Genomic DNA, 115,343 nt, shown 5'->3' with positions numbered 1-115,343 from the left:
ACAGAAGGCCTTGCTGATGCACTCGGTCACGTTTGGGCTGCCATCATACGCAACCAACAGCCCACGACGCGGCACAAGATTCACGAGTCGCTTGAATGCGATCTTCACCGCTTCGAGATCGGCGTAAATGTCCGCATGGTCAAACTCCACGTGCGTGAGGATGAGCGCATCCGGGAAATAGTGCAGAAACTTAGGCCCCTTGTCGAAGAACGCTGTGTCGTATTCGTCGCCCTCAATGATGAACGTGTGGGTCGGGCGAAGCTGAAAACTGGTGCCGAAGTTCTCTGCGACGCCGCCGATAAGAAATGACGGCTCAAGCCCGGCGTCTTGATGCGATGCCACCTGGTAAATCCACGATAACATGCTGGTCGTCGTTGTCTTGCCATGCGTTCCTGCCACGACGAGCGATTCACGTCCCTTCAGAAATTCTTCGCGCACTAGTGCGGCCATCGACGTAAAGGGCATTCGCTCATCGAGCACGCGTTCCACCTCGGGATTGCCGCGGGAAAGCGCATTCCCGATGACCACCAGGTCCGGCGCCGGATCGAGGTTCGATTCCGAATAAGGTTCGAGCACCGGGATTCCAAGCGCATGCAGCAGGTCGCTCATTGGCGGATAGGCGGCTTTGTCAGACCCCGAAATGCGATGCCCCTCAAGTTGAAGCAGGCCGGCCAAAGAAGCCATCGCGGTGCCGCAAATGCCGCTCAGATGAATGTGCTTGCGCGTCGAAGTCAAGATCGCACCGCCGGTTCAAGCAACGTCAGTTGAGCTTCATTGCCGGCGCGTAGTTCGGCTTCAATGCCGAAGATCAACGTGACGTTCTGCCTTGAGACGTGCCCGCTGCGCAGTCCGAAGGCGATGGGAACGTCGATTCCATTGAGCGCGAAAAGGATCGCGTCTTCGAGCAGATTCTCTGGCGCGCCTGCCGAGGTGCAATCGAGCATCTCCCCGAAAATGATGCCGCGCACGTCATTCAGCTTCCCTGCCTCCCGCAACTGCCAGAGCATCCGGTCAACCTGGTAAGGCTTGGCGCCTACATCCTCGATAAATAGCAGCTTGTTCTCCGTTGCAGGCTCCCAGGGCGTTCCAATCAAAGAGACCAGAATGCTGAGGCATCCGCCGTAAAGCGTGCCTCGTGCTGATCCTTCCTTCAGAGGGCGCATTCCTTCCGCGCTTCCCACGGAGTATGGCCTGCCCGCGAGCGCCGCCTGAAAGCTTTCGAGGTGAACGCCATCCTCAAGGTAGAAATCCGCTCCAACCATCGGGCCGTGAAATGCTGGGAGCCCAAGCTGATCCAGGAGCCAAAGCTGCAATCCGGTCATATCGCTGTAGGCAAAGAATGGCTTCGGATGGTTCGCGATAAGCGCAAGATCCACGGCTTCCAGCAGGTAATTCGATCCGTAGCCGCCCCTTACTGCTGCTACGAAACTCGTAGCGGGATCCGCAAATGCCGCGTGGATATCTGCGACCCGCTCATCAGATCTTCCCGCAAAGAACAACGGACCGCGCGCCTGCGTGTTTGTTCCGAGACGCGGTACGTATCCAAGGCTTTGAAGACGTTCAACGCCGCGGTCAACCCGTTCCGGAATCGCAAAGGATGCAGGCGAGATAACGCTGACGCCGGCGCCCGGCGCAGTCGGGCCAACGGATATCAGTGGCTTTGATCCGGTCGTCATCCGCACCATGCCTCGCCGCGCGCAATCAAGGTTGCAGGACCTGTCAGTTCCAGTTCGCTGCCCGGCCCGCGCCAACTCACAGTCTGGGCTCCTCCCGGCGACAATACACGCAAGTTAGATGCACATGCATGAAATGCAATGGCCGCGGTCGCAGATGCGGAGGTCCCGGTTCCAGAAGATGTCGTCGGGCCAACGCCGCGCTCGAAGATGCGGATCTCAATCTCTTCGGGACTTAGAATGCGCACAAACTCAACATTGGTCTGGTGCAGAAAATCGGAGTGGGCGCAGATTTCAGCGCCGATTGTCTGCCACGCATTTCGGGCGACTGAGAAGTCTGGGTCTTCGACGACGATCACAAAATGCGGGTTTCCGGTAGAGACCGCGATTCCTTCCACGGAGCGGCCATCTGCCAGCGTCACTATTTTCCGTGCGGAACTGGGGATGCCCATGCCTGTCGTGACTTCGACTGAGTATCCTCCATCTGCGAGCACGTTGTTGATCCGGCAGATGCGCAATCCGGCATCTGTCTCGATGCGTAACTCGTCGCCAGCCTTCGCGCCGATCATCGAGCTCATCCACGCGGCAACGCAACGGGTTCCGTTACCACTGATTTCCGCAATCGAGCCGTCCGCGTTGTGAAGCCTGACTCTTCCGCACTTCGAGCCAATCCAGGCAAAGAACTCGATACCGTCCGCACCAACGCCCGTGTTGCGCGCGCAAAGCCGGCGCGTCAGTTCCGCAAAGTCGCGATTGGCTGCTGAATCTTCGGTCACGATTAGAAAATCATTGCCGCACGCGTGCGCCTTGGCAAAGGGAATCAATCTTCCTCCGGATCGCGGAAATTGAGCAGCGCGTTGATTGCCGGCTCGGAGAGCAGCCGCCCCCGCAGCCGTTCATGCTGTTTCTTGGTAGCGGTTATGGTGAAGCTCACGCGCTGCAGATCGCCAATCGCGTTGGTCGCAAAGTCGGCCAACCGCTCGCCCGCCTTATCCATAGCGTCGAGAATCGAGTGAAGCATTGCTGTCTGATCGTCTCCACGCGCTTCATAAACGAGAGAGTAGATTTTGATGCTGGCTCGGCGCTCAAGAAACCCCACCAATTCTAGAGCGATAATCACGATCACGGTGGCTACCGCGGCGGCGGCAAGCAATCCCGCGCCGCACGCCATGCCGATGGAGGCGACTACCCAGACGCTGGCAGCACTGGTCAGTCCGCTGATCCGGCTGCGATTGTGAATGATCAATCCCGCGCCAAGGAATCCGATGCCCTGAACGATATTCGACGCTACCTGTCCCTTGTTCGGGCTTCCATCTCCGGCCAGCACAGCCGAGAGCAGCGTGAAGAACGCTGCGCCCAGACAGATGAGCAGGTTTGTGCGCACACCGGCCGATCTGCGTTTGTACTCGCGCTCCAGACCGATGAGAGCGCCCAACAGGGATGCAACGATCAGCCGGGGGATGGCGCCGTTGAAAACGACGACCTGCTGCAGCCAACTGAAGTCGAAAGGCGCTGAGATGTTTGCCAATGTCGTACACATGGCTGCCACCTTGGCTGATGCTATCACCGCTCTGCAGCTTTCGTGCCGGTTGGGGTATCGGAGACGTAAACCGTGCCCGATTTCTGCCCGGGAGCGTCAAAACGCCTCACTAATCTAAGCCCATTGGGATGTGCCTTCACTGCCTGATCGATCTCGTCGCCATCGAATGCAACCACGATTGCGGCATGTGCGTCAGGTGCGGCTAATGCAGCAGAATAATACTCTTTGTCGCTCTCGTTGATCGTCTGGCGGAGCGGGATTCCCGTAAATGCGACCAGATTCGGATACACGGAAGTCTCCATCAGAACGAGGCTGCCAGGGCGCGTCGCCAGCAGCGAGCGCAATACGGGCGGTATTTCGACTTCGAAGGAGCGGCGCGACTCAATGTTTTTGGTGCCTTCGACGTATGTCAGAGGATGATCGCGAAGAACCGCCCACGCATTGACGGCGACGATCGCGTAGATTGCTGTGGCGGCAAGAGGCACCAGGATTCGTTTGAATTCACGGAAAACCGCAAGCGTGAATTGCGCAACGAATCCCAGTCCGAGCGCGAAGGCCGGCAGCATCTCCATCCCATAGCGCGTGTTGTACCAGGAGTGGGGCCACCAGACGGGAAGAAAGATCGGCACAGAACCGAACGCGATGGAGTATGCGTAGAAAGGAATCGGCAGCCATAACAAAAGCGTCCATTGAAATGCACGCCGGTGCGTTGTGAGCCATCCCCACGCGGCGCCCAGCAGCGCAAGCCCCAGCGTGAGGTTCCCCCACGATTCCGGCGCGACATCCATCTCGGCGCACTTGACAAAAAAGATTAGCGATACCCAGGGATTATGCCACCCGGGATGCGGGGGTCCTGACCCTGGTATCGCGGTGCGAATCTCGATCGCTGCCGCAGAATACGGACCGCGCGCGAAGTCGAGCCAGTCTCCAAAGACGATCCCGTTGTAGGCAAACCAGATCAGCGGCGCTGCAACCACAGCAGCACTGGCGATCCAGAATGTCCGCGAGCGAAGAGTGCTGGTGCGAAGCTGCACAATCCCGACAGAGGTCCACGCCAGAAACGCCAGGATCCAACCGTCATACCGCGTAAACACTGCCGCTACGAGAACGAGTGCGATGCCGCTCAATAGCCGCGCCGCACGCGGCGGATCGTTGTTGAGAGCACCGCGCCACTCCACCAGCCACACTGCGAGCCAAACCATTTCGCACAGAAACAACGGCTCCGTCATCGCCGTGGTCTGCAGGTAAAGAAGGTTCGCGTTCAGCGCAAAAAATGCGAGAGCCACGACTGCCGCAGATGGGCGCAGCCAGTGGCGCGCAAGCCGATAGACCCCTGCGCACCCGGCAACGTACGCCAGTGCTGAAGGAATCATCCCTGCGATGCCGTCGGCCCACCAGGCGTAGACCCGAACGAAGGAAATCAGCAGCAGGTGCGGGAGCGGAAGCCAAACCGAACCGAGCTGCGACAGGCCCGGCCGATGAGAATCGAAAACTCGCCGCGCAATATGAAGATGCGCAACGGCGTCACCGTAATTGAGCATCGCGTCGTGGCGCCAACTCCAAAGGCTTGCCAGTGCAGACGCAATCACCGTAGACGCCGCCACTAGCAGCCACTCGTTGCGGCCGATGGGGCGGCGAATCGGCTCTTCAGTCAAGGTGCGTCAACTCGCGGAACAGCTTGAAGCGGTGGTCGATTTCCTCGCGCGTTAGCTGCTGCAACCGCTCGGTTCCAAAGCGCTCGACCGTGAATGAGCCCATGACGGAGCCATAGAACATGGCGCGCCGGAAGGCGCCGGGCGTGAGTTCGCGCTGCGAGGCGATATAGCCGAAGAATCCGCCGGCGAAGCTGTCGCCCGCGCCGGTGGGGTCGGTGACTTGCTCAAGCGGGAAGGCGGGAGTTTTGAAGGTGCGTGATCCGGGGGCGCCGGGAATTGCCTTGTGGAAGAGCGTTGCACCGTACTCGCCATGCTTGACTACGAGCATGCGCGGGCCCATCTCCATCACAGCTCGCGCGGCGAGGACGAGATTGCTGTTGCCGGCGAGCATGCGCGTTTCGGTGTCGTTGATGAGGAGGATGTCGAGGCCTTTGAGCACCTCGAGCAGTGCCGGCTTGTGGTCCTTGATCCAGTAATTCATGGTGTCGCCGGCGACCAGCCTGGCCTGAGGCGTGGCCTCTCGAACACGGCGCTGAAGAACAGGATCGATGTTTGCGAGAAAGAGGAACTGCGAATCGCGATATGCGTCGGGGATTTTGGGTTCGAAGCCGGCAAAGACATTGAGATCGGTTTTGAGCGTCCGGGCCTCGTTGAGATTCTCCAGATACGAGCCTTGCCAGAAGAACGTCTTGCCGGGCGCGTGCTGAATGCCGGTGGTGTCGATCTTGCGCACATCGAAGACGGCTTGCTCGCCCGCGCCGAAGTCTTCGCCGACCACGGCGATGACGCGGACATCGGTGAAAAAGCTTGCGGCGAGCGAAAAGTAAGTGGCCGCGCCGGCGAGGCAGCGCTCTTTGCGTCCTGAGGGAGTTTCGACAGTGTCAAAGGCAACGCTGCCAACTACGGTAATGGACATGCGTGAATTCTTCTCCAGGGTGGGTTTGAGCCAGCGGTGTTAGCGGCGGTGGTTTTTCGACGATTCGTGTATCCGAATTGGCAACCCAAGGTTCAAAAAGTTCCATAACTACCAGTTGTGGTATTTGCCGAAAAGCAGTTTCAGTCGTTCCTTGGCAGCGGCTGGAATCGCATCCGGCTGCGTGAGTACGGCAAACTTTGCTGCCGAAGCGCACGCGCACGCTCGTTCCGCCGGCATCGCGGCAACCGTGGCCTTTACCACCTTGCAGGCATTCTCCGCATTCTGGTGCAAAACGGCGACGATCTCTTCAATCGTCACCGAATCGTGACCCTCTCGCCAACAGTCGTAGTCGGTGACCATGGCGACAGTGGCATAGCAGATCTCCGCTTCGCGTGCTAGTTTTGCTTCCTGCAGGTTGGTCATTCCGATCACGTCCGCGCCCCAGCTGCGGTAGAGATTCGATTCAGCTTTGGTTGAGAACTGCGGGCCCTCCATGCAAACGTACGTGCCGCCCAGTTTGCCCACGACACCGACGCGCGTGCAGCCCAGTTCCGCGGCTTTGGCAACCACAGCGCACACCGGATCGCCAAATGCCACATGGCCGACGATGCCATCGCCAAAAAAAGTGGAAATGCGGTGAAATGTACGATCGATAAACTGGTCGGGAATTACGAAATCTGTCGGCTTGTGCTCTTCCTTGAGCGATCCGACAGCCGAAACCGAGAGAATCCGTTCTACGCCGAGCTTTTTGAATGCGTAAATGTTGGCGCGGAAGTTCAATTCCGAGGGCAAAATCCGGTGCCCGCGACCATGGCGCGCAAGGAAAGCGACCTTGCGTCCCTCCAGTTCGCCGAGCACGAACGGGTCGGAAGGCTCGCCGAAAGGCGTATCAATGCGTTCTTCGTGGACGTTGGTAAATCCGGGGATCGAATAGAGCCCGCTACCGCCAATAATCCCGATCTCTGCCTGCGGCAATGTCGCTCCCGTCAACAGGCAATAGGACGGCCTGTCAGATTGATTCAACAAACACTTCAGTATAAAGGTCGGGACCGCCTCGGACTGAATCGTTGTTTTGCGATTGTGCGACCGAGATTACGCGATCACAGCTTGGCCGGCAGCCATGCGAAGGCGATTGTCCGCCATGTCGCGCACTCCCCACCCTGCAATCAGCAGGCTGGGCGACTCGGTCGGGTGCGCCGTCCCCAACTCGCCGAGCGTGGTTCGCTGCACCTGCTGACCCGGTTGCGCGGCGTGGGACACAATCGCACAGGGAAAATCGGCAGGCAAACCATTCTCAAGCCATTCCAGTGCCAACAGGGTAAGGTCGCGTCCCGGCATGTAAACCACGCGCGTAGCATCTTCGATTTCTGGAATCGGCGCGTCATTGTGCGATTGTGCGTGATGGCCCGTCGAGAAGATTACGCTTGAAGCCGCGTTGCGATCTGTGAGAGAGCAGGGAATTGCCGCCGCAGCCGCGAAGGCAGCCGTAATTCCGGGCACTACTTCGAAGGCCACTCCGGCTTCGGTCAATGCTTTCATTTCTTCACCCGCGCGGCCAAAAATCAGTGGGTCGCCGCTCTTCAGTCTCACCACGCTTCGCCCGGCCGAGGCATGCGCAATCATCAGCGCATGAATTTCCTCCTGGGTAATATTCTTCGTGCTGCAACGCTTGCCCACGTTTACCACTTCTGCGCCCGCCGCAGCTAACTCCAGAATCGCCGGCGGGACCAGATCGTCGTGCAGAATGACCTCGGTCGACTGAATGAGTCGCAGAGCTTTTAACGTGAGCAGGTCAGGATCCCCCGGCCCAGCGCCGACAAGAAACACTTTGCCTTCCACACTCTCTTCAGGTTGGCCCGGTGTCAAATATTCTGAAGGGAACAAAAGCGTCGAATCTGATTCAAAAAACGGCCGCTCCGCCATTTCATGCAGCAAAGCCTTGCGCGCTTCGCCAGGGGGAATCGTTGCCAGAACTTCACGCCGAAACGCGCCTAGATTCTTGAGCCAAGGCCCAATGTCCGCGGACAACCGCGCATCAATTTCTCGCCGAAGCCGCTGAGCAACAGCCGGACTTTCCCCCGCCGTCGAGATTGCAATCTGCAGATCGCCTCGCCGCACTACGGATCCAAAATAGAAATCACAATGTGGTGGGTCATCCACGCTGTTCACCAGGATTCCCCGGCGAACCGCCTCGCGATAAACCGTGGCGTTGACATCAGGATCATCCGTAGCGGCAATCACCACGAAGTTGCCGTCGAGGTCATTCGCATCAAAACGTTGCCGAATCCACTCCAGCCGGTTCTCGCGGGCAAGCTGCTGAATCTCCGGCTTTGCCTCCGGCGCAGTCACGCGCAGGCGCAGTCCCGTAATCAGCAGGCTGTTGATCTTTTCCAGCGCCACGTTGCCCGCGCCCACCAGCAATCCAGGCCGTCCATCGAGTTTTAGAAAAATAGGCAGTAAGCTCATGGCACCTCAGTCTGCTACGGAGTGGGGCACGCGGCCCGTGGGTAGATCGCGCTCAACCGGCGCAAAGATTTCTCCAGCCAGATATCCGCGCAACTCGTCATTGGTGTGGCGGGCGAACCATGCGCGCAGATTCTCTCTCTCGCCTTCGCGCGTGACCAGGTATTTGCGCAGCAGCCGCGCGATAGCTTCGGGAACATGCGAGGCGGGTGTGCGATATCCGACTGGGCGCGCAATGCCAGCATGCTGCCCGACCGACCCGCCGAGGCAGAAGTAGTAGGCATCCACCAGCTTGCCTTCGTGCTTGATCTTCTTGCCCTCGATGCCGATGTCCGCGATCCAGTGCTGCCCGCAGCCATTGGGGCATCCGGTTACGTGAAGCCGCAGCTGCTGATCAAATTGCGGGACGCGCTCCTCAAGTTCGTCTACCAGCCAGCGCGTGAAGCCTTTAGTTTCTGTGATGGCAAGCTTGCAGAATTCAGTTCCGGTGCAAGCGACGGCACCGCGCCAGAAGGGCGAGCCTTCCACGTGAAGCCCGATGGCGCCCAGTTCGCGCACAAGGGCGGCGGCCTTTTCCGTTGGCACGTCGATAAAGAGCAGGTTCTGCGAGACGGTTGCGCGCAGGGCGCCGCTGCCATACTTGTCGGCCAGGTCGGCGGCGGCTTCCAGTTGCTCTCCCGTCAGCCGGCCGCGGAGGACAGAAGCACCGACATAGCACAATCCAGCCTGTCGCTGGCGATGAATGCCGACATGGTCGCGGAGCGTCTCATCGGGAATCTTCTCGTCGACACCGGGGGCCAGCTTGAAATCCAACCGCGATTGCAACTCAGCAAGGAAGCTCTCGGCCGTCCAGCCTTCTTTCATAAAAAGATATTTCAATCGCGCACGGTCGCGGCTTTCGCGCAAAACTTGCTGATCGCGGAAGATTTCCGTGATCGCCTTGACTACGGCAACCGCCTGTTCAGGAAGAACGAAGGCATCGAGCCGGACCGCAAGATGCGGCTCGTTGGAAAGCCCTCCGCCGACACGCACCGTGAATCCGACCTGGCCGTTACGCTTCACGGGCGTCAGCGCGATGTCATTGATTTCGGGATAGGAGCACCAGGTGGGGCAGCCCGTTACGCAGATCTTGAACTTGCGCGGCAGATTATAGAAATCAGAATTCGCGGTGAGGAGGTGTGCAATCTCCAGCGCGATCGGCGAGGCGTCGATCAACTCTTCGTGATCGACTCCGGCCAGAGGACAGCCTGTGACATTGCGCACCACGTCGCCGCAAGCGCCCTTCGGCGAGAGGCCGATCGCGTCCAGCGCATCCACCACCTCGGGCAGGGTCTCAATCGTCAGCCAGTGCAACTGGATGTTCTGACGCACCGTAATATCGGCCAGGTTGCGCGCATACTTCCGCGTGATGCCGCCGATGGTTCGCAGCTGGCTCGAAGAAATGATCCCGTTCGGGATCCCGATGCGCATCATGAAATGGTCAGAGACAAGTCCCTCGCCACCCTTGCCGCCGGTCGCACCCACACCGTCTCCCTGCGTGTAGATACCCCACCATTTGAAGTACATGCCGGCCCACTCCGGGACCACGCTGGAGCGCCCCTCGCGTGCAAACGTTCGTACTTCATCGAATGCTTCCCAGGGATTCTTGGCGAGCTTCAGGCGTTCGGCGCGTTGAGCCTTGGTCTCTTTCGGGGGAGCGGCAACTTCAGTCATATGACCTCTTTGAGGGGGATTTGGAATGCGCTGAAAACAGAAAGCCCGCGACAGCTAAGGCTGCATCGCGGGCAATCAGGAAACCTTGGGAAGGATGGAAGCTTTAATAGACCATGGTCACCTGTGCGCGCGAGGCGTCATACAGCGGCGACAACAGGTCCGAAGTTCCATGCATCGATATTCGCAGGATGCGCACCAAATTGCAACTCTTGCGTAGCAGAGCGCATTCGCAGCCCACTCAATGCAAATCTTTCATAACGCGAGAAACCACACCGATCTCTTTTGATTTGTGCATGGTCTACCCCGCACGTATGTCTTGGCCTCTGCAGGCCACGCCGTCTTGCCTTGAGGATCACGTCCGGATTGCTCGATCTCTCATCCGAGGTGATATTCCACCGTCTTCCCGAATTGATCTGCGGCTTCGGCCGCCGCCCCGGAAAAGGGCCGACCCTGTATCCGGTCGCTTGCTCGCCGCAGGCATGGGCCGCAGGATCGGTCTTCATGCTTCTGCAGGCTTGTCTCGGGCTGGAAATCCGCGCCAGCGAGTCACGAATCTATCTACATCACCCTGCATTACCTGAAAAGCTGCAGCATATTCGTATTCGCAACCTCAGGGTTGGGAGCGCCAGCTGTCGACCTCGCGTGCGAGCGGTATGCCGACTCCGTAAGCGTCAACATCCTGCGCCGCAGCGGCGAGGTCGAAATTGTTTCAATGCGCTAGCTCTCCCCACAGTAGCATCGAGCTGAATCCCGATTGAGTCTAGACTCTGTCTTGCCAACTGCGGAGCCCGCCTTCGTCCGGATGGCCGCCTACGGTTTCTGCGCGTGGGCAGCCTGCACCAGCATCTCAACTGGCGCCACCACCATGTCGCGCAGTACGGCCTGCGGTTTCTCCGCAGACTTCAACGTTTGCATGCCACTTTGCGTTGTCGCACTATCCGCGACGCGATGACTTTCGAGATCGTCAAGCGCACTCAGCCCGATCGTAGAAACCTGGGACAATGTCTCCGACACCGGAGTCAGCTCTGCCGTGATGTCTGACCTCTTCAGCGAAGGCTCGAGTTTCGCATCGTTATCCCGCCACAACGTCAGCCACTTCTTCGCTTTTTGAATCTGCTCCGTCGAAGCGTTTCCGGCAACGATCACCCCGACTAGGTTTTTGAACTTGCGCGCCATTTCGCTCTCCGGCGGAACCGCGTCCACCAGGTGGTTTAGAGGTGAATACCAGTCATATTTCTTGAGTTCTTCCCTCTGATATCCCACCGGCGGCTGAACCACACCCGCCAGAACCGCAAGATACTTCGGATCAGCCTGCCCGCTCATTCGTTGCAGCATGGGCCGTGTGAATGACTGGTGCTTCAGACCATAGGATTCGAGTTTGTCCGACACGACCGACAGTCGCGCATACATCGAATTCACATCGCGCACATCCTGCGCGGACCACAAGCGTTCGGCAATCGCAGCCGTGCGGGGCCAGATGCGGCTGTCGATGATTTCCGGAGTCGTGAATTCGCTCCACATTGCCGGTTCACCGCCCAGCACGCGCTTTTTCTCTTCCGGTGTCAGGCTCGCCCCATCTCCCGCCAATGGGTCCGCAAGATAGTGTTCGGCTGCCGACTGGTTCAGGTCAACGTAGTAGCCCGTCGACAGTATGCCGCGATTTCCCTGCCGTGCCGCGGCCGCCAGGGACTTCGGCCCACGCCAGGACTGGATCAAAACATCCGTCGGAGTGTTCGGTTGTAGCACCTCGTCCCAGCCCTCCATGATCCTGTGGTGTGCGGCCACAAGCTTCTGGACTCTCGCCGTGAAGTACGATTGAAGCGCCGCATTGTCCTTCATGCCGTGTGTGCGCATGAATGCCTTGATCCGCGGATTTGCGTCCCACTCTTTCCCATCACACTCATCGCCGCCGACGTGGAAGTAGGCATCCGGAAAAATTCTCGTCATCTCCCCGATGAACTTGTCGATAAATTCAAACGTGCTCTCCCGCGTCGGATCCATTGCCGGGTCGAAGACTCCCCATTGCGTCTCAATTTTGTATGGCCCTTTGCCGCTCGCCAGAGCCGGATAGCCCACGAACCACGCCGTGGTGTGGCAAGGCATGTCGAATTCGGGCACGACCCGAATCCCGCGATCCCGCGCATATTCCACTACCTCGCGCATCTGTGCCTGCGTGTAATACAGGCCATTCGAACCCTTGCCAGTTAAAAGCGGATATATCTTGCTTTCGGCGCGAAAACCCTGGTCCTCCGACAGGTGCCAGTGGAAGACATTCAGTTTCACCGCTTCCATCCCGTTGAGGTTGCGCTCAATCACATCCATTGGCTGAAAGTGCCGCCCCGCGTCGATCATCAATCCGCGCCACGGAAAGCGTGGTTCATCGTCGATCGTTACTGCCGGCGCGCTGAATCCTTCAGGAGTGATCGTCACCAGCTGCAGAAATGTTTGCAGCCCATGCATCGCGCCTAGCGGATTTGGCGCTGTAAGGAGCGCATGCGACGACGTGACCTCCAGGTGGTACGACTCGTTCTCGCCCAGTTTCAACACTGCATCATCAACTCCCGCGGTCCTTACCGTGAGAATGGCTTGTCCGCTGGTCACTTCGTGGTGATAGGGAATTCCGGTCTCGCGCGAAAGTGTGTTGAGGAACCGTTTGCGTGCTGACGCAAGCCGCGCATCCTTGTACCCTTCAAGAGCGATGGTGAAGTTGCCGTCAATGTTCAGGTGCCCGTCTCCACGGACAACATGTTGCGGCATGGGCATGAGGGCGAGCGCTCCAGGAGTCTCCGAATGGATTGCCGGAGCGTAAACAAAGGCCGCCAGAGAAATGCCGAAAATAAGAGCAGCGCAACTACGACCGCAGGATATCGACACAATCACCCCCAAGAAGGACCTACATGCGCGTTGATCGTTTAGCCTTCGATTGCTCATTATAAGGCAGCCGTCAAAAAGATCTCGGCATTCAAACTCTGCAAATTCCATCAGATGCGCAGGTTAGGTGTCAGGGGCAGTACGGGAAACTGGTACGATTGGATTTTCGTTGAACTCAGGACTCCGACAATTGGACCGAAGTGCCCTATTTCCGTCGATTTTGGCTTAGCTCAAGGGTTTCATCTATCAAATTCTGTGATCGAAAGCCTTCAATTCATTCACCACATTGAAATATTGCGGCCATTTTCTAGGGAAATTGACAAAAAATCTGCAAAGTTGATGCAGGCGTAGCCATTGAGCGTGTAGAATCGTTCGCGTCATGCCAGAGACATTGAACGGCCGCTGTGAACTCATCATCAAGTTTCTGCTCCGTGCAGGTTCAGCCAGTATCGAAGAAATCCTCGCCGTCGCCGGTTCCTCGGCTCCCAGTATCCGTCGGGATCTGGCTCGCCTCGAAAATCGGGGACTGATTCGCCGCACGCACGGCGGCGCAACGCTGGTCGAACCCCTGCTCTATGAGCCATTCCGTTACGACAGTTCCTTTCTAGCTCGCGAACAGAAGTTCGCCGTTGAAAAGCGTCGCATTGGCCTTGCCGCCGCTGAACTCGTTCAGCCCAACGAGACGATCGGGCTCTCTGCAGGAACAACAACAACTCATATCGGTCGGAGTCTGCGACATCGCGAAAAGATCCAGGTCATCACCAACGCAATCAACATCGGCATGGAACTGTGCAATCAGCCCGGTGTTCGCACCTACCTGACTGGAGGCGTCATTCCGTGGGCGTGGTCTTTTTCGCTTACCGGAAATGCGGCTCTTGAGTTTCTCGACGATGTGTACATGGACAAAGTCTTCCTGAGCGTCACGGGTCTCGATGCCGAACGGGGCGCCACCACATTGGAAGCTGACGAGGCGCTGGTATACCGCAAGATGCTGAAACAATCCAAACAGGTCATCGTTGTGACAGATGCGAGCAAATTCGGCAACGTGAGCCCGGCGTTTATCTGCCCGGCTAGTGAAATCCACACCATCATCACCAATGTTGGAGCCTCGCCCGAGGCTCTCGCTCCATTCGAGCGGCAGGGGACGCGCATCATCCGAGCCTAGCAATGGCGTGCTTCCCCCTTCGATCTACCACTTGGCCCCTTTTTAAGCTCAATGAGCAAATTATCCGCAAACGCGAGAGACAAGATCTGATTCTCTGCGTCACCGGGAATTCGTTTGACAAGTGATCTCAGGGTTGCATTTTATAAATTATTGAATAATAACAATTTATAAGTTATTTTGACTCTGCCGGCGCTTCGGGCGAGATCGTTGTATCCATGCTGTTCAATCTTTGCAGTCTCTTGGGACAACTAATCCAAATTCGATCAAGAGTCAATGGAAAATCGATTAGTCATCGCCAATAAATCCGTAGCAGTGATTGTTTAAGTCCTATTCGATCATTTTATTGTTGAAATTGCTCCAGGAATGTCGTATTTTCATCCCCAACGAGTAAAGGTCCGTAAGCTCCGTGCCGGCATCCTGCAGCAGATCTCTGGGACTCGGCAACGGCGGCAACAAGGCCGGCGAATATCTCGAGTTCCGATCGCCGTCCATTCTGCAACACCTTGGGAGGCGTAGTGCCAGTATCGAAAAGCCCATCAGCAAGCCAATATCTGCACCGTTCGCAGCGCGACCCGCTGTACTGGAACAACGGTTTTGGCGGCCGGTCTCTTTCAGGAAATCCCAGGGCGAATTCGTTCAAGCGCAATCCGTGTGAAAGCTCTTGAATTCACCCGTCCATACGCGGATGCGTATCGACACCACGAGATCTCATAAGAAAGGTGTGATGGCAATGATTGACCTGAATCGGGTTCTCAATCAAAGTCTTTCATTGGTGCGTTCAAACCCTGGCCCAGGACGCTCCACAATCGGCGGGGGCCTGAATATGCGGCGAGTCATGGTGGGGCTCGTTGCGGTCTTGCTCCTCATCTGCCCTTTCGTTACGCGCGCGCAGGAACTCTCTGCAACGCTGAGCGGCATTGTCACGGATAGCACTGGAGCGGTCATTCCCAATGCCACCGTTACCATTGCTCTCAATGGCGTTGGTGGTGCATCGCGCGTAGTTCAATCCGACGGTACCGGGTTCTATAAAGCCACCAATCTCACCAACGGAACGTACACGGTCACCGTGGTCGCGACCGGCTTTGACACATTCAATGCAAAAGGCGTCGTACTCGACGTCGCTGAGAAGCACTCGCTGAACGTTCAGATGAAGACTGGCTCCGTCAGCACCACCGTTACGGTGGAAGACAATCCAGTTTCAATCGACACAGAGAGCAGCGCGCAGTCCGGCACAATCTCGGGAGAGCAGGTGCGTGAGCTCGAGCTGAGCAGCCGTAGCTTCGAGCAGTTAGTCACTCTGCAACCCGGCGTTGTGAACGAGCTGGGAGATGATGTATCAGCGGGCGCAACCGCTCTTGCGGTGAACGGAGCTCGCACGACCGCGAACAACTGGACGGTAGATGGCGCTGACATCAACGACAGTGGTTCAAACGGAACCATCACCAATGAGCCCAGCATCGATGCGATCCAGGAATTCACGTTGCAGAGAGGAAGCTACGACGCAGGGTACGGACGCTCAGGCGGCGGCCAGATTCTGGTGGCTACTAAAAACGGCACCTCGAGTTTCCATGGCGACGCATACGAGTTCGTGCGCAATACGGCTCTCGATGCCAATTCCTACTTCAACAAGGTCAACGCGCCATTTACTCCGCGGAATGTTTATCACTACAACGATTACGGCTTCACGATCGGTGGCCCCATCTTCATTCCGAAGGTTTACAACACCGACAGGAAGAAGACCTTCTTCTTCTGGTCAGAGGAGTGGAAAAAAGACACTGCTCCTGGCAGTCAAAGCATGGCGGTGGCTACCGCGGCTGAACTCAGTGGCGTCGTACCGGGTAACTTTACGCCCGCGGGCCCGAATGGTGCCGGTTGCACAACCTACGATGCGGCGAGCAATACTACCCAGATCAATTCCAGTTGCTACAGTTCAAATTCCAACGTTTACTTGACCAATGTCTTCGACAAGTTTCCGGCAAACAGCGGCGGAAACTATGCCTTCTCTTACTCGGCCAAGAACGACCTGCACGAGGACATCGTCCGTGTCGATCACTACTTCAACGACAAAGTGCACTTCTACGCACGCGGCATGAACGACGACATGCCGGTGAATGCACCCATGGGGCTATGGGCCGGTCCGAACTACCCCGGCCTCGTTAACACCATTGTGGATTCGCCCGGCAAGAACGTCGTTGCCAACCTGACGTGGAGCATCTCTCCCAAAATCGTCAATGAGGTCGAGTTTGTCTACGCCCAGGGCACTTACAATTCCACGATCGCTTCCGGACAATTTGCCACTTCATCGACCGTCAACAGCGCACTCACAAACAATTGGGCCTATAAGGATCCGTACGGCCGTGTTCCCGCCGTCTCCATCACGGGAGTCCAGGGATTCTCCCCTGGTTCGGCGCCATGGAAAGAGCGCAATCTCGATCGAACCTACTTCGACAACCTCGCCATGAGCTTCGGAAAACACACCCTTCGCACGGGTTTCCAGTTCCAGCAGATGATCAAGACTGAGAACGCGGTTTCCGGTGGTCCGAGCTTCTCGTTCAACTCCTGGGGTGACTTCCTTCTCGGCAATGTGCTCACCTACTCACAGGGCAGCCGCGACATCATTCCCGACCTCCACTACATCAACAGCGAGGCGTATGTTCAGGATGATTGGAAAGTCACGAAGAAGCTGACAATCAACCTCGGCGTTCGCTGGAGCGCGTTCCCGTCGCCTGCCGACGTGAGAAACACGCTCAACAACTTCGATCCGCAAATCTACAGCTCCACGAAGGCGCCCGTTATCAATCCGGCGTCTGGTAACTTCGACCCAACCGAAACGTCGTTGATTCCGGCCACGTACGCCAACGGGATCATCTTCCCGCAGGGGGGTGCATGCGCAGCGGCGCAGGCAATCTCTCCGCAGGTGACCTGCTCGCCCTTTGGCAACCATATCAACCCAAATAAGAACACCAACTTCGGGCCGCGCCTCGGCTTTGCGTATAATCCCGATGGCCGCGGACTGACTTCCATACGCGGCGGCTTTGGAATTTTCTATGACCGCCTGCTCAACGGAATCTGGGAGCAGAACGCATTCCAGGATCCACCTCTGTTGCAAACAACGACCATCAACAACACCTCCTTCGATAGCCCATCCGGTCAGAACGCAGTCTCGTATGGTCCCAACGCGCTGACCGTGACGGGAACACCGACGTTCCGCGCCCCCAACTACGCCAATTACAATGTGTCAGTGCAGCGGCAATTGCTGCCCACGACGACCGTCGAAGTTGCGTATGTCGGGAATTTGGCGCGCCACCTGCTCGGCGAATTTGATTTGGGTCAACCGACAGTCTCCGCCAGAGCGAACAACCAAAACTTCGATGTCAATGCGATCCGCCCTTACCTGGGCTACGGATACATGCACGACAGGGCTCCACTCTTCACCAACAACTACAACTCTCTGCAGGTCTCGCTCAGCCATCGCTCTTCGCGCGGGCTGACCGTGGGCGTCGCTTACACATGGTCGAAAGATCTCACCACCAATTCGAATGATCGCGGCACCTCTGCAACCAACAGCTACGACTTCAAGATGGATTACGGTCCGTCTTCGACGAATACGCCCCAAATCCTTGAAGTCAATTACATCTACGAGTTGCCGTTCTTCAAATCCCAGCACGGCTTCGAAGGTCACATTCTGGGCGGCTGGGAGATCTCCGGTGTTTCTTCCTTCGTCTCCGGCTCGTCCTTCACCGTTACGCAGCAGGTCGACCCGTTTGCGTGCATTGTGGCAGGCGGCGTGTGCCAGGCAGGCAGCGCACCGGGAACGGGAATCAATGGCCTGGGCTTTATTCAGGATGGAGACATCGCGATTCGCCCGAACCAATCTGCCAAGATTGAAAAGACCAAGACCAGGGCAGAATGGTTCTCAACCTCGTCCTTCGCAGAGGCAAAGGCCACCGGTGCCTTCGGCAATGAGCGCGTTGGATCGTTGCTTGGTCCCGGCGTCCAAAAGTGGGACATTGCAACCATGAAGAACGTCAACATTGGCGACCATCTCAGGTTCCAACTGCGGGGAGAATACTTCAACGCGTTCAACCATACCAATTTTGACAGCGTTGATTCTTCGCTGGAAGATGGCAACTTCGGACAGGTGACCACGGCACATGAACCGCGGATCATCCAGATCGGCGCAAAGCTCTATTTCTAACGGTTGTCATTCTCCTGAACAGGCCGGAGCCCGCGCTCCGGCCTATTTTTTTTGCCGCGAAGTTCTGCAAAGATTGAAGACAAACTGCGAGATCTCCTCCACCCATCAATGCAACCATTCAGGCAGAATTGTGCATCTAGCGTGAAATTGGATAGAAGGTGTATCCATAGTGAGAGGAACGAAATGCACTCTACTAGAAAGCACTCTCTAGTTCCGCTTGCGCTGGTCACCTTCGCGGCCGGGCTAGCTGCCGGCTGTACGGTCCACGCCGGATATTATGATCCGTATTACCATGACCGCCATCCGTGGGGCGGTGAGACGGTGTATTACCAGCAGTGGGAAACGGATACCCACCGTCATCATGAAGACTTCAAAAAGCGCAACAAGGACGAACAGAAAGAATACTGGGACTGGCGCCATCACCAGCATCCGCAGTGAAATCATCGAGCCGCGGATCCCAATCAAGTGATCCGCTAATCTAGTGATCCGCTAATCTAGTGATCCACTAAGGGTTTCGTTGTTCCGGATGCGCCCTTCGTCGATGGTACCGTCGACATGACCTTTAGCAGCCGATCGTCTTCCGCCTTATTCAAGCCGCTCGCCTTGTCAAACTCCATCTTTGCCTGTGCCGTCATTCCCATGGATCGATAGAGTCGTGCGAGCCGGTAGTGCGCGTTCACATTCTTTGGCGCTAGCTTCACTGCCATTTCTAACTCGTTCTTCGCATCCTGCTTCAGATCTTCATCGGCAAAAACGATGCCCAGATCGAGGTGTTGCATTGCGATGTTCGGATCTGCCTTCTCGATCTCTTCCAGGAGCGGCCGCGCTTCCTCCATCTTGTTCATCTGCATTTGTGCGTCCGCCATATAAAGCTTCGCCTGCAGATGATGCGGATCGTTCGCAAGCTCTGCCTGAAATTCTTGCGCCGCCTCCGGATACTGCCCCTTCGTCCACAGCAGGTAGCCCAATCCAAAATGCACATTCGGCTCTTTGGGATTCGCTGCAACCGCCGCGCGAAATTCCCTCATCGCTCCTTCGGGATCTTTCATCTCGTCAAGGGCTTCGCCGACCAGCATGTCTGCTTCGGCCGACTCCGCATTCAATGCGATCAGTCGATGATAAGCATCGAGCACGCAGGGGTATTGATTCGATAACAGGCAGCTATGTGCCAGTGTCAGCAAGAGCGTAAGGTTGTGTGGATCCTGCTCTGAAGCTCGCTTCAAAAGCGGTGAGGCTTCGGCAAAATGCTCGAGTACATACTGCGACATCCCAACCAGAATTGTCAGCCGCTGATCATCGGGCTGTGCCTTTAACAACGGATCAAGATCCGCGATGGTCTCGCGGTAATCTCCAGCCTTGAACAGAGCAATCCCCAGGTTCAGCCGCAGTCCCTGCATCGTCGGATTCAGCGCCATTGCCCGTCTGTAAAATCTGATCGCCTCTGGGTAGTGCTCCTTCTTCGATTCGATCAAACCCATATGAGCCAGCGGCTCCGGGTTCGATGGATACTGCTTCGCCAGCGCGCTCCATGCCGCTTCCGCCTCCGCCAGCTTGCCCTCGCGTTCGAGGGAAAACGCAACCTGGCCGGGATCGGTTTGGGCCACAGCCGCCGCTACTCCAATTGAAAGGACTACGGCTGCTATCCCCAGAAGCGTCGTCTGTTTCCGATGGTGTTTCACATTGACTGAATCTTAATTGCTCCCGCCTTGTTTGAAACGGGTTGCGTCATCTCTTCGTGCGCCCATTGACAATACGCATTTCGAACGCTCGGACTATCCGTCACTCGTCATCATTGTCATCGTCAGGCGAAGCCTCCGCACCTTTGGGCAATGGGCGTGGATCCGGTTTGACATTCACCGGCTGCGTTAACGTCTGACCGTCAACCGTCAGCCGAACGGTATAATTCCCGGGTTGCAGGCCCGAAGCACCCCGACCGCGGCGCATCGGAGTCGTTTCGGGTTTAGGCGCCGCGGTTCCCGCAGGATGACAAGCGTCTACAGGCGGCTTTGGCACTGCTCTGCGTCCCCCGAATCCAAAGCCGCGCTGAGCAACGACATTCAGTGCCGTACGATGCATACCGGGCTCCGCGGATGGCGGGGGCGCAGGCTGCAGCCAGTACGCCTGCACATTGATCGCCTCGGTGTCGACTGGCTTCACGGGTGTATCGCTCGCGACGCAGACAACCACCTTGCCTTTCGCATCGACGAGTTCCAGTTTGAGCGGATTGCTGGGCGCACTCTTCAACCAGTAATAAGCGACGACACCAGCCGGAGGATTCAACTCCTGCGGTTCTTCGTGCGGCAACGGAGTCCCGTTCTGGCCACCTTGGTGAATCGCAGTCGTCTCTCCGGGAGCATACAGAAACGCCGCCGATCCCTCGATCGTACTGCCGTGTTCTGCAATCTGGCGCAGTGCCGCCATCTGATCCAGCACCCAGAATCCGCGGCCAAAGGTCGCTACTGCCAGATCGTCGCCATGCACAACAATGTCGCGAACCGACGTGACCGGCATATTCAATTGCAACGGCTGCCAGTGGTCGCCATCATCGAATGAGATGTAAACGCGCAATTCTGTGGCTGCGTAAAGCTGGCCCTTTTGCTTTGTGTCCTCCTTCACCGAGTTCACAAAAGCGCCGTCGGGGATGCCCTCCGTCACGTTCTTCCACGTCCTTCCCCCGTCGTGTGTTCGATAGATATACGGGCGATCGTCTGCCAACCGATGGCGGTCGATTGAAGCGTATGCCGTCGCCAGGTCAAAGTGTCCAGCCTCAATTTGTGACACCTTGCTCCATGCAGTCATTCCCGGTGGCGTCGCATTCTTCCACGTCGCGCCATCGTCGCGCGTCACCTGAATCAGGCCGTCGTCAGTGCCCACCCAAACCGTCTTCGCATCGAGCGGAGATGGTCCGATGCTGTATACCACGCCAAAGCGGTCCGTCATTGGCTCATCAACGTCTCTCGCAGTCACCGCATCGAGCGTCTTCGGCACAACCGGATGCAGCCGCGTGAGATCCGGGCTGATCTTCGACCACGTCTTGCCTCGATCGCGTGTGCGGAAAACAAATTGATTTGCATAGTAGAGCGCCTTGTCTGCCTCAGAAAACACCTGCGGCAGCGTCCATGTCCTGCGATTGGGATCGTTCGGGTCGGCTGCGGGCAGTTCTCCGCCGGCAGGCGAAGGCAAGTTCAGTTCCTGATTGCAACGCTGATCTCCGTTGCCATACAGCAGATTGCCATCGTCGGGATCCGGCACCACCGTGCTGCTCTCTCCAGCCTCACATATTGGCTCCCAGTTGCTGAAATCGAGAATGCCCATGCGCGACCAGGTGCTGACGCCAACCGCTCCCGAATCCTGTTGTGCGCCATAGAGCCAGTAGGGGAAACGATTGTCAGCCGCAACGTGATAAATCTGCGCGGTCGGCTGGTTGTACCACGTGCTCCACGTCTTCGCACGGTCAACCGAAACCACCGTTCCCTGATCGCTCGAGAGGACCATCCGGTTCCCATCTTTGGGATTGATCCAAAGCTGGTGATAATCGTCGCCACCCGGCGCACCTTTTACGGGAACCCACGTCTTGCCCGCATCGAGCGTCATGTATGTTGACGTATTGATGTCATACGCGCGATCTGGATTGGTGGGGTCCACACTGATCTGCCCGAAGTACCACCCACGTCCCCACAGACGCTGTTCGTTATTCACCAGTCTCCACGTCGCGCCCGCGTCATCCGATAGATAAATCCCTCCCGAAGGTTTCGGTTCCGGCCCCTTCTCGCCCGCCGGGCCGCCTCGAATCGACCTTGCAATCGCCGTGCCCAGATCATCGACCACCGCATACAACCGGTTTGGATTGCTGGGCGCTACTGCAATGCCTATCTTGCCCAGGTAATCGTCCGCTGGAAGTCCGCCGGTTAACTGATGCCACGTGTCGCCGCCATCGGTGGATTTGTAAAGCCCTCCGCCGGGCATATTCGACGGTGCATACACCGCCCACGGTGGTCGCCTCGTCGCCCAGAGCGAGGCATAGATTGTTCGAGGATCATGCGGATCGAGTGCCAGATCGATCGCGCCCACATTGTCAGAATCCTTCGCGTTCACCAGGATCTTCTTCCAATGCGTTCCGCCGTCAAGCGAGCGATAAACGCCCCGCTCCGGATTCGCCTCATAAGCGTGCCCGAGAGCTGCGACATAAACCCGATTCGGATCGGTTGGATCGACTACGATCTTTCCGATCTGCCGAGTCTCCGCAAGTCCGATCGAGCGCCATGTCTTTCCCGCGTCTGTCGATTTAAAGAGCCCAATGCCATACGAATGCTGGCTGCGAATGTCCGGCTCACCGGTACCAACATAAATAATGTTGGGATCCGAAGGTGCCACCGCAATCGCACCAATTGAGCCAATCGGAATCCCCGTCACCGGGTCATCTGCGATCGGAAACCAGGTCCGACCGGCGTTTTCTGTCTTCCATACCCCTCCGCCTACCGAGCCCATATAGAAGGTGTCAGGCTGCGCCGCATTTCCGGCAACGGCATACGTGCGCCCGCCGCGCATCGGCCCAACATCGCGCCACTGAAGCCCCGAGAGCATAGTGGTGGGATATTGCTGTGCTCCAAGTGGAATCGCAAAAGCCAAACAGAATGACGCGGCAAATCGACGTCGGCCGGCAACCATGGCAGAGCTCCAATGCAAACGGGATTTTGTTCTACGGCAGGGAAAACAATCAGATTGCGATTGAATGGGATTGTAAAGGAAATTGGAGGTCGGTGCAGCCATAAGCCGGCGTATTCGACTCCGAAAGAAGCGCAGCTTGTGCACACAATTCCAACCCTACCCCATCTTTGTGCAACTGTTTGTCCACACGGGCTCGAAGCTGCTTCATCGCATCGAGGTCAATTCGGATAGTTCTCGCGAATCAGAACTGTCCGATTAAGCGCATCTGCCGCTTCGAGAATCTTAGGCCGCAGGTCTGGATCGATCTGGTGCGTCCTCCACTCGGCCAAACACCGAGAACGCGGAAAAGTATTTCCCCTATTCCTCATATTGCGGGGTTATGCGAAAATCCAGAGGAACGGCGCCAACGAACACCCCATTTTGCTCTCTCGAGAATTCATGAAGAACCTTGCCGTCTATCTCGTGATCATCTTTGCGGCCGCAACAGGCGTCGCGCAGAATGTCGGAGGAGCGCTGCGGGGGTCGCTGCAGGATGCGACCGGGGCCAGAATCGGCGACGCCACTATCGTCGTCTATGCGCCGACCGACGAAGAGCGCCGTTCTGTTCGAAGTGATAGTCATGGATTGTTTCGCATTGACGACCTGGCTCCCGGCAAATATCGCGTTGTAGCGACGGCGCCAGGATTTGCCGAAGCAGCCGCCGATGTCTCCGTCTCCGTCAGCAGTAGTCGCGACATCACCATAACCATGCGTCCGGCCGCGGTGCAGGCGGCTGTTGGCGTTCACGCGCTGGGATCGTCGATCGCCACGCAGCCCATCGATCTTGCCAGCCAGACCCACCAAAGCGTGATTACCGCGCACGATCTCGAGTCGCTCCCCCTGGCGGAGCGCAGCTTCGCCAACATCGCTTATCTTGCACCTGGCACAGAGCCCGTCGAGCCGTCTGACCCCACCAAAGCGCGCATTACCGCTGTCTCCACAGGCGGCAGCTCAGGCTTGAACAACGAGCTTTCCGTCGACGGAGCCGATAACTCCGACGATTACATTGGCGGATTTCTGCAGAATTTCTCGCCCGATTCGATCCAGGAATTTGCCGTTCGTACCGCGCAGGAAGATGCCGACACCGGCGGTACCACCGCTGGTTCCGTGGTGATTACAACCAAACGTGGAACCAATGAGTGGCATGGCGACGCGGCTTTTTACGAGCGCGCGGCGCCTCTCAACGCGCGTTTTCCCATCGAGAATCCTGCTCCGAATCCCAAACAGCCATTCTCCCGCCAAAACTACGTCGCCGCGTTGGGCGGCCCCGTTCGGCGACAGAAGCTATGGTTTTTCGCCGACTTTGAACTGATCCATGAGGATGCCAGTATTGTCTACAGTCCCGCAAACAACATGCAGTTCGATGCCCTCGCCGCAATCGCTGCCGACGGCCTCATTCCCGGTGTCCCATCCATTTCCATTCCCGCAAATGTGCCGATTCCGTTTCGAGACGCCTTCGCCTCTTTACGTTTCGATTGGGAACAATCCGCGAAGTCCTCGTGGTTTCTGCGCAGCTCGGTGGACAACTACACCACGCATAACAATCTGGTTGAGCAGGGAACTCTGCCCTCCACCGGCCTGTTGACTCACAACAATTATCTCGACCTGGCAGTCAGCAACCAGATCATCTTTAGTCCTACGTGGTTAGGCAGACTCGTCCTCGGCGCGAGTGGCTTGCATCTCACGCAGCAGCGCAATTCGAATCTTGGATTCGCACTGGCCTTTCCCTTCAGTTCGACAGCACTTACTGTCTCTGGATTCGAGACATTCGGCGATAATCAATTCGCCACGCCTGTTACCTTCTTTCCGTCTGAACGCAATCAGCAGAAGTATCAGCTCCGCTACGACGTCACCAATGCGCGCGCCCGTCATGCCATCAAATTCGGCGTCGACTTTGTTCATGAACCCGTTCTTGGCGGTACGTTTCCGAGCAATAACGAGACTCTCTATCAGTTTCCGCAAAATCCTGACTACTACAACGCAAGTGCAGACAACCTGTCCCAGTTTGCGTCGGACATGCAGGCCGGCGCGTCGACCACAAACCTCGGCGGAGGCTTCTCGCAGAATGTCCAGCGCCTCGCGTTGTATGTCGAAGATTCTCTGCGCGCGACAAAAAGCCTGACCCTGAACTATGGCCTGCGTTACGGCGCTACATTCGGGTTGCTTGATGCGTCGGGTCGAACACAGCAGGACAATCCGGCTTACCTCACCCTCAAAGCGCTTAACATTCCGCTAGTCACCAGTGCACCCCGCGACGATCGTAAACAATTCGGGCCTCGGCTCGGCATTTCGTATGCTCCCGGTGCGGGGGGCAATACCGTGTGGCGCGCCGGCTTTGGACTCTATGCCGACGACCTCGCACAGACCGGATGGGCCACGGCATTCCAGGCCGTCAACATCGCCGCTGGCCCCTGCGTAGATCCCGTCGCAAACCCGGGCGGCGATGAAAACAGCGGCTGCCTTCCCGGTTCGGCATCCGGCGGAAGCGGCAACCTTATAAGCTCAAACTACAAGACACCCTACGCGATCCATATCACCGGAGGTGTCGAGCATTCCTTTCGCTCTGGTTGGTCTCTTAGCGCCGATTACACCCACGAGCAGGGGAACCACGGCTATCGGTCCTATGGTTATAGCGGCGGAACAAACCTGATTACTCCATTATCGGCATCTTCCAATCCAGACCAGTTTGCGTTTGTTCCGGATATGAATGTTTTTCACTCCGACAATCGCTCCAGTTACAATGCACTAATGCTCCACTTACAAGGTCAGGTCTCGCGGAAGCTCACGCTCATCGCAAACTACACCTTGGCCAATGCGCAAACCTGGGGCTGCGTACTCGGTGAGGTCTTCGATTATGTCAACGGCGTCTGCAATCCCCTCGACCCATTCGGACCCGGCGATTATGGTCCGTCTGGCGAGGATGTCCGCCATCGCTTCGTTTTGGCAGGAACCTGGCGGACCCCTCTGGGAATGGAAGTAAGTACCCTCACACAGGCCGAGAGCGCACGGCCGTTCACCATCACCACGGCCGATAATTCGGGCCGCATCCAGATCAACGGCGTTACCACCGCACTCGACCAGTTCCGCGGCACGCCATACATCCAGGCGGACGTCCGAGTCGCCCGTCCCTTCAGATTGGGCGACAACAATACAATTACCCCGTTCGCGGAGTTCTTCAATCTTTTCAATCGCAATAACCCCGGCGCCAACTACGTGACAAACATCGCGTCTCTTCCGGTTCCGGTCGATCAAGCCCAGTCGGGCAATATCACCGACATCTGTTCCGACGCCTCATGTACAGCAACGAGGCCCATCGACAATCCAAACCAGTTACGTGTTCCCGGTGGTGGTCTGGGCGATTTCTTTGGCCCGGGAACCACTGTCGGCATACCATTTGCCGCACAGCTGGGAGTCCGGCTGACCTTTTGATCGAACTGCACCTTCTGCCTTTGGCCGCTCGACTCGAGCGCCGGCGCTCATGTCGACTCATTTCAGAGCTGGCGTTTAAATTGCTGAAGTTGGCCAAGTCCAGCTCGGAAAATCGCTTCAAAAGGGCCTGAACGAAATGGCCGGGATGGCTCGGAAGCGCATCTAACCACCAGATGCAATTTCGCAGACCAGAGAGTCGAGCTTTGCGCGGGTTGATCCGAAGGCTGACGAGACCATCCCGATGGACAAGCCTGTTTGCAACTGCAATTTTCCTGCCCGTCCTTTCTTTGACCGCGCAGGTAGCGCCTCCGCAACAATCGACTTCCAGCCCGCAGAGTGCGACCGTTCCGCTCAATCCAAACGATCCGAGGCGGCCGGAGATCCAGCCCAGCCTGTCTGTTGACCGCGATCCGGTGCCTTCCCCGGATGTGGAGAATCCCGAAGTGACCGCGGCGTCTCCCGAGATTCCGACCCACGGATCTGAGCTTGAGAAGGGCAAGAACGGCATTTATACGCTCCATGAAAACGTCGACGAAGTTCTCCTCAACTGTACCGTGATTGACGAGAAAGGGCGTCCTGTCGAGGACCTCACACAGAAGGATTTTCGCGTGTGGGAAGACAACGCGCCGCAGCGCACCAGCTCCTTCCGTCACCAGGATCTTCCCGTCTCAATGGGGATCCTCGTGGACAACTCCGGCTCCATGCGCGACAAGCGCACCGCCGTGAATGGAGCTGCGATGAACCTGCTGCGCGAATCAAACCCCAAAGACGCAGCATTCGTCGTCAATTTCAACGATCGTGCCTATCTCGATCAGGGTTTTACCTCCGACCTGGTGGCACTGCATCGGGGCCTCGCCCATTTTGATACGCGAGGAACCACGGCGCTGTACGACGCGGTGGCCGCTTCCGCCGACGAGTTGTCAAAACACGCAAAGTTCGAAAAGCAAGTGCTGCTCATCGTGTCGGACGGCGCGGACAATGCATCGAGGCTAAACGAGCAGGAGGCCATCCGGCGCGTCCAGAATCTTGGAGGCCCCGTGGTTTACACCATCGGATTGCTTTACGACTCCAGCCCAAGAGAATACCAGCGCGCTCGCGAATCGCTTCAATCGCTTTCCGACGACACCGGCGGCATCGCCTATTTCCCGCGCTCACTCGGTGAAGTCGACAAGATCGCGTCGGAGGTTGCTGAGGACATCCGCAATCAATACACGGTCGGATACCACTCTACGAAGCCTGTCAGCCTCGGCGGATATCGAGTGGTACACGTCGAAGTCTATTCTCCCCATCACGGCAAACTTACCGTCAGAACACGCCGTGGCTACTACGCTAGTCCCGCAGTGGTCGATCAAACCGCCCAAGGCACTGCCCGGCCTCTGAATCAATAGCCAAATGCGATTCACAAAATTCGCCGTGCATCCCATGTCTCGCCTTTGGCGATCTGGAGCCGGCCTCAAGGATTCGGAGTTTCAGCACCAAGCTTAGTCCCGCCCGTTGTAGCAGCGTTCGTAAGTTACACCGCCGCGTTCTGCCGCCCGAACGAATCCGCTGGATTTCGACACACGATTCGGACGACGGTGGAAACTGGCGAAGATGATGGAGCCAATCAGAGATGGTCCCGCCGGTCGCAAGAGGCCACATTACTCAATGGGCACGGCTTGCGCCGTGCCCGATCGATTCAAGAGCCGTTAGAGCTTTCGCGATTGACGAACTCAAATCTCTAGTGAAGGTGAAAATCGATTTCCACCACGATCTTAACAGCGACTGGGTGCCCCTGGTACATGGCCGGTCTGAATTTGTACTGCCGCATAGCCTCGACCGCTTTTTCATCCAGGCCCATTCCGAGATGGCGAGTAACCCGGATGTTTTGGGGATTGCCTTCAGCATCGACAATGAGCTGAAGAGCAACGGTGCCCTGGAGATTGGCTGACCGCGCCTGTTCTGAGAATTCAGGCTGCACCGAGTGAATCACAGCCGGTGCACTCACCCCACCGCCCACGTTCATCAATCCGCCGCCGTATCCTCCTCCGCTTCCCGGTCCGGCACCGATTCCATGACCCGAGCCCAGCCCGCCGCCAAGCCCGCTTCCAAATCCTGAGCCGCTGCCGTTGCCCTGTGAGGCGAGTGCGATCTGCGGTGAATTGCTGATGCCAATATTCAGCATCTTTGGATTGTCCGGAATCCTCACCTGCTCTGTCGGTTCAACCGCAAGCTTCGGCCGTTCGAGCCGCACCAGTTGCGGGGCATTCATCTGCACTTTTGCAACTTCTGGCGCTTTGCCTCTCGTCGGCGGAATCGGCTGATGCGCTCCTCCTCCTCCTCCTCCTCCTGCCTTCGCCGCTACCGGCAAAATCTTCGGCGGAGGTGGAGCTGGCGCAAAGAGTTTGAAGTCCACATGCATCACCGTGGCCTCATGCACGATCACTGGATGCATCCTCATTCCAAGCCATAGTACAAGGCCGATCACAACGGCATGAAAAACTGCTGAGACGATTCGCGACCTCGGACTGCGCTCCTCGAGTGCGGTGTCCAGGTTGCCGAACGTCGGCACTCTCATTGTCAAAGGAGCAACTGGCCTCGGTATCGGACGCGCGTGCACAAGATAAAGAGGATGCGCCTCTTCAGCGTCATGGTCCAGCAGATCGACTGCCAGCGATGACGAGTTGTACAAATCCGCCTGCCGGGTTGTGTTTCCCAAACTGCTTGAAAACGGCCTGAGTCTTGAGACAGATTTTCTTGTTCTTGGTTCAAAATCACCCATAATCTACGCCGGTGTAATGAGGCCTCCGGCCCCCCTCTCCTGATTAGTCGAACCAAAGAATCGCTTTTACCTTCAAAACGACCTCACAGCTCCGGCGCTTTTCTTACATGGCCCGAGTTGAAGAAATATCACCAGATACCTTTATCGCTTCCCGTGATCTTCTGTCCTACAAGCGCGGCGGTTGCCAGCCACGGCAAAAGACTCAAACGAGCACCACTTTCAAACTGTCGACGCCGAATCACTTTCGCCAATTGCGAACCGTAAAGTTTGGCAGACTGCGGCAGAATCGGAACACGAAGGAAATCGTTCGCAAAGTAGACTTCCTTGCCGCGGAAACGCGCTACCGCCAATACCCAATTCGGTATGTCCAAGGGAGTTCCACGATAACGTTCTACGTAATCCGAAACGATTGCCAAATAGGTCGTCACGCCTTCCCAAATTCCAGCTGTCGCGGCGGCTACATAAAGATCGTCGTAATCGATACTCCCCGTCTCGACGAGGAGCGCGCTGTCGACAATGTCGCAAAGGCGAAAATAGAAGTGGCGATACATGCGCTGCAGTGTCGAGACCATCAGCCGATCAGAGATCGCCGGCACGCGGAACAGCAGCTCATCGATCGAGATGCACCGCGTCCTGTCCAATAAGGAGTCCGCAATGGCGAACTGCTCGCCCATCTGTCCAAGTCGGCCGATATGGATTTCGACAAGTTCCGGCAATCTTGGGACAATGAAATTCCATTTGCAGGCAAGCCGGTCGCCCCAGCTCCGCGATGCAGGGCGCGCCCCAAATTCTTTCTCCATTAGCCGAATGACCTCTTCAGGCTTCGCATTCGTGTAAAGGTCAAGGTCGCTGCCGAGGTCAGGCCAGTGATCCAAGGACTTGATCACTGCAACGCGGAGTTGTTGACGCGTGAATGCGTCGCAAATCAGCGAAAGGTAGGAAAGCGCCGCTTTAATGCGCGCCCGTTCCCCAGAAAGGCAAACCTCAGCCCACGAAGTCCGAATCACATCTCCGGCTTGAAGAGCGGCCTCTCTAAAGGCATCAAGCCCGCGCACGAGAACATGGTTCGTTTCAGCCAACGCGACCATGCAGTCGAATTCAGATCGTGAAAGTTCAACCGCCTCTTTCTTCAATTCCGCGGAGAAGACGTTGTCGGTGCTGTCCGCGTGCCTCGGTGGAAGCACAAGGCGAGAGAGAAGTTGCAGCGACCGATGAGCAGGAGATTGCGTGCAGTTCTTTATCATTGGCGAAGGCTCGTTTAGTGCGGTTGATGTGCTTGCTGCTGCGGCAATTGCGGCACCGCTGAAGGCGATGAAGAAGGCGCAGGTTTCGGCGAATCGGTAGGCCGGCTTGGGGTCGAACCGGAATCACCGCGCGGAGTTAGCTCGACTGGGCCCGTCTGCCGTCGCCTCTGCTGGCTGTAGATTTCAAGGGCATCATCGATCTTGTCATTGCTGTCGGTTGCCACTGCGTTCAGCCTTCTGCCTTCTGCCGAGAGATGGGTCGCAAAGCCAACGCGTGTCCCCGCATTGTCAGCGCGTTGCGCTTTTTCGTAGTAAAACTGCGCCGATTCCAAGTCGCCATCCTTTTCCGCAACGTACCCGAGATTGTTTAGCGTGAAGGCGCTGGTCGGATCAAGCGAGTAGGCACGAAGAAAGTCTTTTCGCGCTGAGGCCCAGTCGTTCTGGTTCACCTCGAAGATTCCGTGTATGGTATACATCTCCGCTTGCGCTTCGACGGTGCCGCCGTCGCGAATGCGCCTTTCAAGACGCCTCGCACTCGCGGCTGCCATCTCGCTCACTGATTTCCCGCGCCATGACTGGTCGAAGGTTACTTCGGCAGGTTCGGGAGAATTCAAAGCTGCGGCTGCACGATAGTATCGAATCGCGCCCTCCAGGTCGCCTGTGGCTTCGCTGGCGACGCCAAGATTATTGAGTGTGAAGGCGTTTTGCGGAGCGAGCGGCAGAATCTGTTTGAGCAGCCCAAGGGCCTCAAAGCCGCGATTCTGTGCGAGCAACCGCATCGCCTGAATGTTCGAGCGGTTCACGCGCATCGGCGCGTCCTTCAGGTTGATCAATGCGTCGCGCATCGGCTTGCCCTCAAGATGCTTCGCATTGCTCAAATCGATGCTCGCATTCGATCCCTGTTCCGACGCCAGTTGGTAGAACTGGTTGGCGTGATCGAGGTCGCCTTCCAGCTCAGACACATAGCCAAGATTGTTCAGCGTGAAAGGGTCTGCGGGATCATACAGGTATGCCTTGTAGAAAAGCGCTTCAGCGCTCTTGTAGTCATGCTTTTCAACGGCTTTGACGCCCTCCCGATTCAGACGCTGAACCGGCGTTAGCTCGCTGCGCCTCGGAATCTTGATGACTCTGCCCTCAGCCGCCCACAACAGCGAGAGCCCCGACCCGGCGGCAAGAGCAATATAGGCAAATATCTTGGAATATGAGTATTGCAACAAACTCTCCTGTTGAGCTTTAGACCTCGACCCGGATTGGGTCGGAACATATCTGTACATTTGGTTAGATGCCCAATCGTCATCTGTGTTGCTCTGCCATGGGGAGGGATTTTGAGGACGAGACCACGAATTACATCCAAATCTCATCCAATCAACTGTCTGGTAATTCGGAAACTTAACAGGTGTTCGAGAATGAAGAGAGTTTGTGAATTCGCTCTTGTGAGTCTGTTTGTCCTTGCATCCTCGGGCATGATCCACTCACAGGCAGCTGGCGCCATCGCGGTCGATTCGGACCTGAATGCGGCCGGCGCACATGACAATGTTTCGACAATGCCACCGCTGCCAAGCGGGAAAAGCACGATTCTGGGCGGTGCTATCCACGACGTCGATCCGGTGCTTGATCGCTTTACTCTCAGAATCGTTGGGGAAAAGCCAATCAGAATCCTGTTTGACGAGAGAACACAGATCTTCGTCGACGGTAAGAAGATCCCCTTGCGCGACCTGCGCCCCGCCAGCCACGCGTCGGTACAGACAACGCTGGACGGCACTTCGGTATTCGCCCTGAGTGTGCACATCCTCTCCCAGCTGCAGCAGGGGTCCTACCGAGGCGAAGTTATGAGCTACAACCCTTCGACGGGCGACCTCGAACTCGCCGGCGGCCAGGGTGGAGAACCGATCCGCTTTAAAGTTTCCAAAGACGCGACCTTTGCTCGCAAGGGTCAGGGAAACTTTGTCGCATCGTCATCGGGTCCTTCCGACCTGCAAAAGGGAAGCCTCGTGTCCATTGACTTCGAGCCCGACGGCAATGGCCGCGGCACCATCACCAAGGTTACGGTTCTGGCGATACCCGGCTCGCAATTCGTCTTCAGTGGAAATCTAATTGCTCTAGACATGCACACCGGCACCATGGTTTTGCTTGACCCCACAAACAATCAGAGCTATCAGATCGAGTTCAATTCCGGCAGCATGGCATCCATGCCAGATGTTCGTCCAGGCCAACGCGTGCGCGTTGCAGCGGAATACGACGGAACGCGTTATCTCGCCCATAACGTGACCGCGTACTGATAGGCTTCGGGCGATTCTGAATCGCGGCATTCTCATTGCTCGGCCTTCCCGGACTTATTAGCTGGAGATGCTGGCGGCGCGAAACTCGTCGGCGTGCAAGGATCGCTGGCGAAGGAACTCGCCGAAACCGGAGCGGGCGGCGTCGGCGGTGTCTGCCACGGAACCTTGCTGAAGTCAAAAAACTCCAGCAGGTTTGGTTGTGCGGCATCGCGCGCGGTCAGGTGTGCCGAACTGCCAATGAATTGGTTCTCCACAAATTTGATGATCGCTGTGTTATCCATCGGTGTGTGAGATACGTAATGCCGCCGCGTAAATGGCGAGATGATGATGTTAGGTAACCGAAACCCCAGTTGCGCCGCGAAGCCTTGGGCCGCTGCGGCATCTAATGGATTCGCGCCGGGGTCGGTAGCAGAAAGATCGCAATGGGTTGTCGGCGTCTCTCCTACTGGCACGCAGGGATTGAACTGATCAGGATTGACGGCAATCTCCGAGATGTCGGCAATCGATCCGAGCGTCGTATCGGTGTAGTCATTCGAATGGCCGGGCACAGGCGGCACATGATCGTAGGGTCCGCCGCCCTCGTCGTAACTGAAGAAGAAAACCGAGTCGTTCCACGACGAGCTCGCCATGAACGAGTTGATGATGTTGGCTACCTGGGCCTGCCCCGCCAGGACAGATTGCCCGGAGCCGGGATGCTCATCGTTGTTTCCGTAGCCGGCTTCGATAAAGGCAAAGCTTGGGAGCGTGCCGTTCGTTAGATCTGTGAAGTATGTCGAAATTGGAGCGATGTGGCTTGTGTCGATACAGAAAGAATTTGTCGAGTCCCCAACCACGCTCGACGCCTGCAGCGGCGGGGTGCAGGCAGCCCCCGTCGGGTTTTCATATACGAATTGCGTTGAGTAGCTCAACGTTGTGAAATCGGTCGCGGGAAAATTTGCATTGGCAGATCCATTGCAGTCGTCGCCAGTCAGGCACAGACCCTGCGTTACGGTGTAATAGATCTTCCACGAAACATTTGCCTGCTGAAGTTCCTGAAAAATGCTCGCAATGTCCAGCTGCGGCAAGTGATCGTTGCCTCCAGGATCCTTGACCAAACCCTGAGTTGTGCCTCCCGTAAACGTTGCAATGCGGTTGCCGATGCTCTTGGTCGCGACCGGAGAGAACCACCGATCCGAAACGGCGAATTGGGAGGCCATGTAGTAGTAGTAGTTCAGAAAAGTCTGGTCATAGTAGCCCATGGCTCGCTTGCCGGTCAGATCGGTGAAGCTCCCTGAACACGTCGCACCGGATGCGGCACAACTCTTTGCATATCCTTCAGCATTATGCACAAACCCGTCCATCGTGATCGGACGCGTTGTCGTGAAATTGTACCGATTGACGTCGCCATAACTTGAAAGCCAATCGGAGCTCTCATCGTCGACGCAGGTGCTCGTGAATTTAAAAAGTGGAAACACGTCGCCTTCGTCATCGCTGTTGCTGATCGAGCCAAGCTTGTCGTCGATGCCGTCCACTTCATAGTCGATGCCGTCATCGCCGATATTCCAGCCGTTTTCTTTGCGATAAGGATTCAGCATGCCGAAGTAGTTGTCGAAGGAGTGATTCTCCTGGAGCATGAAAATCACATGCTTGATAGACTGAAGCGTAGCTGCGGGCTCAACCGTGACAGTGACAGTGGCAGTGACGCTGCCCCCCCCGCCGCCTGTGGCTGTCGCCGTATAGGTGACGGTTGCAGTTGGGCTGACTGACTGCGTTCCGCCGGTCGGCTGAAATGTGTATGAACTGCCATCCGAGCCGATTACCGTCACTTGCGTCGCATTTGTTGCGGTGACCGTCAGAGTCGAAGAAGCGCCGTCGGTGATCGTCGTTGGCGTTGCTGTGATGTTCACCGTCGGTTGGGTCTGAGAGACCGTAACAGTTGCGGTCGCTGAAGCATTGCCCTTGCTGTTCGTCGCGACCGCGGTGTACGTCGTGGTCGTTGATGGCTTCACTGACTGAATTCCACCGCTCGTTGCAAGATTGTACGTCGTGCCATCGCTTCCCGTGACAGTTACCTGCGTCGCATCGATTGCCGTGATGGTAAGTATCGCGGTCTGCCCAACGGCAACTGACGTGGGGTTCGCTGAAATTGTGATCGTGGGGGCCTTCAGAATACTGCTTCCCACGAAAAGAGCACATCCCGAACAAAGGAAGCAGAGAGTTCCGAACACCAAGACAAGGAGAGGAGTGGAAATACTCCTGGTTGAGTGCTCAGTATGCAAGGAATCTCCATTTCTTTCCGAGGGCCTACATCGGCACGCAGCAACCGGAAGCACTTGACGAAAACGGCACCAATCTGACACGGCAGATTGAAAACACTCGCGCACAGCCATCTCAATTGGCGGGCCAGAAGACCTTCGCGCAGGGATTCTCCTGACCTCTTCATGATTCATGCCGGGTTCTATGGCCGATATCTATGCCGTTTTAGGTAATCGATGGCTGCAAATCAACATCACGTTGGATGACACTTCGTGTACGCCAGGATGCCCGATTGAGCAAGTTTTAGAAAGCCGAAATGCTTGCGAAAAATCCATACGGTATCTTCGGCGTTTCCAGGCATTCCGAAACCCCTTACCGGCTGACTCTATCCAGTCTCACGGCCAATCCTCTCAAGAATTCGCGTCACTCCCAATTGGGGGCTCCGTTTCGTCGAGAGTGAGGATTTCGTCCGCCTCTTGAGACACGAGGTGAGGAACTGCGCCGCCCTCGTGAAGCAAAGAAATCCCTGGCTCCAAACCCCATCGCGGTGACCGCCCTCTGCCGAGAGTTCCGTTGCGCCAGGGAATGCGCGACCCGATGAACGCGCCCTCTCGTGACATTGCTCTCTTCGCCTTATGGAGGCGGAACCAGCGGAGGTAGCTTTGAATCACATTCGTCATTGTCATTTGAACACCGGCGATGAAGTTCTGTTCCGCCATCCTGTGCTCCAACTCCGGCGAACGTAAAATGCGGATGATTTGATCCGCCAGATCGCGGGCGTTGCCGATTCTGTAAAAGCGCACCGCCATGCCCTCATCGGTGACCATTCCACGAAAGTCCGGAATGTCTGCACAGACGATAGGCACACCATACTCGCAAGCCTGATGTGCGGGACCGCTCGATCCGGTCGCCGAATCGTAAGGCAACACCAGAACGGACGACGACTGAAACAACTCCGGAATATCGTCTTCCGCAACATATCCGCGAAACTCGATTGGAAGATCCTTCGGTTGCACATCGCGAATGGACTCCCAGTAACCGGCGCGTGTGTGATGGTTTGCGCCGGCTACCACGAGTTTCGCGTTCGGAATCTTTTCGAGGATCTTGGGGAACGCTTCCATCAACGTCTCAAGCCGCTTGTACGTACCCCAATGTCCTATCGCGAGTATGCGCTGATCGGGATTGCCACGATTGCTGAAGTCGGGTGGTGTCGGTGCTGAGGCAAATGTACCGTGTGTGCCCAGCAGGACATTATGCGCGGAATATTTCTTGAGCAGCGTCTTGCGGTAACCAGGAAGCAACACGGAAACTGAGTTTGCGCGCAGAAGCGCACGCGTCGCGAGATCGGTGCCCATGCGGTAAAGACGTTCGCGGCGCACGCCCGCAGCCGCAAAATCTACGTGTTCGATGATGTGGTGCAGAGTAATGTGTGTGTAAAAGCCGGCCGCACGCACCAGCGCCGGCGCGCTAAGCCCGGCGAACGCGGCGAATGGGTTTTCAGGTGTCGCAAAGCTCGAGAAAACCAGGTTAAACCACACCACATCCGGCTTTAGTCTCAGAATTGTGCTGAGGAGTCGCCAGGGGGTAGAAAGCGCGCCGAATCTCCAGCAGCGATTGACTTTAAACCCAGGCAACTCGGCCTGCGAATCGATCTTCAGCGACTCGCCATTCTTGTCCGTCGCAAAGTCACAGCTTGTCAGCTCGTCCGCCAGGATGGTTAGCTCGACATCCGCATGGCGGTTGAGCTCCTTCGCGATGTGGAAGGCGTATTCGTTCAACTGCCTGCCGCTCGGTGGGAATGTTGCTACGAGACAAATTCTCATCAATACTGGCCTTAGAAAATGCTGATTTGAACAAACGGCCTAAACTGCTGATTTTGACTACCGCTAAAGTTGAAAAAGGTTTCTTCTTGAAATCCGGCGGCAAATCGAATCGGGTATTGCAGCACGACCGATCCAGAGTCGTCATGAAACTTGTGCCGGAACGGTCGTGCGTAGGAGATCGAGAAGCCGTTTTGGGTCGCATCGTAAACGTGGAAGCTACGCGTGCTTGAAAAAGCGGTTGATGCCTGGAAATCCCAGTTCCGCTTTGGATTGAATTCAACAGTGAAAGCCGGACGAACGTTCTGCGCAATGGCATATGCGCCACCAACCACGCGCCACGCGCGAAGATCTTCAATCATCCCTCTCAGCAGTAGACGCTCTGAGAAGCGATGCTCCAAGCCGATGTACGACGACGTGTAGAAGTCCTCATAATTCACTGGTGTGAACAGCTTGTCGTTGGCTCCCCAACCTGTAAGGAGAGCCGTCTTTCCCCAGGGCGCGCCCACTCTGAAATCAATGGCCCCGGTCAGTCCGCGAGAGTGCTCGTTAGTGTCTGTAAACGGACCGCTCTCGCGAATAAGGTAACCGCTGGCTGAGATGGCGTTGAAAAACGAACTCGTATCCATGTAAACGAACATGCGAAAAAGATTCTGGTTCATTTGGACCGGCGCCAGGGAATCGCGACGGATTGTTGTCTGGATGCCGCCGCTGAAAGTGATGACATTGGCTCCAAGATTCACGGTTGGGTTCAAGCCAAAGTTAAGCGTGTAATCGGTTGTATCCCTGTTCACAATGGAGTTTGTGGCGGGAACTGAAATTTGTCCGCGCATGTTCCGCACTTGAAAAAACCCGCCTGGCGTTGGCAGGTTTCCGACATGGAGATGGAAGGCATTTGTTGACTCAGTCTGCAGCGACGAGCGCGGCGGCGGAAGAAGTGAAATGTCGGAACTCGGAACAAAGAACGGCGCATCCAGTTTCGAATCGAGTACGTACACGGTCGTGTCCTCAAGAATCGGCTGGATTGAGAATTCCGATAGCACGCTCACCATGGGAGTGACACGAAGCCCCTCGTTCGCACCCGCTTCCAGCAAGCTGGTCGTGGCGGTCTGATCTTCGCCTTCGGCATTGGAGGCCATTGCAAACGAAGTCAGCGCCTGAACATTGTGATGCTCCTGGCGGTAAAGGTTTGCCTGGGCAAGCAGGTACTGATAATCGGGAGCGCTGTCCGCCTCCACCTTGATGGCCGCAAGTTCGGCATTGGCTTTGGTCGTTTCTCCAAGCGCGAGGTAATTGTTCGCAAGTCCAATGCGCACCTGTGTATCGGGCGCACCTGCTGCCTTCGCATGCTGGATATAGTTTTGTGAAAGGCGATAGTCGTGGATGGAGCGGAAGATATCCGCGGCCTCGATGTATTGGCCGCCACTCGGGGGTAGCGCATCGCCGGCCGTGGCCTCCATCAATGCAAGGGCAATCTCTCTTTGAGCATTGTCGTCATGACCTTGCTCAGCCATTGCTTGCGCGATCGCGAGCCGCACATCTACGCGATTACCTTGGGGCAACTGAAGCGCCTTGCGAAAACGATCCATCGCGGCTTTTTGCTCGCCCACGCTACTCAGGGCTTCCCCGGTCGAGACAAGAGTCGCACTCTCCACCGATAGTCCGAAGGGGCCCTTAGGTGACGGTGCTGCCTCGGCTTGCTGTTCCGCAAGTTGCACGTAGTGAAAAGTCTGGTCGCGGTTGTCCAGGTTTGCGTATGAGCGCGCCAGCAGGGCGGAGATGCTCGGATCTGACGGCGAAAAACGTTGAGCGTTCTGCAACTCGTGAATGGCTTCGTGATATCGTCGAGCTGAAAAGAGCGTGTTGGCTAAACCGAAATGAAGAGTCGGATCATCCGGCGAAAACGCCAGTGCAGCCTTGTATTCCTGCGCAGCCTTCGCCAGCATGTCTTCACGGCCGTATGCCGTTGCACAAATGACGTGAACATCCTTGGAGTCGCCCATCAGCTGTTTCGCCATGTTGGCGTGGCGAATGGCCGCCGCCGGCCTGTGAAGGTCGAGATCGGAGTATGCGAGTCCAAGATGAGCTTCGCCATCTTTCGGTTCCCGCTTGAGCGCTGCTTCGAAGTCAGTCGCAGCCGCATCAGGCTTGTGCAGATCATTGAGCATGTAGCCGCGGTTTACGTAAGCCGTAACCACGTTGGGATCCCGCTTGAGCGCTTCGGTAAAGTCCTCTTCAGCCTTCCGGGATTCGCCTTGGTGCTTATGGACATACCCCATCAAAAGGGGAATGTCCGGTTCTTGAGGCAATACGGTTTCATACTCCTCCGTCAATGCGAGCAATTCATCCCATTGCTCAAGATGCAGCAGATCGTATCCGAGATAGACAACCACATCGCGGTCGCGTGGCAACCCCTTCATCGCCTCCTGCCCAAGCTGTGCCGATCGCCGGTAATCGCCTTTAAACGTGAGATACCGCTCCTCTTCACGAAGTAGGACTGGCTCCTGCACCATCTCTGGCGTGGAGCGGCCTAGCCATTTTCCGGCCGTCGGCAGATCATGTGCCTCAATTGCAGCGTTCATGCCTCCGGCCACAGCAAGCGCGTTCTTCGGATCCAACTCAAACGCCTTCTCATAGGCGGCCTCTGCGGGCTTGAAACGCTTTCGCGCGGTATACAGGTCTCCCAGTGCCAGGTGGGGCACATACAGGTTGGGATCTACCTGGGCGAGGTGCTGAAAGTACTTCTCCGCATCCGCGTCTTTCCCCGCCGCGCGCGATGCGTAGCCAAGAGAAGCAAGTGCAAACCGGCTTTTCGAATCGATCTCCAGAATCTTCTTGTAGGTTGTGATGGCCTCCTCGGTTCGACCCAGCTTCATCAGCACGTCGCCGTTCAGTTGCAGTCCGTTCGGATTGTTCGCGTCAATGCCAAGTGCCTCTTTCACGTCTGCAAGCGCCCCGTTGAAGTTGCCCAATCCCAACTTGATCTGCGCACGCAGTCGAAGAAAAGGTGCTCTGCTCGGGCCCTGATCGTCGATTTTGCCGATCTTTTCCTGTGCAATCTCGACCTCATGCCGCGCCGCTGCATCATCGCGCTGCGCGCGATAAAGCTCTGACAAATCCATATGAAGCTGAATCCCGTACAGAGGGCCCTCCGCGGGCTCCGCCGGCAGATTCGCAATTGCAGCTTTGTATTCGTTGACGGCATCGCCTTCCTTGTCTTGTATCCGGTCTATCTCGCCGCGAATTGCGTGCATCCGGTAGGAGTTGCCGTCAATCTGCTCTGCGCGCTTCAAATAAGATTGGGCTCGCTCGATCGACCCGGCCCCCACCTGTGCCTGCGCAGCCGATAGCTGCAATTCCAGGTCTTTGGGCAACTTGTTGGCTGCTTGTGCATACAATGCTGCAGACTCGTTGAGCTTGCCGTCGAGCTGATACGTGTACGCAAGCTCTGCCGTGACATCAGGCTTTGGATTGTGAATTACTTTCAGAGCCGCAATGGCCTCTGGATATTTGCCGACCTGGCGAAAATATCCGGCCATCGACCGCTGCACCTCAGGATTGTCAGGAGCGTGCTTCTTGGCAGCTTCAAGATACCGATTCGACAGGTCCAGCTTTTTCTCGTGCTCGTAGCAAATAGCCATCAGCAACTCTGACCGTGCGTCGGGATGAGAGCGCTCTGCACGACCCAAAGCATCGAGAGCGGAGTCGTAATTGCCTGAGCGCATGTAAAGATCGCCCAGCACAAGCGCATCGTTCGCACGCCGCGGATCGGCGGCAAGTACCTGCTTCAGCAATCGCTCCGCGTCGTCGTTTTTGCCCATCGCAGAGTACGACTGCGCGAGTCCCGAAAGTCCTTCGAGGGATGACGGGCTTAGCCTCAATCCATGGGAGTAGGCGTCGACAGACTGCTGATATCGAGTATTTAACCGTCCCGCATAGCCGAGCAAAAACCACAGCTGCGGATCATTCGGGGCTGCCTGCGTGGCGCGTTGCGCGTATTTCAGCGCCTCGACTCGATCACCGCGTTCGAGCGCCTGTTGTGCGGCGTGAGCTAGGCGCGCGTTCTCGATGCTTGAACCCCATCCCAGTTCAGGCTGTGCATTGTTTTGTTGATGCTGTGAAGGTCTCGAATTGTCGGGCCCAACTTGATATGTCTGCGCGAGCACCGCACAACCTCCCGCAATGCATGCCGCGAAGCAAACAGTTCTCAAACAGTGATCGATTGCTTTCAAGAGTTCACCCAGTCCGCTCTTTACTGCAAGAGTTCACACAGCCGCGAACTCACGGCGGTTGTTTTGATTCCGGAAAAGGCTGGAGTGTTGGCTGATCGTTGATTCTGAGGTTTTAGTTCACGGAAAACGCCATTCTATGAACGTCGATATACGACGGGGAATGCAACCTATCCTTGCATTCTGCGAATCAAAACCCCTGAACGATTGCATATCTCGATCCTTGCGGACCGGTTTGCATCGCATGTGAACCACGGCAATCGGTGTTTCCGAATCAACTTAATCCAGAGAGGAATCTATGGAGACGTCCGAGTCGATTGCACAATCCAGACGGCCAATACCATTGACGTTGGTTTTGCTGGCGGTGTTGATGGTTCACCTTCCGCTCCTGCTAATGAAGCTGCCGCTCCGGTCCTACGACACGAATTTCCATATATTCTTCGCCTCGCACTATGTTCATCATTGGTTTGATCCTTGGAACACAAAGTGGTACGCGGGATTTTCCCAGGCGACCTACCCACCGTTACCTCAGCAATGGGTCGCTTTGATCTCGCATGTTCTTGGCCTTGATTTCGCCTATATGGCAGTTCAGTTAATTGCCATCCTCCTCCTCGCAGTCGGGGTCTATCGCTTTTCGTTGTTATGGGTTTCACCGCGTGCTGCGTCATTCGCGGCCCTCGCCAGTGTCTTCGTTGGTTCCGAAAGCTTCCTTGTGTATTCGGCCGGCCAATTGGGCACGACCGCTGCTGCTCCCATCTATCTCAATGCGCTTCCATTTTTGTATGAGTGGATTCGCTTCGGGAAATGGCGCGCCTTCATCAAGGCCAGTGCCTTGTTTGCTGCCGCCGCGGCCGCGCACCATGCCACTCTGCTGTTTGGGTCCTTCTTCTTCGCTCTGCCCGTCGTGGCCCTTGCAATCATGGATCGGCACCAAGGAGAGCAGTCATCGACAGCAGCAGTCGTCGCCCGCACGGTCGGCATCGTGGTCCTGGTCTCCGCGCTGATCGGTGCCGTGCTCTTACCCTTCTGGATTGCACTCATTCACTATCCCGTGACGCAGGCGCCTATTCCACATCCGAGTCGCGCAAATTACATCCTGAGTCCGCAATTCGGGATCAACTATTTCATCGTTCCTTATGGCGCACTGGTGCTTGCGCTTCCATTCATCTTTTGGCGTGGGGCGGTAGTGAGCAGGCTCCGACCGCTTCTGTTTGGCTTTTGGATTGCCTTCCTTATCGGACTCGGCGGGACAACTCCCGTTGGGCACATCCTGCTGGGGCGCGCCTACGAAGTACTCACGATGGAGCGCTTCAGCTATTGGGCGACGCTCCTCGCGCTGCCGTTCGTCGGACTGCTCGCCGCGGAACTTGTCGAACGGTTCAAAACTCCGGCCATTGTTGGACTCAGCATTCTGGCCGCATCGACATGCGCGCTGGCCGTAGGCTGGTCCACGTTTCACCCCGCTGACGCTGAGGACTTTAAGGTTGATTCGGTGGCTGCGTGGCTCAACCGTGATGGGCACGATCAGTACCGATACGTCACGCTCGGTTTTGGAAACAAGATCTCCCGTCTTGCCATGATGACCGACGCAGGCAGCGTTGATGGAGAGTGGAACTCCGGACGTATGCTTCCTGAACTGACAGCCAATGGAGCGGGTCCGCTCACGAGTTCAAAGTACTTTGGCAAAAATGGAATCGGTGCTCTGCGTGCGATCCTCGAGCATGCGGATCACTACGGCCTGAAGTGGGTCCTCGTTCGTGATCACTACTACGATCCGCTTTTGTCCTTCGCGGGATGGCGGCCCGTGGACAATCTTGAAAACAGGACGATCGTCGTTTGGAGCAAGGATGGTATCCCTCCTGCAACGCCGTTGAATGTTCCGCAAATCCCACCCCACTGGCAGGGATTGATGTGGGGCATCCTCCCGTTTGGCAGCAGCATTCTTGCCCTGCTGGTGCTGCTCATCCCGGGAAAAAAACCGCTGGAGAGCCGTGTCTCCTACTCTTACCCGGCAGAGAAGCATCTCGTATCGGGGAGGTTGGCTTCGTGAGCAAAGGACCCCTTCTCGCGATTTCGCTTGCGGTAGCAACAGTCGCCCTCATCGCGATTGGCACCATATGGCCCTTCGCCTCCGCTGCGGCTTACGCCAGCGGAGAGCACTTCACAGGATCAACATCAACTCCTGAAGCTGCGGTGCAGGGCCTTGGCGAGAAGATTCGTGCCCAGGCATGGGACCGGGCTTACTCTGGCCTGGCGAACAGAGCGGAGTTCTCCGAGGGCCAATTTCGACGCGACCTGACCGGTGCATATCCCGATCTCCTTACCTATGCGACCCTCAACAGCTTTGAGGTACAACCGGAGCACGCCACTGCGACTGACGCAAATGTTCAACTCAAAATGCAGTGGTCCACAGTCGTCGGGCCTTCGGTAACGACACGCGATCTGCATATCGTAAAGAACGGCAACGAGTGGCAAGTGGAGTGGCCCATCGGAAAAACACCGGCCGTCCCTCCCCAGGTGATCCCCGTGAATTACCTGCGCTGGGATGTTATTTACCGTACGGCAGGCGACGATTGGGGAGCGCAAGATGTTGATGCTCCTCATGTCCGCATCGTCACTATGCATCCGGTGCAGAGGGCGGAAGGTCTTGTCTTGATGGGCGAACTGCTCAATGAAGACGTTGTTCCGGCCTACGTGTCGGTCACGGCCACGCTCATCTCAAAAGACCAGAAGCCGATTGAGACCGAGGCCAGCTTCGACAAAATATCCCACCAGCTCTTGCCGAAACAAGTCACGCCTTTCCTCATTCGTTTTCCGAATGTCTCCCTCTCTGACGTTGGGAGCGTACGGATGTCCCCCTTCTCAACCCTCATTTCCGCATCGGCCGATCCAGTGATTGAGATCGAAAATGAAAAGCTGAATCCTGCGCCCGATGCATCCCTCACTGGCCAACTCACCAACCAGAGCGGTCAAATCGCCAATGTGGCGCATGTTCTGGGAACGTTCTACGACAAATCGGGTCAGGTGATATGGGTTGGAGATCAATACATCGACCATGCGCTCTTGCCCCAGACGCCGGTTGCCTTCAACATCCACATCCCGGAAGACCTGGCACGCAAAGTCAGCAGTGAACGAACTGTGGTCTCCACCTTCAGCTTCGGAGGCTCCGAGTGAGGCCAGGATTGCCAATTCTGCTCGTCGGCCTCTCGCTTGGGCTTGCCGCCGCCGCGGCGCAAAGCGGCAATCTCAATGTCCCCGCGAGCATCGAAGCAGGCGCCGCATTCTCCATTCAATGCAGCGGTTCGGGAAAAGCCAAACTCTACATCGTCGGTCCCGGTCAATTGATCAAGCGCGATGTGCAATTGGGCGAGGCTGCATCGTTCCCAGCGGGATCACTTGGCAACGCAGGTCATTACGCTGTGTTTCTCTCTTCGCCATCGGTGAACGAAACAGGCTCGCTCGAAGTTCTGCCGGCAGACAAGCCGGCAGATCTAACCTTCATCGCAAAACCTTCACGGCTGCCGGTAGCGCTACAGGGGGCAATCACAGGGGCCGCCTATGTTTTTGACAGATACCATAATCTGATCACGAAGCCGGAATCGGTCTCATTCGAACTGTCGAATCCATCCTCTCCAACGCAAACCCACGTCGTGCAGACACGCAATGGCGCCGCCTGGATCCAGATGGACTCCTCACCGCATGAGGGAAAAGACCAGTTTGTCGCACGCGTTGGCGACGTCTCGAGCACCCGCGTGGTGAACCAGGTGCCCGGCGATCCATGCACTTTGAAAATGAATGCAAAATCTGCTGGCGATAAGATTCAACTTCAGACTGATCCCGTGCACGATTGCAGCGGAAACGCGATTCCCGATGGCACCATCGTGACATTTACAGAGTCGTACAACGATACAAGATCCACAGTGGATGTGCCTCTGAAGCGAGACGTGGCCAGCATCGAGATGCCTGCACATCGCGGTGCGACCATCTCCGTTGCCAGTGGCGTGGTGTTGGGAAACCAGATTCGGTGGGAGCAATGAGATTCCTGACGGCACTTACTCTGGCTTCCGCCCTCGGTGGCGCTGTTGCGGCATTCGCCGCAGACCGGCCGGTTGTGCGCGTCGAACCGCCCAATCTCCAGGGGCCACGGCAGCTTCAGCAGCAAACAGCGAAAGCTGCAATTCAGGACTATCTCGAATCATGGGCTGTATTACGCAACGCCCTCTCCCAGAACCGGCCTGGCCTGCTCGACCAGGCCTTTATCGGTGACGCCGATGACGAACTTGCAGGCACAATCAAGCAACAGCAATCAGACGGCGTCCACACTGACTATCGCGATAAGTCTCATATTATCAAGATACTTTTTTACTCTCCCGACGGCCTGTCGATCGAATTAGCCGATACGGTTCAATACGATGTGCAACTCTTCGATCACGATAAAGCAATTGGGACCGAACAAGTTCACACCCGATATATTGTCGTTCTTACTCCTACAGAGGTCCGCTGGCGGGTACGAATTTTCCAGGCACAACCCGAATGAGTGGCAGTTCCGCGCATCTAACTAGTTTGACAGCCTGATGCTGCGGTACGGATCAAATCCGGCAAGGGAAGTAGAAAGGGAAAGTGCAAGAGAAAGGAGAACCACAAATCAAATGCGAATCTTCAGGAGCTGAAACATGATCTCAATAGTCATCCCGATCTACAACGAAGAGGAGTTGATTGCGCGACTGAACGACGCAGTCGCAAACGCCCTAAAGGAAGTTGCGGATGATTGGGAGGTCGTCTACATCAACGATGGTTCAACAGATTCCTCTCTTGAACTTTTGAAAGGATTGCAAGCCGTAGATTCGCATGTGGTCGTTGTCGATTTATCGCGCAACTGGGGTCACATGGGGGCGATCTCCGCCGGTCTCCAGACAGCGCGCGGTCAGGCCGTCATCCTTATGGACGGCGACTTTCAGGATCCTCCGCAGGTTCTTCCACGCCTGATCGCAGCCTGGCGCGACGGCGCTGAAGTCGTCGTGGGAGTGCGTCGTACCCGCAAGGAGAGCCGCAAGATCCTCGCTGCGCTCTTCCCGTTGTTCTATCGAGTCCTTGGAACTCTTTCGGACTATCCAATTCCATTGAATGCCGGAATATTCAGCCTGATGGACCGCAAGGCTGTCGACGCGATCGTTGCTTTGCGCGAAAAGAACCGTTACCTTCCTGGACTGCGCGCCTGGGTCGGCTTCAAGAACTCGATCGTCTATTACGATCGTCACGACCGTGCAGCTGGGGATGGAAAGCTCTCTTTTCTCAGCCGAATTAAGTACGCCATGGACGCGATCACGAGCTTCAGCTACAAACCTCTTCGGCTCAGCTTTGGTCTCTTTGGGTTCTCCACGCTGATGGCTGCCTTCTTGGCCCTATGCATGATTGCAGCATCATCCGCCGTATCTACCGCTGGTTTCGGCATCGCAAGCGCGGTGTTCTTCGTCGGCGGACTTTTGCTTCTATCCATTGGAATTCTCGGCGAATATATTGGTCGCGTCTACGACGAAGTACGCAACCGGCCAGTCTCTCTGATCAATGAAGTACATCGGCCCCAGCTCACTATCGAAACTGAGGCGGGATCGATCGAGGTTCCCGTCGGCAGTTACGGCGTCGCCAATGGAAGCCTTGCCATGCAGGCCGTCAGGTTCTCAGAGCAGGACGCCGCATAAACACACAGAATTCCCTGAACCCCGCTGCCATCCGGCCCGCGGGGTGTCTCTTTGTTTCGAAATGCTTGCATGTTACGGTGGTCTCTCAATGAACGAGCCCCGTTAGTGAGCTGGAGTGGGATTGCTAGTCGACGTTGCGGTGGACGTGGAAACCAGCTTCCCGCCGTTTCCCTTGGCGCAGCCTGGAATGCCGCGCTCGATCGCTGATCCTTCTTCATAATCGTTCCAGGTCTCCAGCATGATGAACGGCGGAGGTTCGCTACCGGGGAACTCCTTGCGCCAAAAACTGAATGTGTCGGCAAACGTCTGGCCGCAGCGTGCGGAGATATGGCGATTCAATCCCCACGATGCCCTGCTGTCGTCGAATGTCGACCAGGCGCCGCCAACGATGATCTTGTCGGCGTATTTGGTCTTCATTGTTTCGTAAAAATTGCTCAGGTACTCTTCACCCCAGTCACTGCCGTCGGGCTTCCAACCCTGAGTCCCGGGATTGATCCAAGCGTAGAAACCGTCAAAATCGTTCGCGTACTGACCAGGAAGGTTTTCCTGGATAAGAAGCGGTGCGGGATTCCATGTGTTGACCATGGCACGCACCTTATCCCAGTCGGTATGTCCGCCTTTCGGGAAGATGAAGATCACCGGACGTCTTTCGTAAGTCAGATATGCCTCGTGGCCCTGCGCCTTTGACGTGAGATAGGTATCATGAAACATCGTGAAGTCCGCGATTGCTTCGTCCGTAGAGTCGTCTTCATGGTTGGTCTCGTCGTACATCATGGCCACTTGGAAGTTGTTCTTCCCTGCCTGCTTCTGCATTTCCGCATAGCTGTGATCGATAAACGGCTCCCGATCTCCATACCAGTCCACTACGAAAGCGCTGATCCCCATCTTCTTTGCGGCTTTGATCTGGCTTTGAATCTCATCCGGATCCTGTGAAGAATAGCCAACCGAGATGTGTCTCGGGTGTCCAAACCACGCCTCATATACGGCGATCACCTGGGGCGAACTCCCGGTTGCTCTGTACTTTAGCTGCACAGGCGTATTTGAGGCCGGTGCAAAGCATCCGTGTGCCACAAAAAGGAAGAAGAGTAGGGTAACGCCTGGGCGATTCAGCATCAATAGTGATTTAGAAGCCTTCGCGCCTACTTCGGTTGCAGCCAGCCCCCCAAGACGCAGTTGCCCGGTTGTGAGCAGCCATAGCGTCAATTAACGCATCGGATGAATAGAGGCTGTCCCCGAACATATTGAGAAAGCCTGTGATCGATGCATTTTCCTTCAAGAAGCGCATGGAGACCCATTCACAGTGGTAAGTTCTGTTGTCCAGTCCAGAAAGTCGTTACAGGCGCGCATAATTTCCGGCAGCATCGTCCTGCTCTCCGGCTCCGGGCTCAACACCGGAATCAATCTCGCGTACAACATTGCCGTTGCTCGATACCTTGGGCCGACAGGTTTCGGCCACGCTACTGTCATCTACACCATTCTCGTCCTGCTTTCGGCTGTGACTTTGTCGTTTCAGATCATTGCCGCAAAAATGATCGCCCAGCAGGAGTCCCTGGCAAACAAGACCGCCATCTATCGTTTCTTTCATCGCGCCTCATGGGCCGGCAGTGTTGCCGTTGCTTTGCTGCTGGTTGCATTTCAGGGTCCCATTGCACGCTACTTGAATCTGCCCGATGCTAATCTCATTACCCTGATCGCTGTCGGTGCGGCATTCTACGTTCCGCTGGGAGCGCGGCGTGGTTACATCCAGGGAACATGCGGCTTCCGCAGCCTGGCGCTCAATCTCGTCATTGAACAAGCGATCCGGCTCGGCGGGTCGCTCGCACTAATCGGGCTGGGATTTGGACTCTATGGCGTCATCGCGGCAAATTCTGGAGCGATTGCGATTGCCTACTGCAGCGCTCGAGTCAAGCTCACTGGTCGCGCTCCAAATCCGCTTCGCCTCTCCCATGCAGCTCACGAGACCTTTCAGGCTGGCATTTTCTTTGCCGGCCAGATGATTATCAATAACTGCGGTATTGTCCTGGTCAACCACTTCTTCCTGGCTCGTGAGGCAGGGTACTACGCCGCTGCTGCCATGGTAGGCCGCGTTATCTTTTCCTTCTCCCAGGCTGTCGTCAATTCCACCTTTCCTCTCGTAGCCGGAACCAGCAATGAAGAGAGAAGAGACTTTCGCGTCATTGCGACCTCTCTGGCTTTGGTGCTTGGTGTAGGCCTTACCATCACCGTTGGACTTTGCTTCGCTCCGCCCGAGCTGTGGTCACGTCTGTTCGGAAACGACTTTGCAATAGCGGGGAAATACAATCTGCCCTATCTGCTCGCCATCTACGCGTTTGCCACCGTGGTCTACTCGCTCGCCGGCGTCATCATTACCTTTGAGATGTCCTACAAGATTGCAAATACCAGCTGGGTGCAATTGATGTTCAGCGGCATCCTGATTGTCGGAATCTGCGAATATCATTCCTCCTTGAGAGAGGTCGTACTGGTGCAGCTCGGCCTCATGGGCCTTTTGCTGGTGTTCGTGGCTATTCCGTTTCTTATCAATTCGCTCACGGATCCGAAGGACATTCTGCAGCCGGGAAGTTCTCGTCCTCTCCGTCTGATCTGCAGAGTATCTGAGGATGTCGCAATTGCGGAGTTCTTGAAAAGTGATTTCCACGGCGCAGCCTTCCGCGAGTATCACAACGCCCTCGGCAATATCGTAAAATTTCCAGATTTTGAAAATCCCCGCGAAAACGCAAAGCGTCGTGCTCTTCTCTTCCTTCGGCATCTATATCTGTGGAGGGAGATTCCGGCCGATACAGAGTGGTACGAGGCAGAGATCTCTACGGATGACTTCGCAAACATCCGCATGTTTCCCCGGGCGCAATGGCGCAAAGTTGCGAATGGAAGATTCTCAACACTCGCGATCGCCGAAGGAATCCAGAAGCGGCAGGATCAACTTGACGCGCAATTCGTTTCAAAAATCGATGCCATCTCCCGTCGCTTCGATGCGGAAGACCCCCAGCTCGGCGCTGTATTGATGATCGGTTTGAGTGATTCAGACCCAGTCACCGTTCTTGATGGCAATCACAGGTTGGTGGCCGCAATGCTGCATTCACCGCAGGCAGTACGAAAGCTTCGATTCATATGTGGGCTCTCTCCGCGCATGACGGAGTGCTGCTGGTACAGAACAAATCTGATGACCCTCTTTCGCTACGCGAAGAACGTTCTTACACACTCCACCCGGAATCCCGAGGCGGAACTGGCTCGGCTGTTATAGGGCTGTCATGGCGTCTCCCCGTCCCGCTGCGGTCAAAGGTTGTGAGGCTTGGGAAATGCACGGATTATTCAAAGTAAGAACGAATCTTGATCGAAAGGAACAATACGATGAAATATCGAAGAAAATTAATTGAAGTTCGAACGCTTCCTTGTCAGATCGATGGTGCGGGGCTAAGAACTCTCTATCGCGAACTTGAAAGCTGCATCAATGTTGACGGCCCCGCGGTGGTACTGGATTGCTCAATGCTCTGTCGGTTCGACAAACCTGCAATCCACTTTCTTCTGTGTTGTCTTGAAGAAGCCATGAAGCGGAACGGTGATATTCGACTCGCAGCTCTGCAACCCGCGCTAAGGGCGGAAATGCGATCAACAGGCCTGGATTCGCTCTTTCAGATTTTCGAAAGCATCGAGGATGCGCTTGAAAGCTTCCAGATGCCGCGGATGAGGTTCATCCTGCCCGACCAGTCCGCCGCAAACGATCGGCGCGCGAGTGAGAATGCCGCCTAGGCATTGTGGGAGAACGTATGGCAAGAACACAAAGCAGGCTCTTCCCTCGAAAGGGGAAAAATCATCTCTTGAGTCGCGGCATTCGGCTCGTAGCATTCGGGATTGTTGTGCTTTTGACGTTTGAAACCTCAACTGTGGCTGGCGCGCAGCAAAGCACCACGCCGATACCACCCAGCGTCCCTTCGCAGGCGCCTCAGACACAGAACATTCAGCAAGCGGCCACACCGCAGGCGCCGACCACCCAGGATGCGCGTAACGAGTCCTCCGATTCGCTTCCATCGGCGCCCACTCCGCAGCCCGCACAGCAGGCGCCTCCACAACAGCAGCAAGCTCCGCAACAACCGGTCGGAACGGCGGCGGCACCATACGAAAAGCCCACTGGCGTCCCAGGTTCAAGGCCAGCGGGCGCTGCGATTGCGCCTGCAAAACAGCGGCGGGTGCGCGCCCTCGTCATTCGAGTCGGAATCGTGCTGGCCGCAGGGGCAGCCGTTGGTGCCGTTGTGGGACTCTCCAAGGCGACTCATAGCGCTCCTCAATAACTCGAAAGTGTGGTCATCAAACGGATGGAGCGGTTGCGAAGTAAGCGCAGTGCCGAAAGCGTCAGATTCGTGAGCTTTTCAGGTGTTGACGGCGCCGGGAAAAGCACGCAGATCGCATGCCTGTGCGCTCATCTTGAAAAACGGGGCCTGCGAATTCGCGTCGTTCGTTTTTGGGAGGACGTCGCAAAGCTCACCAAACTCCGCGAAGGCACAGGTCACAGAATCTTCAAGGGCGACAAAGGCATCGGCAGCCCCGAAGCCCCCATCGATCGGCGCGATAAGAACGTCGGCGGCTGGCTGATGACCGGCCTTCGCTTCTTCCTCTACTTGGTTGACGCAGTCTCGTTGCGAACGGTCGTTAAAAATCAACTCCGCGGCAATTGTGACTTTGTCATCTTCGATCGATACACCTACGATGAGCTAGCCAATCTCGACCTGAGTAATCCCATCTCGCGTACCTATGCGCGCATGCTCCAGAGCGTTACTCCCGATCCTGACGTCGCCTTTCTCCTCGATGCGGATCCCGAGGCAGCGCACGCCAGAAAGCCGGAGTATCCGATTGAATTTGTTCGCGTCAACCGTCGTGCATACATGCGGTTAAACGAACTGCTCCGCATATTTACGATTATTGAGCCAACTGAAATCGACGCAGCGAGTCGAGATGTCCTGAGCCAGGTCCTTCGTGTTCTTGCGCCCGAGGGCACTCTGGAGAAGACTCTCCATATCCGTCTCTCCAGCGAGACCTAGGCTTCAGAAGTCCGGCGCATTCACGAACCGGCACGAGCTACCACCTGTAAACGGTCAGATCGTCCACAATTGCGGCCGCAGAACCGCTTCCACTGGTCGCTCCGTCAATTTGTACGTTGACCAGAAGTGTAGGCCACCACCCCAGGTTGTATGCACCCAGAACCGTCGTGTTGATGTTTTGCTGAGCTCCATCAAGCGAAACATATTTGTATGTAATCCAGCCGGTATCGTTTCGCGAGTAACTCAGTTGCACGTGATGCCAGGTATTGGTGGACCAGTTGCGAACATTGCATTTAGCGCCCGTGTGAACCCATTGATTCGACGGATGTGATGTCGTTCCCTTGTTGACGGAAATGTCCCATGTATTCGACCATCCGTCGCACTGCATTCCGTAGATGACAGTCTGGCCGCCACTCAGCACCTGGTTGAGATCAAGTTCAAGATTCACCAGGTCGCTATTCGGGCTGGGAATATAAACCCAGCTGTCGAAGATAAAATTTGAAGCCCCTTCATCGTCTCCGAACAAAATACTGTAACGTTCCCCACCGTAGTACGAATAGTTCATCGAGAATTTGCGGGCTGCTCCACTTCGCGACGGCGAACTGGTAATGGCTGACCAACCGTTGGAACTTCCCGGCGTTCCGGTATCGTGGATTGCCGTCCAGCCGCCCAGCGTCTGAAGGCTGCTCACACTGATTGCACCAGACGGAATTGTTGAAGACGTTCCTACAGTCAAAGCGACGTCGGTTACACACGAAGCACCCGAGACTCCCCACGCTTTCACGTGCAGAATATGTCCACCGGGAGATGCTGACACCGCCGTCGCGATTGCAGGAGCCTTGAAGATGGTCGTGTACGTACTGCTGTCGAGGGAGTAGCCCGTAGCGCTCACCTGTTGACCCGAGCAAAGAGAGGTAAAAGCCGAGAGGCTGAACGGCGAACTAACTTCGCTGTTGTTTGCCGGAGTATTCACAATGACGCTTGCGAAGGAGGAAATTATGGTGGAAACAAACAGAAAAACTGCGATGGCAAGCTTCTTCGAAACCTTCATTAAAGATCCTTTTGCATAAAAAATGGTGGTGATTGCGATCGGCAGGATTTGTAGCAGGCTGTGCCTTGCGCACAGCTCAAACCAGGAGGCGAGGTCGCCCTCTTTCCGGCTAACTTCGCTGCTTTCAGGCTTCTCCAGATCACACACGAACGAGCATGCTTGTCTGCTCGATTGCCGTAAGAATTTTGGCGTCGTGCGAGCCAACTCCCCAGGGTTTCTGGATTTCTTTGTGTGCAATATTTCACCCTTGCACTTGTTCAGGCAACCTTTTTTTAGGCTTAAATCTGATCGAAATTGCAACAAAGGAATTTCCGTGAATTTCCTACGCACTTAAGCCATAAGCGGGTAAAAACTACTCAAAATCCAGTTGCGCTTTTGACGAGTGAGTCCTTTGAGGTCCATATGCTGGGACGATGTTGAGGGTTGACAAGGCGCCCGGAAACGAGACTTCCAGATTTTCCGCTCTCTCTCATTTCCCAATCAACTTGCAAACTCTGCGGTTCAGGGGGACCGACTTTCGCATCTAAATCTTTGTAGTTCTGTTTCAAATTGCGTCGTCGACGCGGATGGGGAGGAGGCAAGATCACTTATGCCGTCAAGATTTGAGGTGCTTCGGCGTACCCTGTTGCATTTGGTCATCTGCTCTTTCGCCTTCCAGCTGCAAATGGCGCATGCCGCCACTTGTTCAACCCAATCCCAGATGCCCCTTCAGCAGCGCGATCTGCTTGCAAATCAGGCTCGCGCCATGATTGCACTTGTGCAGCAGGACAACATTGCGGGTTTGCGCGCCCGCACGCTTCCCGCAATCGCAGCGGATTTCGATGCCATCGCGGCATCGGTAACCAGTCTCAGCCCGCTTATGCAAAACTCAACAATCACCGTCGAGGATCTCTATCTGCTCGACGCATCGATGGTCCAACCAGGCGCGGAACGCACGCAATTCTTCTGCGGTTCACCCACGGTCGTGCTCACATTCAATGGGATACCCGCCGGCAAATACGCACTTGCAATCCTGCACGCTACCGGAGTGCCGCATCCGCAGCAAATCTCCATCATTCTCGCGAGCACCCCGGGAGATCAATGGCAGCTTGCGGGTTTCTATGCGAAGCCGATGCTTGTGGCCGATCATGATGGAGTCTGGTATTGGGCTTCAGCACGCAAGTTTGCGCAGACGAAGTCGGATTGGCCGGCGATGCTCTATTTCCGCGTGGCGCAAAATCTGCTCAGTCCTGTTGACTTCCTGTCCAGTCCGAATCTCGAAAAGTTGCAACAGGAGACCGACCAGGCTCGTCCAGGTGATCTTCCCGGAAAATCACCGTTGATGCTTAACGCGCGGGGTTCGACCTTCGAAGTGACGACCGTCGATACCACCACGCAATTCGGCGCACTGGATATTGATCTCCATTACACTCCCAATCCCGAGCAAGTGGCGCAACTTCGGGTTCCCGTTTCCGCTCGTCAGCAAGTCACCGACGTCATGTCCGCGTTGCTCCTCCAGCACCCTGATTTGAAGCAGGCATTTCATGGCATCTGGATCCATGCAGACCAGGGCAACGGAAGTCTCTTCGCGCTCGAATTGCCGATGGATCAGATTCCTTCAGGTCCGCAGCCGCAGGCTGCAAACACGCCGACCGCCATGCATTGACGTCGACCGTGGACCAAGGCTATCACTTGCCTTTGAGGTCACGTTCAACCGCTTCGCTCGCCTCGCGATACACCTTGATTTGGTGCGCTCGCAGCATCGCATGCAGCGTTCCTGCGCTCGAGTCTGACGTGATCTTTCCAGATTCAAGCAGCGGCATGTGGCAGTCCACGCACTTTGTCCGGATTCTCGATCCAAGGGTCACGTACTTTCCGCAGGCGCTTATCGCATGGCAGCTCAGGCAATGACGCGAGAAGGCTTCCGCGTTCTCCTGTTTCTCATGAACGTTGTGGCAGGTGGAACATGTCATTTTGCTGGACGTGAAGCATTTGCTCTGTTCAAGCGCGCCGACTTGGTTGCCGTGCACATCCGGCGGAGCGTCGGGAGTGGGAGGCTGAATCGCCAGGTAGTCGTGAACATCATCCCCCGCAACGAATGTCAGCGGCGGCCGGGTTGGCTCGACGGCGCCCGCATGGCACAACGCGCACAAATCCAGTTGACGGTCGCGCGTCAGGCGCGTAGGATTCACGATCGTCTCATTGTGCTTTTCGCTGCGCGGCGAGGCTGAGCGCTCGTAGGCAACATGCCGGGCGCCCGGCCCATGACAACGCTCGCAGTTGATTCCCAGCATCAGGCTGTTCTTTTCAAAACGATTCAATGGAGGGGCCAGGGAAGTGAAGTAGCTCCCGTGGCATTCCAGGCATCTTGGCACGATAGCGCGATCAAAATGAACCTGCCCTGCCGGAAATCCGGGGCTGATTACCCATTCGTGATTCCACGTCCAGTACGACGTCGGCATTTCGAAAAGCAGGTCGTCCTGCCAGTAAAGGTACGATTGTCCGTGGCGTCCCGATCCAATCACAATATCGAACCGTTCCTCCAGCCGATTTTCTGGGTTGGCCAGATTTACGGCGCTCTGGTAGAAACCGTCGGGGCGGGCGACCATGTTTACGACGAGATTCGGATTCGAAGTATGCAGTACGTTGTGCCCTTGGCTGAAGCTGCCAGTAATATTCTTTGCCGTAGCCGGCCCGGAATCACGGGCATGCGGCGTCAGCTTGTAGAATTCCGACTCCTTGCGATGGCACTGCGCACAGGCGGCATCGCCTGCGTAGGCGCTGCGGGGTGGCGCCTCCCTACGATCTGCTGCGGAATGATCTGCGGATACCTGCGAGATTGTTGCCGGCACCGCGCCCAGGCATGCCAGCAACAGGAGCGCTGCCCAACCCCATCCACGCTCCGTCTCGCCATCGTTCGTTCCTAAGCTGTCCAAGATAATGTGCCCTGACCGGCGTCTGTTCCGATGCGGTCTCTGAGATCATAAACAACTACATCTCGAATTTACTATTAGCGCGACAGATCGCTGATCTGCACATGGTATGGACTCAGCAGATCGCCCGTGGAGTGGCTGACAGCAGCAAGTGCCAGCCGATAATTTACCTGCGTCTGTAACAAAGTGAGCTCTGCCTGGGCCAGCTTTGCCTGGGCATCAAGCACAAAGAAGTTTGTTTCTACGCCCAACTCAAATTTCCGTTGCTCCGATGCAAGGGACTTCTCAGCCAGGTCGTACGAAGTGGTGCCGGCAGCCAGAGCCATGCGCGCTTCTTCAAGTTGCTCAACAGCGTCGTGGACCTCGCGCGTGATCTGTTCTCGAATCTGCCCGCCTGTATTGAGATCGCGCGTGCGCGATACGAGGGCGGACCCAAGCGCTGCTTGGCCGCTGTGGTTCTTGAGAGGCAGCGACAGAGTGAGGGAAGCGCCGTAGCCCGGATAGCCAAAGCCAAAAAGCTGGTTCATCGATGAGCCAAACCCACCAGGCGCAATCAACTGTCCGGTCGTAATGTTGAATTGGTTGCCGCCCAGTCCGCTGCTTTGGTAAAAACCCTGGAGTTGAAGGTTGGGCTCGAGCTGATTGTGCGCCAGTCGGATGCTGGTTTGGTCGTTGGCAAGCGAATCTTTGATAGCTGCGAGTTCGGGGCGTTGGCCAAGCGCCTGCGCGAGAGCCGCACTTGCATCGATAGTTTCGAGTTCTCTTGTTGGCTGGGGCTTCTCAGTCAGATCGAGTTCCAGCGCATGCACACCGGAATCGCGATCGGCACCGATAGTCAAGCGTAGAGCCTCCTCGGCTTGGTCGAGCGCATAACGGCCTTGAATCACTCCTACCTTGCGAGCGGCAACTTCAGATTCCGACCGATAAATATCCAGCGGCGGCAGTGCTCCCAATTCAAGCGAGCGCTCATCGCGCTGGTAGCTCGCCTCGGCAAGCTTCAACGACTCCTGCTGCACATCGAGAGCGCCGCGAGCTTGAACGGCAGACCAGTATTGGTTGATGACCTGGAGGATGGCGTCGTTTACTTCGGCCTCAAAGGTGGAACGCGACTGTTCGAGCGAGCGCCGTGCGATCTTGATCAAGGCTGTATTGGCAAAGCGGCTGGCTCCGCGCAACAGCGGCTGATTGAAAGTGAAATTCAATACTGAACTGAAATAGGGATTGAAGTAGTAATAAGAATTGTTGGTTGAATTCTTATTGCTCGATACACTGGCAGAAATGTTGGTGCCCGTGATAAAGGTTTGTGTATACGAAACCTGGCCGATCTGGCTCAGAGAGTTGAGCGTGGTATTTCCGGTAACTCCAGTCCCCTGCAACTGGCTGTATGTCGGCGAGGAATACCTGCTCACATTGAGGCTGCTCTGAAGCGAAGGATCGAAGGGGCTGAACTGACCGAGCAGTGCAAATTTCTGTGCCTCAATCTGCGTTTCTTCAATGTGCACGTTGCTGTTGTTCTCAAGCGTAAGCAGAATCGCATCGCGCAGGCCAAGGGTGAGCTTGCCGTCCTTTACATAGTCCTTTAGATGCAATGGCGGTGGCAGCTTGTCAGACCGCACGCGCGCCGTGAGCATGCCGCGATAGCTTTCAGACGACTGCGCATGAGGTGGCAAGAAAGCCAGCAAGGCAAAGAACAAAATCAAGGCAAATCGAAAGATCCTCATCCAGAACACTCCACCCTTAAGCAAAGAATCTCGGTATCAGAAACGGAGGCGCCGCCATAGGCCCCATGAAGGGAACATCGCGGAATCATTCATAGCGGATGGCCTCCACTGGATCGAGTCGGGCTGCTTTGGTCGCGGGATAAATGCCGAAGATCAATCCGACCGAAATCGAAACCAGGAAGGCCAACGCGATGGAACTGAACGTGACGATGGTGGACCACCCTGCCAGCCACGCAATCAGTCTGGACATAAAGAAGCCAAATACCACGCCGATTGTTCCGCCGGCGAAGGAAATCATCGTGGCCTCCACCACAAACTGGCGAACAATGTCCGACTGCCGTGCACCCACCGCGCGCCGCAGGCCGATTTCACGGGTGCGTTCGAGAATGCTGGCGAGCATGATGTTCATGATCCCGATTCCGCCCACCAGCAGAGATATGGATGCGATGGCGACCATGACGGTGTTGAAAAGCCGTTCGGTTCGCTGCTGTTCGGCAAGCAATTCAGCTGGCACCACCACGCTGAAATCGTCCGCACCATGATGCGATGAGTTAAGAACCGCTCTGACCACCTGCGCGGATTCCGGAATATCCGCAGTGTTCGCAAGATTTAGATAAATCCCGTCAATTTCATCGCGTACGTCGCTGTAACTGTCTTCAAGTCGAAGGAAGGCCGATTCCAAAGGAATGTAGATGTTATTATTCGCGTCGGTGGTGGTGCCTCCCTGGCTGTCGCTCTGCGCGCTTAGTTGCGGACTGACAACGCCGATCACCCGGAACCATTGTTCATTCACCTTGACATACTGTCCCAGCGGATCGGATGCGCCGAACAAGCTCCATTTTGCGGCAGCGCCCAGCACACACACTGCTGCGCCCCGGTCGTCATCTGCCTGATCGAAAAACTTTCCAGAAAGCAAGTGGAGCCCCGCGATCTTCGGGTAGCTGGCGTTGACCCCCATTACATTCGGCATGTCTTGCTGCGCTTTAGGGATGATCTTCGACGGCGTGAGTTGTTTGCGCGGTGTCGAAGCCGCGATACCGCCAACGTCGTCGCGAATCACGCGATAATCCTGGAATGTCAGACCCGGTGAGATCGTGCGAACCTTTTGATGAGCCTGCCACTCCATCGTCTGCTTGGCTTCCACAATCAAATTGTGGACTCCCATCTGTTCGATAAGTGCCATGACCTTCTGCCGCGCACCGGCGCCAATCGACAGCATGGCCACCACGGCGGCTACGCCGAAGATCATCCCCAGCATCGTCAGCAGTGACCGCGTTCCATGCAGCAGCAGGTTCTGCATTCCAAGCTGCGCGTCTCTGGTCCATTGCTGATAGACAAGCAGCGAGCGCGGTGGTGAGACATCAATCGCCATCAGGGGGTCCCTCCCAATCCGCCCGCTGCCGAACCGTCACCACTCGTCTTGCGCGGCGCGGTGGGGTCGACTAATGCAACCTGGTCTCCAGCTTCCAATCCCTTGACGGCTGCTCGGCTCTCATTCTCGTACTGAATCGTTACTTCATGCTGTTCATATCCGTTGCCCTTCTTCATGTAGACGATGCGCTTGCCGTCCTTGAGAAAAATTGCAAGCCGAGGCAAATAAATCACGTTCCCCTTGCTGCCTCCAAGAAAAACAATTTTGGCCGTGAATCCGGACTGCAGCCGCGAATCTTCATCGGTCAGCTTGATCGAGACTTCGAAGTGGCCGTTTGTGTTGCTTGAGAAGAATTGCCGCACCGACATGCCGCCTACGCTCTTCACGGTTCCATGAAATACACGGTCCGGCAATGCGTCAAAGGTCACCTCAACCGGCTGTCCGTTCTTCACATTGTCGCGGTCTTGCTCTCCAATTTGCGCTGTCAAATCCAGCCCTTTTGGGTCAACCACCTGTGCGATCGCACTGCCCGGTTGCACCTGGTCACCCTCGTGGTAGTCAGGCAACGTCATTCCAGTAAAGAAGAACCCGCCCGACGCATTCATGTTCTTCTGGATCGAAATCAAGCCATCGAGCGGCGCCGTGACGCGCATCTTGTCCAGGTTTTGCTGTGCCTGATCCATCCCCAATTTGGCCTTGTTGTACTTTTCCTGGGCCAGATAGGTTGCAGCCTGCCCCGTAGCTTTGTGCGATTCGATATCTTTCTCCTGCTCAGCCAGGACGCGTTTCGCCTGTGCCAGTGCCAGAACGTTCTTGTCTGCATCGATCTTGCTAAGGAGTTCGTTTTTCTGGACGTCCAATTCGGCCCTGCGCACTGCATAGCGATCTTTCAGAAGCTGCACCTTGTCTTCTGCCGCCAGCACCGCGGCATCGGCTTTCGCCTTGATGATCTCCTGCTCGGCCTGCAATAGCTCAGAGCGGTTTTGTTCCAGCTTGTAGTGCTGCTCGCTGGGATCGAACTCGATAACAACATCCCCCTTCTTCACGGGCCGGCCGGTCTGGGCAAGATGCGTAATCTGCAGCGCGTCGCCTCCCACCGCCGGAGCTGTGAGCGTGATGGAGTGGCTGGCACGAAGTTCTCCGGTCGCATGTACCTTCAGGTCGATCTCACCCCTCTGAACCGGCGCCACCGGAATCTCATCGCTCTTAGTAGTCAGAGGAACACGGCTCGAGGCAACGACGGCGATCCCGGCGACAAGCACCACGCAGGCCAATGCCCATATGAGGATGCGATGGCGTTGGATGCGTGCCATTTCAGTTCTGCTCCGTCGGGTCTTGGAGCGCCACATGGTCACCCGGTTTCAAGCCAGCCGACACAAGGATGCGGTCGCGGCTCCTTCGTTCAATCTGAATGGCACGCTCCTGAAATGCGGAGCCACTCCATACGTAGGCCACCGTCTGTCCGAACTTGAGGAAAGAAGCCTGTGCGGGAATCGTAATGACATTAGGGACCCGACCCACAATCACGGTGATTTGCGCCGTCATGCCAGGCTTCAGGCGAGCGTCCGCCTGGTCAACGCTGATCTCAAGGTCGAAGTTCCGGGGTATTGGCCAGCCATTTGAAAAGTCGGGAGTGGCGATTGTGCCTATCCGCTCCACTTTGCCCGTAAACTGGCGATCGGCGATCGCATCTAGCTGAAGCGTGACCGGCTGTGAGGTCGCAAGCCGACCGCGTTCCGTCTCATCCACGCGCGCTGCAATGCGCATCGAAGTCGCGTCTGGCAGCTCGGCGAGTGGTGTTCCAGGCCATGCGCGCTCCCCTGCTTTGAAGGGACCTTCCCCGCCGTTGTGCCACACAGAGAGAAGGCTGATTGACCCATCAGAGGGCGCGCGCAAGGTCATGGCAGCCAGCGCAGATGCAGCGCGCTGCGCATCGAAGTCGGCCTTCCGGCTCGCATGCTTTTTGCCCTCGATTGTCGCCTGGCCGATCGCGATGTCCGATTTTAATTGCGCTTCCGCTTGGCGGAGCCCCTGCTCTGCATCCGCGAGTTTCAGATTCGCCTCAGCCCCATCGATCTTTGAGACAACCTCACTCTTGCTGGCATCAAGCTTCGCCACCTCTACGTCATATTTCGCCTTCATCAGAGCAGTCGTATCTGCCTCTTCAGTCAGACCGCCCTGCGCGCGAACCTGCTCGATTTCGGCTTGCGACGATTTCAAGCTTGACTGATCCTGCGCGAGATCCTGCTGGGTTTTCGAAGGATCGAATTCAACGACAACATCGCCCTTCTTCACCTGTGTCCCGTCCGCGGCGATTTTCATAATCTGCAGATCGCCGGCGTTGGCGGGCGCCGTGATCGTGACGGACTTCATCGCCTTCAACTGGCCGCGAAACTGGACGGCATCGAGAAACTCCCCGCGTTGCACTTGGAAGGTCGCAACGGATGGCTTCTTGCCCGAGAAATGGACAACCCCATACACGGCTCCGCCGGAAAGAACGATCACGACTGCAATCAAAAGAGCTCTGTGCCTCGTCCACACCTCCCTGAGCTTCTGCTTCATTGCGCACCGCTCGCGGAACGGCCGGTGCCGGCCGAATTGACGTCGACCGCGGCTGAGAGATCGGGCATCAACCGGGGATCGTGGCCGGTGATCGAAAAGGTGGCGGAGAATTTGCGAAGCCGCGAGGAGAAGTCTCCAGGCGTACCCATCGGATCAATGGATTCCAGCTGTCCGGGAAGGACAAGGTCGCTGTAAGCATCCAGGTGGACATGCGCCTTCTCGCCAATCTTCAAGGCGAGCAGATCTTCCTGATTCACGGGAACCCGCACTTCCATCACGGCAGGGTCGACCACTTGCATAAAGGGCACGCCCGGCCGCACCTGGTCGCCTTCCTGCACTTCTCCCATGCTGCCTTGTTTCCAGATCGTGTTCAGCACCACGATGCCGTCGATGGGAGCGCGGACCTCCATCAATGCTGAATTAGCCTGCGCATGAAGCATCGTCTCGCGAGTTCGATCGCGTTGGATCTCAAGAATGCGAATGGATGCCTGCGCCGCCATGCGCTTCAAATCGAAGGTCTGCTTCAACTGCGTGAGCGTTGCTTCAGCTTCATCCAGATCTTCCTGGGCCTTCTCAGCGTCGATGCGCGAGAGCAGTTCGACTTTCTGCATCTCCAGCTTTGCTTTCGCCAGATCATGTTCCGCCTGGTTGATCCCTGTTTCATCTTTGGCCCGCGCAGCAGCCTCCTTGGCCTGTTCCTCAATCACTTTTTCGTTTTCGTCGTCGCTTAGCGCCTGTTTGTCCACAATGTCGCGCAACTGTGCCTGCCGGTCGAACTCAACCAGCAGATCCCCCCGCTTGACCCGCGTTCCGCTGGGGACAAGTTTCGTAACGATAAGCGTACCCACCTGCTGGCCTGCAATCAGAGGGGCCTGTATCGATCGCGCCTCCACCGCAGCCGTCATTCCGCGCAGTCGGAGCACGTTTTGCGTTGGAGTTTGGCCGCGGCCGGAAAGGGAATTCGAACTGGCGTCGTGTATTCGGCTCTTGGCGCGGAGATAGAAGACCACACCAGCCGTGGCAACCAGCAATGCCGCCAGCAAAGCGACAACGAAGGCGCGCTGCAGCTTACCCAGTCGCGAGCGTGCCGCGGAATCTGCCGGTTCTGCTTGCTGCGGTTCACGAGCCGGTTCGACCGCGCTACTCATGTGAGCCCGATTTGACTGGAGATGAATCCATCCGAGCCTTCTCCAGCGTCATTTGCTTTACCGCAAATATACGCGCCATTTCCCCATGCTTCAACAGCGGAAGGACGAACAACGAAACCAGGACGTACTAGTTGGACTGAACTTCTTCGTTAGACGTATCTTTGACGCATTGGTCAGGCCTTTCGCTCACAATTGCGCCAGCATTTCGTCCGTTGACTCGGTTCAAGCGCACGGAGCAAGTGGAGATTTTGCGATCGAAGGTTTCCAGAGCTTTCCTGTCATTGATCCTTTTGAGACCGCATAGCCGTAGCTAAGATCCTGGATTTGAGAATGTGCGTCATCGCCGCGGCGTAAGAACAGATCGATTCCTTATCGAGCCCGAGGAGTTCGAACTCTATGACCCGAGGCGGACCCGGATGAGATGAACAACCTCTATACGAAGCTCGGATTTGGGGAACTGACCGCGCATCTAAAGGAGCGGCTCGTCGCTCTGCGAGCTGAGACGCACGACACCTACCAATATAAGCCACGCGGTATTCCACTTCCCTGGGAGCTCGGAACACAGACCGAATCAGGCTTTGTAAATTCCAGAAACTAATTAGCAGATACACTCTTTTTTGTTTCAGTTAGACATTTGCGCCGCCCCTGCCCCCCATTACTACTTGACAGGTTGGGATAGCGTTTACCGGAGTGCCTCGACCAGTTCAGGCTGTTTGAGCCGCTGGGCTATGCCGCCAGGACGGAATCAAATTCCCTATTGACACCGATCAAAGGTCTGAATAACATACCCACCGAATCAGTAAAGCGTTTTAGCCTGCTGCCTACTGTCCCTCAGCTGCTTCCCCGGGTCCCCGAATACTGAGGCCAGTTTTGATCACTTGTCGTTTGAATGCTGGACGCTTCCCCTAGGTGCTTCGGCTGAAATTTCGAAACGGATTAAGGTTATGAAACGCGGGACGGATTTGGAGTTTCGTCCTAACTGTTCACTTGCAACCCGGGATATGCAATCGCTCAGATCGGCGGCTTAGTTACGGTCGTCTCGAGCGCAGAAAAAGCGGGATCAACACCGCGGCGCATTGGGAGTGCCTCCAACTGCACTCGTACGCAGCGCCATAAGTAATGGAAAACCAGCTTGAATGGAGAGTGACGCATGAAAGTGAACCTGGCGACACCTGCGAAATACAGATTATTTCTGTTATCGCTCGTACTACTTCTCACAGGCTTGGCGGGACACGCCCAGCAAAACTCAACCATCACAGGAACCGTTTTTGACAAGAACGGAGCAGCTGTTCCGGGAGCCGAGGTCACACTCACCCAGCAACAGACGGGCTTCGTTTCCAAAGCTACCAGTAACGACAGCGGCAACTTCAGCTTCAATGGCTTGAACGTCGGAACCTACGATCTCAAGGCAACTGCGAAAGGTTTTAACGCCTTCGTGGAGCGGGGAATCGTAGTGAACGTTTCCCAGACCACTCGCGTGGACGCCAATCTTACCGTAGGCAGTGTCGACCAAACCGTAACCGTTCAATCGGACGTCCTCACTGTACAAACAGATTCGAACGTCGTGAGTACACTGGTGAGCGAAGAACAGATCACTGAAATTGCGACGGAGAACCGGAACTTTGCATCGCTGGTTGCGCTCGGTCTGGGCGTCAGTTCCACTTTGCCGGACAACAACACGCCGACATCTGTCGGTGCCAGCGCAAGCATCAGCGTGAACGGACTTCGCCAGAGCCACAACATATGGTTGATCGACGGCGGCGAGGCCGATGACCGCGGCGGCGCCGGTGGCATCAGCATTCTGCCCTCGCAGGATGCTATTGCTCAGATGGAAACTCTTTCCTCCAACTATCCGCCGGACTACGGTATTTCTTCGGGCGCAACAATCAGTCTTTCTCTCAAGAGCGGCACGCAGAGTTTCCATGGCGAAGCATGGGAATTCAACCGCAACACAGCGTTCAACGCAAATAGCTTCCAGAACAAGAACAAAGCTGTTCCTACCAACCGTGCCAAGCTGAACTACAACATCTTCGGTGTCAATCTGGGTGGCCCGCTCTTCATTCCGGGTGTCTACCCCAAGGGCAAGACGTTCTTTTTCTGGAACGAAGAGTGGCGCAAGTTGATCCAGGGAAATGCTCCAAACCTTCAGAACGACTTGCCAGCCGCCGATTTCCCGACCGCCGGTCAGGACCTGGCGTATGTTTCTCCGGGATGGAAAACCACACCCATCGTTTTGAATGTGCCGGTCGTCGGCGATCCAGCATGGGCCGCTAAACTGGCTCTCGCCTGTCCGACCTGCGTGCAGGGCCAGCCGTTTCCCGGTGGCGTGGTTCCCGCTGCATTGTTCGACGCCAACGCCGTGGCGTATCTCAACTCCGGAATCGTTCCCAAACCGAACGTGGCCAAAGATCAGTACTTGGGCCAGGCAAGTCTCCCCATCAATGTGCGGGATGACGTTGCGCGCGTCGATCACCGTATCAACGACAAGTTCCAGATCCTCGCCCACTACATGCACGACTCGGTTTCGCAGGCTTTCACTGCGCCAATGGTGGGTTGGTCTACAGGCAGCTGGCCGACGATCACCAGCACCCTCAACAACCCTTCCAACAGCGCCGCGATCAAGCTCACAGCGACCATCAGCCCCACTCTGCTGGTTGAAGCAAGCATGAACTATGACGGCAACATCATCGACATCGTTAACAGCCCGTCAGGCAACCTGCCGTCCGGGTTCTCAGTTAACAAATTCTTCAATAATGGATCGAAGTCTGCTCCGAGCATGAACTGGTCGGGTAATGGCTACGGCGTCCAGGAAAACCCCGGGTCCGCGCCATGGCATAACGCCGCGGGTGATCTTGAGCCCAAGGTGGACGTTTCCTACACCATGGGCAAGCACGCCCTGAAGTTTGGCGCCAGCTACAACCGCTACACCAAAAACCAGAAACTCTTCCTCAATGCCGAAGGTAGCTATACCTGGGGTGCAAACACCAACGATCCGTTCATGGATATGCTGCTAGGTCTGGCCTCGAACTATTCCGAGTCGCAGGCTGCTCCGATCCGCCATTACGTCAACCAGACTCCATCGGTGTATGCGATGGATACCTGGAAGGTCACTCCTCGCCTCAGCCTTCAGCTCGGGTTGCGGTATGACGCGCTGCCGTTCGCTTGGGAGCGCTCCAACCAGGTTGCCAACTTCGATCCGGCGACATACCTCAGCAGCGAGTCTCCAACATGGCTGTCTAGCGGGTCCATGGATCCCAACGGTCCGGGATTCCAAACTGTCAATGGCGGCCAGTTTTATTTGAACGGCGTTCACTTGGCCGGTCAAAGCGGAACCCCGGCGGGTCTCGTCAAGACCGACTTCGACACGCTCCAACCCCGCGTCGGCTTCTCTGAAGACGTCTTCGGAAACGGTAAGACCGTTCTGCGTGGCGGCATCGGAACCTTCTACGAACGGCTCCAGGGCAATGACATCTACGATGTCGCCACTGCGGCTCCGTTTGCCAACACCCCCTCAGCCAACACCGTATACCTGACCGATCCGCACACCAGCTATTCAACTGGCCAGGTGGCGGCCACACCGTTCTTCGCGCAGGGAAGCACCACTCTCGCGCAGAACTTCAGGGCGCCTGCGGTTGCCCAGTTCAGCTTGGGTCTACAGGACCAGTTGGCTCAATCCGTTATCCTCGTTGTTCAATATGTCGGGAACGTTGCCTGGCATCAGAACATTCGTCGCAACATCAACAACTATTCGTTGAACACACCGCTGCTCACTGGCAGTAACCCGGCCTTCAACGTGGTGGGTGGCTCGCCGACCGATTACCTGCATTATGACCGCGCAGATGCTGGCGATCAGACCGACAAATCGGGCACGAATCCGAACTACGATCCGGCCCATCCAAATGCCAACAAAATCCCAATTCCTGACCAGATGCGGAACTACGATGGATTCGGTGGCATCACCGAGCAGGAAAACAACACCAACGGCAACTACAACGGATTCCAGGCTGGTCTCCGGGTGCAGAACCGCTGGGGGCTGAGCGGTGAAGTCGACTACACGTACTCGCACGAAATCGACATCACCAGCACCGACGACTCGGGCATCGACAATCCCTTCAACATTAAATACATGAAGGGGTCCGGTGGCTTCGATCGGCGCCAGATCCTCAGCATGAACTACATCTACAAGCTGCCCATCTTCAAAGCGGCAGGTATAACTCACTCAATCCTTGGCGGCTGGGAAGTTGCCGGAACGATCATTGATGAGACAGGCGTACCCACCACTCCTCGCCTGTCGCTCAACTACGACACGGTTGGCTTGGGCGGAGGATACACCAATCGTCCGAGTCAGTCGGCCAAGTCGAAGAGGCTGGGGCACATCGGTACAGCGTTTGATACCTCAGTCTTCAGCAACCCGCTCCCCGCATGGGCCGGCGGCCCCAACCAGGGCTTCGGCACCGCAGGCAAAGACGCCATACCTGGACCGAACCGCGTGAACTTTACGACCTCGCTCTACAAGTCGTTTGCGTTTACAGAAAAGGCAAGGTTCGAGTTCCGTGCGGAGTCGTTCAACACCTTCAACCACACCGAGCCCAATGGAATAGGCAACACGCTCGGCAACTCGAACTTCGGAACCGTAACCTCGTTCTACGATCCCCGTGCACTTGAGCTCGGCGGAAAGTTCATCTTCTAACTCCAGCCGATAACCCAAAGCGCGGCAGTTAACTACTGCCGCGCTTTGTTTTTTGCGCGTAGATTTGGAGAATGGATCCCATCGTGACATTGAAGGGAATCAGAATTCATACCGGACTTATATCTGCCTGCGCAATCGCAGTGGGACTGCTGACGGCTTCCGCCCTAATGGGACAGCAGGAAGATCGGGCGTCGACCCGCCAGAGGGCGATGGCCCTTGAACAATCGGGACAGAATGCTGAGGCGGAACAGGTCTGGAACGGCATCGCAAAAGCCGATCCCCAGAATGCGGAGGCGCTTGCACATCTTGGCTTGCTTGAGGCCCGGCAAGAACACTACGAAAGGTCCATTGCCTATTACCGCCAAGCATCGGCGATCGATCCGGATTTGCCCGGTCTTCAGATGAACCTGGGATTGGCGTTGTTCAAAGCTGCTCAATTTCCAGATGCTATTCGATCCTTCACCGCCGAACTGAAGAAGCATCCGGGGGACCCGCGTCTGACCATCCTCCTCGGCATGGCGCACTATGGAATGAAGGATTACCTTGTTGCCATTCCGTATTTGCAGCGTGCGGCTGAACAGGACCCTCAGAGTGTCGCTCTGCGCATTACCCTTGCTCACAGTTGTCTCTCGAGCAAACAGTACCCATGCGTTCTAAACGTATGCAAAGAAATCCTCGCCCTGAAATCCGACTCTGCCGAAGCCGACATGCTGTCAGGCGAAGCCCTGGAACAAATCGGAGACAAGGCTGGCGCTGCGAAAGCATTGCGCGCGGGCGTAGAAGCGAACCCCGCACAACCTCAACTTCACTTTGGGCTTGGCTATCTCTTATGGACCGGGAACAATTGGTCGGAAGCAGCAAACGAGTTCCAGCTCGAGATTCAAAACAATCCCGAACAAACGAAAGTGCGCATCTATCTCGCAGACTCCTGGGTCCACCAGGGCCAGTTCGACAAAGCACTACCGGAGTTGGAAAAGCTCGCTGCCTCCAATCCGGCAGAATCAATGGTGCATCTTGATCTCGGCCTTATCGATGCGCGTAAAGGCCGCACTGAAGATGCGATTCGGGAACTCCGGATGGCAGAACAATCTGATCCAGAGGAACAGGAATCCCACATCGAGATTGCCAGGCTCTATCAGTCGGTTGGCAAACGCGAAGAAGCGAAAGCTGAGCTCGAAACCGCCAGAAGTTTGCCGCTGCGGAGTCATGCATCTCTCGAGGAGACCATCGACTCTGTCGAATCTCCAACTCCTTGAAGGAAGCCGCATTTAAAGCCGAAGGGATTTGCCTCCATTCCCGGGCATGCTCAAGTCTGGATAGACCTTTATCCAATGGTTCCGCATCTTGGCGTGTACCACCTGCCCCGCTGTTTGAGACACAATCACATTGGTCTCCTCGATCGGCATATGACAGTCGATGCATTTGTTCATGATCTCGTGCCCCATCTTTCTTGACATGCCGCAGCTCTGCCACGTATGACAGCTGAGGCATTTAAGCGAGTAGGACTCGAGTGACTGTCCGGTGGTGTGGACGTCGTGGCAGGTCGAACAGCTCATCTGCTTCGATGATCGATAGCATTTACTGCGCTGAAGCAAACCCACTTGATTCCCGTGAACATCCGGATGTTCTACCTCCGGAGTTGGGAGCGGCTTGAAATATTCATTCAGCGGCTGACCAGAAACGTAGGAGAAGGCCGGCTTCAGAGCCTCTCTCTGAATCCCGTTATGGCACTCAGCACACAAATCAACCTGCAAGTCTCGCGAGAATTTTGCAGGATTCAGAATCGACGGCTCTTTTTTCTTGGTCTCATGGCGCAGTTCTTGTCGAACGTGATTTGCTCCGGGGCCGTGACAGCTCTCACACAAGATGCCAGGTACCAGGCTTCTCCGGTCATATCGATTTGTCGCCGGGTCGGTGGAAAGAGCTTGAATATAAGTCGCGTGACACTCCAGGCAGGCCGGATTTACAGGGCGGGAAAAGTCCGCTGTTCCGTCGATATAGCCGGGACTGTTGATCCATCGATGGCCGTCGCTCCAATAGCTGACCGGTAATTCGAATAATCGGTCGCCTTGCCAGTACAGGTAAGTCTGGCCGCGCACTCCGGATCCCGTGACAAGATCGATGCGTTCAGCCCTTTGATAAACATGAGAGCCCCACCCGCTCCGCGCAATCTCGAAGAGACCATCCTTTCTTGACTCCATATGAAACTGAAGTCCCGGCTCCGCGGTTTGCGTTGAGTCAACGATGATCAGGGAATTGGCGCCACTTTGAAATGATCCAAGAACCGAAATGGACGTGGGGAGTTGGGAAGTCAGGCGATGAGGCGTGTGCTCGTAGTTTTGATCCACATCTCCGTGACATTTCTGGCAACTTGCGTCGCCAACATAGTCAGTTCGATCCGTCCCCAATTGGTCCTCTTTCGGCGAGTGAAATGCACCAGCCGGGCACAGAAAAAGGAAGCTAGCCGAGACGGAAACAAAGACGAATTTGGCTCGGAACATTCCGCGCAGTCCCCACTTGATGATGTTGAGTACCGCAAGAATATCGCTCAATTACGGATCCTAATTCCTGGCAGCGGCTGCTTCCTGCTTCATAAGTTCCTTCAGGCTCCGTGCCAGCTTCTCGACCTCTTCAGCCTTCTTGAGCACCGTAAGGGAGAGACTCTCCTTGTAGGTCTTGGCCACCTCCTCTCGCAATTCGGCGGACAAATGGTACAGCTTCTTTGTATCCGCTTCGATCTGTGCCTGTCTCACTTCCTCTGCTGAGGCCTGAGGCGTGGTTTCAGTTCTCGGATCCAGAGACGAGGGATGACTCGATTGCGCCGCATCCTTGCCAACCTCGGGCTTGGGTTCCGGTGGAATCGAAGAGGCCGCACTTGACTGAGAGAGCACTGGAAGAGCGAAGGCCGACCCGAGTACCAAAGGCAAGAGCAGCCAGCAGATTAGCCTTGGTTTTCTGGGGTGCTTCGTCATCGTTATTTCCTTTGTGCAGCCGGAGGATGACCACGTGCCTCCGGATCAACGGGAAAAGGTGCTACTGCGTCTTCATTTTCTCTTGCAGGGTGTGCGCGAGCTTTTCAATCTGCGCCACCTTGGCGGTGTCGGTGGCCATAGACTTTGATTTCTTGTCGGAAACAATCTCTTGTTGGAGTTGCTGCGCCAGCAAAAGTATCTGATTGGACTCCAGCCAAATTTCTCGAGCGCGCAGCTGATTCTCGAGCGAGACTGCTTCTCGCTTCTTCTGATCCGCCGGAGTGTCGCCAAACTCCTGCTTCAAGTCAGGCGGGCGGGGAGTTGGATTCGGGATGACGACGTGCGTGGGGTTTTGTTCCTGCCCAAAAGTTGCCGCCGTGCCGAGAAGCAGTGCGCATAGCAAGTAGCTCTTTGCGTCAATACCCGAGAAAAAACCTCGCATAAACCCGCTCCCAATCAAGTGCAATCTAAACAGAGATTCGCATTCTCGGTCCAGACATTTCTTCAATCGAAGACGTTGCTGCAACGACCGGATCGGCGCTCACTTCCTGAATTGATCTTATGGATTCCAGGGCGGAGAGACTAGTGGACGATTTTAGAACTCTGATCGTCTCTGGTTTTGACTTTCCTGTCATTACTTGGTGCCCGCCCGGCCAGGGTATCAGTGCGGTCGACCCGAAGACAGTCAATTCACAGCGTTGCCGGATTTCCTAAGCCCTGAAGCTGCTACGATGTCTGCAATGAAATCGAACGACGACATAGAACCGTGCATCTCGGTGGTGATGCCGGTATATAACGAGGCCGTCACCGTTACGGAAATTGTGGAATTGGTATTGGCGCAAAGCCACGTTGGACAACTGGTCATTGTGGATGACGGCTCGCAGGACGGCACTTGGGACCAGCTCCAGCCCCTCGCACAAAGCGATTCGCGCATCAAACTCATCCGGCAGGGCGTGAATCAGGGCAAGGGCGCGGCTTTGCGCACCGGCATCGCACACGCGACCTCGGAAATCGTCATCATCCAGGATGCGGATCTCGAGTACGACCCTAAGGAATATTCCCGCTTGATTGCGCCGATTTTGTCCGGCAAGGCGGATGTAGTCTATGGTTCGCGTTTTTGCTCCGGTGCGGATCCGCGCCGGGTTTTGTATTACTGGCATTCGGTCGGAAACAACCTCCTAACGATATGTTCGAACATGGCTACCAACTTGAACCTTACCGACATGGAAACCTGCTACAAGGCTTTCCGGCGCGAAGTGATCCAGAAGGTTCGGGTTAAGGAGAATCGCTTTGGTTTCGAACCGGAGATCACTGCCAAAATAGCCAGGACCAAAGCGCGCATATTTGAAGTTGGGATATCCTACAGCGGTCGCACTTACGCCGAGGGTAAGAAGATTGGCTGGCGAGATGGTTTTCGCGCTCTGTGGTGCATCTGGAAGTATAATTTCTGGGACAGATGACCAATCAGCACAACGAATTGGCGCAGACAACTGATTTCGAATTCGCTGCCCTGAGTGAGGCGAAGAACTATCGTGCGGCGCTGCTCCACGAGTTCAGGGTGTATTTGCAAGGAAATGTACTGGAGGTCGGCGCCGGAATTGGCCAAATGACTTCCGAACTCCGACAGATTCCCGAAATCAAGAGATTATGTTCCATTGAACCCGACCCCGCTTCTTGCGCAAAGTTGCTTTCCCGCATGCCCCATCACGATTTGCTCCATGGAACCATAAGCGATTTGAGGTCAGAGACTGATTGGAATGCCATCCTGAGTATTAATGTTCTGGAGCACATCAAGTTGGACATCGAGGAGTTGGTCGCTTACCACCGCTTGTTGTGGCCAAGGGAAGGCAAGCTTTGTCTGTTTGTTCCGGCGCGGCCGGAGATTTACGCACCGATTGACAGGGATTTCGGTCATTTCCGCCGCTACACCCGTCTCGAACTGCATTCAATGCTGGAGAAGGCTGGATTTCGAGTCGTGCGGCTCCGGTACTACAACATCGTTGGTTACTTTGCGTGGTGGGTCAACTTTTGTTTATTGAAGAGGCGATCCTTCGACGTGGATGCGGTGAGATGGTTTGATCGCGCGATATTTCCGGTGGTCCATGGCTTCGAATCGCGCATTTGTCCGCCTCCAATCGGCCAAAGCCTGATCGCTGTAGCGGTCGCTAAGTGAATGAACACCCAACTTGCAATTCCATTCCATCACCGCCCAAGCGGGAATGTGTTAGACACGACGCAGCCATATTGGCCCATGCCTCCATTCGCCATGAATCGAATCCGCGCATTCTCCCCTGGCGGCAATCATTTCTTTCTAGATGGCGAGCCAGAATAGCTGTCTAGAATTGCGGGCGGTAAACACCTAGCTTGGCCGACAGATTCAGGTTCGAGAGCATGCGCTCGCGCAATTTCACTCCGTCAGCTTCGCCGTTGGGTCCGGGGTAGCGGTATGGTGGAACCGGATATCGTTCAGGCGCGTTCGGGTCAGGATGCTGGAATCTCGTGATGGCGGCGACCACGCTGTCGTTCCGCTGACGAATCGATGCCACGCCGATCATGTTCCAGCACAAGCAGAAAAGAACGGAACACACCATTACCGCCAGGAATAATCCACTGTTCCAGGGATGCCGAAGGCGTGGAAGAAATCTCTCGACAAGCAGTATCCAAAGCAGAATCACGAAGGTGATGGAGTAGAGCGAATATCGCGGATCGAGGCTCTGCGTTACGCCGAAAGCTGCTCTACGGCTTGCCGCTGTTGCAGCTGATAGCAAGAGGAACATCGCACAGTCGAACGGCAAGAAATTCTTACTCATCTGGCCTGTTGCAAGCATCCATACAAACGTCGCGACAAGCAAAATGCCGAGGATGAGACCTCCCGGCGGGAAATGGGAATTGAGGCCGCCGGCGCTTCCGAGGAAATAAACGACATAGAGGCAGTCTTTCGGGATGGTCAGCCAGTTGAATTGTGGCACCGAGACTACGCCGCCCTCCGGCACGTGAAAGTCGAAGCGGTACGCATAGATTGCTACACATGCCAGGGAGATCGCGAGGAAGAGCCCCAGTTCCTTGTACCGCCGTTTTCGCGCCAGAATCAACATCCCAATCGGAACGACCATAAACCCGTTGCCGAACGACGCAACGGCCAGCAGCAGAAATGCCAGAGCAGCCACAAACGACCTGCGATTGTCTCGATTCAGTTCGTAAAGTGCTGCAAGCGAGAAAAGAAGGCCAGCTATATGCGCCATTCCCTGTGTCACCACGCTCAGTTCCAGGGAATACTGGAGTTGGAACAGCAGAAACGTAACCGGAAGAAAAAGCGTCAGGCGCAACAACGTATCCGGGCTCTTGGGGACGAACATCTTCCAGAGCAGGTAGGCGAGGCCAAGTAGGAGCCCTTCGGAAAACAGGGAGAGGAACCGGAAGTTCACGTGTCCCAGCACGGCATACTGGACAAGCACAATGGCGTGAAGAAGAAACAGTTTCACCTCGACGTGTTGCGAGGTCAGGAACCAGATGAGCCTGTCGGTGATGCTTGGGCTGGTCGCCCAGCGATTCATGAACCCGAGAATGGCTTCATAATCATCCAGGATCGGAAGATCCAGCGCAGTTCTGAACAGGTTGAAGTAGAAAAGGAAAACTGGCAGCACGATGGCTGACATTACACCGGCAAAAGCCCATCGGCGACTTCCGGATTCGGAACCGCCTGGTGCCTCAATGTCTGATGACTTTTTCCCTGCCTGGGAAAGTTCTGGCGGCATATTCAACCGTTTTCCGGACCTTGGATTTCAAGACTTGATCGAACCGAGTATACCGGGAAGATAATCCAACGAAAACTGGGAACCTGAGAGGAGTGCTGCCAATGCACACATTGCCGTGCAATGATAAGCAATCTGTCTCCCGAGAAAATGCAGGCTCAAGAGTCCATGAAACAGCTTTCCGTGGCAATTCCAAGTGATTTCGATGTACTTTAGGCCGAGATTCGCAAAACGTGCCGAATTGCTCAAGAACGTACTTTCGAACTGCTCGACGGATGATTTAAACCATTATCCTACATATGCTGAGCCCTTCAACGTGATCCACCGAACGAGCCCAAAACGAGAACTGGCGGAGGGAGAGGGATTCGAACCCCCGGTACCCTTTCAGGTACAACGGTTTTCAAGACCGCCGGTATCAACCGCTCACCCATCCCTCCGCGGGTGGAAAGCAAGTGCTTTCCTTTAGTTTAGCCCAAGTTCGACCCAATCTTCCGTCACACCTTCTTGCAGACCTTCCTCACCTGATCGCCTCAAGCACCGTCTTGTATCCGCCCAGCAAAACACTGCAGTCCATGCCGACCGCAATCAGCTCGAATCCCGCCTTCGCATACGCCCTGGCTTTCTCCGCCGTCGCCGCAAAAATCCCGCACGGCTTGCCGGCCGTCTTGCAAAGAGCCCGAACCGCGGCAATGCTCTCGACAACATGGGGCGCCTCGATCTGGCCCGGAATTCCATACGACCCGCTCAAGTCATACGGCCCAATCACCACAGCGTCCACGGCCGCATGCCCCACAATCGCCTCCGCATTCTTCACCCCGGCTACGGACTCGATCTGCACCACGATCGCATAATCCTGCTTTTCCAGGCACTCCGCAAACCGCGCTCCATACCCCTGCGCGCGTGCAATACCCACGCTGCGCTCCCCGCGCGGCGGATAGAGTGCGGCTCGCGCAATCTCATCGACCTCTTCCGACGATGAAACCTGCGGCAAAATAATCCCATCGCATCCAGTATCGAGAAACCGCTTGATCGCCGTCGAAGACCGGTCCGGTAACCTCACAAACATCGGCACCCCGCCCGCACCCACGGCGCACGCCGTTGCCGCGCTCACCTCGTTAAAGAGTCCATGTTCCCCGTCGATCCACACCCAATCAAATCCCGCCAGCTGCGCGATCTCCACGATGGCCGGATGGTCGATTGTCACGATTGTCCCCAGCTTCATGCCGCCCGACTGCAGCCATACCCTCGCGTCCATCAGATCTCCGCTCCACGGTTCCGGTTTCCCACGATAGTTGTCGCTCAATCCCGCGCCCCATCCGTCAAATACTCATAACTTACAAACGCTACCTTCGTGCTGTCCGGTGACCACGACGGAACATTGTTCGTCCCCTGTCCGCCAAACAGCTTCGCCAGCACTTTCACTTTCTTGTCCGCGAGCGACATCACATTCAGCGTCACATCCTTGTCCGGTGGATGTCCGGTTACGCCCTTCTCAAACGCGACGAACGTCATCCATTTCCCATCCGGCGAAATGTGTGGGAACCAGTCATTCGTCTCGTCCATAATCACCTGCTCCTGCCCGCTGCCATCCGGATGCATCCGCCATATCTGCATGTGCCCCGTCCGCTCCGAGTTGAAATAGATCCACTGCCCGTCCGGCGAATACTCGGGACCGTCATCGAGCCCGGCTGCCGTCGTCAGCCGTTTCTCCGTGCCGCCATTCACCGGCATCGCGTAGATATCGAAGTTGTCCCCGCGCTCACCTACAAACGCCAGCGTCCCTCCATCCGGCGACCACCCGTGCCAATACGATGGTCCCGTCGGCGTAATCTTCTTCGGCGTTCCGCCCGCAATCGGCACCGTGTACACCAGCGACTTGCCCGTCTCCGTCGAATCGCTGATCGCCAGCATCGTCCCGTCCGGCGAAATTCCATGATCGTTGTTGCACTTCACCTCAGGATCAGTCTTGATCCGCACCGGCTCACCGCCCGTCACCGCCAGACGATAAATCCCGCCATCCTGATTGAACAAAAAGTGCGTTCCATCCCGCGACCAGTTTGGCGCTTCAAAATGCGCCCGCGATACATACGCCACACGCCTATCCGTCGAAGCAATAGGAACTGTCTCCAGCGTGCTGTACAGCACCGGCTTCAGACCTGTCGCTGCAAGCGCCTCGATCTTCACGTTCGAAAACACCGCCGTCTCCGTCGCATCCTTGTCGTGCGCCGAAACCCCGATCCCCACGTAGAACGGCCCATCCATGACCAGCTTCGTCGAAGCGCCCGCCGGTTCCAGTTTCCCGTCCGAACCCGAAACGAACCCGTAGAAATAATCGCCGTGCTTCTCCAGCCGCACCCGCTGCGGTGCCTCCACATTCGACTGCACCTCGTGGTCATCCGCACCCGCCGCATCGCGAAACTGCAGCGACGTCAGTCCAATCCCGTGCCGCGCAATGTCCACTGCCGGCGCACTTCCGTCCAGGCTCTGCCTGATCATCAGCACTGCCTTGCGATGAGGATTTCCCTTGTCTCCCACAAACGCGATGTCCGCGGAAATCGCCACATCTCCGCTCATCTTCTTCCACGCAAACTGAAAATCATCCATCCCGAACCACATGTTCTCGCCGCTGCCCGTTACCGCGTAGCTCTGTTTTGCGGCGTCGTAGCTCGTCGATCCTGGGTGCAGCACTGTCCCCACATCCTGGTGTCCTTCAAACACTCCCACGGCCCCAGACCCCGCCTGTCCCATCGCGCATCCCGCGCTCAATCCAAAAACAAGAGCAAAACAAAATGAAGAAACCCACCGATTCATTCGACCCTCCGCCGCAATATTCAGGCGCGATCATTCTCGCGCATTCCCCTTCCGCGCGTCTCGCCGCCTTCATCCACAGGGCCCGCATCCGCAGGCATTCCTCATCGAGCACACCGTGAAAACACAGCGCGCTCCCGCTCAACGGTGTTAAAACAGGAATGCATGCCCAAGCGAACCAAACCAGGAGCGCCGCCGCTTCCCGGCCAGCCCATCAGCCTGCGCACCTTGGGCGAGTACCTCAACCTCTCGCCGGCCACCATTTCCCTGGTTTTGAATAACGCTCCCGGCGTCCGCTCCATCCCCCAGGAAACACGCGACCGCGTCGTTGAAGCAGCCGCCAAGTTCGACTATCGACCCAGCTTCTTCGCGCGCTCCCTGCGCAAGCGCCAGACCTTCACCGTCGGCGTCCTCGTTCCCGAGCTCAGTGACAGCTACGCCATGCAGGTTCTCAGCGGCGTTGAAGAGCACCTGATTGAAGAAGGCTACTTCTATCTCACCGCAAGTCATCGCCGCAAACCGGATCTCATCGAGGAGTACCCGCGCCTCTTCATGGATCGCTCTGTTGAAGGATTCATCTTTATCGATACGGCCCTTGAAAAGAGCATCGGGATTCTCCCGGTCGTCTCTGTTGCCGGCCACCGCAAAATCGAAGGCGTCACCAACGTCGTCCTCGACCAGAAGCGCGCAGCGGAGCTCGCTCTGCGTCACCTCTATCAGCTCGGCCACCGCAGAATTGCCTTCATGCGCGGTGGCAGCCACAGCTCTGACGCCGACGATCGCTGGAACTGCCTCATGGCCGTGGCCCGCGACCTCAAGCTGGCCGTGCCTCCGGAACTCGTTGTGCAGCTCCAGCTTCGCGTCTCCACGCCGGAGCTTGGATTCGACCCCGTCAACGAACTCCTCCAGCGCGAAGTCGATTTTACGGCGCTCCTCTGCTACAACGACATCGCCGCAATCGGTGCCATCCGCGCCTTCATGAACCGCGGTCTCCAGGTTCCGGCAGACGTTTCCGTCGTTGGCTTCGACGACATCCAGAGCGCTGCATTTCACAACCCGAGCCTCACCACAATTCGCCAGCCGCTCTCTCAGATGGGAACCACCGCTGCCCGCATCCTGCTTCAGCGCATCCGCGGCCAGGCCACCTTTCCTGACTTCGTTCCCATTCATCCAGAACTCGTCATTCGCGAGTCCACCAGTCCGCCCAATCCCAAACGCAACCGCATCAAGCGCACCTGAGTCATCGATGCCTTCTCAACCCAGGTCCTCTTCGGTTCGCACTTTCGCTGTTCTTCATCCAGTATTCGCGCTGACTGGCGTCCTTCACACGGTCGGCGGCGCTCTCCTTCCATCCCTCGCCGTGCGTTTTCACCTCAGCGACTCCACATCCGGCCTGCTCTTTCTCCTCTACTTCGCCGGAACCTCGCTAGGTGCGCTGCTATGCCGCCGCGGCTTTGCGCGCCTCATCACGATTGGCTTTGCCGCGATGATCTGCACCTGCATCGCTGTGGCCGTCTGCCCTCGCTCGCTGCTCGCGCCCGCGTTTTTGCTCCTCGGCATCAGCGTCGGCGTTCCCATGTCTGCCGTCACGCTTTTTGTCGGCCGCGCATACCCCGCACGTTGTGCCCCGCTCCTCACCTTCCTCAACTTCAGTTGGAGCATCGGAGCGCTCGCCGCCCCGCTCATCGCCGCACGCGTTCTCGTGCATCACTCCTACCAGGCGGGATACGTCCTCTTTGCGTTCGCTTCCGCTGTCGCCGCTCTCGCCTCCGCGCTCGTTCTCAGGGATCCACCCGAACCCGTGCGAGCCTCGGCGGATGCGCACACCATCACCGCGTTCTACCTCGTCGCTGTCTTTGCATTTGCCGCATTCCTCCAGGTCGGCATCGAAAACACCGTCGCCGCATGGCTCCCTACCTACGCGCTACGCACAGCCGCCGCCGGACTCGTCATGGCCGCCGCATCTACCTCCTTCTACTGGGCAGGATTCCTATGCTCGCGTGGCCTTTCCTCCCTCCTCCTTCTCCGCGCCGATCCCATGCGCGTCTTCCGCATCGCGGTTGCCGTCGCTTTCGTCTCAGCCCTGCTTCTCGAATTCGCACCTTCCGTCTCCGCCCGCAACTTCGCCATGTTCCTCCTCGGCGCGTCCCTGGCCCCGACCTATCCCCTCGTCCTCGCCGGCTTCTTCGCCCGCAGCCGTCACACCGCCGACTCCCGCTGGATCCTCTTCACCGCGGGCTTCGGCGGCTCTGTTCTCCCCTGGATCGCGGGCTTCACGTCCACTCATACCGGCAGCCTGCGCACCGGAATGCTCATCATCCCCGCCGCCCTCCTCCTGATGGCCTTCCTCCTCCCAACTCTCCGCAACGCCCAACCCGCTGCACCCACAACTCCGTAACAGTCCGCGGTAGAAGGCCGGTTTGAAAGGGCACGACTTTAGTCGTGCCCAGGTTGATGAAAAACCCGCAGCTTTGAAAGGGCGCGGATCGGGGTACCCTCTGGGTCGCGTGCCACAAGTCCAGCAACATGAGGATGGCGCTAGCCCCTGGGGGAAGTCCTCCTGCTTGCGCACGAGATCTATGCAACCAATCTCTCGTCAAAGAATTAAAATCACCAACGATGACGCCGAACAAATCAAACCCCAACGTTGACGCCTTCATCGCCAACGCAAAAAACTGGCAACACGAACTGACAAAGTTGCGCGCCATCCTGCTCGACTCCGAACTGACCGAAGACTTCAAGTGGAGTCAACCCTGTTACACCTTCCAGGGGAAAAACGTCATCGTTCTCGGTCCAATGAAGGAGTCCTGCGCATTCGCCTTTTTCAAAGGCGCGCTGCTCAAGGATGTCCATGGCGTCTTCACCCGCCCCGGTCAGCATTCGCAATCGACGCGCTGGATCAAGTTCACCTCCGTCCGCGAAATCGCCGAGATGAAGTCCGTGTTGAAGGCCTACATTCGCGAAGCCATCGAGATCGAAAAGTCCGGCCTGAAAGTAAAACTAAAAAAAACGTCGGACCTCAAACTCCCCGAAGAATTGCAAATCCTGCTCGATGAGTTCCCCGACTTCAAGAAAGCCTTTGAAGCGCTGACCCCCGGCCGCCAGCGCGCATACATCTATCACTTCTCCGCCCCCAAACAATCCAAGACCCGCGAAGCCCGCGTCCGCAAATTCATGCCCCACATCCTCAAAGGCAAGGGCCTTCTCGATAAGTAGGAGCAACGAGCCACGAACCCAACCCAACTTGGTCTCGTCGTCCCGAGCGAGGCGGAGGGACCTGCTTCTCGGGCGAGTGGGCCGGTGGCCCACCCCTGACCACCGATAACTGAGGGCCCCAAGTGTCGCTTTTAGAACTGGGATTTGTCACTTAGCTGCCAGTCGAACCCCGTCTGGATCAGCCACGCGCAGCTTCATTCCCCATCCGAAGAAGTTGTTCGCGATAGCCACCGAAACCTCATTCTCGCCAGCTTCCAGCGGCAACGTGAACGTCCCATTCTCCAGCGAACACCGCCCATCGGGAATTTTTCTTGCATCGTCCGACTCAAACAGGTTTCGGTCTGCGTACACCAGTTTCCCGTTCACGAAGACCCACAATTCGCGCGTCCATCCAATATCGACCTTCTTCGTCTGCTTTCTGTCTGAAGTGATCGTCGTCTTCAGCCATGCTACGGCCCGGTTCGGTTCGGGTAGAGGCTTGCCATATATGCGGCTGATGTTCACCAACCCGTTCCGCTCCGTGCTGATCGTCTTCCATTCCGACAAAGCACTGGGCATTTCGTTATACATCGGGTCCTTGCCATTCGGCAGCGCTGCAAACGTAGAGAGACGCCAATTCCTGATCAAGCCGCGGTTATCCTCCAGCGGATCTCTCGCCGGCTCGGGAGACAGACCGTCCACTGCATCGGGAGTGATCACCAGGTTTGCAAATGTCGCAGGACCCTGTAGCCGCAAACCGCCTTTCATCACATCCCCCTCGAGCCTGCCCACCTCAAGCGTAGGCGATGGTGTATCGTTCACGAACACATTCATCCGTCGACCCGAGATGACCATCTTGATGTGGTTCCACCCGTTTTCCCGCAGCGGCGCCCGCGTCTGATATTGCGGAAATAGATCCCACAGCAGCACCCCATGCGTCTGCGGCGCATACTGCATGCAGGCGTGGAAAGCGGGACAGGCCGCATCAGGCCTGAGGTACAGAAGCTCGAAATTCTCTTCGTCTTGCTGACGAAAGGCGATGCCAGGTGCGCCTCGCCCGATCGTATTCACGTCGAACTCAATGGTTCCGTCGCTGAACGCGATGTCTTTCAGCACCGCATCGCCGCTGTTCAATCGCATCAGGCCGCGATAAAAACCCAGCTGCCGCAGAAATTCCGCGTTCTCCTTCGTCTGCCAGTGATCGGCCGTCATGGGGATGTTGATCGGTTCCGCGCCCCAGGCAATCGAATGTGCTGAGAGGAAGCAAACGCAGAGCGTAATTTTCCAAAATGCATCCTTGCTGAAGAATCTCTTCATGACGTCAGCCTATGGAACAGGCACCCCCTTATACGAGCGAAGGGTGACGAGCCGGACAACAGTGTTACGAGGCGATCCTGGACATTGCGAGTTGGTTCACGGCGTCGTCTGGAAAGTGGCTTGTCCTGATTCGGCGAAAATGCGCAGGCCACCTTCCAGGGCAAGAACGTAGTCGTCATCGGCGGATTAAAAAACTCCTGCGCATTCGCCTTCTTCAAAGGCGCGCTGCTCAACGATGTCCATGGCGTTCTCGCCCGCCCCGGTCAGCATTCGCAGTCCACACGCTGGATCAAGTTCACCTCCGTCCGCGAAATCGCGGAGATGAAATCTGTGTTGAAGTCTTATATTCGCGAAGCCATCGAAGTAGAAAAAGCCGGCCTGAAAGGCCATTCTTGAGACAAGCTCTGGTTGATCAATTGCCGCATAATTGTCGCTGGAGAGATTGACAAAAACCTGTCACGATTCGGTCGGAGATCGCATTCACGCAGTCGACTATCTTCTCGATTTAGGAATTCGGCCGAAGCGAGGGTCATGACGCAGCAGAAGATCGCACGCATGAAGTGACTCCATCTCGAAGCTGGGGCTGTCACTGGGGATGAGGAGCCAATGGCCGATCTTGTTTCTCAGGAGCTCTATCGAGCGGATGGAAGGAAAGTCACGGCGAAGTTCTGGATCTGTGGGACTCGTGCCGTCTGAAAGAACAAGCCAAACTCCATTGTCCTTCGGAGATTTGAGGTGATCTCGGAGCATACAAACGATGCGGTCGCCCAGGTAGACGGCGAAACCGGAAAACATGCGACGCACCTCGGGGTTCATGGGCATGAGCGCATCCAAAACAAACGCGTGCGGAGCCTTCTGTTTCGGTTTGGCATGACGAGGCATCGTCTATATGGTCTATCAGAAAGCCGCAACAGACTAGCCCTGATTGTGGACAACAGACGGCGCCCCAGGTCTTGCGATGTACCACGAGCCCAAACGCCCCGATTTCAAACCGTGGAACCATTGAGCGCCACGGCACCGCGAATCAGCCCCTTCAGCTCCTTTTCGTTCACCTTGTCGCCCTCGCGAAAATCAATCGCCCGCCTCCAATTCCCCACAAGACTCGAATTAAACAGACCCGCCGGATCATCCAGAAACGCGCCTTTGGCGAACGTCAGCTTCACGGCACTCTTATAGGTTTCGCCCGTGCAGATGATCCCGTCATGCGACCACACCGGCACCCCGCGCGGGTTCGAAGCCTTTTTCCACTTGCACTCCTCCACCACATCTGGGTCGGCCTGCTTGATCACAGCGCGCAGCCGCGCAAGCATCTCCCCGCGCCAGTCGCCTAGCGCCTCGATTCGCGCCTCCACCTCCGCTGAGCCCGATCCCGCCAAGGTTGTTCCGGCCTTCTTTTTCATGCTGAATCCTCCTTCCCCATGATCTCGCCCTTCCGATGATCACCTGTCCGGCCCGCTCCTACGTTGTGTAGAGATTTGTCTCCAAAAACTCATTGCGGAACTTTCCGCCCGGATCATGCTTCTTCACCAGCGCCTTGAATTCGCCGAGGTGCGCGTATTGCGCCTGCAGCAGCGCGGGCGACAGGGTGAACAGCTTGGCCCAGTGCGGGCGCGGAGCGAACGGCCTTAATTGTGCTTCGATCTGGGGAAGGATCTTCTTGACCGCGTCCCATTCGGGTTTCCATGTGAAGTGGATGGCAAGGGAATCGCGCTCGTATGCCGTGCTCATCCAGAGAGTGTCGGCGGCAATCGTGCGCAGTTCCGTCACAAATAAATGCGGCGTGATCTGGTCGCGCAGTTTCTCCACAGCGAGGTCGCCTCGTAGCCGCGCTCTCGGGGAACGAGGTACTCGGTCTGCAGTTCGCGGCCGCTCGATGGAGTGAAATTCATCTTGAAGTGGGGCAGGCGTTCGTACCACGGTCCGGGAATGCCCATCTGCTCGGTGCAGCTTTCGGCGGGGTGGCCCGTGATGGGATGCAACTTTTCGGTTGCACGTTTTGCGTCGTAAAAATCAGCGGCCCATTCGTGCTTTTCGCCCGGTTGCAATTTGCGCTTGATCCATGCCTGCGTGGCCTGGTGATGCTGCCAGTCGGTAAACAGGCTCACGCTGTATCCGGCTCCGAAGATGGCGTCAAAGTTATGCGCCAGCTCATCGAAGCTGAGATTCTGATACACGGTTTGCGCCACCTGGTATGTCGGCAACAGGTCGAGTGTGACGCGGGTGACGACCCCGACGGCGCCGAGGCCGACAACTGCGCCCAGAAACTGATCGCCGTCCTTGTCGCGGGAAAGATGAATGACTTCGCCGTTCGCAGTTACGATCTCGAGGGCGCGAACCGCCGTGGCAAGGTTGCCGTTGTGGATCCCGGAGCCGTGGGTCGCCGTGGCAATCGCGCCGGCTACAGAGATGTGCGGCAGAGACGCAAGGTTGTGCAGCGCGTAGCCGCGTGCGTCGATCACCGGCGCGAGCTGACCGTACTTGACTCCAGCGCCGACGGTAACGGTGCGGGCCTTGTCGTCGATGTCGATCTGGCCGAGGTGCTCAAGTGAAATCTGATTCTGCGTGCTGTCGGCAATGTGATTGAATGAGTGGCGCGAGCCGAGTGCCCGCAGCTTGCTGCAAGTCTTCACGACGTCGCGCACTTCGTCCACATTCGCCGGCCTGTGCACATGATCGGTGCTGTAGGTGATGTTGCCCGCCCAGTTTTCGCGCGGCGCGGGTTGCTGTTGCGCCGGCCCCAACCGCGAAATCATACCTCCAGCCACAATCGCTCCCGCAGATTTAAGGAAGTCACGCTTGTTCATCGTTTCGATTAACCTCTCTCGCCCTTCGATGAATTTCATGTGTGCTCGACAAGCATAGGGTTCGAAGACAAACGAGGCAACAAAGAATTGGATATGCTATGTTGCCGATGTCTCATCGTTCTTTCCCAGGCACCGGTAAGCGCAATTTGAATTGAATTCGGCGGACCCGCTCTCCTGCACGACGGCGGAGAAATCACACCTTCGCACAGGGTGTAACCTCGCTTGTCGGCCATGGGCCGCTGGCGCAAACCTCCCGTCAACAACACCCAGCTTCGATATCCCATTTTTTCGCTGTCAAGCGCCCTTCCCCTCAAACGCAGCCAACTCTCTGAAAACAAACATCAAAAAATCTTCTACATTTTGCAGTTTATTTCGCTCAATTCGCTAAGCTGAATCAGTCTCGAAAAACTCTAGGTATCCTCATCCGGGCGATTTCCCGATGGGTGGAGAACTCAATCGCATAGAGAATTAGTTCCTGCAATCGCATCTTCGAAGAAACGCGCTGTGAAACTGTGGAGCAAGAAATTTTAGGTTGCTCGTTGGTCCTTTGTTGAGGTATCTCTGTGGCTAACTTCAATCGCAGGATGACTCTGCAGCTACATCATTCCCGTAAACCCTTTAAAATGAATACTTCCGTCCAAAGCACGGGGGGAGGGTACTGATCAGTAAAGATAAGCTTGCCTGTCGATTCGAGCACCGGAGCCGCTTTCACCCCATCCAATATCCGCGCCGGAATTTGCAGCCAAAATCATCGCCAATCCCGCCTGTGATCCATACCGTGGACAATGAAAGCACCGCTCGCGCGGACGATGCGAATGGAACACACTCCCAATCATCCGGAAGATCTCGCCCTGCTCGCCGCTAACCCGCGCATCCTCGTCCGGCGGAACGGACCTCCGCGCCCTGACGGCAGGTGCGTCGTCTACTGGATGCAGCGCGCCAACACTTACATCTGTCAGAAAAGCGCAAAGGCAAACTCGCTACTCTAATCGCACTCCTGTTTCACGAAGAGATGTAGCAGCGATCACATCTCGATAGTGCAGTCTTCGTCCTAAAATGGAACACAATTTCAATCCCGGAATCTGGATGTTCCGCGCTAGGTAATTCATTGGATTTTGCTTAGCTTCCCTCGGAGGATCAGTGTGGGAGGCGGAAATCCGATCCTGTACGCGCCTGACGATTTCAGCAAGTAGAAGAATCTCGTGGCCGTTGACGTGGTCTAGCGTCAACGTGTCGCGACTGTCCGTCGTTGCGCTGATCGCTCTATTCAGATGCACAACTCCAGGTCAATCCGCCACCGCATCGACACATGCTGATGGAACAACGGCAACTCCGCCCCGCGTAACCCAGGCGCAGCGATTCCTCGCACAGCGAGGCCATCCTAAACCTCAATCCATCGCCCTCTCCGATCGATTGCGAAAAGCTCTGACCGCGCCAGCAGTCTCAACTTCAACCATCCCCTCGACCGCTGTTTGGCAGCCGCTCGGCCCGATGGGAGTCATCACTCCCAGCTACGGCCTCGTCACTGGCCGCATCTCCTCCATCGCCATTGATCCGTCCGATCCCACTGGCAACCGCGTAATCCTCGGAACCACCGGCGGCGGAGTCTGGTTTTCGCAGAACGCCGGAACGGCGGGCTCGGTCACCTTCACGCCGCTCACTGACACGCCGGAGGGCTTCGACGCCGTTCGCTACGCCTCCATCAGCATCGGAGCCGTCTCAATCCAGCCCGGCGGCACGGGCGTAATCCTGGCTGGAACCGGCGACCCCAACGATGCGCTCGACTCCTATTACGGCGCCGGAGTGCTGCGATCCGCCGATGGGGGAAACACGTGGACCCTGATGTCGCACACGGCCGACGCGAAGCTTTCATTTCAGGGAGAGGGCTTTGCGGGCTTTGCGTGGAGCACATTGAACCCGCAACTCGTCGTCGCTGCCGTGTCTCAGGCCTACGAGGGCACCCTCGTCGGTGCGGAACTCTCAGGGGTCAGCTATGCGGGCCTGTACTACTCAACTGACGCTGGCGCTACATGGAGCCTTGCAACCATCACCGACTCTCCCGGCCAGGATGTGCAGGGCCCGCTTGATAAGTTTGCAGGTCCCAATGGAAACTCGGCCACAGCGGTTGTCTGGAATCCCATTCGGCAGATTTTTATCGCTGTGGTTCGCTTCCATGGCTACTATCAGTCGAACGACGGGATCACCTGGACTCGTATGACCGCACAACCCGGCAGCGGGCTCACCGTGAAGATGTGTCCCACAAATCTCGGGACCATCGGTTCTATCGCCTGCCCCATTTTTCGCGGCGCACTTGCTGTGAATCCCAACACTGGCGACACATTTGCCTGGACTGTCGACATCAATAACCAGGACCAGGGGCTCTGGCAGGATGCATGCTCTATCTCCGGAGGAACGTGCAGCAACCAGACGGTTGCCTTTGCGCAGCGCTGGGTCACTGTACCACTGGAAACCAACACAAACCTCGGAGCTGCAACAATCGCGAACGGCGATTACAACCTGGTGCTGGCGGCCGTGCCGGCCCAACAGGACACACTTCTTTTTGCCGGTGCGAACGATCTTTGGCGTTGCAGCCTCGCCATGGGGTGTACCTGGCGCAACTCCACCAACGCGTTTACCTGCATGAGCGCGCAGGTTGCCCCATATCAGCACGCACTTGCATGGAATCCGGCAAATCCGCAAGAAGTATTCATCGGAAATGATAGTGGTCTCTGGCGCTCGATCGACGGCGTCGGTGAGACAGGTTCCGCCTGCTCATCGGCCGATGCCTCTCATTTTCAAAATTTGAACTCCGGCCTTGGATCACTCTCCGAAGTTGAAAGTATGTCTCAGGTCGGCGACTCGCCGTACACAATGATCGCTGGCCTCGGTGCGAACGGCACAGCAGGCGTGAAAGGCTCAACCGGTCCCACTTCGGCGTGGCCGCAAGTCCTCGGCGGCGAAGGCGGACCGGTCGCGATTGACCCCGCGAACCAGGCAAATTGGTACGTCAACAACAGCGCCGGCATCTCCATTTTTCGCTGCTCCCAAAGCGGAGATTGCACTCCCGGCGAATTCGGCTCGACGCCCGTCGTCAATGATGCCGATGTGGCCGGCGACGGTTACACCATGACGTCGCCTGCGCGGTTCATCGTCGATCCGCTCGACACAACTCAATTGCTGGTGGGTACATGCCGACTTTGGCGCGGACCGGCTGACGGCTCCAATTGGGCGAGTGTAAACGCCATCAGTCCGATACTCGACGGCGTCTCAGGCCTGAAATATTGCAGCGGCGATGCGCAGATCCGCTCCATTGCTGCGCTTCCGCTCTCCGATGGCACCGAGGCGATCTACGTTGGAATGTACGGTGCGCAGGATGGCGGAGCAGTTCTCGCCGGACACATCCTCAAGGCAATCTACAATCCGACCGGCTCTACAATGCCCGCATGGCAGGATCTTACGCTGAACCCGGTCGTGAACGATCAGGCGCGGCTCAACTACTACGGCCTCGATGTTTCCAGCATCTTCATCGATCCCCACGACGCAAGCGGCGAGACGATCTATATCACGATTGAAGGTGCGGAAGATCCGCTGCATTCAATTCGCAATCTCTACCGCACAACCGACGGGGGTGCGCACTGGAACGAACTCACGTCCAATTTGCCCCACTCCCCGGCGAACGCCGTTTTGATTGATCCCCAGGATGCCAATACCGCGTATATTGCGACCGACGATGGAGTCTACGCAACTCGGGAAATTGCAGCTTGCTCCAATGGTCCCTCAAACTGCTGGTCGGTCTTCGGTACCGGCCTTCCATTTGCACCCGTTACGCAATTGAGCGCTGCGCCTGCGGCGACATCGCCTAACGTGCTGGTGGCGGGGACCTACGGGCGTGGCATCTGGCAGATCCCGATGTGGACTTCCGGGACGCAGCTTACAACGGCATCGGCACAGCCAGCCTCCTTGACCTTTGCATCTCAGACGCTAGGTACATCAAGTAGCGCGCAGACCGTCACGCTTACAAATAACGGCGGAATCGCGTTGGCCGTTACGTCAATACTCGCAAGCACGAATTTCAGCGAGACCGACAATTGCGTCAATGCCGCCGTGAACGCGGGCGGAAGCTGCGCTATTCAGGTGACCTTTACGCCTGGCCAGGCCGGCAACGTCGCCAGTGAACTCACGATCAACACAAATACCACGGGCGGCCAGCTTTCAATTCCGCTCTCCGGTACAGGATTGAGCGCGGGACCGGTGACTGCATTACCAGCCTTGCTCAGTTTCGGCCAGGTGCCGGTGGGGACGACATCGTCGGCGTTAGCGGTGACAATTGAGAACTCTGCCGGCAGTGCTATCCCGTTGACGGGCGTGTCCGTGAACCCGCCGTTTGATGTTGCTTTGAATGCTTGCGGATCCTCGCTCGCCGCCAACAGCGATTGCGCGCTGTCCATTACATTTACGCCCACACAGAACGGCGCTGTCATCGGATCGCTTGTGCTGTCCGATGGCGCTGGAACACAGGCGGTCGTGCTCAATGGAACGGGCGCCTCTCCAGCGTCCGATGCGCTTTCTCCTCAATCTCTCATCTTTCCGCCAACCGCAATCGGGGAGCAGTCCAGCGCGCAGATCGTTGCCGTGACCAACAGCGGCGACCTGCCTCTCAATTCCATTGGCGTCACCGTCAGCGCTGGCTATCAGCAGTTCAACACATGCGGAACGTCCCTTTCCAGCCACGCCAGTTGTGCCATTAGTGTGGTGTTTGCTCCAAATTCGATTGGCAGTATTTCCGGCAGCCTGAATGTGTCGGATGCGATTCGAAGCCAAACAATCGCGCTCTCCGGCACAGGGATTTTGCCGCCCGCCATCGGCGTGACCCCGATGCAAATCTCATTTCCCGCGCAGCCGATCGGGCAGGCGGGTGCGCCGCTGACGTTGTCGATCAGCAGCTGCACGTCTGGAATCATCTTCACTCCCTCGGCCAACGGAGTGGTCACCGGCGTTCTCAACGTCGGTTCCTCTTCGTTCGTTACCGCCGCGGTCGCGGCCCTCTCCGGAACCGGCGGTGCGGCTGGTTCGGTTCAAATGCAGCCCGCAACATTCACGTTTCCACAAACCGGAGTCGGAAGCACAAGTGCGGCACAAACCGTCACCCTCACGAACAACGGTGCCGAAACGCTCTCTGCGTTAGCGATTTCGATTTCGAACGGCTTTCAACTGGGATCGACAACGTGCACAGCCTCACTTGCGATTGGGGCCGGTTGTACTGCGCAGGTAATGTTCGCTCCGGCATCTGCCGGCCAGCAGACAGGCAACCTCACGGTTGCGAGTTCCTCGCTTGCAACAAGCGCGAAAGGGCCTCTTTCCGGCATGGGATTCGATTTCTCCATGTCGCCAAATGGGCAATCGAGCCAGACGGTTTCGAGTGGCCAGTCTGCGAGCTTCGCACTCAACCTTGCCACCTTGGGCGGCTCCAGCGGAACTTTTTCCTTCAGTTGCAGTTCGCTTCCAACGAACTCTTCGTGCACTTTCAACCCAACCAGCGAAGTGGTGACCGCGAACGCAACGGGCAGCGTCTCGGTAAAAATTGCGACGGGCCTCGCGTCAACTTCTGCGCAGAATACCGGCAACGCTTCAGGACCATTCGCATTTGGCGGCTTGTTTGTCTGTCTCAGCGTCTTAATGTTGCCAGTCGCAATCGGTCGTCGGCAACGAGGCACGTTCTTTTTTGCGATTCTCATTCTGAGTTCTTTCTGGCTGGCAAGCTGCGGCGGAGCGGGGGGAGGCGGAGGCGGAGCGCCGCCGAATTCGACGAGCGGCACGACCCCGCCCGGAACCTATTCCGTCGTCGTTACAGCAACTGCAAACGGACTGTCACACAAGGTCACGTTGAACTTGACCGTGGACTAAACGCGCTGTGAACGGTCAAGTTCGGATCGATGAGTCTCAATTAGAACGGAAGAAAGGAGCCGCTATACTTGAGTTTCAGATCAGGATGCGCCGGTGTGGCACAAGAGCCCATCGAACTCGCATGCAAGCGCCGTTTCAAGGATGAATCGAGAATGACCGCCAAAGTGAGCGTCGAAGACGTGAATCGTGTGGCCGAACTGGCCCACCTTGAACTGACTCCGGACGAATCCCGGAGCATGCTTAAGGATTTGAATGCGATTCTTGACCACGTCGCGCAGCTTGGCGAGCTGGACACAAGTTGCGTTGCGCCTCTCGCTCAGGTGAGCGAACTCGACGGCGCCGGTGGCGAGGGTTCCCTGCGCATGGATGCGGTGCTGCCGTCCCTCGATCGGGTCGAAGTGATGGCGGAGGCTCCAGAGACCGATAGGATCTTTTTCAAAGTGCCGAAGGTGATTGAAAGATAGAGAGCAGGGTGGAACCCATCGTTGCCAGGCGATTTCATGACGACTGAGACCTACGTGGAAACATCGAAGACCCTTTCTGATCTGCGCCAGGGCATTGCGTCCGGGCGCGTGAAGGCCGTGGATCTTGCCAACAGGTATTACGCGCGCATCGAACAGCTGAATCCGCGGCTTAACGTATTTCTCAGCCTGACCAAAGAACGCGCACTCAAACAAGCTGCGAAAGTCGATGCGACTGCGGCCAAGGGCGATCCACTTGGTCCGCTCGCGGGAGTCCCCGTCGGTATCAAAGACGTGCTCGTCATGCGCGGCGCGCCGGCGACGGCGGGCTCCAGGATTCTGAAAGGCTATCATCCGCCCTACGACGCAACTGCTGTCGCGAGGCTTGAAGCCGCAGGCGCGGTGCTTCTCGGAAAACTCAATTGCGACGAGTTCGCCATGGGTTCTTCGAATGAGAACTCAGCCTACGGGCCGGTGCGCAATCCGGTCGACCCTGAGCGGGTGCCGGGAGGCTCAAGCGGCGGTTCTGCCGCGGCTGTCGCGGCGAATATGGCGGTCGCGAGCCTGGGCACCGATACTGGCGGTTCCATCCGCCAGCCGGCAAGCTTCTGTGGAGTCGTGGGCGTCCTGCCGACCTACGGACGAGTCTCCCGCTATGGGCTCATCGCGTTTGCATCGTCTCTCGACCGCATCGGCCCCTTCGCGGGAAACGTCCGCGACGCGGCCACGCTGCTCGGCGTCATTGCCGGACACGATCCCTGCGATGCCACCAGTTCCCCGGCTCCTGTTGCCGATTACGCTGCCGAAAGCGACGAGGGCGCGGAAGGCCTGCGCATCGGCGTGCCTGCAGAATACTTCGCGGAAGGCCTCGACCCGGAGGTGAGGGAGCGCATCGAGAGCGGTATCGAGGCCCTGAAGGCGGCTGGCTGTACGATCAAGCCGATCTCGCTGCCGCATACGCGCTACGCGATTCCGACGTATTATGTCGTCGCCACCGCGGAAGCGAGTGCCAACCTCGCGCGGTTCGACGGCGTGCGCTATGGGTATCGCTCGTCTTCGTCGGCGACTCTGTCTGACATGTACAGCCACTCGCGCGATGAGGGCTTCGGCGCCGAGGTCAAGCGCCGGATCATGCTCGGAACCTATGCACTCTCGGCAGGGTATTACGACGCCTACTACCTCAAGGCGCAGAAGGTGCGCCGGCTTCTGGCCGAAGAGTTCCTCCGCGCCTTCGCCGATGTGGACGCAATCGTGACACCGACCGCGCCGACGCCGGCGTTCAAGATTGGTGAAAAGGCAGACGATCCCCTTGCCATGTACCTGGCCGATATCTATACCGTTACAGCGAGCCTCGCGGGCATCTGCGGCGTGAACGTTCCCTGTGGGGCAACGAAGGCAGGTTTGCCGGTAGGAATGCAGGTGCTTGCCGCGCATTTCCAGGAGGGCACGGCGTTCCGTGTCGCGCGCGCAGTGGAGGCGGCACAGATTTAGGAAGCAGGAATCAGCATGCAACTGGGTAAGACGTTTGGTGGAATGATTGCAGTATTTGCGTTTCTCGCAGTTTTTTCGGGTTCAATCAATGCTGCACCTCGCAAGGCTCATGTCGTCGCTCTTGGCGCGGTCCGGCGGGTACCGTATTCGAAGACCGGCGACCCAGCCGGGGCCGCACCTGGCGACGATGTACTCAAAATCCGGCCTCTCGTCGTCGACGGCCTGCTGAAGGAATGGACCTCGGGCGAGACGCACGATATTACCGATCGCAGCTTTGTGGTGCGCCGCGTCATCCGCATCAACGACGAGCTGCCTGGGGAGAAGCCGGGAAGTCCCGAGAAGCACTGGGTATGGCAGCGCGGTCCGTGGCTGCTGATCGATCGCGTTACGGGCCACATCGCCCCGCTGAAGCTGCCGGACTACGATCCGGGGGTCAGCCAGGTGGTCTGGTTCCGCGACTATGGTGCTTATTGCGGCGTTACGGCGAGCGGAAAGAGCCTTTATGCCGTCGTGGCGCAGGTGGCAGCCCGCAAGCCGGTTCTGGCGAAGAAGCTGGCGGCGCTGGATCTCGCGAGCCGGCCGGAGCCGGCGTGCGGCGTTGCGGAGTGGCAGCGCGAGCCGTTGCGCGCTACGTTCCACCCCGCCGGCAGGGAAGCGATCAGCTTTGATGTTGTTCCCGGTTCCGCTGTCCTCGTGGAAGACTCCGAAGACCAGCCTGGGAGCAGGGAACAAGGAACAGGGACCAAGGGAGCAGGGACGAAGGGAACAGGGACCAAGGAATAACCATCCGGCAATCATTGGCTTACGCGTCCTCTGCGCATGAGCTAGAACCCTTTGCACTGAAACCGGTGCAGGGGGGTGTCCCCCCCCATATTTGGCGGGAAATGTGCTGTTTTCATTAAGTTACAGCGATGGCTTTCGCCAAGTACCTCTTCCCATTGGACTTAGATTTCAAATATTTCATGCAAAAGGACTTACGCCAGGGTTGTCTCAACAGTGGACGGAAAACAGTGCTCGCTGCGTAATCATCGAGCGGGCCGTCCTTCATCTCTACAACTTGATTGTGCGACGAAAGGGCAGAATTACCTGCAAATCGCTGGGGAGTTTTTGCGCTTTGAAATGAAGCAGTTAGAAAGAATCTTCGGTGAGAGGGCTTGACGTCTCATGTTTTGTGGAATTTCGGTCGGTCCTATCTGGGCGGGAAGCGATTGGCGGGGCGAATTCCGGGGGGCACCATTTTCAAGCCATCGAAATACCGGGGGTGTGGAAAGCATGGAAAGCCAAAATGCCGACTTTCCACCCTTCCCGCACCCCTTGGAAATCCCTGCGGGATTCCCACAGTTCCACGGTCACGACGGCTGTCATCATCTGAAGACCGCCAAAGCCCGACGCATCCACGCTTTGTGCTTATGAACGCGCGCTATCCAGCCAGGCCGCATTGAGTCCGTCCAGAATCGATTTTGACGCAGCCCGGTGATAGGCGCCAGGGGAGAGCTAGCATTTCGGATGGGGGTTTTTGAACGCCACCTCGGTTGGCAACCAGTCTGAGAGGCGCTTCGCATTGATTTCAACATCAGTGGGATCGGGCTTGATCGACGACCTGACAAGCGCCACGGTTACCTTTACGGTCCCATGCATGCAGTAACCGGCGAGTAGTTTTCCCAGTCGCTGATCTGCCAAATCCATATAGTTTGCGGGAAGGGTGCCCCCCGTGCCAGGGATATCTGCCGGGTCCATAACCACTCGGTCCTTGCTCGGCTGGTCATTCTTCACTCCCGAAGCGTCGAATCGCACCACGAGAACAGCTCTTCTCTCGAGCGCCTTAGGATTCGCCGTGTAAATAATAGACGGAAGTGTGACACCGGCCGGGTTCGGCTTCACCGCTTTCGTGTCAAATTCGATATGGTAGGGAGCCTTCCATTTGGACGTAGCGGGAGCGTCGGAAGCCTTGTTTCCCTGGTTGCCACACCCCCCAAGAAACGCCAGTCCTGCAATAGCAAGTATGATGATGCCATTTCGCACGTCATCCACCACGTTCGTATGAAAACGACGCGTCAGAGCATACCACTCCTACGGTGCGATGGAATGAGATCGAGAACAGTTGTCCTCATCGTAGGAGACGGCCGTTTTCCGCGGTCGGATCCACATAAGGCAGCGATCACTTGCTTCCCAGGGCATATCGTGGCCCAACCTTTTACGACCGGAAGCAAAACCACAGTTGCGCCGACTTGCGTGCTCCCGAGGGTTGAGTCAAGCTGGAGAGATGCTGGAATCGATTGAGACACTGTTGCAGCGAGCAGAAATTGCGCACGGGCACTTGTGCGCGGGGCAGATACTGGGTACGCGGATGGCGCTGCTTGGTCTGCGGGGCCTGGGTATCGAAGATCCATTGGGGAGCGACCGGAAACGGCTGGTCGTTTATGTGGAGATCGACCGCTGCGCCACCGATGCAATCGGCCTGGTGACGGGCTGCCGGCTGGGCAAGCGCACCCTCAAATTCCGCGACTGGGGAAAGATGGCCGCGACGTTTGTCGATCTATCGACCGGAAGTGGGCTTCGCGTCGTCGCGCTCGAGAACTCACGCGCGCTTGCCATGGAGCTTCATCCCGAGATTGAGAACAAGCAAAAGCAGCAGATGCTGGCTTATCGGGAACTCGGCGACGACCAGCTTTTCAGAGTGCAAAGGGTTCGGGTGAAGGTAGCTTCCTCTGAGTTGCCTGGCACCAAGGTAGACCGGGTGCTATGCGCGAGCTGCGGCGAGGGGATCAATTTCGGGCGCTTTGAGGAGGTCGGAGGAGAGAAGCTTTGCGTCAGTTGCGCGCACCCTGAGCTTTGCTACTGGAAGCCGGAGTAGAGGGGATGAGTTTCGGGTCTTTCTTATAGTCCAGAAAGGCCGAAAGCAGGTTCTTCGCTCACCACCCCCAAACTGAAAAGCGTTTGGGGCACCGTTCACTCAATTTGGGGCACCGTTCACTCAAAATGACAACTCCAATGAAGAGGAAGGAAGCGAATCACTCGGGCCACAGCAATCGTTCTTCTTCAGAAACCCCTTAGAACATCAAGCGGAGAAATCAAACGATAAGGTGTTTATAAAGAACTTCGCAGACAGAACACCGCGCGGGCGCATGTTGGTGCGCGCTGGCTCTGGCGCTTCTGTAGGGATCTCCTTGACATGGCTGCGGCTGCGCATTTCTTATCTTAGACAGGCCTTCTCTTTTGAAGTCAGGCTGGAGTGTGCGCTGTTAGGCGAGGCGTATTTTCCTGTTGGCTTTTTTGGAAAGACCGTGTCGAACAGGAAACATAAAGTGAGCTGAGTCACTGGTTTGAATCTGGCGAGGGGTTAGAGTGATTGTCGCCGGTCAAAATCAGCGATTTCATGTTCCACAGCCTGCGCCGGAAACACTGGAGGCCAGGAAGATTCCCGGAGACAAACTCTTTTGCAGGTTCCCGCCCAGGCGGGAGGCGCCTGCGCCCTGAGCGGCGTACTAAGCCGCCGGGGTGAGTAAAGGATGAGTGTGACGACGAGTTTTGCATTGTTGGTGGCTGCGTCCACCGGAGCTGGGAGCGGCATCACGATGCTTCCGCTGTTGTTGTTGATCCCCGTCATGTACTTCGTCATGATTCGGCCGCAGCAGAAGCGCCAGAAGCAGTGGCAGCAGATGCTCGGTAGCATCAAGACGGGAGACAGGGTGACGACTTCGGGCGGCATTCGCGGGATCATCATGTCAATCAAGGACGATGTCATCATCATTCGCGTGGCGCCCGACAACATCAAAATGGAAGTGGCGAAGAGCGCGATCGCTTCTGTCACCACGCAGGAAGATTCGGGGTCTTGAGTGCAGGGCGGTGCGCCCGGTTGGGTGTGGCGCGTCCTGATAGGGTCCCAGGGCGGAATTCGGTCAATGGAAGTCGTAAAATCGACAACGATTCGAATTAGAGAATTGGAACAATGAAGAAAAATCTCAAACAGAAGCTTTTGATCATCATTGGAGTGCTGGTTGTTTTCCTGTACGGGGCATTCTTTGGATTCGATCCGCCGCAGCTTGGCGGCGGCCAACCGCTACTGAGCCAGCTTACGCAGCACATCCATCTCGGACTGGACCTTCAGGGCGGCGTTCACCTCATTCTGCAGGTCAAGGTGAAAGAGGCGGTGGGCACCGAGACCGACAATACGCTGGCGCGGATTGAACAGGATCTGAAGACGGCGAAGCTGACGGTTTCGCAGGTTTCAAAGCCGGATCCCGTCAATAATCCGCAGTCGATCCGGATTGAAGGGATCAATCCGACTCAATCGAGCGCTGTTCAATCGCTCATCGACAGCAAGTACTCCAACGAGTACGACATCAGCGGTGGGAGCGACAACAGCCTGAACGTTACGATGAAGCCGAACATCGAGAAGGCCCTCGATGACAAGACCGTGCAGAACACGATCGAAGTGATCCGGGACCGGGTGGACTCGCTTGGCGTGAACGAGCCGATCATTCAGCAGTACGGGTTGGGCGACAACCAGATATTGGTGGAGTTGCCGGGTATCTCGGATATTGACCGGGTAAGAAGCATAATCACTTCGACGGCGCGTCTCGAGATTCACGCGGTCGTGGGCGGACCGTATCCCGATGAGCAGGCTGCACTGGCCAGCGTAGGCGGAGCACTTCCGTCCGATGACGAGATGCTCCATGGATCCGGCTCGATGGCTACCGGTTCGGATGCGGACAGTGTGTATGTCCTGCAGCGGATTGCAATCGTTTCCGGCACTGATTTTCGTTCCGCTGATCCTGGGACCGATTCCAACACGGGACAGAGGACCGTTCACTTCACGCTCACCAACGAAGCGGGCGACAAGTTCTGGGACTACACCAGCGCCAACGTCGGCCACAGCATGGCTGTGGTTCTCGGCGGCCGCGTGAAGGAAGTGGCCAACATTGAAAGCGCGATTCGCGATTCGGGTGAAATCCGAGGCAGCTTTTCTACGGATGAGGTTACGATCCTCTCCAAGATGCTGCGCACCGGCGCGCTGCCGGCATCCATCAACTATTTAGAAGACCGCACGGTCGGCGCATCGCTCGGCGCGGACTCGATCAAGCAGGGCGTTACCGCCGCGGTGGTGGGCGTACTGCTGGTCATGGTCTTCATGCTGATCTATTACCGGGGCTCGGGCATCAATGCCGACCTGGCGCTGTTCCTGAACCTGGTGATTCTGCTGGGATTCATGGGCTTTTCGGGCGCGACGCTTACGCTGCCGGGCATAGCCGGAGTGATTCTGACTATTGGTATGGGCGTCGATTCCAACGTGCTGATTTTTGAACGCATTCGTGAAGAGATGCGTGCGGGCAAGGCTCCGTCGGCGGCTGTCGATCAGGGTTTTGCGCATGCGTGGACAACGATTCTTGATACGCACGTGACTACGATCGTGTCGGCGGCGATTTTGTTCCTGTTTGGCAGCGGACCGGTGAAGGGATTTGCGGTCACCTTGACCTTCGGTCTCGCGGCCAACCTGTTCACGGCGGTTTATGTATCGCGGGTAATTTTCGATACCCACGTCAACAATCTGAAAGCGGGAGAGGTTGTTTCGATCTAGCCGGGCAGGGAACAAGGAACAAAGGTAACAAGGGACAACGGCGACGAGAGCTGAGGGATTTGAAGGCTTGTTCGCCATATTAGGAAGGCAGAGAACCAGTGGAATTCTTTCGTAGCGTTAGCGTCGATTGGTTGGGAAAGAAGTGGTACTTCCTGGCCTTTTCATTAGTCTTCAGTGTCTCAGGCATTATTTCGATGGCCTTTCACTGGGCGCATCCCGTGGGTGGGGTGCGCAGCCCCGTGCCCTTGGGCGTCGACTTCCGCGGCGGGACCCAGGTTGAGGTCCAGTTCAAGCAAGCGCCGGATATCGAACGGATTCGCCAGGCCACTGCGACTGCCGGGATTCGCGATGTGAGCATCGTCAACTACGATCTTCCCAGTCATCATGAAGTCCTCATCAGCCTTCCGGAGCAGCATGTCGAGTCGTCTCTCGATACAGGGCGGGAGCAGATTAAGAACGCTCTTAGCGCTAAATTCGGCGATAGCGCATTCGATGTCCGCAATGTGACAGTGGTGGGCCCGACGGTCGGCAAGCAGCTTGAAAAACAGGCGACGCTGGCCACGCTGTATTCGCTATTGGGCATGCTCGTTTATCTCTGGTTCCGGTTCCAGCTCATCTACGGCGTTGCCGCGGTCGTGGCCTGTTTCCATGACACCCTGATTACGGTGGGCGCCTTTTCGTTGCTTGACTCGTTTGGTTTCAAGGGAATGGAAATCAGTCTCACCGTCATTGCCGCGATTTTGACGCTGGTCGGCTATTCCATGAACGACACCATCGTCGTCTTCGACCGCATCCGTGAGAATCTGAGGCTGAGCCGGCGAGAATCGCTTCCTGACGTGGTCAACCGGAGCATCAATCAGACGCTGAGCCGGACGGTTCTGACCTCAGGCCTCACGTTTCTTACGGTGCTGTCTCTGTTTGTGTACGGCGGCCCCGTTTTGCGCGGATTTTCGTTTGCCCTGGTGGTCGGTATCCTGATCGGAACCTATTCATCGATCGCGATCGCCGCGCCGATGTTGGTTGCCTGGCAGCAGTATCGCGCCGGAAGCGGCAAAGCCGCGGTCCTGCCGGCCGCCAAGCGGTCTGGGTCCAAGGCATCGTAGTGCACTTGTTTTGCCGCAACCTTTGCATGTGGTGGGTAGTTCTGATATAGGTGAAGCACGCTTTTTGTGAGCGTTTTAGAGCGCGGGAACATTTGAACATCCCGCGGTGTCTAAACAGAGGTAAACGATACCCCCGATTCGAGGCTGGCCATGTTTGAAGATTCCACATTTGAATCAGGCGGAAGAATAAAGAGCAAGAGCGGTCGTTGGATGATCTTCACCGGCATCATCAATGCGACGATCTTGATCACACTGATTCTTATCCCGCTGATCTACCCAGAAGCGTTGCCCAAAGCGATGATGCAGACTCTGCTCGTGGCCCCGCCACCGCCACCACCTCCACCACCACCGCCACCGCCGGCCGAGGTCATCAAAGTGGTGCATGTTCAGTCCGAGATGATGAACAACCAGCTTGTTGCGCCGAGGAAGATTCCCAATACCATCAAGCAGGTCGCCGAGAAGGAAGCGCCGCCAAGTTCGTTTGGCGTGGCCGGCTCCGACTTGGGAGGCGGCAGTGCAGGCGGCGTGATGGGCAGTGTGTTCGGTTCCGGTTCGGGTCCCAAGGTGCAGGCCGCTCCGCCGAAGAAGATCAATATTTCCGCCGGTGTCGCGCAAGGCATGCTGATCCAGAAAACCACGCCGACATATCCGCCAATCGCCAAAGCGGCTCGCGTTTCCGGGACGGTCGTGATCCAGGCGAAAATTTCGAAACAGGGGACCATCCAGGACCTTCACGTGGTCAGCGGCCCTGCCATGTTGCAGCAAGCTGCACTTGATGCGGTCAAGACCTGGCGTTACCGGCCCTACCTGCTCAACAACGAGCCCGTCGAAGTAGAGACCACGGTGAACGTGATCTTTACGCTCGGAGGCTAGTTTAATCTTCGGCTCTTTCTCCCAGGAGAAAGAGCCTTGTTTTTGACCCGAATGCGAATCGTGATCGAGCCGCATTCCAAATCGCAAAACCGGGGATGATGCATCCCGAGGCAACAACACTCTGTCCGGTGGGCGCCAAGTTCGATCTCCTGCAGCCGCTTTTTCGAGATTGAAAGTGAATACCGGGTAAGAATGAAGCTGATCAGGAGTCAGTTTCCCAGGTTTTGTTTCAATTGAGTTTCAATCGATCCGCGCAAGCGGATCGTCTCAGCTCACAAACTCCTTAGGAGGAACGATCCAAGTGATTCTCGCTCAGCTCGCACATATCGCATCGCATACGGTCAACAGCCTGGCTTTCTTTCAGGACGAACAAACTGTCAGTTTCAGTCCGTTAGGGCTGTGGCAACACATGGCGTGGGCGGCGCGCACCATCGCCATCATCCTTTTCATTGAGTCGATCTGGTCATTGGCCGTGATGATTGACCGCTACCTGTACTTTTCAGCCGCCCGCAAGCAGTCGCGCGAGTTCGCGCCCAAGGTTGCCGGCGCGCTCAAGGACAGCAAGCTGGAAGAGGCGATCAAGATCGCCGATCGCAACAAGAAGTCCCATTTGGCGGAAGTCGTTACCGCAGGCCTGCAGGAATTCCGCGCTTCAGGTGGAGTCGCCAGCGAGGCAACGATCGAGAGCTCGGGCCGCGCGCTGGAGCGCTCCGAGGCCATCGTTCACGCCAAGCTGAAACGAGGCCTCTCTGTGCTGGCCACGATCGGCTCCACGGCTCCCTTCGTCGGACTGCTCGGAACCGTCATCGGCATTCTGCACGCTTTCGATCAGATCGCGACGCAGAAGACGTCGGGCATCGGCGCAGTCGCCGGCGGTATTTCCGAGGCGCTGGTGACCACGGCGTTCGGTCTGCTCGTGGCCATTCCCGCCGTCATGGCGTTCAACTATTTCACAGGCCGTGTCGAAGCGTTCGATGTGGAGATGGATAACTCCTCGAGCGAACTCATCGACTACTTCATCAAGCAGAGCAGGCGCTAAGCGATCCGAATGCAGGCCGAGCGAGACACTCACTGGGCAGGGGAAGCGGCAACGCCATCCTGCCCGGGATTCTGATCAGGCACGGCAATCGCTTCGACGAAAGTCCGGATGGCATCCGGTACATGAATTCATCAGGCACGGAGCCCAAACATGGGAATTGCAGTTCGTAACGAAGGCAGTAAGGTCAACTCCAACATCAATGTCACACCGATGGTGGACGTGATGCTGGTATTGCTGATCATCTTCATGGTCATCACCCCCATGCTTCAGAACAAGGTCGCCGTCGATATGGCCAAGGTGGAGAATCCCACCCCGATGCCCGACGCCGATAAGGAAGACGCCATTGTTGTGGCCATCACCCGCGATGGCGGTGTGTTTCTGGGCCAGAACAAGGTTGCTACCTCAGAGCTGGGAGGTCTGGTTCGCGACAAGCTGGCTGATACGCCGGGCAAAGAGATCTTTATCCGCGCAGACGCGCGCGCTCAATTTCGCGCAGTTGAAGACGCAATTGACGCCGTGCGCACCGCGGGTGTCGACGAGGTTGGCTTGCTGACAAACAAGCGCCAGGGCGCCGACGGCCTGGGCGGCCAGTAATCATTGACCTGGAACGCTTTACATTAACAGATTGCAGCACACGAGGAGTTTGAAGCCATGGCAATGACAACTGGGAGCAGCGGTGGCGCAATGGGCGACATCAACGTCACCCCGATGATCGACATTCTGTTGGTGTTGTTGATCATCTTCATGGTGATCGTGCCGGTTACCCCGAAGGGCCTTGACGCCCTTGTACCGCAGCCGCCGAAGAATCCCCAGCAGCAGCAGCAGCCCAATGACCGCACCATCGTCGTGCAGGTGCTCTATCGCCCCGGTGCGGCGCCATCCTACAAGATCAACGAAACGGACGTTGCCAAGACCGACTTGCTTGCGCGGCTGACGGAGATCTACGCAAATCGTGCCGAGCGCGTCATGTTCGTTAAGGGCGACGACGATCTGAACTTCTCTTCTATCGCAGATGTGATCGACATCGCCCATTCGGCGAACGTGGATCATATCGGTCTGATGACGCCGAAGATCATGGCCGGACAGTAGCGGCGCACTTTGCATCAATTTCTCCCCGAACGGGAAGAAAGGGGATACCTGCGATGACCGCGACGAACGGCGATAACGGGGGTCTGGCTTCTGAGATCAACGTGACGCCGATGATCGATGTGCTTCTGGTGCTTCTGATCATCTTCATGGTCATTGTTCCCGCCGTTCCGAGGGGAGAGGCTGCGGTGGCTCCGCAGGCTTCACGCACCAACGTTTCCGTCGGGGATCCAATCGTCCTCGAAGTGATCCAGGGAGCTGGAAACACAATCGGTCTCCGCATCAACCGGCAGCCAGTCGCACAGGGGGAGTTACAATCGCAACTTGCTGCCATTTACGCCAACCGCGCGCAACGTGTCATGTTCATCAAGGGCGACGATCGGTTGAGCTTCAGGGAGATTGCTCAGATCATCGACATTGGTCATGCAGCCGGAGTTGATCGGATCGGTTTAATGACGCCCGAAGTTCTGGCCGGGCGCTAGAAATATTGCCAGTCGAAGAACACAGTTTGTTTTGAGGCAGCAGGAGTACAATTTGGCCAATCCGGTTTCGGAATCTCCCACCCGTTTCCAGATGCATGATCGAGAAAGTGCGTGATCGCTGCGCACGACCTGAAGGAGAAGAATAAGAACATGAATGGACCCGCACGAATTACGGCGCTCACGGTTGCTTTAGCCGGCATGGTGCTTTCCATGGGCGGGTGCAACCGCCTTCAAGCCCGTGATCAGTTGAACAAGGGAGTGGAGGCATACAAGTCTGCTCACTATGAAGAGGCGATCGGACACTTCCAGAAAGCGACTGAGCTGGACCCAAGCCTGCCGATGGCAAAGAGCTACCTGGCGACTGCGCTCGCGGTGAACGTTGTCCCGGGCCTTACAAGTCCTGAAAACTTGAAGAATGCGCAACAGGCGATCAGCATCTTTCAGGAAGTTCTGGCCAAGGAACCCAACGACGTCAACAGCCTCAAGAATATTGCGTCAATTTATTTCAACATCAAGAATTTCGACGAGGCAAAGGACTATCAGAAGAAAGTCCTCGCGGCCGACCCGAAGGATCCTGAAGCTGCCTACACCATCGGCGTGATCGACTGGACACTGGCCCATGAGAATACGCTGAAGGCTCTGGCAAGCGCCAACATGAATGACGACGGCGAAGGCAACACAAAGGCACCCAAGAAGGTCCTGCAGCAGATCAAGGAACAAAACACTCCCCTGGTTGATGAAGGGATTCAGTACATCAATCAGGCCATGGCTAACCGCGCCAACTACGACCAGGCAATGTCGTACGCCAACTTGTTGTATCGGCGCAAGGCCGATACGGATTACGAGGATCCTGCCGCGGTGAAGGCCGATGTTGCCGCAGCCAAGGACTGGAGTTCCAAGGCCATGGGCACCCGCAAAACCAACGAAGAGAAGAAGGACAAGGGCCCCGGCGGCATCACCATGGATTCAAGCGGCAACATGAAGTAGTTCTCGAAACAGTTCCGTCAGCCAAACGGCCTTCGCTCCACGCGAAGGCCGTTTGATGTTGGGCTTGAATGCTGGACATTAACTCGGCGCATTCAGAGTTAAATAGCCACGTTACGGAACGACCTTACCTCGGAGAGCGTAGGGGAATACATTGGGCTCGGGGCACCGCAAGGTGGTGGCATATGCATGATCCGATATGGATGCGCGCTCTTTTGGCGGTTCACGTTGCGGCCGGCAGCGGAGCATTTGTACTGGCTCCGCTTGCGCTTGTGACCGTAAAAGGCGGCAAAGCGCATCGCAGATGGGGCAAGATCTATTTCTGGTGCATGGCCGTTGTTGCCAGCACCGCGCTGATCATGGCCGTCTATCGGCCAATTCTCTTTCTTGCGCTGGTCGCGATCTTCAGCTTCTACGCGGCTTTCGCGGCGTACCGGGTGCTCGGCCAGAAGGCTGCGTGGAAAGGCGAGCGCGTCATCCGCGGCTTGGACTGGGTTGCCGCCATCATCTGCTTTACGGCCAGTGCAGCATTAGCGCTGATTGGGGCAATCCGGCCAGAACTCGTGCAAAACCTGCGTATTCCGGCGATTGTATTCGGCTTCATCGGCATGCGCATCTCAGGCAGGTCCATGTGGCATTTCGCGCATCCGCCAACGGAGAAAATGTTCTGGTGGTACGCCCATCTGCAGGGCATGATCGGCAGCTACATCGCTGCCTGGACTGCGTTCTGCCTCGTTACGATTGGACCGCTCGTGCGTGGGGCCTGGTGGCTGTGGTTAGTGCCTGTGTCGATCGGCCTGCCAGCGATCATCATCACGACAGCTTACTATCAGCGCAAGTTTGCCTCGATGCACAAGACCGCGATCGCATAACTGCTTGTTGCGCTATTTTGCGCCTTGTTTCAAGATTCCTTCGGCAAAATAGTTTCGCACCTTGGCATCGTCACGCAGCATTTCGTAGTAGGCAAGCTTAAGCAGCTGCGCGTGGCTTTCGCGCAGGCCTTGGCGGATATGCTGCTGGACGCTTGGGTTGTTGAGTTCGCGCTGTCCGGCCGGCTCGCGTTCGAGCAGCTTGTAGATGGCATAACCGATGGCCCGCTGGGTCGGTCCCGCGCCGCCATATACGGGCAGCACATCGGTCATCTGCCCGACTTTCAGTTTGCTGATGGCAGCGAACGTGGCAGGATCTCGCTGCTGCAGCGCTGACTCTGGGATAAAGCCCATATCGCCGGCGCTCGAATTTGTATTGGGGTCTTCAGAGTAGTTCATCGCCAGCGAGCCGAAGTCTTCGCCGGTTGTCAAGCGGTTGTGGATCGTCAGGATCTTCTTGCGCGCGTCGGCATCGCTTGTGGCCTTGTTGTTCTGCAGATTGCCGGGCTGCTGTGAAGGACCCGTTGTGACAACGATCCACGCCAGGTGGTACTGCGGCTCAATCACGTTGAATTCGGATTTATGCTGCGCGTAGTAGTTGTTAATATCAGCATCGGTGATATTGATCTTGGATTCGATTTCCTTGTTGATGAGCTTATCAGCGGTAAGCTTGCGGCGAATTTGCTGCTTCAGATCATCCAGCGTCATATTCTGCTGCTTGAGCCTTTTCGCAAACTCTTCTTCTGTGTAGGGTGCCTTGAAGTCAATCAGCTGGGCATTGACGTCTTCGTCGGAAGCGGAAAGATTCAGTTTTGCTGCGCGCTGGTCGAGGATCTCGCCGTCAATCAACTGCCGCAGCAGGTTGAGCCGAACGATGTTTGCCTGCTCCGCGCTGGGATCCTGCGGAGCATTGCCTTGTGTGGCCTTGTAGTTGTTGTATGCCTTGTCAAGATCGGAGCGAGAAATGTCCTTGCCGTTGACGGTCGCCATCACGTCGGGCGAAGGAGTGTGCCTGCACGCCGCCAGGGCAATCAGCAAAAATGCGCATGGAATAACAAGTGCTAAGGACGTACGCTGGAACGACGATGCTTGGACTTGCAACCTGTGTCTCCTCGGGAGCCCGCCCACCCCTCATCGACCAGGACCTGTCGATGTGGACCCCGGACCTTGGCCCCGGAACTACAGGATAAATCCCAAGACCGAGGCTTCGAAACGAAAGACTCACATGTGGGGTATCGGTTCGCGCGTCAACTCACCACGCCAAGAGCCTGGCGGCGAAGAGAATCCCCCACCTGCTACTTGCCTTTGGCCGCGGGTTGAGCGGCCGGCTCGGGTGGCGGCGGTTCGATGCCGTCCGCCCGCAGAGCCCGGTCGATCACGAGCCACACCTGTTCCTCGGGCACAGCGCCATTGATGCGTTCGCCATCCACAAAGAGAGCCGGAGTTCCATCGATACCCAGCGAGTCCGCCTCTTTTGCCGATGCGCGCACCTGTGTCTCATCCTGCTTGGCGATGCAGGCGTCGAGTTTGGCGCTGTCTAACTTCGCCAGCGCGGCCTCGTCGCGGGCGATACGATCCAGAGCCGCAAAGCTCTTGGTCAGATTACGGTCTTCGCCGTTAACTTCCTGGCCGTGCGCGTGCACATAATCGACGAAATTCCAGTAAGTCTGGCCATTCTGCGCGGCAATGCAGTTCGCATCCACCGCAGCGTGCATCGCCCAGGGGTGCAGATCGGTCAGCGGGTCGTCTTTGTAGACAAAGCGCACTTTGTCCTTGTATCGATCCATCGTGGCCGGGAATAGAGACGAATGCATACGCGCGCAATACGGGCACTCGAGGTCGTCAAAGTTGATCACCGTCACTTTTGCATTCGGATTGCCGCGAATGGGCCGCCCGGCAATGTCGATGTTAAAGACAGGATCTTTTGCGAGATCGAAGGTCTCAAGCCGTGCCAGCTTCTTGTTGTCGGTGGAGATGAGAAAGTCGATGACCTTTTTGGTCGAGCCATGGGACAGCGTAACCGGCAGAGTATCGAAGCCGGAGATCTGGCTCGAGGTCCGCTCACCCAGAGCGACGGACACCTCGGGGGGAATACTGAACTGCGAACGTACCATCACTTCAATGCGCCGGTTCAGCGCCGCATCCTGCGTTCCGGAGACGGCAGACTGCGCTTTGCAACCAACGGCCAGGCTCAAGGCTAGCAGGCCGGCCAAAAAATGTATGCGCGACAAATGATTGCCCTCTTCAGCAAGGATATCTCAGCCAAGCCCTTGCCGAGCGCGGGAACGGACCATTGCTGTTTTACTGATTGATGGACGCGGAAACCCTCAAAAAGCAAGGAGGAGGGGATGGGATTCGAGTTGCCGGGCGGCTCGGCGTGGACTTCAGTAAGCTGGCGGCTCGGATGGATCGTGAAAAACCGTGTTGGAGCGGCGAATGTCGCCGACGGATCCGAAGTTGGCGAGCGTAAAGCTGTACAGATATTGGGTTTCGTCGCGCACCGAGCCCAGCGCGAAACGCCGGTAACCTACGCTCAACCCGCAGCAATTCCAGTTGTACACGGCCTGGACGCCGGCATATTGGAGGTCTCGATTTACGAAGTCGTAGCCGCCATTTGCCGCCAGATTGAATCCCCCGGCATTGGGCTTCCCAATCTCGATAAAGGGCTGCAGTTGCTGGCTCTGAATGAGGGAAGCGGCACTACCCTTCTCATCGACGGCATTGAGGAGCGTGTGCCCAAGCCCAACAGTTGTTGCCCCTATGCTGTAGCCGGCAAACACATTGTCCGCGTCGAGGCGGCCTCCGCGGGGGTCATAGTCCATGTCCCACTCAATGCGGAGATTGTGAATGGCTTCAAAGCGCAGGCGCGAAACCAGCGGAGATAGATTGCGCGCATCGGTCAGAAACGCGATCCCGGTTAAGTCGAGGGTCGTGTCGAAGACGTTTCTGCGGTCTGGAATGATGGCTCCGCCGAATGTCGAATTCAGAAAGTATTTCTGTGCAATTTGCCAACTCGCCCATTCGTGCGGCTGCACCGGGCAGGCAGATGCGGTGTCGCCGTCTTCAGCCGCGCAAGGCTGGGCATTCTTCGATCGCGCATAGAAGCGCTGCGTCATGGAGAAGCCCACCTCGTCGGTGTCGGTGGCGATGTCAGCCGGATCGATCAGCGGAACGTCGCGCGCTTTTACGCCGATTCCGCCCACGAAGCGGTACTGAAACTCCGGCTCGATGACGTGGCGCAAAACGCGGCTGCCGACTGTGAAGTCGCGCTCGAGCGCCGGCGGACGGAGATCGACTGAAGCCTCAACGTCGCTGCGGCTCAATGGTTCATGACTCACGGTGGGAGTGCCGCCATTGGCGCCGGTCAGGTCGGGATTTTGACTGCCGGTATAAAAGGTCTCACGAAGCGCGACTTCCGGGACCACGCTCCATCCGCCCCCCACCAGCGGCAGCGACAGGCGCGGATGGAGATCGAACCTGCCCATGTTGCGCACATGAAATCCAAATTCAGAGCGGCCGAGATAGCTGATAGACGAACCCAGTCTCCAGTAGAGAGGAGAGGTATGCAGCGGTTCGTCGAGAACATCGAAACGCAGGCTCGGCAGATGCAAAATGCGGACTTCGTCGCCCTGGGTGGAACTGGCGAAATTCTGCAGCCGCTCGAGGTAGGCCGAAGGCACGAGGCCGTTGTGTGCGTGCGTCAGGGATATTGTGCTGTGAACCTGCGAGTTAACAGCTTGGAGGTAGTTGTCATTAAACACCAGCTTGTAGACATAGCTGGAGAGATACTCGGCGCTCACAGCCGCGCGGGTTTCCTGCGTCAGGTCGTAACGGCCGACGGCCATTATGTCGGCGCCGCCCTGGTTCACCAGAATGTTCTCGCCTGCCTGCGGTCCCGAAGTTTGCAACTGTTCGACGCCGCGGTCGATCAGAGCATTCCACCGGAGCGTGAAGTGATCGAGCCCCGGTCCCTTGTACCGGAAATCGCCGTTCGGCGCCCAGCCGCGCTTGCTGTAGTATTCGGTGCCCACAACCATATCCATACTGCGGTTGAGGACGAGGTAAACCTGGTCGCCCACCGTTAATCCGCGGATCGAGGAGTTGCTGATCACCGGAATCAGCAGTCCGCTTTCGCGCCCCGTCTGTTCAACCGGGTGACGGAGGTAGGGAAGGTAAAACAGCGGGATCCCGACAAATTTGAAGACAGTGTTTTTGGTGGTGGCCTGGTTGTTGGCGACGGTGATGGAGTGTGCGATCAACTGCCAGTCGGGTTTGGGAAGCCGGCAGTTGGTCATTGTGCCGTCAACGATCTTGTAGCTTCCTTCGCCGGTCTGCAGAAGAACGCGGCCCGAGAAAAGAAATGGATTGGCGGTGGAATAGACCACGGTCCGTCCGGCGCGCCTGACTCCCAGCGAGCCGTTGACGTCGTAGAAGCGCGCGGTATGCATGTCGAGCCGCATGTCGCCATGCGTGGCGGTGATGTAGGCGTCGCTGGGGCCGCCGGTGACCCGCAGGTTTCCTTCTGCTTCCAGTTCTGAAGAGGAGCGATGATAGACGATCTTGTCCGCGTGAATGATGTAGTCGCGGTAGTAGACGACCACGCCGTCGCTCAGCGTTACGGTGCCTCCGTCCCTTGTCCACGTTTGCAGACCGGCTTCCCAGCGCAAGGGCACACCGGTAGGCGGCTGCGGCTCCGGTTTGGCGATGGGAATCGCCTCCTGCCCGGGGTCGTCGGGGAGTTGGGAAGCGGGCGTTGCCTGACCGCTGGTTACACCGCTGGTTCGATTTTGGGCAGGGGGTAACGCATTGGTCAACATCTGACCGCCAAGTTGCAGGTGACAGAGGGTTATCACCGTGATAAACACGAGATTACGAGGATGCATCCGAGGACCAAGGCCAGCATAGCAAATGCGAGCACGGTTCATTCGGTTGCGGCTCCTCCTCTGGTGTTGAGACGTTATCAAAGCATCAATCGCACCATGCCGTCACAGAGATGTGCTGACGCGATTGATTTCGCCGGATTCAATTAGCCGGACTGATTGAACGGGGCCAATGCATTGGTCCAGGGAAGATATTGAAGGGAATTTAGAGTTTTGAGCACACTGGCTAGCTCGCCCACCCCCCTCCCAACGTGGAAGCAGGAAGTGAATCGTCGCCTTGCGGAGCACAAGACTCGCAAGGGGATCGCAGTCGTAGATCAGGATTCTGCTGAAGACGCCGCGCAGGCATCGTCAAACAGCCGGGCTGCGGCCGCAGCCGCACGGGTTGCGGCAAGGTACGCCAACACGCCCAGCTATAGCGAAATGCAGGCGGCGGAAGCCCGCGGAGCTTTGCGCGCTGCTGAGGCTGCGACTCGGGCGGCACTTGAGGCGCAGGCGGCCGCACAGGCTGTGCTCGATCACATTGAAAGCAATGGCAACCACGTTGCGGAGCTTGCGTACGAAGAGCGGCCCGCCGAGGTTCCCGTACCGGAGAAGCGGACGAAGAACTCCGATACGGTGAAGCAGACCGAAGCGGCAGCAGCAAAGAGAACCGAAGCAGCGGCAACCGTGGGCCTGGAGATTCGCTGGGAGCCGGATATGCCGGTCCGACATGCGCAGCAGGAGATGCGTGCAACGCGCGTTGAGACCTGGGACGCGGCGACTGCGGATGATCTGGACGGCGGAGAGACGTATCAAGCGGTGGAGGCTGCGCAGCCGATTGCCGCCAACCTCATCGAGTTTCCGCGCGAGATTGTGGCGACACGCCGGATGCGTCCGCGCATCACCGAAGCATTTGTCGACGAATCTGAACCGCAACAGCTCAGCATTTTCGAGGTTGAGCCGAATTCCATTTCCACCGAGCCGATGGGCGCTGCTGCGACGATCGTAGAAGAGGCGACCTGGATAGGATCGAGCTGGCAGCAGATCGAGCTCGAGGAGCAGCCGCAGCCTTTGCCCGACTACTATGCGTTACAGCCGGATGCTCCCAGGCTCTACCAGGCGCCCTTTAGCCGCCGGATGATGGCGACGATGGTGGACGCAGCATTGATTCTGAGCCTGGTGTGGGGAACGGCCTATCTTGCGGCTTCGCATTTCGATCGTCTGCCGAGCCTGCGCGACTCCGAGGTGTGCGGGGTGATCGCAACGCTGGGATTCGCCGCGCTCTACGAGTGGTTTTTTCTGACGTTCGCCAAGGTGACGCCGGGGATGCGTTATGCGCAGCTTTCGCTCTGCACCTTCGATGAGGAGGTCCCGAACGCCGCGCAGGTGAAGGAGCGGATGAAGGCGATGCTGATTTCCGTTCTTCCGGTGGGCCTGGGCGTGGTCTGGTCGATCTTCGACGAGGACCAGATGAGTTGGCACGACCGGCTCTCGAAGACGTATCTGCGGCTAAGCTAGGCAGCGGAACGCGGACCAAATTCAGAATCAATTCAAGATCTTGTTTAGCTCATTCAGTTGGGTTGGCAAGGTCATACGGTGGGCTCGCGTTTGGCGAGTCTGCTTGCGCTGCGCGCACCAGCAAGTTAGCTGGTTATATTCGGCGGCGAGGCTGTGCGTGGCTCGCGTCAGGACGCGAGTGCTCGGATTGCGCTGACGCCGGCGCCGAGCAGGGCAGTGGCGTCGTCGTTGGGTAGAATCTCGAGCGAGTAACTGAGCAGCGGGCTCATCTTGACCATGGTTTCGAGATAGCGGCGCAGCATGGGGATGTCGAGGAAGCCGACGTTGTGACCGGTGAAGTAAAAGCGTCCGGGGCCGGCAAGATGGATGAACGAAGCGGTTGCCGCGGCGAGTGCGTTATGCCACAGTTCGACGAATTCACGGCAACGTACGTCGCCCTTTTTGGCGTTCGCGAAGACTTCTTCCGGCTCGAGGTCGAGGAAGCGCATGCGCATGGCGCGGTAGCCCATGATGCCTTCGAGATGACCGACGCCGCCGCATCCGCAGAAGCGCTCCTTGGGGTCGAGGGTGACGGTAATGTGTCCACCTTCCCACACGCCTTCGACGTACGGCCAGCGGCCATAGCCGATGCCGTTGCCGATGGTCCAGACACGGGTAAGTTTGTTCAATTGACCGCGCGTGGCCGCGACGCCGGCTGCGATGGCGTCGGCATCGTTGGCGATATGGACAGGGGCATTGACACCCTGTGCGCTGAGGACGCGGGTGAGTTCTTCGGCGAGATTCATTCCCTTGATCTGGGTGAGATTGGGAGAGTCTTCGACGACACCGTGGCGAATGACGCCTGGTACGGCAACACCGATCGCGTCGACATCTCCTTTGCCGATGACGGAGACGATTTCGCCGGCGAGGATTTCAACGAATTCGCCCACGGGGAGTCCGTTGAGTGCGTCGACCTCATCGGCGTTCTGGGGATAGCGCACCGTCTCTCCTACGAGGCGCATATCTTCGAGCCTGCCGGCAACAATGTGTTCCGTTACGACAACGCCGATTGCGGTAGTCATTTCGCCCTCCATGGGAGAATGCTTGCGTGGATATGAAATCGCCGGTGATGAAAGAAGTACGCTTTCCGGGCGTCCTGAAACTGACCATGGTTATTCCACCTGGTAGCGATTCAGACGGCCGAGTCCGTTGAATGCGGCGGCCTTGTAGCACTCGGCAAGCGTCGGATAGTTGAAGACCGTGTCGATGAAGTAGTCGACGTTCCCTCCAAGCACCATGACGGCTTGGCCGATGTGGACCAGTTCGCTGGCGCCTTCGCCGATGATGTGGACGCCGAGCACCTTGCGCGTATCGCGGTGGAAGATAAGTTTGAGGCGGCCGGTGGTGTCGCCGCGAATCTGGCCGCGCGCAGTTTCACGATAGAAGGCCATGCCGACTTCGTAGGGTACATCTTCGTCGGTGAGCTGTTCCTCGGTTTTGCCGATGAAGCTGATTTCGGGAATGGTGTAGATGCCGTAGGGATAAAAGCTGGGATTGGAAGTGGTGTGGGTATCGTTGAATGCGCGTGCGGCAGCGATGCGGCCCTGTTCCATCGAGACGGAGGCGAGGGAAGGAAAGCCGACGACATCGCCGACAGCAAAAATGTGCTCGACCTTGGTCTGGTAGTGCTCGTCGACGGGAATGCGGCCGCGGTTGTCCGCTTCGATGCCGGCAGCGGCGAGGTTGAGATCGTCGATGGCGCCCTGGCGTCCGACAGCGTACAGGAGGGCGTCGCCTGAGACCTTCTTCTTGCTCTGCAGATTGGCGACAACCGTAGCGTCGGCGAGTTCTTCAACGCTTTCGACTTCTTCGCCAAGACGCATGGTAACGCGGCTGTCGCGCAGATGATAGCTCAGGGACTCGATGATTTCCTGGTCGGCGAATTCCAGCAGCTTGGCGCGTTTTTCAATTAAAGTGACGCGCACGCCGAGAGTGGAGAACATGCAGGTGTACTCGACGCCGATGACGCCCCCGCCGACGACAATCAGGGATTTTGGAAGCGAGGGGAGATCGAGAACCTGGTCGCTGTTGATGATGGTGCGGCCGTTGATGGGGACTTTCGGCGAACCGGCAGGCTTGGTCCCGACCGCGATGATGATGCGGTCCGCCTCGATGGTGCTGTCGCCGGTGAGGCCTTCGACGCGTACCTGGTGTGAATCGACGAAATGGGCAATGCCGTGGACGATATCGATGCCATTGCGCGAGAGTTGCGCCTCGGTTACGTCCACTTCTGTTTTGATGACGGCTTGAACCCGGAAGGCCAGATCGGCCATGGTGATCTTTTCCTTGACCCGGTAATTCATGCCGTAGACGGAGCGGTAGTTGTAGCCGGAGAGATGCATGACCGCTTCGCGCATGGTTTTGGACGGGATGGTGCCGGTGTTGACGCAGACGCCCCCGACAACGGAACGCGATTCGACCACCGCAACGCGTTTTTTCATTTTGGATGCGGCCACGGCGGCGCGCTGACCCGAGGGCCCGGAACCGATGACGACAAGGTCGTATTTGGCGGCGCTCATGCGCGTGTCTCCGGAGTGCAGACTGAGGGACGAAACGTGGTACTGAACACGGCGGTGGTTCAAGCCATAGCAGGCACAGCATACGCCTTGCGCTGGCCTGGCGCGGAGCGACCTGGGGACGGAATCTTCATGCTCCGTTTGTGATTGTCTCAACCCGCGGGAGGTTTCAGCAATCCAGACAAGGATTGTACCCGCTGACCTTGATGGTGGTGTAAAACTGCACGCGCAGAAGCAATGGCAAGGAGGGCGGGGTGTCGTGCGAAAAATGACCCGGTGAATCGGCTGCGCGAGGAAGTGTCCCAAGATAGTTCATTCATTACCAACGTTATTTCTGCATTTTGTTTTTTTGATTTCTTCCATGAAGGTTTTCTTTTCTTCGCCGAAGCATCAAGTGTGCAGTTGCCACCCCGGCCTGCCGAGGCGCGTGATGATGCAGGTGAGGCAGATTTGTATTGCGTTTGCAGCCTTGTATTTGCTGAATGCGCAAGGATTCGCTCAGGATCCGGCGGAACATCATTTCGCAGGCAAAACGAGTGCAAATGACACCGCGGTCCTCGGCCTTGGGAGTGTCGTGGTGAAAAAGATTGAAGGACCGCAGCCGGGCTCATCGAATGGCTCCGGTCCGGCATTGGCGGGGGCCGCATGGGGCTTGCGGTCGTGGCTGGGGGTGAACGGAGCTTACGGGCGCGCCTACACCGCCGCTTCTCCGCGGCAACAGTTTCTGATGGGGTTTATCTACACCATGCGACCAGGGCTTGCGGCTCCGCATCGGGAGGCATTCGGAGCTAGCCGGACGGTGAACCGGTAAGGCGGGAGAATGCAGGCCGCCTTGTCGGCTGGCGCGCAAATGGATATGCTTGGCGCGTTCGGAGAATGCTTCTTGAACGTTACGCTTTGCACACGACGCTGCGCCGGGATTGAGCTGGGGTTGAGCTTGATCGTTGCCTTCGGTGTTCAACCTTATGTTGCGGCTCAAGTGTCTTCGGGGTCCACGGCAACGGGCGCAAAGCAGGCAGCTTCGCAGCATCTGACGGCGGAGCAGGATCGAGTGCGCTTGCTGGGGCTGCTTGGACTGAAGGAGTCGGATCTCCGGCCGGCGCCGGTTCCGGATGCGCAGTCGCCGAAAGCGACGAACTACGACGAAGCGAAGGCGAACGTTTATCCAAAGTTGCCGGATCCGCTGGTGTTCAAGAATGGACAGCCGGTAAAAACTGCGGCGGACTGGATCAAGCGGAGACGCGAGATCAGGGAGGGTTTTGATCGCGAGGTGCTGGGGCGGTCGCCGGGCTCCCTGCCCTGGGTGGAGTGGCACGTTGTCAGCACCGTGCATGAGAAATACGGCGGAGTCGATGTGATCACAAAGCGGCTGGCTGGGCGGGTTGGGCCGTGGATGAATACGCCGAACGCATTCAGCATCGATCTGCTGCTCACGGTTCCCGCGCATGCGGCGGGTCCGGTGCCCGTAATCATGGAGCTGGCGTTTGCCAAGGATTTTGAGCTGGCGACGAGCGGGCCGCTGGAGCGCTATGTTCCGACGCCGTGGGGTGTGGATGGCAGGCTGGTGGTGCAGCGGGGGTGGGGATTCGCGATTCTGAATCCAGTGAGCTATCAGAAGGATGATGGGTCGGGGCTGACCGAAGGAATTATTGGATTGAGCAACCGCGGTCAGCCGCGGAAGCTTGACGACTGGGGCGTGCTGAAGGCGTGGGCATGGGGCGCTGAACAGGCCAGGCATTACTTTGAAGTGGACAAGGCGGTGGACGCGAAGCAGGTGGGCCTCGTTGGGCACTCCAGGTTCGGCAAAGCTGTGCTGGTGACGATGGCTTACGAGAACAGGGAATTTGCGGTTGGGTACATCAGCTCATCGGGAGAGGGCGGCGCTAAGCTGTACCGGCACATTTATGGAGAGACGATTCCAAACCTGGCGAGCGCTTCGCTGTATCACTGGTTTGATGGGAACTTTCTGCGCTATGCAGGGCCGCTGAATGCTGGCGATCTGCCGGTAGACAATCACGAGTTGATCGCGCTGTGTGCGCCGCGGCCTATGTTTATTGGCGGAGGCAGCGATGAAGGCGACGGATATGCCAATCCCAGCGGCGATGCATGGGCCGATCCGCGGGGGATGTTCCTGGCAGAAGTGGCGGCGGGGCCGGTTTATCGTCTCCTTGGTGCGAAGGACATGGGGACCAAAGAATTTCCACCAGTTGGTACATTGCTGGACCAAGGCGATCTGGCTTTTCGGCAGCACGATGGCGGACACACGCCACAGCCGAACTGGCCTTATTTTCTCGAGTTCGCGAGCCGGTACCTGCACGCGCCGGGAGCAACGCCGCGTTAAGCTCACTCAGCCCTGAAGGATGCCGCGGTCACGGAGCACCTGCATGATGTCCTGATGGGCCATGTACATTACGATCTTGAATTCTTCCTCACCGGTGTCAACGAGAAACGTCGAATCGGCGAGTACGTGTTCGGCTTCCTCCGGACTTGACCGAGCAAAGTCAAAGCGCCATGAGGTTCTCGCAAGAACGTACCGAGAATCAAGCTGCGTCTCTTGCAGATTCACCAATACTGCCGGCTTGCCAC

At 56.9% G+C, this 115,343-nt stretch carries 87 protein-coding genes and 1 tRNA gene (1 of these 88 running past the window's edge); 44 read left to right on the top strand and 44 right to left on the bottom strand.

The window, feature by feature from the left end; genetic code table 11:
* From mpl to WCA10_RS19660, 10 genes are all read right to left on the bottom strand, one after another.
* Positions 1 to 684 carry the 5' end (the start) of a UDP-N-acetylmuramate:L-alanyl-gamma-D-glutamyl-meso-diaminopimelate ligase gene (gene mpl, locus WCA10_RS19705; protein WP_472824233.1) on the bottom strand. It extends 696 nt beyond the left edge of the window, so 684 of the gene's 1,380 nt are visible here — the first part of the coding sequence; the start codon lies at positions 682 to 684; its stop codon lies off the left edge, out of view.
* Between the two features lie 47 nt (positions 685 to 731).
* Positions 732 to 1,676, bottom strand: coding sequence for a S66 peptidase family protein (locus WCA10_RS19700; protein WP_472824228.1), 945 nt, complete (start codon positions 1,674 to 1,676; stop codon positions 732 to 734).
* Entirely contained in the window at positions 1,673 to 2,497 is an 825-nt protein-coding gene (gene dapF / locus WCA10_RS19695) for a diaminopimelate epimerase (protein WP_472824227.1), read from the bottom strand. The genes WCA10_RS19700 and dapF overlap by 4 nt, the downstream gene beginning before the upstream one ends.
* The gene (locus tag WCA10_RS19690) at positions 2,494 to 3,213 is read right to left on the bottom strand and encodes an MgtC/SapB family protein (RefSeq protein ID WP_472824226.1); all 720 of its coding nucleotides are present in this window, start codon (positions 3,211 to 3,213) and stop codon (positions 2,494 to 2,496) included. The genes dapF and WCA10_RS19690 overlap by 4 nt, the downstream gene beginning before the upstream one ends.
* Positions 3,214 to 3,236: 23 nt before the next feature.
* Positions 3,237 to 4,868, bottom strand: a complete 1,632-nt coding sequence (locus WCA10_RS19685; RefSeq protein ID WP_472824225.1) for a hypothetical protein — start codon at positions 4,866 to 4,868, stop codon at positions 3,237 to 3,239.
* Positions 4,861 to 5,784 carry a PfkB family carbohydrate kinase gene (locus WCA10_RS19680; RefSeq protein ID WP_472824224.1) on the bottom strand — a complete coding sequence of 308 codons (924 nt, stop codon included), beginning with the start codon at positions 5,782 to 5,784 and terminating at the stop codon, positions 4,861 to 4,863. The genes WCA10_RS19685 and WCA10_RS19680 overlap by 8 nt, the downstream gene beginning before the upstream one ends.
* A gap of 108 nt (positions 5,785 to 5,892) precedes the next feature.
* Positions 5,893 to 6,759 (bottom strand): S-methyl-5'-thioadenosine phosphorylase, encoded by an 867-nt coding sequence (gene mtnP / locus WCA10_RS19675; RefSeq protein ID WP_472824232.1) that lies wholly within the window; start codon positions 6,757 to 6,759, stop codon positions 5,893 to 5,895.
* Positions 6,760 to 6,876: 117 nt separating this feature from the next.
* Positions 6,877 to 8,250, bottom strand: a complete 1,374-nt coding sequence (cysG, locus tag WCA10_RS19670; protein WP_472824223.1) for a siroheme synthase CysG — start codon at positions 8,248 to 8,250, stop codon at positions 6,877 to 6,879.
* A 6-nt stretch (positions 8,251 to 8,256) separates the two neighbouring features.
* Entirely contained in the window at positions 8,257 to 9,960 is a 1,704-nt protein-coding gene (locus tag WCA10_RS19665; RefSeq protein WP_472824222.1) for a nitrite/sulfite reductase, read from the bottom strand.
* Positions 9,961 to 10,770: 810 nt separating this feature from the next.
* Positions 10,771 to 12,723: a beta-N-acetylhexosaminidase gene (locus WCA10_RS19660; RefSeq protein WP_472824221.1), complete on the bottom strand. Its 1,953-nt coding sequence runs from the start codon at positions 12,721 to 12,723 to the stop codon at positions 10,771 to 10,773.
* Between the two features lie 487 nt (positions 12,724 to 13,210).
* Here WCA10_RS19660 and WCA10_RS19655 point away from each other — a divergent pair, with 487 nt between their 5' ends.
* From WCA10_RS19655 to WCA10_RS19645, 3 genes are all read left to right on the top strand, one after another.
* Positions 13,211 to 13,996: a DeoR/GlpR family DNA-binding transcription regulator gene (locus tag WCA10_RS19655; RefSeq protein ID WP_472824220.1), complete on the top strand. Its 786-nt coding sequence runs from the start codon at positions 13,211 to 13,213 to the stop codon at positions 13,994 to 13,996.
* Between the two features lie 823 nt (positions 13,997 to 14,819).
* Positions 14,820 to 18,194: an outer membrane beta-barrel protein gene (locus WCA10_RS19650; protein WP_472824219.1), complete on the top strand. Its 3,375-nt coding sequence runs from the start codon at positions 14,820 to 14,822 to the stop codon at positions 18,192 to 18,194.
* A gap of 183 nt (positions 18,195 to 18,377) precedes the next feature.
* Positions 18,378 to 18,632: a hypothetical protein gene (locus WCA10_RS19645; RefSeq protein WP_472824218.1), complete on the top strand. Its 255-nt coding sequence runs from the start codon at positions 18,378 to 18,380 to the stop codon at positions 18,630 to 18,632.
* Between the two features lie 56 nt (positions 18,633 to 18,688).
* Here the strand turns inward: WCA10_RS19645 and WCA10_RS19640 are convergent, their stop codons facing one another.
* Together WCA10_RS19640 and WCA10_RS19635 are read right to left on the bottom strand one after the other, a co-directional pair.
* The gene (locus tag WCA10_RS19640) at positions 18,689 to 19,873 is read right to left on the bottom strand and encodes a tetratricopeptide repeat protein (RefSeq protein ID WP_472824217.1); all 1,185 of its coding nucleotides are present in this window, start codon (positions 19,871 to 19,873) and stop codon (positions 18,689 to 18,691) included.
* A 100-nt stretch (positions 19,874 to 19,973) separates the two neighbouring features.
* Entirely contained in the window at positions 19,974 to 22,862 is a 2,889-nt protein-coding gene (locus WCA10_RS19635) for a WD40/YVTN/BNR-like repeat-containing protein (RefSeq protein WP_472824216.1), read from the bottom strand.
* Between the two features lie 438 nt (positions 22,863 to 23,300).
* On the opposite strand from WCA10_RS19635, the gene WCA10_RS19630 reads away from it, so the two are divergent.
* On the top strand, positions 23,301 to 26,330 hold the full coding sequence (locus tag WCA10_RS19630; protein ID WP_472824215.1) for a TonB-dependent receptor: 3,030 nt from the start codon (positions 23,301 to 23,303) through the stop codon (positions 26,328 to 26,330).
* A gap of 203 nt (positions 26,331 to 26,533) precedes the next feature.
* Positions 26,534 to 27,718 carry a VWA domain-containing protein gene (locus WCA10_RS19625; RefSeq protein ID WP_472824214.1) on the top strand — a complete coding sequence of 395 codons (1,185 nt, stop codon included), beginning with the start codon at positions 26,534 to 26,536 and terminating at the stop codon, positions 27,716 to 27,718.
* A gap of 332 nt (positions 27,719 to 28,050) precedes the next feature.
* Here the strand turns inward: WCA10_RS19625 and WCA10_RS19620 are convergent, their stop codons facing one another.
* From WCA10_RS19620 to WCA10_RS19610, 3 genes are all read right to left on the bottom strand, one after another.
* Positions 28,051 to 28,764 (bottom strand): energy transducer TonB, encoded by a 714-nt coding sequence (locus tag WCA10_RS19620; RefSeq protein ID WP_472824213.1) that lies wholly within the window; start codon positions 28,762 to 28,764, stop codon positions 28,051 to 28,053.
* Positions 28,765 to 29,219: 455 nt separating this feature from the next.
* On the bottom strand, positions 29,220 to 30,179 hold the full coding sequence (locus WCA10_RS19615) for a hypothetical protein (protein ID WP_472824212.1): 960 nt from the start codon (positions 30,177 to 30,179) through the stop codon (positions 29,220 to 29,222).
* A gap of 170 nt (positions 30,180 to 30,349) precedes the next feature.
* The gene (locus tag WCA10_RS19610; RefSeq protein ID WP_472824211.1) at positions 30,350 to 31,549 is read right to left on the bottom strand and encodes a tetratricopeptide repeat protein; all 1,200 of its coding nucleotides are present in this window, start codon (positions 31,547 to 31,549) and stop codon (positions 30,350 to 30,352) included.
* Positions 31,550 to 31,741: 192 nt separating this feature from the next.
* Between WCA10_RS19610 and WCA10_RS19605 the strand changes: the two genes are divergently transcribed.
* The gene (locus WCA10_RS19605) at positions 31,742 to 32,614 is read left to right on the top strand and encodes a hypothetical protein (RefSeq protein ID WP_472824210.1); all 873 of its coding nucleotides are present in this window, start codon (positions 31,742 to 31,744) and stop codon (positions 32,612 to 32,614) included.
* A gap of 32 nt (positions 32,615 to 32,646) precedes the next feature.
* Here the strand turns inward: WCA10_RS19605 and WCA10_RS19600 are convergent, their stop codons facing one another.
* Positions 32,647 to 34,776: an alkaline phosphatase family protein gene (locus WCA10_RS19600; protein WP_472824209.1), complete on the bottom strand. Its 2,130-nt coding sequence runs from the start codon at positions 34,774 to 34,776 to the stop codon at positions 32,647 to 32,649.
* Between the two features lie 77 nt (positions 34,777 to 34,853).
* On the opposite strand from WCA10_RS19600, the gene WCA10_RS19595 reads away from it, so the two are divergent.
* A complete protein-coding gene (locus WCA10_RS19595) occupies positions 34,854 to 35,027 on the top strand; it encodes a hypothetical protein (RefSeq protein WP_472824208.1) in 174 nt (57 codons plus the stop codon).
* 232 nt (positions 35,028 to 35,259) lie between these two features.
* Here WCA10_RS19595 and WCA10_RS19590 read toward each other — a convergent pair whose 3' ends face one another.
* Positions 35,260 to 36,627 (bottom strand): glycosyltransferase, encoded by a 1,368-nt coding sequence (locus tag WCA10_RS19590; RefSeq protein WP_472824207.1) that lies wholly within the window; start codon positions 36,625 to 36,627, stop codon positions 35,260 to 35,262.
* 56 nt (positions 36,628 to 36,683) lie between these two features.
* Complete coding sequence (locus tag WCA10_RS19585) at positions 36,684 to 40,835, bottom strand: tetratricopeptide repeat protein (RefSeq protein WP_472824206.1); 4,152 nt, start codon at positions 40,833 to 40,835, stop codon at positions 36,684 to 36,686.
* Between the two features lie 361 nt (positions 40,836 to 41,196).
* On the opposite strand from WCA10_RS19585, the gene WCA10_RS19580 reads away from it, so the two are divergent.
* From WCA10_RS19580 to WCA10_RS19560, 5 genes are all read left to right on the top strand, one after another.
* On the top strand, positions 41,197 to 42,948 hold the full coding sequence (locus WCA10_RS19580) for a hypothetical protein (RefSeq protein ID WP_472824205.1): 1,752 nt from the start codon (positions 41,197 to 41,199) through the stop codon (positions 42,946 to 42,948).
* Positions 42,945 to 44,072: a hypothetical protein gene (locus WCA10_RS19575; RefSeq protein ID WP_472824204.1), complete on the top strand. Its 1,128-nt coding sequence runs from the start codon at positions 42,945 to 42,947 to the stop codon at positions 44,070 to 44,072. Before WCA10_RS19580 ends, WCA10_RS19575 begins: the two co-directional genes overlap by 4 nt.
* Complete coding sequence (locus WCA10_RS19570; protein ID WP_472824203.1) at positions 44,069 to 44,935, top strand: hypothetical protein; 867 nt, start codon at positions 44,069 to 44,071, stop codon at positions 44,933 to 44,935. The genes WCA10_RS19575 and WCA10_RS19570 overlap by 4 nt, the downstream gene beginning before the upstream one ends.
* Positions 44,932 to 45,435, top strand: a complete 504-nt coding sequence (locus WCA10_RS19565; RefSeq protein WP_472824202.1) for a hypothetical protein — start codon at positions 44,932 to 44,934, stop codon at positions 45,433 to 45,435. Before WCA10_RS19570 ends, WCA10_RS19565 begins: the two co-directional genes overlap by 4 nt.
* A gap of 136 nt (positions 45,436 to 45,571) precedes the next feature.
* Positions 45,572 to 46,597: a glycosyltransferase family 2 protein gene (locus WCA10_RS19560; RefSeq protein WP_472824201.1), complete on the top strand. Its 1,026-nt coding sequence runs from the start codon at positions 45,572 to 45,574 to the stop codon at positions 46,595 to 46,597.
* Between the two features lie 102 nt (positions 46,598 to 46,699).
* Here WCA10_RS19560 and WCA10_RS19555 read toward each other — a convergent pair whose 3' ends face one another.
* Positions 46,700 to 47,590: a glycoside hydrolase family 71/99 protein gene (locus WCA10_RS19555; RefSeq protein ID WP_472824200.1), complete on the bottom strand. Its 891-nt coding sequence runs from the start codon at positions 47,588 to 47,590 to the stop codon at positions 46,700 to 46,702.
* 307 nt (positions 47,591 to 47,897) lie between these two features.
* Between WCA10_RS19555 and WCA10_RS19550 the strand changes: the two genes are divergently transcribed.
* The 4 genes from WCA10_RS19550 (at position 47,898) to WCA10_RS19535 (ending at position 51,648) form a co-directional block, all read left to right on the top strand.
* A complete protein-coding gene (locus WCA10_RS19550; protein ID WP_472824199.1) occupies positions 47,898 to 49,856 on the top strand; it encodes a lipopolysaccharide biosynthesis protein in 1,959 nt (652 codons plus the stop codon).
* 107 nt (positions 49,857 to 49,963) lie between these two features.
* Entirely contained in the window at positions 49,964 to 50,362 is a 399-nt protein-coding gene (locus WCA10_RS19545) for an STAS domain-containing protein (protein WP_472824198.1), read from the top strand.
* 68 nt (positions 50,363 to 50,430) lie between these two features.
* Positions 50,431 to 50,901: a hypothetical protein gene (locus WCA10_RS19540; RefSeq protein WP_472824197.1), complete on the top strand. Its 471-nt coding sequence runs from the start codon at positions 50,431 to 50,433 to the stop codon at positions 50,899 to 50,901.
* A gap of 69 nt (positions 50,902 to 50,970) precedes the next feature.
* Positions 50,971 to 51,648, top strand: coding sequence for a nucleoside/nucleotide kinase family protein (locus tag WCA10_RS19535; RefSeq protein ID WP_472824196.1), 678 nt, complete (start codon positions 50,971 to 50,973; stop codon positions 51,646 to 51,648).
* A gap of 37 nt (positions 51,649 to 51,685) precedes the next feature.
* Here the strand turns inward: WCA10_RS19535 and WCA10_RS19530 are convergent, their stop codons facing one another.
* Positions 51,686 to 52,699: a hypothetical protein gene (locus WCA10_RS19530; RefSeq protein WP_472824195.1), complete on the bottom strand. Its 1,014-nt coding sequence runs from the start codon at positions 52,697 to 52,699 to the stop codon at positions 51,686 to 51,688.
* A 700-nt stretch (positions 52,700 to 53,399) separates the two neighbouring features.
* Here WCA10_RS19530 and WCA10_RS19525 point away from each other — a divergent pair.
* A complete protein-coding gene (locus WCA10_RS19525) occupies positions 53,400 to 54,344 on the top strand; it encodes a hypothetical protein (protein ID WP_472824194.1) in 945 nt (314 codons plus the stop codon).
* Between the two features lie 22 nt (positions 54,345 to 54,366).
* Here the strand turns inward: WCA10_RS19525 and WCA10_RS19520 are convergent, their stop codons facing one another.
* The 6 genes from WCA10_RS19520 to WCA10_RS19495 all read right to left on the bottom strand — a co-directional run bounded on the left by WCA10_RS19520 (position 54,367) and on the right by WCA10_RS19495 (position 62,414).
* Positions 54,367 to 55,614: a multiheme c-type cytochrome gene (locus tag WCA10_RS19520; protein ID WP_472824193.1), complete on the bottom strand. Its 1,248-nt coding sequence runs from the start codon at positions 55,612 to 55,614 to the stop codon at positions 54,367 to 54,369.
* A 74-nt stretch (positions 55,615 to 55,688) separates the two neighbouring features.
* Positions 55,689 to 57,332 carry a TolC family protein gene (locus tag WCA10_RS19515; protein WP_472824192.1) on the bottom strand — a complete coding sequence of 548 codons (1,644 nt, stop codon included), beginning with the start codon at positions 57,330 to 57,332 and terminating at the stop codon, positions 55,689 to 55,691.
* Positions 57,333 to 57,417: 85 nt separating this feature from the next.
* Entirely contained in the window at positions 57,418 to 58,704 is a 1,287-nt protein-coding gene (locus WCA10_RS19510) for an ABC transporter permease (protein ID WP_472824191.1), read from the bottom strand.
* Positions 58,704 to 60,017 carry an efflux RND transporter periplasmic adaptor subunit gene (locus tag WCA10_RS19505; protein WP_472824190.1) on the bottom strand — a complete coding sequence of 438 codons (1,314 nt, stop codon included), beginning with the start codon at positions 60,015 to 60,017 and terminating at the stop codon, positions 58,704 to 58,706. The genes WCA10_RS19510 and WCA10_RS19505 overlap by 1 nt, the downstream gene beginning before the upstream one ends.
* A 1-nt stretch (position 60,018) precedes the next feature.
* Positions 60,019 to 61,266, bottom strand: a complete 1,248-nt coding sequence (locus WCA10_RS19500; RefSeq protein WP_472824189.1) for an efflux RND transporter periplasmic adaptor subunit — start codon at positions 61,264 to 61,266, stop codon at positions 60,019 to 60,021.
* Positions 61,263 to 62,414, bottom strand: a complete 1,152-nt coding sequence (locus WCA10_RS19495; protein ID WP_472824188.1) for an HlyD family secretion protein — start codon at positions 62,412 to 62,414, stop codon at positions 61,263 to 61,265. The genes WCA10_RS19500 and WCA10_RS19495 overlap by 4 nt, the downstream gene beginning before the upstream one ends.
* Before the next feature lie 1,150 nt (positions 62,415 to 63,564).
* Here WCA10_RS19495 and WCA10_RS19490 point away from each other — a divergent pair.
* Entirely contained in the window at positions 63,565 to 67,104 is a 3,540-nt protein-coding gene (locus WCA10_RS19490) for a carboxypeptidase-like regulatory domain-containing protein (protein WP_472824187.1), read from the top strand.
* Between the two features lie 83 nt (positions 67,105 to 67,187).
* Complete coding sequence (locus WCA10_RS19485) at positions 67,188 to 68,360, top strand: tetratricopeptide repeat protein (RefSeq protein WP_472824186.1); 1,173 nt, start codon at positions 67,188 to 67,190, stop codon at positions 68,358 to 68,360.
* Between the two features lie 12 nt (positions 68,361 to 68,372).
* Here WCA10_RS19485 and WCA10_RS19480 read toward each other — a convergent pair whose 3' ends face one another.
* The 3 genes from WCA10_RS19480 to WCA10_RS19470 all read right to left on the bottom strand — a co-directional run bounded on the left by WCA10_RS19480 (position 68,373) and on the right by WCA10_RS19470 (position 70,518).
* A complete protein-coding gene (locus WCA10_RS19480) occupies positions 68,373 to 69,656 on the bottom strand; it encodes a multiheme c-type cytochrome (protein ID WP_472824185.1) in 1,284 nt (427 codons plus the stop codon).
* Between the two features lie 9 nt (positions 69,657 to 69,665).
* Positions 69,666 to 70,076 carry a hypothetical protein gene (locus tag WCA10_RS19475; RefSeq protein WP_472824184.1) on the bottom strand — a complete coding sequence of 137 codons (411 nt, stop codon included), beginning with the start codon at positions 70,074 to 70,076 and terminating at the stop codon, positions 69,666 to 69,668.
* 61 nt (positions 70,077 to 70,137) lie between these two features.
* Positions 70,138 to 70,518 carry a hypothetical protein gene (locus tag WCA10_RS19470; RefSeq protein WP_472824183.1) on the bottom strand — a complete coding sequence of 127 codons (381 nt, stop codon included), beginning with the start codon at positions 70,516 to 70,518 and terminating at the stop codon, positions 70,138 to 70,140.
* A 289-nt stretch (positions 70,519 to 70,807) separates the two neighbouring features.
* On the opposite strand from WCA10_RS19470, the gene WCA10_RS19465 reads away from it, so the two are divergent.
* Both WCA10_RS19465 and WCA10_RS19460 read left to right on the top strand, forming a co-directional pair.
* On the top strand, positions 70,808 to 71,536 hold the full coding sequence (locus tag WCA10_RS19465) for a glycosyltransferase family 2 protein (RefSeq protein ID WP_472824182.1): 729 nt from the start codon (positions 70,808 to 70,810) through the stop codon (positions 71,534 to 71,536).
* Positions 71,533 to 72,249, top strand: coding sequence for a methyltransferase domain-containing protein (locus WCA10_RS19460; RefSeq protein ID WP_472824181.1), 717 nt, complete (start codon positions 71,533 to 71,535; stop codon positions 72,247 to 72,249). Before WCA10_RS19465 ends, WCA10_RS19460 begins: the two co-directional genes overlap by 4 nt.
* 163 nt (positions 72,250 to 72,412) lie before the next feature.
* Here WCA10_RS19460 and WCA10_RS19455 read toward each other — a convergent pair whose 3' ends face one another.
* The 4 genes from WCA10_RS19455 to WCA10_RS19440 form a co-directional block, all read right to left on the bottom strand.
* Entirely contained in the window at positions 72,413 to 73,732 is a 1,320-nt protein-coding gene (locus WCA10_RS19455) for a hypothetical protein (protein ID WP_472824180.1), read from the bottom strand.
* 443 nt (positions 73,733 to 74,175) lie between these two features.
* Positions 74,176 to 74,265, bottom strand: a tRNA-Ser gene (locus tag WCA10_RS19450).
* Positions 74,266 to 74,345: 80 nt separating this feature from the next.
* Positions 74,346 to 75,083, bottom strand: a complete 738-nt coding sequence (locus tag WCA10_RS19445; RefSeq protein ID WP_472824179.1) for an HpcH/HpaI aldolase family protein — start codon at positions 75,081 to 75,083, stop codon at positions 74,346 to 74,348.
* 44 nt (positions 75,084 to 75,127) lie between these two features.
* Positions 75,128 to 76,639, bottom strand: a complete 1,512-nt coding sequence (locus WCA10_RS19440; RefSeq protein WP_472824178.1) for a TolB family protein — start codon at positions 76,637 to 76,639, stop codon at positions 75,128 to 75,130.
* A gap of 162 nt (positions 76,640 to 76,801) precedes the next feature.
* Between WCA10_RS19440 and WCA10_RS19435 the strand changes: the two genes are divergently transcribed.
* The 3 genes from WCA10_RS19435 to WCA10_RS19425 all read left to right on the top strand — a co-directional run bounded on the left by WCA10_RS19435 (position 76,802) and on the right by WCA10_RS19425 (position 79,852).
* The gene (locus WCA10_RS19435) at positions 76,802 to 77,875 is read left to right on the top strand and encodes a LacI family DNA-binding transcriptional regulator (RefSeq protein ID WP_472824177.1); all 1,074 of its coding nucleotides are present in this window, start codon (positions 76,802 to 76,804) and stop codon (positions 77,873 to 77,875) included.
* A 7-nt stretch (positions 77,876 to 77,882) separates the two neighbouring features.
* Positions 77,883 to 79,034 carry an MFS transporter gene (locus WCA10_RS19430; RefSeq protein ID WP_472824176.1) on the top strand — a complete coding sequence of 384 codons (1,152 nt, stop codon included), beginning with the start codon at positions 77,883 to 77,885 and terminating at the stop codon, positions 79,032 to 79,034.
* Positions 79,035 to 79,255: 221 nt separating this feature from the next.
* Positions 79,256 to 79,852: a YdeI/OmpD-associated family protein gene (locus tag WCA10_RS19425; protein ID WP_472824175.1), complete on the top strand. Its 597-nt coding sequence runs from the start codon at positions 79,256 to 79,258 to the stop codon at positions 79,850 to 79,852.
* Positions 79,853 to 79,999: 147 nt separating this feature from the next.
* Here the strand turns inward: WCA10_RS19425 and WCA10_RS19420 are convergent, their stop codons facing one another.
* Positions 80,000 to 81,148 carry a LamG domain-containing protein gene (locus WCA10_RS19420; RefSeq protein WP_472824174.1) on the bottom strand — a complete coding sequence of 383 codons (1,149 nt, stop codon included), beginning with the start codon at positions 81,146 to 81,148 and terminating at the stop codon, positions 80,000 to 80,002.
* Positions 81,149 to 81,325: 177 nt separating this feature from the next.
* Between WCA10_RS19420 and WCA10_RS19415 the strand changes: the two genes are divergently transcribed.
* Positions 81,326 to 81,544 (top strand): DUF1801 domain-containing protein, encoded by a 219-nt coding sequence (locus WCA10_RS19415; protein WP_472824231.1) that lies wholly within the window; start codon positions 81,326 to 81,328, stop codon positions 81,542 to 81,544.
* A gap of 590 nt (positions 81,545 to 82,134) precedes the next feature.
* On the opposite strand, the gene WCA10_RS19410 is transcribed toward WCA10_RS19415, so the two are convergent.
* Genes WCA10_RS19410 through WCA10_RS19400 form a run of 3 tightly spaced genes read right to left on the bottom strand, consistent with a single transcriptional unit; the run spans position 82,135 to position 83,952 of the window.
* Positions 82,135 to 82,548 (bottom strand): DUF1801 domain-containing protein, encoded by a 414-nt coding sequence (locus WCA10_RS19410; RefSeq protein WP_472824173.1) that lies wholly within the window; start codon positions 82,546 to 82,548, stop codon positions 82,135 to 82,137.
* Positions 82,549 to 82,606: 58 nt separating this feature from the next.
* On the bottom strand, positions 82,607 to 82,954 hold the full coding sequence (locus WCA10_RS19405; RefSeq protein ID WP_472824172.1) for a D-arabinono-1,4-lactone oxidase: 348 nt from the start codon (positions 82,952 to 82,954) through the stop codon (positions 82,607 to 82,609).
* On the bottom strand, positions 82,912 to 83,952 hold the full coding sequence (locus tag WCA10_RS19400; RefSeq protein ID WP_472824171.1) for an FAD-binding protein: 1,041 nt from the start codon (positions 83,950 to 83,952) through the stop codon (positions 82,912 to 82,914). Before WCA10_RS19400 ends, WCA10_RS19405 begins: the two co-directional genes overlap by 43 nt.
* Positions 83,953 to 84,767: 815 nt before the next feature.
* Here WCA10_RS19400 and WCA10_RS19395 point away from each other — a divergent pair.
* From WCA10_RS19395 to WCA10_RS19375, 5 genes are all read left to right on the top strand, one after another.
* Positions 84,768 to 84,941, top strand: a complete 174-nt coding sequence (locus tag WCA10_RS19395; RefSeq protein WP_472824170.1) for a hypothetical protein — start codon at positions 84,768 to 84,770, stop codon at positions 84,939 to 84,941.
* Between the two features lie 220 nt (positions 84,942 to 85,161).
* Entirely contained in the window at positions 85,162 to 89,856 is a 4,695-nt protein-coding gene (locus tag WCA10_RS19390; RefSeq protein ID WP_472824169.1) for a choice-of-anchor D domain-containing protein, read from the top strand.
* Positions 89,857 to 90,008: 152 nt separating this feature from the next.
* Positions 90,009 to 90,320 (top strand): Asp-tRNA(Asn)/Glu-tRNA(Gln) amidotransferase subunit GatC, encoded by a 312-nt coding sequence (gatC, locus tag WCA10_RS19385; protein WP_472824168.1) that lies wholly within the window; start codon positions 90,009 to 90,011, stop codon positions 90,318 to 90,320.
* Between the two features lie 36 nt (positions 90,321 to 90,356).
* A complete protein-coding gene (gene gatA, locus WCA10_RS19380) occupies positions 90,357 to 91,808 on the top strand; it encodes an Asp-tRNA(Asn)/Glu-tRNA(Gln) amidotransferase subunit GatA (protein WP_472824167.1) in 1,452 nt (483 codons plus the stop codon).
* Positions 91,809 to 91,823: 15 nt separating this feature from the next.
* Complete coding sequence (locus WCA10_RS19375) at positions 91,824 to 92,591, top strand: hypothetical protein (RefSeq protein ID WP_472824166.1); 768 nt, start codon at positions 91,824 to 91,826, stop codon at positions 92,589 to 92,591.
* Positions 92,592 to 93,302: 711 nt separating this feature from the next.
* On the opposite strand, the gene WCA10_RS19370 is transcribed toward WCA10_RS19375, so the two are convergent.
* Positions 93,303 to 93,830 (bottom strand): hypothetical protein, encoded by a 528-nt coding sequence (locus WCA10_RS19370; RefSeq protein WP_472824165.1) that lies wholly within the window; start codon positions 93,828 to 93,830, stop codon positions 93,303 to 93,305.
* Between the two features lie 241 nt (positions 93,831 to 94,071).
* Here WCA10_RS19370 and WCA10_RS19365 point away from each other — a divergent pair, with 241 nt between their 5' ends.
* The 11 genes from WCA10_RS19365 to WCA10_RS19315 all read left to right on the top strand — a co-directional run bounded on the left by WCA10_RS19365 (position 94,072) and on the right by WCA10_RS19315 (position 103,825).
* Positions 94,072 to 94,662, top strand: a complete 591-nt coding sequence (locus WCA10_RS19365) for an FmdE family protein (RefSeq protein ID WP_472824164.1) — start codon at positions 94,072 to 94,074, stop codon at positions 94,660 to 94,662.
* A gap of 655 nt (positions 94,663 to 95,317) precedes the next feature.
* Positions 95,318 to 95,644, top strand: a complete 327-nt coding sequence (gene yajC, locus WCA10_RS19360; protein WP_472824163.1) for a preprotein translocase subunit YajC — start codon at positions 95,318 to 95,320, stop codon at positions 95,642 to 95,644.
* Positions 95,645 to 95,757: 113 nt separating this feature from the next.
* Entirely contained in the window at positions 95,758 to 97,386 is a 1,629-nt protein-coding gene (gene secD / locus WCA10_RS19355) for a protein translocase subunit SecD (RefSeq protein WP_472824162.1), read from the top strand.
* 98 nt (positions 97,387 to 97,484) lie between these two features.
* The gene (gene secF, locus WCA10_RS19350; protein WP_472824161.1) at positions 97,485 to 98,489 is read left to right on the top strand and encodes a protein translocase subunit SecF; all 1,005 of its coding nucleotides are present in this window, start codon (positions 97,485 to 97,487) and stop codon (positions 98,487 to 98,489) included.
* Between the two features lie 210 nt (positions 98,490 to 98,699).
* Entirely contained in the window at positions 98,700 to 99,362 is a 663-nt protein-coding gene (locus WCA10_RS19345; protein WP_472824160.1) for an energy transducer TonB, read from the top strand.
* Positions 99,363 to 99,663: 301 nt separating this feature from the next.
* A complete protein-coding gene (locus tag WCA10_RS19340; RefSeq protein ID WP_472824159.1) occupies positions 99,664 to 100,401 on the top strand; it encodes a MotA/TolQ/ExbB proton channel family protein in 738 nt (245 codons plus the stop codon).
* A gap of 150 nt (positions 100,402 to 100,551) precedes the next feature.
* Entirely contained in the window at positions 100,552 to 100,995 is a 444-nt protein-coding gene (locus WCA10_RS19335; protein ID WP_472824158.1) for an ExbD/TolR family protein, read from the top strand.
* Between the two features lie 57 nt (positions 100,996 to 101,052).
* On the top strand, positions 101,053 to 101,490 hold the full coding sequence (locus WCA10_RS19330; RefSeq protein ID WP_472824157.1) for an ExbD/TolR family protein: 438 nt from the start codon (positions 101,053 to 101,055) through the stop codon (positions 101,488 to 101,490).
* Positions 101,491 to 101,543: 53 nt separating this feature from the next.
* Complete coding sequence (locus WCA10_RS19325) at positions 101,544 to 101,969, top strand: ExbD/TolR family protein (protein WP_472824156.1); 426 nt, start codon at positions 101,544 to 101,546, stop codon at positions 101,967 to 101,969.
* Between the two features lie 111 nt (positions 101,970 to 102,080).
* A complete protein-coding gene (locus tag WCA10_RS19320; protein WP_472824155.1) occupies positions 102,081 to 102,956 on the top strand; it encodes a tetratricopeptide repeat protein in 876 nt (291 codons plus the stop codon).
* A 182-nt stretch (positions 102,957 to 103,138) separates the two neighbouring features.
* Positions 103,139 to 103,825 (top strand): DUF2306 domain-containing protein, encoded by a 687-nt coding sequence (locus WCA10_RS19315; RefSeq protein ID WP_472824154.1) that lies wholly within the window; start codon positions 103,139 to 103,141, stop codon positions 103,823 to 103,825.
* A 12-nt stretch (positions 103,826 to 103,837) separates the two neighbouring features.
* Here the strand turns inward: WCA10_RS19315 and WCA10_RS19310 are convergent, their stop codons facing one another.
* The 3 genes from WCA10_RS19310 to WCA10_RS19300 all read right to left on the bottom strand — a co-directional run bounded on the left by WCA10_RS19310 (position 103,838) and on the right by WCA10_RS19300 (position 108,747).
* Positions 103,838 to 104,923, bottom strand: coding sequence for a SurA N-terminal domain-containing protein (locus WCA10_RS19310; protein WP_472824153.1), 1,086 nt, complete (start codon positions 104,921 to 104,923; stop codon positions 103,838 to 103,840).
* A gap of 194 nt (positions 104,924 to 105,117) precedes the next feature.
* A complete protein-coding gene (locus WCA10_RS19305) occupies positions 105,118 to 106,053 on the bottom strand; it encodes a DsbA family protein (protein ID WP_472824152.1) in 936 nt (311 codons plus the stop codon).
* 153 nt (positions 106,054 to 106,206) lie between these two features.
* Positions 106,207 to 108,747, bottom strand: coding sequence for an LPS-assembly protein LptD (locus WCA10_RS19300; protein ID WP_472824151.1), 2,541 nt, complete (start codon positions 108,745 to 108,747; stop codon positions 106,207 to 106,209).
* Positions 108,748 to 108,966: 219 nt separating this feature from the next.
* On the opposite strand from WCA10_RS19300, the gene WCA10_RS19295 reads away from it, so the two are divergent.
* On the top strand, positions 108,967 to 110,202 hold the full coding sequence (locus WCA10_RS19295) for an RDD family protein (protein ID WP_472824150.1): 1,236 nt from the start codon (positions 108,967 to 108,969) through the stop codon (positions 110,200 to 110,202).
* Positions 110,203 to 110,369: 167 nt separating this feature from the next.
* Here the strand turns inward: WCA10_RS19295 and WCA10_RS19290 are convergent, their stop codons facing one another.
* Together WCA10_RS19290 and sthA are read right to left on the bottom strand one after the other, a co-directional pair.
* Entirely contained in the window at positions 110,370 to 111,263 is an 894-nt protein-coding gene (locus WCA10_RS19290) for an ROK family protein (RefSeq protein ID WP_472824149.1), read from the bottom strand.
* 90 nt (positions 111,264 to 111,353) lie between these two features.
* The gene (gene sthA, locus WCA10_RS19285) at positions 111,354 to 112,760 is read right to left on the bottom strand and encodes a Si-specific NAD(P)(+) transhydrogenase (protein WP_472824148.1); all 1,407 of its coding nucleotides are present in this window, start codon (positions 112,758 to 112,760) and stop codon (positions 111,354 to 111,356) included.
* Between the two features lie 358 nt (positions 112,761 to 113,118).
* Here sthA and WCA10_RS19280 point away from each other — a divergent pair, with 358 nt between their 5' ends.
* Together WCA10_RS19280 and WCA10_RS19275 are read left to right on the top strand one after the other, a co-directional pair.
* Complete coding sequence (locus WCA10_RS19280) at positions 113,119 to 113,568, top strand: hypothetical protein (RefSeq protein WP_472824147.1); 450 nt, start codon at positions 113,119 to 113,121, stop codon at positions 113,566 to 113,568.
* Between the two features lie 72 nt (positions 113,569 to 113,640).
* Positions 113,641 to 115,098, top strand: coding sequence for a glucuronyl esterase domain-containing protein (locus tag WCA10_RS19275; protein ID WP_472824146.1), 1,458 nt, complete (start codon positions 113,641 to 113,643; stop codon positions 115,096 to 115,098).
* Positions 115,099 to 115,104: 6 nt separating this feature from the next.
* Here WCA10_RS19275 and WCA10_RS19270 read toward each other — a convergent pair.
* Positions 115,105 to 115,343 (bottom strand): hypothetical protein (locus tag WCA10_RS19270; RefSeq protein WP_472824145.1); only part of this gene is annotated, 239 nt, incomplete at its 5' end.

The sequence above is a fragment of the Occallatibacter sp. genome, assembly GCF_049582745.1.
In the GTDB taxonomy this organism is placed as follows: Bacteria; Acidobacteriota; Terriglobia; order Terriglobales; family Acidobacteriaceae; genus Telmatobacter.
The sequence above is the reverse complement of the archived record's forward strand: the minus strand, read 5'-3'. Positions and strand labels throughout refer to the sequence as shown.

Excerpts from the sequence above, each read along its gene's own strand:
- WCA10_RS19700 (WP_472824228.1), bottom strand. The coding sequence starts at position 1,676 with ATGACGACCGGATCAAAGCCACTGATATCCGTTGGCCCGACTGCGCCG.
- WCA10_RS19690 (WP_472824226.1), bottom strand. The coding sequence starts at position 3,213 with ATGTGTACGACATTGGCAAACATCTCAGCGCCTTTCGACTTCAGTTGG.
- WCA10_RS19680 (WP_472824224.1), bottom strand. The coding sequence starts at position 5,784 with ATGTCCATTACCGTAGTTGGCAGCGTTGCCTTTGACACTGTCGAAACT.
- cysG (WP_472824223.1), bottom strand. The coding sequence starts at position 8,250 with ATGAGCTTACTGCCTATTTTTCTAAAACTCGATGGACGGCCTGGATTG.
- WCA10_RS19665 (WP_472824222.1), bottom strand. The coding sequence starts at position 9,960 with ATGACTGAAGTTGCCGCTCCCCCGAAAGAGACCAAGGCTCAACGCGCC.
- WCA10_RS19660 (WP_472824221.1), bottom strand. The coding sequence starts at position 12,723 with ATGCCCATGCCGCAACATGTTGTCCGTGGAGACGGGCACCTGAACATT.
- WCA10_RS19655 (WP_472824220.1), top strand. The coding sequence starts at position 13,211 with ATGCCAGAGACATTGAACGGCCGCTGTGAACTCATCATCAAGTTTCTG.
- WCA10_RS19650 (WP_472824219.1), top strand. The coding sequence starts at position 14,820 with ATGCGGCGAGTCATGGTGGGGCTCGTTGCGGTCTTGCTCCTCATCTGC.
- WCA10_RS19645 (WP_472824218.1), top strand. The coding sequence starts at position 18,378 with ATGCACTCTACTAGAAAGCACTCTCTAGTTCCGCTTGCGCTGGTCACC.
- WCA10_RS19635 (WP_472824216.1), bottom strand. The coding sequence starts at position 22,862 with ATGGTTGCCGGCCGACGTCGATTTGCCGCGTCATTCTGTTTGGCTTTT.
- WCA10_RS19630 (WP_472824215.1), top strand. The coding sequence starts at position 23,301 with ATGAAGAACCTTGCCGTCTATCTCGTGATCATCTTTGCGGCCGCAACA.
- WCA10_RS19620 (WP_472824213.1), bottom strand. The coding sequence starts at position 28,764 with ATGCATCCAGTGATCGTGCATGAGGCCACGGTGATGCATGTGGACTTC.
- WCA10_RS19615 (WP_472824212.1), bottom strand. The coding sequence starts at position 30,179 with ATGGTCGCGTTGGCTGAAACGAACCATGTTCTCGTGCGCGGGCTTGAT.
- WCA10_RS19605 (WP_472824210.1), top strand. The coding sequence starts at position 31,742 with ATGAAGAGAGTTTGTGAATTCGCTCTTGTGAGTCTGTTTGTCCTTGCA.
- WCA10_RS19580 (WP_472824205.1), top strand. The coding sequence starts at position 41,197 with ATGGAGACGTCCGAGTCGATTGCACAATCCAGACGGCCAATACCATTG.
- WCA10_RS19565 (WP_472824202.1), top strand. The coding sequence starts at position 44,932 with ATGAGATTCCTGACGGCACTTACTCTGGCTTCCGCCCTCGGTGGCGCT.
- WCA10_RS19560 (WP_472824201.1), top strand. The coding sequence starts at position 45,572 with ATGATCTCAATAGTCATCCCGATCTACAACGAAGAGGAGTTGATTGCG.
- WCA10_RS19545 (WP_472824198.1), top strand. The coding sequence starts at position 49,964 with ATGAAATATCGAAGAAAATTAATTGAAGTTCGAACGCTTCCTTGTCAG.
- WCA10_RS19530 (WP_472824195.1), bottom strand. The coding sequence starts at position 52,699 with ATGAAGGTTTCGAAGAAGCTTGCCATCGCAGTTTTTCTGTTTGTTTCC.
- WCA10_RS19525 (WP_472824194.1), top strand. The coding sequence starts at position 53,400 with ATGCCCCTTCAGCAGCGCGATCTGCTTGCAAATCAGGCTCGCGCCATG.
- WCA10_RS19515 (WP_472824192.1), bottom strand. The coding sequence starts at position 57,332 with ATGAGGATCTTTCGATTTGCCTTGATTTTGTTCTTTGCCTTGCTGGCT.
- WCA10_RS19510 (WP_472824191.1), bottom strand. The coding sequence starts at position 58,704 with ATGGCGATTGATGTCTCACCACCGCGCTCGCTGCTTGTCTATCAGCAA.
- WCA10_RS19505 (WP_472824190.1), bottom strand. The coding sequence starts at position 60,017 with ATGGCACGCATCCAACGCCATCGCATCCTCATATGGGCATTGGCCTGC.
- WCA10_RS19500 (WP_472824189.1), bottom strand. The coding sequence starts at position 61,266 with ATGAAGCAGAAGCTCAGGGAGGTGTGGACGAGGCACAGAGCTCTTTTG.
- WCA10_RS19495 (WP_472824188.1), bottom strand. The coding sequence starts at position 62,414 with ATGAGTAGCGCGGTCGAACCGGCTCGTGAACCGCAGCAAGCAGAACCG.
- WCA10_RS19490 (WP_472824187.1), top strand. The coding sequence starts at position 63,565 with ATGAAAGTGAACCTGGCGACACCTGCGAAATACAGATTATTTCTGTTA.
- WCA10_RS19475 (WP_472824184.1), bottom strand. The coding sequence starts at position 70,076 with ATGACGAAGCACCCCAGAAAACCAAGGCTAATCTGCTGGCTGCTCTTG.
- WCA10_RS19470 (WP_472824183.1), bottom strand. The coding sequence starts at position 70,518 with ATGCGAGGTTTTTTCTCGGGTATTGACGCAAAGAGCTACTTGCTATGC.
- WCA10_RS19465 (WP_472824182.1), top strand. The coding sequence starts at position 70,808 with ATGTCTGCAATGAAATCGAACGACGACATAGAACCGTGCATCTCGGTG.
- WCA10_RS19460 (WP_472824181.1), top strand. The coding sequence starts at position 71,533 with ATGACCAATCAGCACAACGAATTGGCGCAGACAACTGATTTCGAATTC.
- WCA10_RS19455 (WP_472824180.1), bottom strand. The coding sequence starts at position 73,732 with ATGTCAGCCATCGTGCTGCCAGTTTTCCTTTTCTACTTCAACCTGTTC.
- WCA10_RS19445 (WP_472824179.1), bottom strand. The coding sequence starts at position 75,083 with ATGGACGCGAGGGTATGGCTGCAGTCGGGCGGCATGAAGCTGGGGACA.
- WCA10_RS19440 (WP_472824178.1), bottom strand. The coding sequence starts at position 76,639 with ATGAATCGGTGGGTTTCTTCATTTTGTTTTGCTCTTGTTTTTGGATTG.
- WCA10_RS19435 (WP_472824177.1), top strand. The coding sequence starts at position 76,802 with ATGCCCAAGCGAACCAAACCAGGAGCGCCGCCGCTTCCCGGCCAGCCC.
- WCA10_RS19430 (WP_472824176.1), top strand. The coding sequence starts at position 77,883 with ATGCCTTCTCAACCCAGGTCCTCTTCGGTTCGCACTTTCGCTGTTCTT.
- WCA10_RS19425 (WP_472824175.1), top strand. The coding sequence starts at position 79,256 with ATGACGCCGAACAAATCAAACCCCAACGTTGACGCCTTCATCGCCAAC.
- WCA10_RS19420 (WP_472824174.1), bottom strand. The coding sequence starts at position 81,148 with ATGAAGAGATTCTTCAGCAAGGATGCATTTTGGAAAATTACGCTCTGC.
- WCA10_RS19410 (WP_472824173.1), bottom strand. The coding sequence starts at position 82,548 with ATGAAAAAGAAGGCCGGAACAACCTTGGCGGGATCGGGCTCAGCGGAG.
- WCA10_RS19400 (WP_472824171.1), bottom strand. The coding sequence starts at position 83,952 with ATGAACAAGCGTGACTTCCTTAAATCTGCGGGAGCGATTGTGGCTGGA.
- WCA10_RS19395 (WP_472824170.1), top strand. The coding sequence starts at position 84,768 with ATGGAACACACTCCCAATCATCCGGAAGATCTCGCCCTGCTCGCCGCT.
- gatC (WP_472824168.1), top strand. The coding sequence starts at position 90,009 with ATGACCGCCAAAGTGAGCGTCGAAGACGTGAATCGTGTGGCCGAACTG.
- gatA (WP_472824167.1), top strand. The coding sequence starts at position 90,357 with ATGACGACTGAGACCTACGTGGAAACATCGAAGACCCTTTCTGATCTG.
- WCA10_RS19375 (WP_472824166.1), top strand. The coding sequence starts at position 91,824 with ATGCAACTGGGTAAGACGTTTGGTGGAATGATTGCAGTATTTGCGTTT.
- WCA10_RS19365 (WP_472824164.1), top strand. The coding sequence starts at position 94,072 with ATGCTGGAATCGATTGAGACACTGTTGCAGCGAGCAGAAATTGCGCAC.
- yajC (WP_472824163.1), top strand. The coding sequence starts at position 95,318 with ATGAGTGTGACGACGAGTTTTGCATTGTTGGTGGCTGCGTCCACCGGA.
- secD (WP_472824162.1), top strand. The coding sequence starts at position 95,758 with ATGAAGAAAAATCTCAAACAGAAGCTTTTGATCATCATTGGAGTGCTG.
- WCA10_RS19345 (WP_472824160.1), top strand. The coding sequence starts at position 98,700 with ATGATCTTCACCGGCATCATCAATGCGACGATCTTGATCACACTGATT.
- WCA10_RS19335 (WP_472824158.1), top strand. The coding sequence starts at position 100,552 with ATGGGAATTGCAGTTCGTAACGAAGGCAGTAAGGTCAACTCCAACATC.
- WCA10_RS19330 (WP_472824157.1), top strand. The coding sequence starts at position 101,053 with ATGGCAATGACAACTGGGAGCAGCGGTGGCGCAATGGGCGACATCAAC.
- WCA10_RS19325 (WP_472824156.1), top strand. The coding sequence starts at position 101,544 with ATGACCGCGACGAACGGCGATAACGGGGGTCTGGCTTCTGAGATCAAC.
- WCA10_RS19315 (WP_472824154.1), top strand. The coding sequence starts at position 103,139 with ATGCATGATCCGATATGGATGCGCGCTCTTTTGGCGGTTCACGTTGCG.
- WCA10_RS19300 (WP_472824151.1), bottom strand. The coding sequence starts at position 108,747 with ATGAACCGTGCTCGCATTTGCTATGCTGGCCTTGGTCCTCGGATGCAT.
- WCA10_RS19290 (WP_472824149.1), bottom strand. The coding sequence starts at position 111,263 with ATGACTACCGCAATCGGCGTTGTCGTAACGGAACACATTGTTGCCGGC.
- sthA (WP_472824148.1), bottom strand. The coding sequence starts at position 112,760 with ATGAGCGCCGCCAAATACGACCTTGTCGTCATCGGTTCCGGGCCCTCG.
- WCA10_RS19280 (WP_472824147.1), top strand. The coding sequence starts at position 113,119 with ATGAAGGTTTTCTTTTCTTCGCCGAAGCATCAAGTGTGCAGTTGCCAC.